Genomic DNA, 115343 nt, shown 5'->3' on the forward strand with positions numbered 1-115343 from the left:
TCTTAAAGAAAATGCGTGTCGGCGTCAATATTGGCTATACTAAAATAGATCAAAAAGGTATTGATGAAAACAGTGGTTGGAGCGGTCCTCTCTTTGCAGCAACGTTATCCCCGAGTAACCAGCCTTTGTACGAGACCGACGAATCGGTTATCAAGAACCTGACAGACCGGTATGGCGATCAACTGGTCAAAGATGATAACGGGAAATTATATAAGATCATTTCAGGTAGTGAATTGACAAACCCCGTTGCCCTGATGAAAACTATCAATCAGAGAAATGCCACTCACAAGCTGGTAGGATCTATCTGGGGAGAATTGGATATCATAGACAATTTAGTTTTCAGAAGCAGCTACTCCACCGATATGGCTTTCAAAGAATCTACCAACTGGAGCCCGGCATATTACCTATCAGAAACAAAAATGGATGATGTATCCAGAATTCAATCAAGTATGAGCCGGAACACCGTCTGGAGTGTTGAAAATACATTACGTTACAACAAGCAAATCGATGTTCATAATTTCACCGTTATGGTTGGATCGACCATCCAGAAAACAACATATACAGATATCAGAGGAAAAAATACGAACCTGATTTCTTATGCTCTGGGTAAAGACTATCTCGACTCTGCACTGGGAGCCAAAGCCGATCAGGAAGCTTTCGGTTCTGCAAACGAACACGCTTTAGCCTCATTCTTCGGTCGTATCAACTACAATTACGCTGAACGCTATTTGGCAGAAGTCGTTTTAAGACGTGACGGTTCTTCCAATTTCTCATCGAACCATCAATGGGCTTACTTCCCTTCCGTGTCACTAGGTTGGAATATCCATAATGAAGCATTTTTTACAGAAAACAACACACTGAATGCTTTAAAAATAAGAGCCAGTTGGGGTAGAAACGGTAATGAGGCAATCAATGGTTTCCAATACACCTCACTGATTAAACCGGGAGCCAATTATATTTTCGGAGATAACGTTGCTGCATCCGGTATGGCCGCATCCAAGTTGGCGAACTCAGAAGTCCGCTGGGAAGAGTCTGAACAGTTTAATGTTGGTGTCGATGCCCGCTTATTCAATAATAGCCTGTCCGCCACTATCGACCTGTTCCACAAATCGACCAATGGAATGTTAATGGCGTTGCCTATCCCTCAGTTCATCGGAAACGATGCCCCCGATGGAAATGTCGGAACAATGACTAATAAAGGTATAGAGATGGAAGTTTCGTACCAAGGAAATATTTCCGATTTTAATTATCAGATAGGAGCTAATACTTCTTATATGAAAAACGAAATCAAAGATATCGGAGTCACTGCCGGATATACGGATTATGCCAGTTATGGAACTGCTGGAGTTATCCAAAGACATACGACAGGATATCCTATCGCCCACTTCTTCGGAACTCCGGCCATCGGAATCTTCCAGAACCAGGAACAGATCAATAATTACAAGAACAGCAAAGGAGAATTAATACAGCCCAACGCTGTACCCGGTGATGTTATCTTCCAGGATGTCAACAACGATGGTAAAATCAATGACGACGACCGTACTTATTTAGGTAAACCTACTCCGGACTGGACAGTCGGTTTCAATATGGCTTTGTCTTATAAAAATTTTGACTTCTCCATGTTCTGGCAAGGAGTATTCGGCAATCAGATATTTGATGCTTCAAGAAGACCCGACCTGGCCCATGTGAACTACTCTACTTATATTCTGGACAGATGGCATGGCGAAGGTACTTCCAACTACTATCCACGTGTCGTATATGCCAATCAAGAGAACAATAACAACACCAGAGCATCCAATCTGTATCTATACAACGGTAATTATTTCAGACTTAAAAATCTGCAGTTGGGATATACTCTACCTAATAATCTGACACAGAAATTTCTCACGCAGGAACTCCGGGTTTATTTTATGTGCGAAAACCTGCTCACTTTGACAAAATATCACGGAGGCGATCCCGAAATCGGAGCCGGAATGGGTGTAGATCAGGGTATATATCCACAGGCCAGAACATTTTCTTTTGGTGCAAGTATCTCATTTTAAAATTATAAGGTATGAAAAAATATGCTATTATATTAGGAATTGGATTATGTCTAAGCTTAGGATCATGCAACGATTTTTTAGATGTAAATCCAAAGACTGAAATATCCGAAGAGGAATATTTCAAGAATGAGAATGAAATATTCAAGGCTTTGACAGGTGTATACGATATCCTTCAAGCCGGACATAATGATCCTCATTATTATTTTTCATTCTGCGCAGATATTATGTCTGACGACCTGAATGCAGGTGGCGGCGACGCAACGGACCTCATGATATTGCAGGTATTAGATAATTTCACAATGTCTCCGATCACTGCTCCGCATGGATTATGGAATCAATATTACAAAGGGATCAACCGTGCCAATACGCTTATAGCAAAGACCCCTGGTGCAAGCGGTAACCCGGAGAATCTGTCCCGCATGAATACAGAAGCGAAATTACTGCGTTCTATTTATTATTATTGGTTATGGTTATATTACGGCAATCTGGTTATACTGACTGAAAATATCACGAACCCGGATGAGTATTATACCCAACATCAAGGAACAGCTGACGATGTTTATAATTTCCTTATAAAAGAATTAGATGAGATAATAGGGAAATTACCTATGACAGTAACGGGAGACGAAACCGGCCGGTTAACGGACGCAGTAGCTCGTACACTGAAAGCAAAAATTGTTTTGCAGCAGAACGATGAGACCCGCTTGGGAGAAATTATCAAGGAACTGGAAGTGATCATCAATAGCAGCAACTACAGTTTGGTCAGTGATTTTGAAAAGATGTGGTTACGGGAAGGTGAACATTGTGAGGAATCCATATTCGAAGTGGAATTCTCTGTAGACGACAACAACCGTATGCCTCAGATTTCTTTCCCTCGTGGTTTCACGGACCCGACCAATACTTTCCTGGAAGGATGGGGATTTGGTACGATGCAGAAAGCAACTGTTGATATGTATGAAGATATAGATATCCGTAAATATGCTACAGTTTTTGCCATCGACGATTCTATTAAAGCCTATGAAGGGCAAGAAAAAAACTGGAGTTATACGCCTGCTTATCAAAATACAGGTTATTTCTTAAAGAAATATGCCCCAAGAGTCGGCTATTACGGCCCCAGCCGCTTTGATTTTGAAAATAATGTTCGTGTATTCCGTTATGCCGATGTTTTGCTTATGGCTTCAGAAGCATTGTTACGCAGTGGTGGTTCTACCGCAAAAGCTCAGGAATACTTCTCTATGGTTTACAAACGGGCAAGACCGAGTATTTCCGATGTTCCAACCGTTAATCTGGATATCCTGTATCTGGAACGTCATAAAGAGTTCGTTGGTGAAGGACACCGTTACTGGGATCTGATAAGAACCAATCAGGCGACCACCTATCTGTCAGATAAAGGATGGAAACAACACAATCGCTATCTACCCATCCCCGACTCTGAAATCAGCAAAGCACAGGGTTCTTTAACACAGAACGAAGGATACAATTAATCATATTTCTGAAATCTATGCAGTTCTTTCTCCAAAGAGAGAAAGCTGCATAAATTTCGAAGAATCAATATATAACACTCATGAAAACAAGTCGTATTTTCACAATTGTCTTAGGGATTGTTTTATCTCCTCTAATTAGTAATTCTCAATCTTATTCATATAAATTTCAGAATCCGGACTTATCGATAGATGAGAGAGTCGACGATTTGGTCGGCAAACTGACCATTGAAGAAAAAATAAGTCAGATGATGAATAATGCACCAGCCATACCAAGACTTAATATTCCTGCGTATAATTGGTGGAATGAATGTTTACATGGAATAGCCAGAAGTCCTTACCATACGACATCATATCCCCAGGCAATTGGTATAGCTGCTACCTGGAATCCGGAAGCAGTCGAAAAGATGACTGAGCAAATATCAGATGAAGGTAGGGCTATCTATCACGATGCCACACGCAAGGGTAAAACCGGCGGTTTTCTAGGATTAACTTTTTGGAGTCCGAATATCAATATATTCAGAGATCCTCGTTGGGGAAGAGGACAGGAAACCTATGGGGAGGATCCTTTCCTGACAGGAGCGATCGGAACAGCATTTGTATCCGGGTTACAAGGGAATGACCCGCATTATTTAAAATCCTCCGCTTGTGCCAAGCATTATGCCGTACACAGTGGGCCTGAATGGAACCGTCATACCTATAACGCGCAAATCAGCAACCATGATCTATCGGATACTTATCTTCCTGCTTTTGAGCAATTAGTCAAGGAGGCGAAGGTCACAGGTGTCATGTGTGCCTACAACGCATTCTTCGGACAGCCTTGCTGCGGTAATGATTTACTGATGACCGACATACTTCGAAACCAATGGAAGTTCGACGGATATGTTACTTCAGACTGCGGAGGTATCGAAGACTTTCACAAACATCATAAAACGCATCCCAATGCAGCCAGTGCCGCCGCAGATGCCGTATTACACGGAACGGACTGTGAGTGTTCCAATGACGGCACTTATCAGGCACTAGCCGATGCCCTCGGAGAAGGACTTATCACAGAAAAACAACTCGATATCTCCCTAAGACGTCTTTTCAAACTACGATTCCAGATGGGAATGTTCGATCCTGATTCACGAGTTCCTTATGCCCGAATTCCAGTCTCTGTACTAGAATGTCAGGAACACCAGCAACACGCACTCGAAATGGCACGTCAATCGATTGTCCTTTTAAAAAACGAGAACAACCTTCTCCCATTAAAGAAAACGCTTAAAAAGATTGCCGTTGTCGGTCCCAATGCCAATGAAGAAACAGTGCTTCTGGCTAATTACTACGGGTATCCGAGTAAAATAACCACTTTATTGGAAGGTATCAGGGGAAAAGTAGGAAAAGATACTGAAATCATCTATAAACAGGGGATCGGGCTAACCGATAATCTGGTCTTTACTTCTACTTATGATAACCGTCTTTTCTCTTATAACGGAACTTCCGGATTCTTTGCTGAATATTACCAGAACATGAACCGGGAAGGAAAACCGGGCTTGTCACGTATGGAAGAAAGAATTAATTATCTGTGGGGAGACGGAGAAGATATCGCCAACGGGATTATTACCCGCCGGTTATCAGCTACCTGGAAATCGACTTTCATTCCTGAGAAAACAGGAGATGTATATTTTAAGCTACATGCTGACGATGGGGCAAACCTGTACATCAATGGTGTCAAGCAGGAAAAAATAGGCAATACGGCCAACTATTACCCGTTGAAGGCACAAAAAGGGAAAAAATACGATATCCTTATTGAATACTGGCAATATGCAGATAATGCGGAGTTGATTTTCGATATGGGTGTACTGGAGAGAACCGATTGTCAAACAATAGCATCTTCCGTTAAAGATGCAGATATCATTATTTATGCAGGAGGTCTCTCTGCCAAACTGGAAGGGGAAGAAATGGGTGTAGAGATCGAAGGATTCAAAAGAGGAGACCGGACATCCATCGCACTACCGGCCATTCAGTCTGAAATGATCAAAGCACTACATGCAACAGGAAAACCGGTCGTATTCGTATTAATGACAGGTAGTGCTATCGGTTTGGAATGGGAAGCCAAGCATCTGCCGGCTATTGTAAACACATGGTATGGAGGACAGGCAGCCGGAGAAGCGATTGCCGATGTCTTATTCGGCGATTATAATCCGGCAGGCCGCCTGCCTATCACATTCTATAAGAAAGTTGAAGATTTGCCTGATTTTGAAGATTATAATATGAACAATCGTACCTATCGCTATTTTACAGGAGATGTTGTTTATCCTTTTGGTTATGGATTAAGTTATACGACTTTCCAATACGATCAAATGGAAATACAGGCACTCCCGGAGGGGAAAGGTCTTAAAGTTTCTGCAAGGGTCACAAACTCAGGAGAACAGGACGGAGATGAAGTTGTACAACTTTACCTTTCACATACCAATAAGACAAAACATGTGCCGTTAAAATCGCTAAAAGGGTTTAAACGCATCCACCTGGCATCCAAAGAATCTCAAAAAGTAGAATTTTTGCTGACTCCCAAAGATCTGTCCATTGTTACAGAAACCGGTGAATTGAGCTATTCGGCAGGAAATATCGATATAGCTATCGGAGGCAGTCAACCCGATTCAAAAGCTCCTGAAAGAACATTGACAAAATCATTCTTTATACAGTAAATTATTATATAACTCTTATATACATTCCACAGAAACAATTTACAGAAACAAAAAAGGACTATCGGGAAAAGATAGTCCTTTTTTGTTTCTGTAAATTTTTCTTATTCTTGGTTTGCCAGGTGATTCTTCAAAGGATTCGTATACATCTCAAGTATCTTCGTCCGCAGGAATGCTTCGTCTTTGTTCGGCAAGACAATCTTATCCAATTGTCCCTGCAGATACTCTTCAAAATGTTTTTTGTCTCTCAACCCGTAGTTACCGCTGAAACGTTTTGTACCGGTCAGCATATCATAAGCTACATAGTTGCAAGGATAGAAACGATAATGTCTGTAGATTTCCTTATCGATGATAGAAGCGATGGCAGCTACCAATTCGTTCTTTTCCATATTCTTATCGAGAGCGGCCAACTGATCGTTGATCGGTTCCGTCAAGGTGAAGTGAACACGTCCTTTATTATTCAGGATACCCGTCTCCATGCTCAGTAAATCGTCACGCTGGCTCTTCATATAATCAGGATCATCGCGTTTCATCTGGAACTCTTTTGCTTTCAGGAAGTCGCACGGATCGTACTCGTAAGAGATAGCAACCGGGAAAATATTCAAATCCATGATGTTGGAAACAATATCCTTATCCCCGCTCATATTCAACATTTTCAAGACACTACCCTGTGTGCGGTCATTTGAATCTTTGGCACGACCTTCACGCTGTGCAATCCAGATAGATTCCTTCGTTTCATTTATCGTATGACGGATATATGCCGAAAGTTTTTTACTTACATCCAACATCTGGCGTACGGAGACACCACGTTTTACGATAAAACTGTTATTCATGCGAACCAGAGTTTCGATCCAGGGACGGATCATCAGGTTGTCACCTATCGCAACTTGCGTCATACCATAACCCACATCATACAACATTACATTCAGGAACGAGGCATCCAGAACAATGTCACGGTGATTGGAAATAAACGTACAAGGCTTTTTATCTTTCGGAAGACGGCTTCGTCCGGAGATTGTCAGTGAGAAAGTCGTCTTATTGGCAACCATCATCACAGCTTCATAAGCCAGCTTCGATTTAAAGTCTTCTTTTGTCTTGAACGAACGCATCGTTTCAGAAAACTCTTCCCAGTTCACATCCGGTTTGATGTACCGGAAGGCCCGCTCGAAATCTTCGTTGGTTACCAGTGCTTCAATAGCATCCTTCACCTCGTCGTTGTTCAGCGGACGAATGTCGTCAAAATTATAGGAAACTTCTGTATCCATATCTTTTTATTATTATTTACCTACCTTTTGCAGTTCATTTTCAATGATGTCAGTCATAACATCCTTGATATCCAATCCGGCAGCCCGAACTTGCTGCGGGATAAAGCTGGTAGCCGTCATACCCGGTGTCGTATTTACTTCGAGCATTTTCGGTTTCCCGTTCGCTTCGATAATAAAATCGACCCGGATGAGTCCTTTGGCGCCCAGTATGTCGTAAATCTTCGATGCTTCGCGTTGTACTTTCTCCGTCAGTTCGGGAGAGATACGAGCCGGAGTTATCTCGTCGGACTCGCCATTATACTTCGCGTTGAAATCAAAGAACTCGTTCTTTGTAACCACTTCGGTAAGCGGAAAGACAACTTCCTTCCGGGCCGCCTCCAGGCCGCCACCTACCTTATAACAACCGCAAGTCACTTCTGTTCCTGAAATAAAACTTTCCAGTATGACCTCGTTGCCTTCGGCAAAAGCCTTTGCAATAGCAGGTTGCAATTGCGAAACTTCCTTCACTTTTGTAACACCGAAACTGCTTCCCCCATCATTCGGTTTCACAAATACCGGCAATCCCAAACGGTCTACAACTTCCTCGTCTGTCACAGTCTGTCCTCTGAACAAACGGATAGAGTCAGAGACATTGATACCGAAACTACGCAAATAATTATTACAAACAAATTTATTGAAAGTAAGAGAGCTGACCAACTGATTGCACGAAGAATAAGGCATTCCGATCATATCGAAGTAGCCTTGTAATCTTCCATCCTCTCCCGGAGTACCGTGAATAGTGATATAAGCAAAGTCGAAATACTTCACTTCACCATGTTCCCGGAAACTAAAATCATTTTTATCAATTGGTGTATATTCCCCGCCAGGAAGTTTAACCGCCCATTCGCCTTTCTTAACGATTGCAATATATAAATTATATTTGTCTTTATCAATAAAAGAGTAGATTCCTTCTGCACTTTTTAATGAAACAACAATCTCGGAAGAATCTCCCCCGGCTACAATAGCAATGTTCTTTTTCATTTTTATATTTCTTTAGTATTTGCATATATCCGCCACTTCTCTATCAGTTGTGCCATATCAGCGGGAATTTCGGAATCAAAAAACATTTCCTCACCGGTAGTAGGATGCACGAATCCCAGCGTTTTGGCATGCAGTGCCTGCCGGGGACAGATGGCAAAGCAGTTCTGTACGAATTGTTTATATTTAGTAAAAGTTGTTCCTTTCAGAATTTCATTTCCGCCATACCGCTCATCGTTGAAAAGGGTATGACCGATATATTTCATATGTACACGTATCTGGTGCGTACGTCCTGTTTCGAGGCGGCACTTCACCAGCGACACATACCCCAAACGTTCCAGTACGGAATAATGGGTAACGGCCGTTTTCCCCTGATCTCCTTCGGGAAAGACCGTCATCTGCATCCGGTCGCGCGGATCGCGTCCGATATTTCCTTCTATGCGACCTTCGTCCTCCTGCACAATTCCCCAAACCAGCGCACGATATTCGCGTTTGGTAGTCTTATTGAAGAATTGCAAGCTGAGGTTGGCCTTCGCTTCCGGTTTCTTGGCAACAACCAGCAGCCCGGAAGTATCTTTATCTATACGGTGAACCAATCCCAACCTTGGATCGGAAGGGTCGTAGGTCGGATCGTCTTTCAGATACCAGGCCAATGCATTTACCAGCGTACCGGTGTAGTTACCGTGTCCGGGATGCACAACCAGGCCTGCCGGTTTATCCACTACCAGCAAGTCTTCATCTTCATATATTATTTTAAGAGGGATATTTTCCTGAACGATTTCCAGTTCACGACGGGGACGGGTCATTACAATCGTCACCACATCTTCCGGCTTCACGCGGTAATTACTTTTTACCGGCTTACCGTTTGCCAGTATACATCCGGCTTCGGCAGCGAGTTGTATCCGGTTGCGGGTCGATCCGAACATACGGTCTACCAGGAACTTGTCTACCCGCAACAAAGATTGTCCGCGATCGGCAACGAAGCGGAAATGTTCATACAGTCGGGGAGTACCACCCTCCTCTTCCTGTCCTAACAGGCCGTCAGCCTGTTCATCATCCATTTCGTCGAAAAATTCATTCATCATTAAAACCAGTTTTCTTCTTCACTATCCAGCGACTCGACAGGCATAGTCGACAAAGAATCTTCGGGAAGGACTTCGGCCTCACCACTGCTCACTTTCAGAATCAAAGGAGCGGTGAGCGGGACATGCTCGCCTTTTTCCAACGTTCTTCCACGTAAATCGACAGAAACAGCCAGGTCTTTAAAGTCACCCGGAACATATTCGATCTCCACATTCTCAAATCCACGGGCTCGCAATAAGGCATAGGCCTGGCGGAACGACAAATCTTCCACTTCGGGAATAGTAGCCATCTGCGATGTCAATGCATTTACCGTGATAAATACGATCCGACCTTCTTTTACCTTCGATCCGGCTGAAGGTACCAACTCCACAATTGCTCCAGGACTAACTTCCTTGGAGAATACAGAGTCGATCACATTATAACGTAAGTTGTTATTTTTGAAGAATTCAGCGGCTTCTTCCACCTTCAGGCCTTTCACATCCGGCACAACAACAGCCTCATTATGCCTCGTATACTTATCGAGCCATTTCAGAGTGCCATAGATCAGGCCACATGCCACGACCACAGCCAGCAGCAAGTTTAAGACGTACGGATTCTTTATCAGTTTAACAAAAAAGTTATTCATTTCTATTTTGTGTTTGTAGGCGGGATCAAAAGTAGAAAACAAAGCCGTTAAAACAAAGAAAGTAAAGGCTTTTTAGTAAAAACCTCTACTTTCTTTATGAATAATTTCTTTAAAACGGGCTGATTATCCGTTGTATTCGTCAGAAACAGATAACTTAGCTCTTCCTTTAGCACGACGAGAAGCTAATACTCTACGACCATTAGCAGTTGCCATTCTTGAACGGAAACCATGCTTGTTTTTTCTTTTTCTGTTGGAAGGTTGGAATGTTCTTTTCATCTTTCTATATATTTATTTATTATTATCTTATACCAATTCGGGCTGCAAAGATAGAGGCTTTTTTTTAATAAACAAAGAGTTAGCTGTTTTTTTCAACACGAATGTACGATTTCTCCCAAAGGAGAACAAATCACCCACTGCATAGAAATCAACTAACAAACTGATATGTAGCTGTTAAAAAATACCCCCTTTGTACATATTATCGAAATTATGCTGTCCTTCAAACTTCTTTGCCTCCTCTCCTTCCGGATTCAATTCGATCGATTTTTTCAGATCATCGAAAGCACCTTCCTTATCGCCTTTCAGGTTCTTTGCCCGACCGCGTTCGGCGTAAGCCTTGGCAAAATCGGGTTTGATATCAATGGCATCATCAAAGAAAGCGATCGCTTCATCCAATTGCTCTTTCGTAATCAGAAGGGTTCCTTTCAGGATACAGGCATCTTCGTTGAACGGGTTCAGGTCGAGCGCCTGCTGGTAATCAGCAGCGGCGGCTTCCAGGTCGCCCAGGGATTCATGGATCTTTCCTCTTACCAGATAGGCTGTTTCCTCTTCGGGAGCCAACGAGATTGCTTTTTCGATATCAGGCAATGCTTCTTTTCCCTGTTTCATAGCCAACAGGATCTCTGCACGGAGCAGGTAAGCATCTGTAAAATCATCTTTCAGGACGATCGCTTTCGTCAGGTCGGCAATAGCACCCAGCGGATCGCCGGTCGTTCTTTTAGCTTTCGCCATCAGGAACCAGGGAAGATGGTTGGAAGCATCGAGCTCGATCACGCGCATACAATCGGCAATCACTTCCTGATCCTTGTCCAGCATAAAAAGCACGCTCACCCTTGTCAGCAAGGTATTTACATGCTCCGGCTCCAACTCCGCCATGCGGTTCAATACATCCAATGCCTTTCCGGTTTCATTGGTCATGGAGTATGCCGATACCAGATAGTTCATTGTTTCAAAATCTTCTTCGATATTCAACGCCTCGGTAAAGCATTTAATGGCATAAGCCACCTGCCCCATTTTCTGGGCACGAACGCCATCATATTTTAATATGTCAAAGTTTTTCTGATCGTTTTTCACTTTCTCTTCCACTGTATCCTCATTTTTTTTAGAAGAAGAGAACAAGGATGTAAAGAAATTTCCCATGATAATGTATTTTATTCTGAGGGGCAAAGGTAAAAAATAAAACAAAGATATTCAGCATTAACCGGAGAATTCCGTGATTAACAAAATGACAGCAACATTCCGTAGACCACTATAATATCAAATTGTCAATTCAGCCAGCTCTTAGAGAAGCTGTACGGATACAAATCAAGGCTTGTTGTTTTTTACGCAACTGTCAGCGATTTAGCAAATAACATTTCAACTGATTCAGACTCACAAAAGCAACATTGTGAAGCATCCAGAGAATAACATAGAGCAGCTAGCTGCAAATTACCCAAACATACCATCAATACGATCTTTCATCCATGACACATATTCACCTTGCTACAGAAAATAAAAATGTTATTCAACATGCATTTCCCGCACAAAAAAGCCTCAAAAAAGACGACGAGCAACAGCTATTAACATATTTTTCATCTAAGACAAAATTTCATTTCGCTTCAAATGAAAAAAATTTCGTTTAAAACGAGTTGAAAATTCGTTTAAAACGAATCGTGAAAGATGTATATCCTGAGATAATTGTTAAATATTGTATCTTGGAATCTTCTACAACATCGATTTGACAGAATACATACGCCACAAGAAACCGATATATAGAATCTTTTTACTCAAAAAACACCCTATATCACTTCATTTTGTTAAACCCACTACTTCCAACAATCAAACCTCTAAAGCATAAATATTATCTTTGTAAGCGTTTCAGAAACTTCATCTCATAAAATAACTATTTATCACAAAAGCCCGCATTAATCCTACGAAACAAAACATTCAAAAGAGCATATCTTCTATTCTTTCACTTTTTTTATAGTCCTACAGCACATAGATTTGCGAGATTTTGTTATTTTTGCATGCAATTTATAACTTGGCGGAGATTGTTTTGATCGCTTCCTACAACACTTATTGTCATAAATATTAAATATGGAAAACATAGAAACTGGACTTTTGTTAATGGTAGTCGGAATGACCACGGTTTTTGCAATTCTTTTGATCGTTATCAACCTCGGAAAAGGATTAATCGCACTGGTAAACAAATACGCACCTGAAGAAGTCGTCGTAAAAAAACAAACTGCAGCAGTACGAACCACCGCAACACAAGCCGGAAATATCTCCGGTAAAACAACGGCCGCTATTGTAGCCGCTGTGAGCATGGTAACCGGTGGACAAGGAAAGGTTACCAAAATTAAAAAAATATAATACTAGCTATAAATATCATGAAAAGAGAAATCAAATTCAGTTTGGTCTTTAGAGACATGTGGCAATCTGCCGGAAAATATGTCCCGAGAGTAGACCAACTAACCAGAGTTGCCCCCGCTATTGTTGAGATGGGCTGTTTTGCCCGCGTTGAAACCAACGGAGGAGGATTCGAGCAAGTTAATTTACTATTCGGAGAAAATCCAAATAAAGCCGTACGCGAATGGACGAAGCCATTCCATGAAGCAGGTATCCAGACACACATGCTGGATCGTGCCCTCAACGGGCTTCGCATGAGCCCGGTTCCCGCAGATGTACGCCAGTTGTTCTACAAGGTGAAGAAAGCACAGGGTACCGACATTACCCGTACATTCTGCGGATTGAACGACGTACGCAACATCGCTCCTTCTATCCGGTATGCAAAAGAAGCCGGAATGATTTCCCAATGCTCGCTGTGTATCACCCACTCTCCGATCCATACGGTTGAATATTATACCAAGATGGCGTTGGAACTGATCGAACTCGGAGCTGATGAGATCTGTATCAAAGATATGGCAGGTATCGGCCGTCCTTATTCACTGGGACAGATCGTTGCCAATATCAAAGCCAAACATCCTGAAATCCCTATCCAATATCATAGCCATGCAGGCCCCGGATTCAACGTGGCTTCTATCCTGGAAGTATGTAATGCCGGCTGCGACTACATCGACGTGGGTATGGAACCGCTTTCATGGGGCACGGGACATGCCGACTTATTGACCGTACAGGCCATGTTGAAAGATGCCGGTTACAAAGTGCCGGAGATCAATATGGAGGCTTATATGAAGGTACGCAGTATGATCCAGGAATTTATGGACGATTTCTTAGGCCTGTATATCAGTCCGAAAAACCGCCTGATGAACTCCCTGTTGATCGGTCCGGGACTTCCCGGCGGTATGATGGGCAGCCTGATGTCAGACCTGGAAAAGAATCTGGAATCTATCAACAAAAACAATATCAAAAACAACAAGCCACTGATGTCGCAAGACCAGTTGCTGATCAAGCTGTTCGACGAAGTGGCTTATGTATGGCCGCGCGTCGGTTATCCCCCATTGGTAACGCCGTTCAGCCAGTATGTTAAGAACCTGGCCCTGATGAACGTGATGCAGATGGAAAAAGGCAAAGCCCGTTGGAGCATGATTGCCGACGACATCTGGGATATGCTTCTCGGAAAAGCAGGACGTTTACCGGGTGCGCTTGCTCCGGAAATCATCGAAAAAGCAAAAGCCGAAGGACGCGAATTCTTTACCGGCAATCCGCAAGACAACTACCCGGATGCACTCGACAAATATCGTAAGATGATGAACGAGAAGCAGTGGGAAACAGGCGAAGACGACGAAGAACTGTTCGAATACGCCATGCACCCGGCACAATACGAAGCATATCGTTCAGGGAAAGCCAAGGTTGAATTCCTTGCCGATGTAGCTAAAAAGAAAGCGGATCTACACGAAAAGAACAATCCGGCTACTCCGGCTACTACAGGAACACCTGTTCTGCCTACAACGCCACAGGTACTTACCGTAGATGTGGACGGACAGCCTTACCGCGTAACCGTTGCTTTTGGGGAGACCGCCAATGCTGCACCGACAGCTGCCCCGGCTCAGCCCGCCGCACAACCGGCAGCAGCTCCTGCACCCGCCGGAGCAGGAAACGAAGTACTTTCACCACTGGAAGGTAAATTCTTCCTTGTGAAAAATGCATCGGATGCACCCGTAAAAGTGGGTGACGCAGTGAAAGAAGGGGATGTACTTTGCTATGTGGAAGCGATGAAAACATACAATGCCGTACGTTCGGAATTCAGCGGAACAGTGACTTCCATCAATTATGCTTCCGGCGACGCCGTTTCCGAAGATGATGTATTAATGACAATACAGTGATGAACGAGATATTTCAAAATCTGTACGATATGACTGCGTTCAACAATATTATTGCCGAACCGCAGTTCCTGATCATGTATGCAATCGCATTTGTATTGCTTTATCTGGGTATCAAAAAACAATATGAACCTTTGCTACTAGTCCCCATCGCTTTCGGCGTATTGCTGGCCAACTTTCCGGGAGGTGACATGGGTGTGATCCAGGCTGACGAGAACGGATTGATCAACGTACACGGAGTGATGAAGAACATTTGGGAAATGCCTCTGCACGACATTGCGCATGAACTGGGTATTATGAACTTCATCTATTATATGCTGATCAAGACAGGGTTCCTTCCTCCTATTATCTTTATGGGTGTAGGAGCCTTGACCGACTTTGGTCCGATGCTCCGTAATCTTCGCCTGTCTATTTTCGGTGCAGCTGCCCAGTTGGGTATCTTCACCGTATTATTAGTGGCTATCCTGATGGGATTCACACCGAAAGAGGCCGGCTCGCTCGGTATCATCGGAGGTGCTGACGGACCTACTGCTATCTTCACGACAATCAAACTGGCTCCGCATCTGCTGGGACCGATCGCTATTGCAGCTTATTCGTACATGGCATTGGTACCGGTCATCATACCGATGGTCGTAAAGGCGCTTTGTTCTAAAAAGGAACTTTGTATCAATATGAAAGAGCAGGAGAAGAAATACCCTTCGACTGTGGAAATCAAGAATATGCGTGTGCTTAAAATCATATTCCCGATTGTTGTAACGACTGTCGTGGCATTGTTCGTTCCCAGCTCGGTGCCTCTGATCGGCATGTTGATGTTCGGTAACCTGGTAAAAGAGATCGGAACAAATACATTCCGTCTGTTCGATGCGGCATCAAACAGTATCATGAACGCAGCTACGATATTCCTCGGCCTATCGGTAGGCGCCACCATGACAGCCGAAGCTTTCCTGAACATGACAACGATCGGTATCGTGATCGGCGGATTCCTGGCCTTTGCCCTGTCTATCGCCGGAGGTATCTTCTTTGTAAAACTGTTCAACCTGTTTACTAAGAAGAAAATCAATCCGCTTATCGGTGCAACCGGATTGAGTGCCGTTCCGATGGCTTCGCGTGTAGCCAATGAGATCGCACTGAAATACGACCCGAAAAACCATGTGCTTCAGTATTGCATGGCCAGTAACATTTCAGGTGTGATCGGTTCGGCCGTTGCAGCAGGTGTATTGATCTCGTTCTTAGGATAAGATCTGATAAATAAGCAATAAAAAATCCCTGTAACTGGTTTAGACCGCGTTACAGGGATTCTTTAATCTGCAAAACCGACTACAGGTATAAGCCATTACAGCCTTTTTGCAGGTTTATTAACCTTTTCTAATAAATAAATCGTCGTCAAATGCTGTAATCCAAAAATAATTACTTTAATTTGTGACTTGATATAGGAATGTATTTATCCTTTTCTTAAATGTGATTGAATATGAATGACACTCATGAAACTAATTTGCCTGCTGAAGAAACCGGCAAATTGGAAGAAACTAAAGCACCGGAAGTAACTCCGGAAAACACTGCGGCTGAAGTTGAAGTAACCGAAACAGTGGAAGAAGCAACTGCTAATGCAGTCGGTAAATTATCAAAAGAAGAAATTCTGGAAAAATTGACCGGACTGGTAAACGCAGCCGCCGAAGCAACACGCAACGAAGTGGAAGCGTTGAAGCAGGCATTCTATAAAATCCATAGAGCCGAAGTAGAAGAATTGAAAAAGGCATTCCTTGAAAATGAAGGAGAAGAAAAGGATTTCGTAGTTCCCGAAGACGAAGATGAAAATAAACTGAAAGAGTTGCTGGCTGTTTACAAAGAAAAAAGAGCTGCAATCCTGGCAGAAGAAGAACGAGTGAAAGCTGCCAACTACGCACTGAAACTCCAATTGATCGACCAGTTAAAGGTTCTGACCGAAAGTCAGGACGACTTCAATAAACTATACAACGACTTTAAAGACATCCAACAAAGATGGAAAGAAATTAAAGCCGTACCACAGGAACATGCGAATGAACTGTGGAAAAGTTACCAGACTTACACAGAAAGATTCTACGACATAATCAAGATCAACAACCAGTTCCGCGATTATGACTTCAAGAAGAATCTGGAAATGAAAACCGCTTTATGCGAAACAGTTGAAAAACTGCAAACAGAACCGGATGTGGTATCTGCGTTCCACCAATTACAGAAACTGCATCAGCAATGGCGTGAAATTGGCCCGGTAGCAAAAGAATTGCGTGAAGAACTGTGGGCACGTTTCAAAGCAGCCTCAACAGTGATAAACAAACGCCATCAAGACCATTTCGAATCGTTGAAGTCGAAAGAGCAGGAAAACCTGATCGCAAAAACAGCCATCTGCGAAGAAATCGAAGGTATTAATTTCGAGGCATTGAAGACATTCAAAGACTGGGAAGATAAGAACAAAGAAGTGATCGCTTTGCAGGAAAAATGGAAAACAATCGGTTTCGCTCCGAAAAAATCGAATGTGAAGATATTTGAACGTTTCCGTGCCGCCTGCGATATTTATTTCAATAAGAAAAGTACCTTCTACAAGAGTATCAAAGAAGATATGGAGAAGAATCTGGAGCTGAAAAAAGCATTATGCGAAAAAGCAGAAGCATTGAAAGACAGCACAGAATGGAAGAGCACTACGGAGAAGATGATCGCACTCCAGAAGGAATGGAAAACAATCGGTTCGGTTGCCCGCAAGCATTCGGATGCCGTTTGGAAACGTTTCATATCTGCCTGCGACTATTTCTTCGAACAAAAGAACAAAAACGTTTCTTCTCAGAAAAACGTAGAACAGACAAATCTGGCAGCCAAGAAAGAGTTGATCGAAAAGATCAAAAACTTAGACGAGACACTGGGTGCGGATGATGCGATGGTTGAGTTGAAAGCGATGATGGCTGAATGGAATACGATCGGTCATGTTCCTTTCAAAGAAAAAGATAAGATCTATAAGGAATATCACGAAGCAGTAGACAGTCAGTTCGATCGTCTGAAAGTAGACCAGAGCGACCGTAAGATGCAGAGTTTCCGTAGCAATCTGAGTGACATGGTAAGTGGCGAACGTGGAAAAGGCAAACTCTACGGCGAACGCGAAAAGCTGATGAGAATGTTTGAACGTATGAAAAACGAATTACAGACTTACGAAAACAATATCGGCTTCCTAAGCATCTCGTCGAAAGGCGGAGGCGGTCTTGTCAAAGAAATGGAGCGCAAGATCGAAAAGTTGAAAGAAGAGATGGCGCTCATTGTCAAAAAAATCGACGCGATAGATGAAAATCTTGAATAAATAAAAACGAAGCCGTCTCATTCCAACAGACGGCTTCGCTGTTTCTATACCTATGATATCTCAAATACACTATTTTAATCCTGGACATGAAACTGCAGTTTTATTAGGTTCAGAAAACTATACTCCTCCAACCAATGTGCAAAGGATGATAAAGGAATTATCATGCCTTCCCATTTGGTATGCCAACAGTGATGATTTTGTTTTTGCGGAAGAGATTGTTTCCCCGCGTTTTTTCTCTTTACAACCGAAAGAGTTCAGGCCGTTCGCTACGCTTATTTCCAGAAAAGAGCTAAAAGCAAAAGGAAGTGCCCTCCCGGAGACGGTTGCAACTCCCTGGGGGCTATCTCCCCAAAGCCTGCGCCTGTTTGAAGATTTAAAGAAGAGTTACCGGTTAAACTTATCCGTTCCTTCCTGGAAGGAGGATTATTTTAAACTGACCGGGCGCCAGACTGCCGCCGAATGTCTCGAACTGATCCGCCAGCAATTACCGGAGCTGCCGATTCCCGTTGCTCCTAAATTCTGCAAAAAGATCAGGGAAGTTGAAAAATATCTGATTTTGCAAAATGCTCCCTTTGTATTGAAAACCCCTTACTCTTCTTCCGGACGCGGATTACACTGGTTGCCCGAACGCAAACTAACTCCCAAGGACCGTACATGGATAGAGGGGGCAATCAATAAGCAAGGCTCTGTCAGCATCGAATGCAGACTGGATAAAGTGCAGGATTTCGCTATGGAGTTCTATTCTGACGGAAAAGGGAATGTTACCTATGAAGGTATTTCCGTTTTTGATACGGAACGACAAGGTAGTTATTCCGGCAATATGCTGGGTAACCAGGACTATTTATGTAAACAGATCACACATTGGGTGGGGGAAGAGGTTTACAGCCAGATACAAAATGCCGTAACGGAAGCGTTGAAAAACTTTTATGGAAATATATACCGGGGATATCTCGGGGTAGATATGATCGTTTATAAGACTTCAAAAGGGGCTTATGCCATTCATCCCTGCATAGAGGTTAATATGCGTTATACTATGGGAATGGTGGCTCTTCGGTTAAGCCAGAAATATCTCGCACCTACTGCGATCGGGGATTTTCACGTCGCTTACGAGAATAAAGACGGAGAGGCTTACGAACGGCATCGTTTTATGAAAGAGACTTATCCGCTGATAATCGAGGACGGCAAGATAAAGGAAGGATATTTATCATTATGCCCGGTAACTAAAGAAACACGGTACAGGGCGTATATATTGGTTATGTAGACAGGTTTAGCCTATCTACATAACTAATTATTACAATACATATCCTAAAGACACGCCTAAAGTAAATGAACGCGTAGTCATTGTAACATCGGGAGCAACAGGAGAAGTCCAAGCCTTTGTAAAACTTGGTAAATAGCTAACGTTAGCTCCTAAACGAAAATGATCATCCAAGTCAAACCAAATACCAGCTTCACATTTTAAACCAAACACTACCGTATTTAATTCAGGCATCTTCCCATTGACATATTCAACACCTTTAGAGCTATTGTCTTTTGATCCAACTTTAAAGTCCAGTCTGGGTCCTATGCCAAAGTAATAAGTTTGTCTATGATTTGTCTGTTTTATATTAAATAAAGTATTCACAGTTAAATAGTCTACAAAATATTTATGTTTAAAGTCAGGATCTAATATTCCTCCATCTTCATCACCTATAACCACCTTATTTCGACCTCCCGTACGTAGATAGCCAATAGAACTGGATAAATTAAAATGTTCTTTATCCCAATATTCCAAGCCGACAGACATCTGAAAAGGTTTGACTGATTTATCAAATATCTGTCCACCATTTAGACCTTTTGTCCTTAACTTCGAAAAAGCCATTCCTCCTTCGACTTTTAACATCTGAGCACTTGCCGTTGCAACAAAGCCTAACAACAAAACAACCAACCATACACAACTCTTCTTTTTCATAATCTGCATTTAATTTATAATGCTAATAGAACGACAGTCAAAAGAGTTTCGTATATCAACCAGCTGTTTTTAGGACAACTACAGGGGATTTTTTATTATACGGGTAAAAACTTGCTCCCGATAATTACGCGCAACAGGTATTTCATGGCCTTCAATATTCAGGATGTTGCCTTCGATCAAGTTAACGCGATTGATATTAATAATAAAAGACCGATGAGTCTGGATAAAGTCACTTTCCGGCAATGAACTATATATATTTTTCATCGTCGAATGAACCAACGTCTTATCTGAAGCGGTATAAATGCAAATATAGTTCTCTAATCCCTCAATAAAAAGAATATCCTTCAAAAAAATCTTTTTCATTTGCTTATCACTCTTTACAAAAAGGAATTCTTCTGCTCCGGGAGGTGTTTCTTTCAATAAAAGATCATGTACTTTATTCACTGCTTTCAGAAAACGTTCGAAAGGGATCGGTTTCAACAGGTAATCTGTTACATCGAATTCATACCCTTTCAAAGCATACTGTTCATAAGCGGATGTGATGATCACCTTCGGTGGATTAGTGAGGGTGGCCAATAAATCCAGACCTGAGAGATAGGGCATCTCTATATCCAGAAAGAGTAAATCCGGACGCTCGGTTTTCAACAGGGTATTTAATTGAATGGCATCTTCACAAACACCTGTCAGTGTCAGAAAATCGACTTTCTCCACATACGACTGCAACCCTTTACGGGCTACAGGTTCGTCATCGGTTATGATACATTTTATATTCATACGTTATCCGGTTCAATAATCAGCTTTACAGTGAAACGATCCGGTTCATCTTTTATTTCCAGTTTGTGTTTATCCGGATACAACAGTACGAGCCTTCTTCGCAGGTTATCTAATCCTATTCCCTGCCTGGTTGGTTTGTGAACACGATCCAAGGGTTTAGAATTCATCATATCAAAAATCAGTTTACCTCCTTTCCAGGACATGGTCAGATCGATGTGATAATCGCCTCCCACATATTTAAAAGCATTTTCGACCAACGGAATAAACAATAGCGGAGATATTTCCTGCTCCTTCAATGCCTCATCAAAAGATGTTTGCAACTGTAAACGCTCCGAACAGCGAAGTTGGCACAAGCTGATATACCTTTTCAAATAATCGATCTCTACCTGGATGGCCACTTTATCCCCTGCATTGTACAACTGATAACGAAGCAGGTCGGACAAGATTTCCAGGGTATGACGCGGCGCTTTATTCTGTTCATCTATTTGAAAATAAACCGTATTGAGCACATTGAACAGGAAATGAGGATGATATTGCGCTTTCAGGAATTTCAATTCGGTCTGTAACTGGTCATTCTTTATCTTTTCCAATTGCAAACGTTGCTCGGCATACTCTTTTTCTACGGCCTGGTTACGCATAAAGGTATAGGTTAAGAATATAAACAAGACGGCAATAACCTCGGGAATAGCCACATCCTGCAAAGTAAACATCCGCTCATTTAATCCCCAGGTAAAGAGCATGGTTCCGACACACCAGCAGGTAGTAAGCAGGAATAACCCGCCATATTCCACCCATAATCCTTTCTTCTGTTTGCGGTTCCATCTCAACCAGATATACAGAACCGTAATCAACAGGTATGAAGATACTATAACGGTACCTATCTCTACCAACATAAAATAAGGAGTATTTCCCGTCCAATAGTACTGCTGATTAGGAACATCAGTTACCAAGCGAATGCAGATGAACAACAATAATGCTGTCAATACCGGCATTAACCATTTATATAAGTTCTTTACCATCATATCACAAATTTACTCTTTTCGTTTCATCCGTCCCATTTTTCCATGCTCTTTCTTTCGATTCGCTCCCCTTCTTGAAGCGATAGGAAAAAGATATGCCGACGACCGTGTTATCATTACGTTCGTAAGTAGAAGCACGTTGTCCAGGCACTTCAAGGCTCATTTTATAGCGGTAAGAGTGAAACATATCTCTTACAAAAAGATTTATAGAACCGTTGTTCTTCAAAATCTTTTTCTGCAAGCCGGCATGTACCTGCAAGATAGGGCTGATCGTAGCTTGGCCGGCGGCCATCTTTCCGTTGTAGGAAGCCGTGAGTTCGGCTCCCCATCCTTTTCCAAAGGAGAACTGATTATTCAGTCCGGCAATCCAGGTAGCATGCTTGTTCACTTTATTTTCCAGTTCCTCCGACCATTGATAACGGTTGAAGATAAAGGCAGCATTGGCATTCAGATTCCAGAAAGAGGTCAAAGACAGAATTCCGGTATTGACACGTGGGCCGAGCGTGCTTGCCTTGGTTAGATTCAGGGGAGTAACGAAAACCCGTTTGTTTTCTTCCAGAATATAACTTTTTACGATTGCATCATGGGTATAAGAGAACAGGAAACCGGCCTTAAATAATTCTTTAAAGGCATAAGCGACTTCTATATTGTCTGTTGTCTCCGGCTTTAACAGGGTGTTTCCCCGTTCATAAGTATAATCGTCGAAGATATAAGCAGAAGGATTCAGGTCGCCATAATTCGGACGCACGATACGCTTTCCATAAAACAAGGATAATTTTCCTTTTGAAACAGGATATTCCAGTAGTAGGGTAGGAAAAAGATTCGTATAATGATCTTTAAAGGAAGAATCGCTGACTGCATCCATCTGCCTTCCTTTTATACGGGTGTTCTCCAGACGCAAACCGGCCTGCATGGATAAAGACCCGAATTTGGCATTTCCCTGTACATAAACAGCATTGATATTTTCTTTATAGGAAAAAGCCTGGCTATAGGAATTAGGAACCCAGCCGTCTTCATACCGGTTCGCATACAAGGCTTCATTATCAATAGAGACATAAGAAGACTTACCTCCGGCACTCAGTACCCATCCGTTTTCGAACGGTAACGTCAGATTTATCTGGCCCGTATACAGGTTGATGTCTCCGTTGATATCTCCTCTTATCGAGTCCTGCCTTGTCAACTGATTGATTTTATTCCGGAAAGCGTTGTACACATATTGATCTTCCACATTATCGAAATAGAAATAATCAAGTGAAGCGTCCAGCAATCCTCCTTCCTGGTTCAGGTGATGAGTCAGATTGACACCACCGGAAAAGTTGTTCTTTTTCCTATCGCTAAGATTCCGGGTAGAAAGGGTAGAGTCGGGCGTTGACAACGGGAACATATAAAAAGAAGAATGCATTGTCCCGTTATTTTCGCTCCGAAGCAGATTGCCGCTTGCCGTAAACCCCAAGGTAGTTAGAGGCGAAAGGTAAATATCTGCTCCCACCCGGTAATAATGAGACTTATACGGAGATTCACGATAAGAGTCCTGATGCATATTCAACTCTTCGTCAAGCCCTGTAAATGAAGTAGAAAAGATACGATCCACTTCAAGATCATTCTGGCTGGTTCCCTGGTAATAAGAATAGGTCAGGAAAAAATTAAGTTTTCCACTTCGCCGATTTAAGGAAAAACTTCCGTCTCCTTTACCGAACTTTCCTTGAGAGAAACTTCCGTTCATGGAAAGATTCAACCCTTGCAATTTGATCTTTTTAGTATGGATATCAATAATACCGGAATTACCACTGGCATCATAGCGGGCGGAAGGATGGGTGATCAGGTCGATCTTGTCAGCGGTCGATGCAGGGGTTACTTTAAGCAGGTTCACCAGCTCCTGTCCGGAAAGATAAGTCTGCTTTCCGTCCATCAGGACGTTGATTCCACTCTTCCCATTCATATAGATGGTTCCATCCTGAGTAACGACAACTCCGGGTAGCGTTTCAAGCACTTCATATAAACTGCCTTGTTTACGCACGACAGAGGCATCCAGGTGATGAGTCATCTTATCTGCCTTTATTTCCAACTCCGGAAGTTTAGCCACAACTACCACTTCTCCGATATCCTGATCAGGTATGGTGTCCGGCATAATAAACTGCGCCGATATATCTCCCAGAGAAAAAAGCCCCGATAATGTGGCTAACAAAAATTTGCTTCTACTCATATCCCTTTGTTTTTTATCCAAAAGTAAACGAGCAGAAGCAAGCAGGGAAATTATTGTGACAAACGACAGGAGTTCGTTGACGAATGGTTTATTATTCTTTAATTTGTTGATACAAAGAAATTACGTAACTTTGTAACTATAATCATTTAAAGAATAAGTAATATGGATACGACAATCAAAAAAGTAGAACTTTCCATTCCGGAAGTAGATATGGCTTTGTTGAAAGAGCTGGCTAAAAAGTTCGGTTGGAGTATCGGGAAGAAAAAATCCGGTATCGAAAAAGGATTGGATGATATTGCTGCCGGAAGAGTGCGCAAAGCTAAAAATGCAGAAGAGATGTTCAAACAAATACTTGGATAGCATGTATGAGTTAGAATACGCCAACAGCTTTGAGAAAGACCTTAAAAGGTGCAAAAAAAGAGGTTATAACCTGCAACTTCTTCAGGAAGCTATTGATATTCTTCAAGAAAAAGGAGAACTACCTGCCCAATATCGTCCCCACAAACTCAGCGGCAAACTTGCCGGCCTATGGGAGTGCCATATCAAAGGCGACTGGCTTCTGATATGGCTACAAAATGATACGGAATTAATCCTGATCATGACCGATACGGGGACACATTCGGATTTATTCTAAACAGTTTCCTCTTCCTCAAACTCCTGTAATTCCTCCAGCCCTTTTTTCATTGCTTCCACCTTCGAAGAATCCATACGATATTCGACCAAACTCCCTATTAGTGCTGTAAGAAAAGCAAAAACATAAATAAAAGTCATCCTGTTCGCTCCTAACTTCCAAAAATAAAAAAAGATACCACTCTGCAAGACCAAGCCAGATACAACAACAACGGGATATGCAATCCGCATATATTTTTGAAAAAACAATAATCGCCGGAAAGAATACATTAATGGCTTCTTTATATCAATCCGACAAAAAGAGATAAAAGCCGGCAAACCTCCCAATGCAACGACAAGCAGGAGTCCACCTACTGAATAAGCTATAAATAAAGGGGTTCCAAACAAAACAGGGGCAAACACAGCCAACAACAAAGCAATTAAATAGACGCAATATCCAATTACCATCTTCCACTGTAACCGTTGCTGAGCCGTTAATATCCGGTTGGTGATCATATCTTTAACAATCCTTCTATTCAATATTTCATTCTTTTGCAAACGTTCATTTAATATATTCCAGTTCGCTTTCAATTCATTTAAATCCATAAAGCTGTTTTTTTTATTCGTTCGACATCTGTTTCAGTTTCTCTTTAATACGATTGAGCTTAACGGCCACATTATTACGTGATATACCGGTGATATCCGCCATTTCCTGATAACTTCTTTCTTCCAGCCAGAGCAGGATCAAAGCACGCTCCAAACGTCCCAGACAATTGATCATCCGGTAGAGTTCATGAAGTTGAGCCGTTTTATCTTCTTCCTCTGCCACCGCTTCCAGATCGACCGAGATAGGTACCACTTCCGGTCGTGACTTGGATTTGCGGAAAAAAGAGATACAAGTATTCAGTCCGATGCGATACACCCAGGTCGAAGCCTTACACTCGCCCCGGAAGCGGGGAAAAGCTTTCCATAGGTTGATCACGACTTCCTGATACAAGTCGTTCAGATTGTCCGGATCGGTAGCGTAGATATAGCATACCTTATATATCACTTGTTTGTATTCCTCTACAAGTTCTATAAACTCCTTCTCTTGTTGTTGTGCATTCATTAAGCTTGCTCTATCGTATTATTTACTATATCAGTCGTCAAAGAAATCGGATAATTACAGTAAAGGAAGGAAAATTAACAAAATAAATAAAGTCGATTACTGCAAAAGGGCTATTTTTGTCCTTATTGATAAGTAGACCAATCTATTACACATTCAAAGACGTAGCATATGAAAAACTACAAGCTAATCTTTATACTCCTGGCAGTTGTGTATGGCGGAAACATACAACTCCCTGCCCAGCAAATGGTTCCCAAGACAATTACACTGACCCAAAAGGCAAAAGAACAACTGGCCGGTAAGCAGATATTATATGTAGAGCGGGAACAGTATGCACCCGACCATCACAACACAGCCACCCTATTCCAGAAGGGAGAGATCAACGAGAGCAGTTTCTTTCCGGGAGGGGCGATGCGTATCTATGATGTCGACAGCGGGAATATCACGACACTGATAGAATTGAAAGACGGCGTGGTTCGTGACCCGGAGTTATCTTTCGACGGGAAAAAGATCATCTTCTCCATGCGGAAGAACAAGGACGACTTTTATCATATCTATGAAATGAATGTGGACGGCAGCGGTATGAAACAGCTCACCTTCGCAGAAGGAGTATCCGATATCGATCCGCTTTACCTACCGGATGGAGGAATCGTATTCAGTTCTACCCGCCAACCGAAATACTGTATGTGCAACCGCCATATTATGTGTAACCTCTACCGGATGGAGGCTGACGGTGCCAACATCACACAGATCGGCATCAGCACATTATTCGAAGGGCACTCTTCCCTATTGAGCGACGGAAGAATATTGTACGACCGTTGGGAATATGTAGACCGTAACTTCGGAGATGCCCAAGGATTATGGACGGTAAACCCGGACGGGACAAAGCATTCCATCTATTACGGTAACAATACCCAATCGCCGGGTGGTGTCATCGATGCACGACAAATCCCCGGAACCGACCAGGTTATCTGCATCTTCGGTTCCTGCCACGACCGCCCCTGGGGTGCACTGGCTATTATCGACCGCAAAAAAGGAGTGGACGGCGTAGAGCCAGTCCTGCAAATATGGCCGGAAGAAAGCCTGAAGCTGGTGGGTAAAGGTGACCTGGACTCTTTCAAATGGATCGAATACTTCTTCGAAGACCCTTATCCACTCAATGAGAACTTCTTCCTGACCTCAAGAACGATCTGGGCAAAGCCCGGCGGATGGATGCACCTGGACTCCAAATCGGGTATTTACCTGGTTGGCCGCGACGGTACACAGGAGCTGATACTAGAAGGCGACCGGAGCCTCTTCGACCCGATGATCATCGAATCGCGTCCCAAACCGCACGCCATTCCTTCGAACAGAAATTATACTGATAAGAAAGGAACCTTCTACGTGCAGAACGTTTATCAAGGTACACACATGAAAGGTATAGAGCCCGGTACCGCAAAATATCTGCGAATCATCGAATCGCCGGAGAAAAGAACCTGGACACAGAGCGGCTGGGGCGGACAAGGTGAACAGGCCCCTGCTGTAAACTGGCATAGCTTCGAAAATAAACGTATCCTGGGAGAAGTTCCGGTAGAGGCGGATGGCTCCGCCAACTTTGAAGTTCCTTCCGGCACGTTCGTCTACTTCCAGTTGCTGGATAAGGATAAAAAGATGATCCAGTCTATGCGAAGCGGCACAATGCTTATGCCGGGTGAGGTAAATGGCTGTATCGGTTGCCACGAAGACCGCCTGAGCATACCCAGCACCATGGGCCCAACCCCGTTGGCTCTGAAAAAAGCACCGGTCAAATTGAGCGGCTGGATGGGTAAAGCCCCAAAGAACTTCTCGTTCATGGAACAGGTACAACCCATCCTGGATAAAAGTTGCGTCCGTTGTCACGACTTCGATCCGAAGAACCGCGACAAGCTCGTACTGGCAAAAGACAAGAACCCGTTCTTTAATGCTGCTTACGTAAACCTGTACGTTAAGAAAGAAATCAAGTTGGTAGGCGGCGGCCCGGCCCCGATACAAGAACCTTACAGCTGGGGATCGCATGCCAGCAAACTAACCAAAGTGATCGACAGCGACCATCACGGCGTAAAGCTATCGGCCAAAGAGAAGGAGATCCTTTATACCTGGATGGACCTGAACGGCGTTTACTACCCGGTTTACGAGTCGGCATTCGACTCGACACTGGCAGGACGAAGTCCGCTCTATAACCAGGAAATAGAAGAGCTGAAACAACTGACCAATATAAACATATGGGATCTGAACCACCACGGACGGAAACTGACCGCGCAAATATCCTTCGACCGCCCGGAGGCCAGCCCTTGCCTGGACGGCATACGGAACGATAAACAGAAGTATTCGCGCGCTGTCGAGATCATCCGGACCGGACAGAAGCGCCTGAAAGCCACGCCGCGCGGTGATATCGAAAAAGACCTTGTCCCCTGCGAACGCCACAAAGCGCAACTCCGCAAATATGCCGAACGGCTTAAGATCGAACAGCAGAACTGCTCAGTCATCGGGGAATACGGTAAAGTATACGACAGGTAAGCCGGAAAGTCTACCCGCCTGCGCTCAAAAATATTTTGCCATGCGGTTGGCAAAACTTTGTCACGCACAGGGCAAACTCTTGCCATGCCAGTGGCACAACCTTGCCAACCGCATGGCATGACTCTGTCACTGGTATGACAAGGCTTTGTCTCTAATATGGAACTATCTGTTGTTCTTGATAAGGTTCATAAACTCCTCGCGGGTCTTTGCCTGCTGGAAGAAGCCTGTGAAATCGGAAGTAGTAGTCAGGGAGTTTTGCTTTTCCACACCACGCATCTGCATACACATATGTTGTGCTTCGATCACGACCATTACACCCAGCGGATCGAGTGTCTGCTGGATACAATCTTTGATCTGCATCGTCAGGCGTTCCTGGATCTGCAAACGACGGGCAAAGATATCCACCACCCGGGGTATCTTGCTTAAGCCTGTAATATATTTCTTAGGAATATAAGCGACATGTGCCTTCCCGAAGAATGGAAGCATATGATGCTCGCAAAGAGAGAAGAAATCGATATCTTTCACAATAACCATCTGCTTGTAATCTTCTTCCTGAAACATGGCGGAAGCCAATACTTTCGCAGGGTCTTCGTTATATCCTTTGGTTAAAAACTGCATAGCCTTCGCTACGCGTTCCGGCGTCTTAAGCAAACCTTCGCGTTCGGCATCCTCACCCAGCAAACCGAGTATTCCTTTGTAATGGCCTGCCAGTTCTTCACGTGCCGCCAAGGTCTTGTCGTTTATTTCTTCTATCATTTTTGTATTATATAATAAAGGAAGGCGAAAGAGTTTTCGCACCTGTTAATTCAGAGGGATCTTTACTTCTTCTCTAACAATATACATTTCCTTTCCGAACGAAGGAAAAGCAGTCATCAGCTGGCGCTGCATATGGTAAGCTTCTTCGTGCGAACGGAAATCACCTACACGCAACCTCCAAAACGGAGCGGTATAAGTAACGTAGGTCGGGACGTCAGGGAAAAGTTCTTTTACCTTCTTCTCTTTCTCAAATGCTTCATCTTTCGACTTGCGCTGGTTGTTACCGGAGAAGACCTGTGTCCGGAAACCTTGTATCTTAAGGAAAGCAGTGCTATCCGTCTTCTCAACATTATCACCCGACAAGCGTACTCCTACTAAATCCCGGAGAGCCTGGGGCTGGTTGATTATCACCTCGCCTTTACCCGGCTTCGAAGTCTGGAGGTCATCGAAGATTGTCTGAACCGATCCGTCGACACTTGTCTGTGCAGACGCTCCGGTCACACAGGCCAGCAACATGAATAATAAAATGATACAAGGAAAATTCTTCATTGTGATTGTTTTTATGTTCAAATCGAGAGGGAGGGAGCAGAACCGCTCCTTCCCTACAAGATAATGTCATTAAAATGCTTCGATGATCGGCATGAATTTATCAACAGCCAGAGAAGCACCACCGATCAGACCACCGTCTACGTTCGGTTTAGAGAACAATTCTTTAGCGTTACCTGCATTTGCGCTACCGCCATACAGAATTGTGCAATTGTCAGCTACTGTGTTACCGTATTTAGCAGCCAGTGTAGCACGGATGTGAGCGTGGATTTCTTCGGCCTGTTCAGCTGTAGCAGTCTTACCTGTTCCGATAGCCCATACCGGTTCGTAAGCCAGAACGATCTTACCGAAATCTTCAGCAGAAAGATCGAACAATGATTCTTTGATCTGAGCGTCTACCACTTCGAAATGTTTGCCGGCTTCTCTTTCTTCCAATACTTCACCGATACAGAAGATCGGAGTCAGACCGTTAGCCAGAGCCAGTTCAACTTTAGTTTTCAGGATAGCCGGAGTTTCGTGATAGTAAGCACGTCTTTCAGAGTGACCGAGGATCACATATTTAGCACCTGTAGAAGCAACCATTGCAGCTGAAACTTCACCTGTGTAAGCTCCTTTTTCCTTATCTGCACAGTTTTCAGCAGCTACACCGATCTTGTCTGTATCGATAGCAGCAGCGATGCTTGCCAGGTGAGTGAACGGAGTACCGATGATTACATCACAGTTGATAGCCTTGCCTTTCAGGGCTTCGTTTAATCCTTTTGCTAATTCCAGGCCTTCCTGAAGAGTTGTGTTCATCTTCCAGTTTCCTGCAACAATATTCTTTCTCATGATTTAATTAATTAAATATATAAATAAAAATCTTCTATTCTGCCTTGTCTTTCCGTCTCCGGCGGAAACGGAAAAAGTCATATACCCAAACGAGCAACAAAGGTACGGTAAAAGTTAATAGGATGGTTATTAGCCAGCCATCTTCTTTTTCTTTTGTTTTATTTACGTCGAGATGCTTCTCGATTTCAGCCTTCACATGTTCCTCGTCGGGAATATCGTTGTAATGCCATTTACCCAGTACAGAACCGTCTTTCAACAGGACAAGCCCCGGGTTGGAGCGGATGATCGTCTTCAGTAACACTTCATCGGCCATACGGAACGGATATTCGGCTCCGGTATTATCGCTCCATTCGTCGATCATCTCCGGAGAAGAGCCTGTGACGCAATAGAACGGCAATTCATATTCGAGGGCATAATCGTAAATACTGTTGATCTCGTCGATACGTTCATCGTCCGCTGTTTCCAGCTTCGGGGCGACTAATAAAAGAACAGGATTAGGATTATGCAATATATCGTCTGTGACATCGTCTCCTTCGGCATTATAGATATTGAAAGAGGCCACCGGCGGTTCGTATCCCTTTTTCAGGAGTTCGGTCTTCGACTCCACGAAAGTCCAGGTACTGTCATTCTCCGGGTAGTCTTCCAGCGAGAATTCTTTCTTGACACCGTCTTTCTCATAAACAAAGGTGTAACGATATTCGTCTTCCGGTGCTCCGTCGGGAATAGCCATCAGCGATGGGATATTCGCCCCGATCTTATACGGACGGAAATCTATGACCGGCAGATGGTTATAGTTCCAATAGGCGAACCCGATACCGGAGAAGTAAGAAAACAGGGCAACAAACCAATACACTTTAAAGGTAAAGCACTGAAACATCTTTCCGGAATTCATAAACACCATAATCGCCGCTGCAGACAATACCAGGTTCTTGAAGAAGGTCTCCCAGTTGGAGATAACGATCGCATCACCGAAACAGCCACAATCGGAAACCGGATTGAACAGGGCCAGATATAATGTCAGCGGCGTCATAAACGCCATGAAAAGTAAAACCAGAAAAGAATTATATCGGCGGTATACGCCGAGCAACATACAAATACCCATCGCGAATTCGGCCGCCGATAGGGCAAAAGAGGCTAGAACGGTAAAGGGCTGCAAGAAATCCAGGCCGAAAGAAGTCAGATAATCGCCAATCTTAATGGCTCCCCCCATCGGATCGACCGCCTTCACAAAACCGGAAAAGATAAACACTACCCCGATCAATAGACGGCTGCACTCTGTCAGTATTTTTATCGCAGTCTCTTTATAGTTCATATATTATTCTTCGCCGTATTCCAGTTTGATCAAACCGAACAGGGCATAATTGATCATATCCATATAGTTGGCATCCACACCTTCCGAGACGATGGTCTTACCGCCGTGGCTTTCGATCTGCTTCGTACGGTAAATCTTCATCAGGATCAGGTCGGTATAAGAGCTGATACGCATGCTGCGCCAGGCCTCGTCGTAATCATGGTTCTTGGCATACATCAACTCCTTGGTCTCCGTAATATACTTATCGTACAATGCCAATGCTTCCTCATTCGTCATATCGGTGGTATCCGAAAAACCTTTGGCCAGCTGGATCAATCCGATCACCCCGTAATTAACGATGGCAACGAACTCGGGACGTATCCCTTCATCCACCATACTTACCCCTTTTATCTCGAGGCTGCGGATACGGTTTGCTTTAATAAATATCTGGTCGGTCAACGACTGGGGACGCATGATCCGCCACGATGGACCGTAATCTTTCAACTTCTTTTCGAATAACTCCCGGCACTGGGAGATCACTTTCTCAAACTGTTCTTTCGTATCAGCCATATCCAACATTATTATGCCGCAAAGATAGTAAAAAAACAACAAAGGCACAGATGTATGATTTCATCCGTGCCTTTCCTTTATCTTAAAAATAACTTATTTACAACGGATGGAACGACCTAATTTTAACACGGTTGTTTTAGATATTCCGTTCATTTCGCACAACTTGTTGACAGTTGTTCCGTATTTGGCAGCTAAAGCTCCCAGTGTATCGCCACTCTTGATACGGTGATAAACCGGCTCTGCTACCTGAGCAGTTGAAGCATTTCCTGTCAGTGAAGCAACAGGAGTCACAGCTTCTACAGTAGTTGTTTTAGTAGTCTTAGCCGCTGTTGTCTCAGCTTTCGCCGTAGTCTGTTTTGCGGCAGGCTTAGCTGCAGCTACTTCTTTGCCGGCACTGCAACGGATAGACTGTCCCAGACGAAGCATGCTAGTACTCTTGATACCGTTCAGACGACAAAGTTCGTTCACAGTTGTTCCGTACATACGGGCGATCTTGCCTAATGTATCGCCGGATTTCACACGGTGATAAACCATCTGGTCGCTTGAAGAAGTATAGATATTACTCTTACGACCGTTAATCTTTATATTATGGAATACATAAGTGTCCTGGTGGGGAACTCCGTTCTCAAAGTCAATAATATCGGCCGGATTGAGAGCCTGACCTAAAAAGCGTGTTTCGAAATGAAGGTGGGAACCGGTAGAACGTCCGGTATTTCCTCCTAATGCGATCGGGTCACCTGCACGTACAATGTCATTTACATCTACAAGCGATTTGGATAAGTGACCGTAAACTGTTTCCAGTCCATTCGGGTGGCGAACCACCAGATAATTACCATATCCGCGACGTTCGAAATTACGGATACGAACTTTACCGTCAAATGCCGCACGGATCGTATCGCCTACCTGAACTTTCAGGTCGATACCTTTATGCATACGACGACGACGGGGACCATATTTGGAAGTTACTTTAATCTGACTGTCGATAGGAAGGGTAAAAGCGGAACAATCGATAGCACAAGAGTCTGGCATCTCGATCTTGGAACCTCCGCGGAAAGGATCTACCCAACGGGTATCCCAGTTTGAGCCGTATAATTCATCTGCCGGGAACAATAATTCTTCGTTTGCAGCAAGTGATTCATCCACTCTTGCATTAATCTCTGCTAATTCTTTCAGTCCCATATCTTTTCTGATCGTTACGCGGTCAGCCATCAGTTCCGACACGCGCTTGTCCATCTTTACGATATGGATTGTCTGCTTTGGTGTATCTTTTCCTTCAGGATCTTTGGCCGATACAGCCGACACCATCAAGGAGGTACAGCAAATAAAAAGTAGTGCTTTTATCTTCATTTTTATCATTTTTCGAAATATGGAATTCAGGAGTAAAATAAGCCGTGAAACAGCCCCTATTTTTACAAATCGACCAAAGTTCGTTATTTTGAGTAAGTTGACAAAATTCAATCCGGAAAAATTTCCGCAATGAAAGTGAAGAAATTCAAATGCACCGCTTATTCTTACTGAAAAACAACGCATTACGCAAAAACATGTTTCACAACATATTAGCTAATCATACCCCAATTTATCTTCCGGGCAAAGAGTATTTTTAACCTTTCGTTCAAAATCCGGTTAGGTTCGGACAACAATTCCGGGTCTTTGTTCAAAACTTCCAATGCGATATCCCTTGCATATTGGAGGATCTGGCCATCGGCTGCAAGATTGGCTATTTTCAGATCGAGCCCTTCCCCGCTTTGCTGGGTTCCTTCCAGGTCGCCATGCCCGCGAAGACGCAGATCGGCTTCCGCTATTTCAAAACCGTTATTGCTGTTTACCATAATCTCCAGCCGTTTACGGGTATCGTTACTTAATTTATAAGAGGAGACCAGGATACAATAGGACTGTTCCGCACCACGTCCTACACGCCCGCGCAACTGGTGCAACTGCGAAAGCCCGAAACGTTCGGCACTCTCAATAACCATCACGGAGGCATTCGGCACGTTCACGCCTACTTCAATCACGGTCGTCGCCATTAATATATGTGCTTCTCCGGATATGAACTTCTGCATTTCGGCATCCTTGTCCGCCGCCTTCATCTTTCCATGAACCATGCAGACCTTATATTCCGGGAAAACTTCCTTAAAAGTTTCAAAGCCGTCTTCCAGACTCTTGTAATCCAGCTTTTCGCTTCCTTCGATCAACGGATAAACGACATAGACCTGGCGCCCCAATCCGATCTCCTTACGCAGAAAATCATAGAGTTGGGCTTTTTTGTTGTCGTACCGGTGCATCGTCTGGATCGGTTTACGTCCGGGAGGTAATTCATCGATCACGGAGACATCCAGATCTCCGTACAAAGTCATGGCCAGGGTTCGGGGGATAGGTGTTGCCGTCATCACCAGTACGTGCGGAACAATGGCATTCTTTTTCCACAGGCGCGAACGTTGTTCCACACCGAAACGATGTTGCTCGTCGATAATGGCCAGCCCCAGTGAAGAAAAAACGACAGTCTCTTCAATCAGGGCATGCGTCCCTATCACAATCTGTATTTCTCCCCGGGCAATAGCCGGAAGCAGTTCATTCCGTTCTTTCTTTTTCGTCGAACCGGTCAGTAGTGCAACACGAATATCCATATCCTTTAGAAACTCCATAACGGTGGCATAATGCTGAGTGGCAAGTATTTCGGTCGGTGCCATCATACAGGCCTGGCAATGGTTATCAACAGCCAATAGCATGGAGAGCAACGCCACCAATGTCTTTCCGCTTCCCACATCACCCTGCAAAAGACGGTTCATCTGCCGCCCGCTTCCCATGTCGGCGCGGATTTCCTTGACAACTCGTTTTTGTGCTCCGGTCAGTTCAAAAGGAAGATACTCCTTATAGAATGTATTGAAGTAGTCCCCGACGGTAGGGAAAACGATTCCTTTCAGTTTCAGTTTCCGAAGACTGGCCGTACGGAGGATATTCAACTGTATAAAGAAAAGTTCGTCAAACTTCAGGCGTAACTGTGCCTGTTTCAATTTCTCCGCCGATTCCGGGAAATGGATATTCCGGATCGCTTCTTTCAACGGCATCATACGGATACGCGACAGCACATCCGGGGGAAGTGTTTCGGGCAACTCCCAGTTCAACGCACTTAATAAGGTATATTGCAGATTCTGTATCGCCCTCGAATTGAGGAACGATTTCTTCATCTTCTCCGATGTATTATAGAAAGGTGTCAGACCGCCGGCCACCTGCTCTGCCTGATCCACCGGATCGATATCGGGATGGGGAATATTATAGATATGCCCGAACTCAGCCGGCTTACCGAAAACGATATAGTCGGTCCCTGTCTTATATTTATCCGTCACATAGTTAAGTCCCTTGAACCAGACCAGGTCGATCGTCCCGGTCCCGTCTGTAAACTTAGCCACCAGGCGGCGGGTCCGCCCCTCTCCGACCGTATCATAATACAGTATACGCCCTTTCAGTTGGATATAAGGCATATTCCCCGTAATCTCCGCGACCTTATAAAAACGGCTACGGTCAATATATTTATACGGGAAATAAAACAACAGATCTTCATACGAAGATATTCCGGCTTCTTTCCGTAATATCTCCGCCTTCTTCGGGCCTACACCCGGCAGATACATGAGGGATCGTTTGTCGAGATCAAGCATAGCTGTCTATTTGGACAGCGAATTTATTATTTTTATGGTCATAATGCAAATTTATAGCCGATAGAGAAATGCAGACGGGCACAATTTTGATTGATAAAGTTTTGAAGCCAGGAAACGCCGACATAATATTTATGATATTCGATACCACCTTCCACTGCTGTTCCTAGATTTAGAGGAGAAGCAAATCCGATAAAAGGCCCTGCATTCAAACGAACTTTCAAAGTATTATTTACAGGTATCCGAAAAGAGGCATACAGAGGGATATCCAAGCCAAAATTCCAATCGCCGGTTTTCTTATAAGTACCACTAACGGTATTAATCAAAGCCCCTGGTTGAATATAAAACAGATCCGACATCTTAAAAGACGCCATTGCCCCTAAATGAAGCCCCCAAACTTCCGAATAACTGGCTCCAATACGAGGCTCCAACTCGATCCCTTTTGCATTCCCAGCAGTACACAACAAAATCATCAACACCGACAGCAACAATACTTTTTTCATAACCTTTCTATATTAAATGAATAACAACACTTCAGTTAAAACGAAGTGTTGTTATTTTTATTATAATCAAATTCCCACAAAGGTAAGATTTTAAACGTCTCGCTATCAAAACCAGATTGATTATAAATGGAATTTATAGCCGACAGACACTCCAAACAGGAATTCCTGACTATTTATACAATTTTGGAAGCAGTTTACGCCAAAAAATAATCTCTTCACTTCTACTCCTACATCAGCAGTAGCTCCCACTTGTAATTTATGACCAGTACCAATATATGCACCACCATTCAGACGAAGATTAGCTTTCTCACTCAATGGAATATGAAAGGAGGCATAAACCGGGACATTCAAATCGATATCCCATGTATCAGAATTCCTAATTGTCCATTGATTAGCCGTATGCAACAACAATCCGGTTTGAATAGAAAATAACTTTGATTGCGGAAAGTTTATATAGGCTCCTGCATGAAGTCCCCATACATCACCGCCCATAATTCCCGTACGCGCCTCTATATCGGCAGCTTGTACCTGACTAAGAACAGAGGATAACATAATCCCCAATAATACGAATGTCTTTTTCATTGCAGTCTAATAGGTAGATTAATAATTAATACTTTTACAAAAGTAAACTTTTATCAGAAAGTTGTTTCAGGCAAATTAAATACATAGTTTTTAGTCACATTAAACCCAACATATTTAACAGTAAAATTACCGCCTATCTGAGTTCCTATTTTATTATTAATCGCTTGTCTCCACCAATTTTGACTACCTCTAGCAATATAATGATCATGTGAAGAACGACCGCTCTCTTCTTGATAAAAAGTTTGAATAACAGGACCTTGCTGAGGGCTATAATTACCTGTTGTCTGGGTTGTCTCCTTATAATTCATCCAACCAAAGACTCCTTTTTTTCTAAAAGATATTTCTATATGCAAAGCTATTTCTGTTTTTTTGACATCCATAATTCTACGACCAGCTTTCAATTTACATTTTCTGCTACCAAACTCACTCCAACCTGAATCATATTGATTTCCTATATAATCCTTATTACTCAATATTGGCTGTATTTCCAAATCATATAAAGCATTCCCTGTTAGCTGAAGATCTCCATAATTGAATATATCTTTCATATTAATAACTTCGTCACCAATCATCACTTTTCCATCTTTATTCAAAACAGAAGCTACTTCTTCATCACTTATAGGTAAATAAACTCCATAGTCCTCTTTATACTCAGGAAAATACAAATAATTTTGATATTCATCTTTAAGACTATAGTAATCTTCAGCAGAACCTTCCATTACAGTCACTTCATCCAGCGCTTTCTCATAAATAGAGTTCAAAGAAATAAAATTCATCTCTTTCTCCCATTCCAAACGTTCTTCGTTAGTCATTTTTTTCAAACGGCTAATTGTTTCATCTAATACTGTTCGATCTTTAAACTGAAGAATATTATCACTCTGATCATTTGAAGATTTCGTTAAAGAATTTTCATACAATAACACAATATCTTTTTTCTGTTCACCCAAAGAAACTCCCTCCGTTGTTTCCAAATCGTTCGTACATGATGTTATTGCCATCAACAGCAATAATAAAGATAATACTTTTTTCATACTTTAATCTTTCAATTGTTTATAATAAAAATTTATATCACATTATAATCACAAATATTAATCAACACAAAAATCGCCCTTAAGCATATGTTCTTTGCTTGCAATAATAAGTACATAATCTCCTTTTTTCAAATCCAATCCCAGAGGAACAGAACCATTATTTCCATCAATTACTGAGTCGAAAACCACATTTCCGAAAACATCTTCTATTAACAAATCCAATATTCCCAAGTCTTCTGAAATTTCCAACTCTAACATTCGATCATCGATATACGCTTCGATCGAAGGCATTAAAGACCGTGCTTGATCCATTAAATCGATCTTTTCCCTCTTTGCAAAACCAGCCTTTGTTACGCATAACAACACCATAATTAATAAAAATCTTTTCATTGCTCTAATTGTTTCATTATATGCCAGCAAAGGTATGGAGTCTATTAACAAAACGACCAATGCAAAACAGTAAATAGCATGTACAGAGTATCAATTTCACAAAACAAGCTAACAGGCTGATTATAAAACAACAAACACTCTCTACACACATGGTTACATATGTACAGAGGGTGTTTAATCCATCTCGAAGTAATATTTAAAGCCCTGCAATAACTTCTTCCAAGGTTGTTTCTGTATTTTCCAAATTTCCCTTTTTCCGGATCCTATAACGCTTACGATCAACAGATGTTGGTTGTATATTTAAGAATACAGCCAACTGCTGATTGTTAAAACTTAGTTTCAGTAAACAACAAAAACGCTTTTCTGCCTCAGTCAAACCAAGAAATTTCTTTTGCAGGCTATCCATAAAAAACGGATATGCCATTCGTAATAACTCATACAATGCCAGCCATTCCTGATCCGTCAACGGATTTTTTTTAGCTTTCTCTATTGATAGGGCATTCTGAATCATTTTTTTATACACATCAGAATTTTCCAATATACTCTTTCGAATACCTGATATTTTTTCACTTAATCCCTGCACTGCATATTCTTTCTCCTGCAATACATTATTTATTTCCATTTGCTTATTTCTCAACTTCTCATTTTTTTTAGTAAGACTATATTTATACTTAGCAACAAGAATAACAAACATCAAAAACACAAAAATACTACCAACAAAAAACCGATAATATTCCAACTCCAATTTCGTATTTTCATTCAAAACCTCCACATATTCATATCGTTTTTCAGCTTTTAATACATCTGTTTTTGCTTGTAATTCAGCGATGGAGTCTGCAAAATGATTAAAACGTTCATAAAAATCCAACGACAAAGAATAATTACCTAATTCTTTTTCCAGCATATACAATCTGTATAATATTCCACCGGTCAGTGGTCGGTCAGTCGTTTTATGCAAAATAGCCATTTCTATATATTCACGTGCTTTATCATATTCTCCTTTTTTTGTAAACAAATTAGCCAATGCCAAATAGGTCGGTGCACTGCCTGCTTCATCATAAGCAATCGATTTAAACAGATAATCTTCTGCCAATGAATAGCTATTCATTTCTTTATAAGTATTCCCTAACCGATTCGTTAAAGAGCTTAGCAACAACGAATCATTCAAAGGTAAAGCTAATCGATAAGCATTCTGGAAATACTCCGAAGCCTCTCCATATTCTTCTTTTAGCACATGAAGCCACCCTATATTCCGAAGCGAATAAATATAATTCACGCTATCATTCCCTTTTAAGTAATACTCACCACTCAACAATTGGTAACGTTCAGCCTCATCATAATTATCATCAAAATCATACAATCCGGCAATCTTGTTATACAATTTCCCTGTCAACAAATATTTTTTCTCTACTTTCGCCATCTCCACCGCCTGCAAATACGATTTCATCGCCCATTCGAAATCCTTTTCCTCTTCGTAAGACATTCCCAAATACAGCAGGCAATTCATCCTTTCCTCGATTGTACCATATTTTTCATAGTACGTATTCGCTCGTTCCATTTGCGAAACAAACGGCATATCCTCCTTCAATTGCTCAGACAGTCCGGCATAGATAAGACAAAAATGCGCAAACGCTTTATCATTCAGCACATCCGGATTCGCGATCCCCTCTAAAATCGTAAAGGCACTATCCGGCTGTTCGATCCGGATCAATTCTTCTGCTTCCTTTATTTTCAAATGAATTTCACTGTTCCTTTGGCAGGAAAAGAACAGACAGAATAGGATAAATAATAAGATAGCGTTCTTCATATCAATACTTGTGCGTCATTCGAAACGCAATATCCGAATAAAACAGAAAATACACAAATTATCCGGAAGGATATTCGGTAGGCTACAGTCCCTACAAAATTTCCTGTGGAAGAAACTCGCGTTTCCTGCTTTGGAAACTCCAGTTTCCTCCGCAGGAAATTGCAGTTCCCCGCCCAGGGAACTGCAATTTCCAAAGCACGAAACTACGAGGAAACTGTAATAGACTGACAATCACCACGCAAGCCTGTTTTATCAAATCGGGTATAAACAAGCTTACATTTTATGAGATTTGGATCATAATTTATAGTAACCTCATCAAGAGATTACAACGAAAATTTATATCCGATGGAAAGATTTACCCTGGAGTAATCATTACCGGCTATATCTTTGAACCAGAAAAAACCGGCATAATATTTACGGTATTCCAATCCGGCCTCAACAACTGTTCCAACATTAAACGCTAATCGGGATCTACCGACAAAAGGCCCTACGTTCATACGAATATTCATTACTCTGGTAACCGGTAGGATATAAGAAGCATATAAGGGGACGGTTACCCCTAGCTTTGCATTCGAAAGGCTAAAAAGATCCTGGCTTCCACTATCCAGGTTTAAGAGAATGCCAGGTCGTAAATAAAACTTATCCAGCATCTGAAAAGAGGCTAACGCACCCAGGTGCATATCCCAATGTCCGTAATATCCGAAATATCCTAATCCGACACGGGCTTCCAGGTCTATCGCTCTTACATTCTCAACAGCACACAACGCAACAATCATCATCAACAATAAGACTCTTTTCATAAACTTGCTTATTTAAGATCAATACAATCATTCAAACGATGCTTTGTATTTCTTATTGTCTATGACTTACCCAATAAAAAGAAAAGTTAGCAATTCCTTGCCTTCACAAGGAATGTGCCAGTATTTCAAGCATGCTTTTTCTTGAACGGAAGTCGAGGGAACAATTTCCTAAAACGAATCAGATAAGCCGTGATATTGCTTCCGGCGATAATGAGTGTTACAGCCAGGATGATCATCACAATTCCGCAACTCAGCCGGGGTGTCAGTACTTCACCGAAAATGGTCACACCGAAAAAGACAGCCGTCAGAGGTTCCAACGCACCGAGGATGGCTGTCGGGGTTGAACCGATATACTGTATGGCCTGAGTGGTACATAAGAATGATATTGCGGTGGGAAAAATAGCCAAAGCGATCAGATTACCCCACAAATACCAGTCGTTGGGAATATGCAGGCTCTGCCCAAAATCCACACGGATCAGGAAAAGCAAAACACCGAAAAGCAAGACATAAAAGGTCAGTTTAAGAGTCGCTATATCCTTCAGTCTCGGCCGGTTCACACCAACGATATAAATTGCGTAACTGAGCGCCGATCCCATAACCAGAAGAACACCCATCGTACTGAGTGTCGCACCGCTACCGGTTTGGTAAAGCAAACCTATACCACCTAATGCCAGAAAAATACAAAGAATGGTCTGCAAGGTCAATTTCTCCTTAAAAAGCACCGACATGATCAGAGCAACCATGATCGGATAAACAAACAACAAGGTCGAAGCAATGCCGGCTTCCATGTAATTATAACTCTGGAATAGGGCAAGCGAAGAAAAAGCGACCAGGAATCCAAGGACAATCAACGGGACGAGGTCTCTCCGGCATAATTTAAAGTTCCGCCCTCTTGCTTTAAGCATAATACCCAATGCCGGAATGGCAAACAAGTATCTGAAAAACAATACAGAATCAGGATCCATTCCCGCTTTATAAAGGGGAAGAGCAAAAAGAGGATTCATGCCGTAAGTGGCGGCAGCTATGGCCCCCAATATATATCCTTTTACCTTTGCATTCATAGAAGTAGATATTTGCTTATTAATAGATCGATAATGGCCGGCAAATGTAGAGTGTCCTTTTTACTTATACAATACCATCAAACGATATTTTTAATAAAAATATAAACCCCTAATGTCAAAGAAAACATTAGGGGTTCATCTATTTTACAATATCAACGTTCGCAAGGAATTCTCAGGATCGTAAATGAATTAGGCTGGCAAACCATTTCGAAAGAAGATTTTATTCCTTTCAAGACGGTTTCTACCGGAACGACTTTTTCCGGATTTGCAAAACTGTTCTCATCATCCGGATCCATGCCACCTAAAGTGATCTGCGTACCTTCCGACTGAACCGATTTCATATTAGACAGGTTGATCGAAGTATTCCACGGTGTATTCTCACCATTTACCAATTTGATAACAACCTCGTTAGTCTGCTTGTCATAACCGGAAACAGCATAATGACGGATTACCGGCTGATAAGTATATTCATACTCCAACTGGTTATCCAGGTAACATTCCCAGTGATTTCCCTTAATCCCGATTCTGACATAAGTTTACTTTGGTTTTTTGTCAACTTATTTTAGGACAGGACTGTTTCATTTTTCTTTAAGCAATTTTACATCTGTCTTCTCCTTTAACAGCACTCAAACAAGCCCCAAAAGCTGCCTCCTCCTGATACAAAGAAAAAGACAACTTACATCCGAATAATTCTTCAAATGCCTGACACAGGAGCGGATTTCTTTTAAGGGCATTCCCCGAACCAACGATAACATCTTTTTCATGACGGATATTCTCCGGAAGCCTTTGATAAAAATTATACAGTTCACGACTGATGCCTTTCAGAAAACCCAATATCAAATTTTCCGGAGTAAAATTAGAAAGAGATATATTTTCAATATGACCACGTTTGCACGGAGCAAAACGGGTTCCGTCAAATAAAGTTTCCACAATGGGAAGACCACTAACGTCTTTTTTATAGGGAACAGAAGTCATCACTTGGTAAAAATCCAAACCGCCGGTCTGGAGTTGCTCATCTGATAATGCCGGTAAAAAAAACCGTAGAGTCTGCTCAAAAAAGTTTTTCAACAAAACGAACGCCTGACCGCCACAAAGAGCGGCTCCCACCAATATATATCCACCGCCGGGGAAAGGCCTTGTATCCAGTTCCGGTATTTTTATAAACTTATCCGAGTAGACAGAGATCTGACTGCTTGTCCCAACGGTTATGTGAATTGAATGATGGATATCCTTTACCGAACCGAGGAAAGCAGCCTGGTTGTCTCCTATCGCAGAATATACAGGTATCTGCTGCTTATTATAACCACAACAAGTGGCCGATTCCGACAATTCCGGTAAAATAGAAAGATCGATTCCCACTTTATCCAGAGCGGCATGATCAAAGCACAAATTTTCCGTATCGAAAAAGCCGATGCTTGCACCGTTCGAGTAATCAGTAAGAGGCGTTTTCTGTCCGGCCAACTTCATGACAACATAATCCATGATCGTACAGATCTGTTTCGCATCACCGGGAACCAGCCCATTTACCTGATTATAGAAATGCGTCACCAGACCGAAACCTGTTGCCAGCGCATAGCCTGTTTCATCCGACAAGTAAGCTGCATAGGTCTTATTATCACGATATAACTGATTACCTCTTCCATCCTGCCAGGTATAAAGCGGACTGACCGCTTCGCCTTGTTCATTCAAATAAAGTATTCCATGCATTTGTCCCGTAACACCAATGCCTTTAATATCCGGGTAACGCGAAGAGAAATCATCCATTATTTCTTCCACGATCTCAATGATTCTGCCGGGAGATTGGGTTTTCTCCCAAAGAACCTCCGAAACAATCGTTGAGTCGTTGGTAATTGTGACCGATTCTATTTTATTTTTTTTCAGATCATAAGCAACACTACTGATAGAACTGGTTCCGATATCTATTCCAATAAAGCACATATTTTATTTCTTTAATTACTAATCATTAAATGTATATTCTGGAAAATCCAATCTTTATATTTCTTTATAGAATTGTGTAGTACAGATAATTAAATGCAAAGTTACGTATTTTCATAATGAATGTTCACCCAATATCTATATTTCGAGAGGATTATATCTTTTCATGTATAGATTTAAACTTCAACATAAGAAATACGAGGTAAGCCACACAAACTGTTAACACAACGACAGCTCCGACCTGGCTACCGAGATTATCGGAAGCAAGTCCCATCAACAGCGGAAAAACAGCCCCTCCGGCTATTCCCATGATCATCAACCCGGAAATCTCATTGTTACGTGCCGGCTTATACATTAAGGCACGTGAGAAAATGATCGGAAATACATTCGAGTTTCCTAATCCGATAAAGGCCACACATATATAAATTGTCATTGCATTAAAGCTGAAGTACAGACCAAGAATACCTAAAAGCATCAAACAGACGCTTATGATAAAGAAATTTCTCGAAGAGAACCTGGCCAGAATGAAAGTACCTGCAAAACAACCGCAAGTACGAAACAGGAAATATAAACTGGTTGCATATCCAGCTTCAGCCAGCTCCATACCGGTTCGTTCAATCAGTAGCTTCGGTGCTGTAATATTCACTCCGACATCGATCCCTACATGAACCAATATACCCAAAAACAGGATCAGAATGATCCGATCCCCCAGCATTCCGATACATTCTTTAAAAGAAGAAGTCTTACCTTCGATGGCATGTTCTTTAATATCGGTAAAATAGAGGTAAAAGATAGCAATCAGGGTAATAACGGCAAAGAGCGGGAAAAGTAGCTTCCAGTTGCCATAATGAATCAATGCCTGAGCTGCAATAATCGGAGCAGCAAAAGAAGCTATAGCTTTTACGAATTGTCCCAATGTCAGGAAACTGGGTAGTTTATTCCCGCTTACGATATTGGTTAGTAAAGGATTTAATGATACTTGCATCAATGTATTCCCCAGTCCGAGAAGAGAAAAACATAACAGCATGGAAATGCTGCTGTAAGCGACAAAAGGCACACATAAAGCAACAAAGGTGACTATCAGACTCAGCAGCACCGTCTTTTTCCTGCCGATTTTATTCATAAGTATTCCCGTAGGAACAGAAAAGACCAGGAACCACAGAAATACCATTACCGAAAAGGCATTGGCTGCCGTATCGGAAAGATCAAAATCACTCTTCACATAATTCGTAGCTATCCCGATAAGATCTATAAACCCCATCGTAAAGAAGACCAACATCACCGGGATAATTTTTGCTATCACATTTTCATTTTTCATGGTATTTGTTTATTTATTTGTTTGTTTCAATACTTATCAAAGAGGCTTCTTTCAAATTAATATGCCCTGACTCCGCATAGCAATCTATTGATTCTATAGCCTCATCCGTAAAACAGAGAGAGGTCATAGCAACTTTATTGTCTCCTGCAAACCATTCAGCCGAGCCCCGATCGACAAGAATGTACCATTCATCAACCGGAGGATTTACCCGGTAGGCTGCTCCTAACGGACTTGTATAATCTTCCGAAAAAGAAGTGTCCGACAATCGGGAACGATCCATATAGTAATAATTCATTTCAGCCCGATATGCAAAGGCTATTTCTCCGCCGGAAACTGTTCTCAAACGAATGCCATATTCACGGGGATGCCACATCGCATAACGATCGGAGGCATCGAAAACCAAATGAATAACGAAAGGATATCGGGAGACTGATCTTTTATTGAAAATAGTTTGAATACCTGCTATTTCCGTATTTTCAATTTTCCGGGTCTTGCCGTATAAACTGCTCAGTTCACGCACCGGCTTTGAGCAAAGCGTATAATTGTTACCTTCATAAACCAATGTCAATTCACGGGGGAATGTCATACTTCCACGCTTCCCTGTTTGTGGTGTCAGATTTGCATATAACCAGCAATTCATCCAACCGACCATGATGGTACGGTCATCCTGTAAATTATTACATAAGATGCCTCCATAATTATCTTTTCCATAATCTACCCACAACTCTTTCGATTGTGTCATATGAAAACCGGAGTTATTGAAATCGCCAATAAAATAGCGTGTGCCCGGTGCCCCATCCGACACACCTTCGTTTACATTGATAAATAATACCCACTTCGTGTCATCCGAGCCCTCTATCTTCAACGGGCTAAGCGTCGAGTTTTCAAAGCTTCCCGTTATCTCCATTTCCCCGCCGAACTCATTCAGGCTTTTCCAGTGGATAGCATCCTGCGAAAAATAAAACCGGATTGTACGCCCTGTAGAAACAGTCATTACCCAGGCATCTATTTGTTTATTCCAGCAGACATTGGGGTAACGCTTATTATCGGAACCATCTTCCCACTCCATAGTAATATCCGTCCAGGTCATCCCTTCGTCTCTGCTGTATGCCGTTCCAACCAAATAGGGAGAGGAATTGCTGTCTGTACCTTGTTCCGGTTTATAACGGGTGTAGTAGGCGATAAAGACCGGGTGATCCGCAGAGCCTAGCCCGGAGGTATTGTTCTTATCGACAATCACACTACCGGAATAAACCTGGCCGTTCTCATCTGCAGCGATTGCGATCGGGCATTCTTCCCAATGGATCATATCTGTACTGACAGCATGCCCCCAACTGATATTCCCAGAAACAATATCCGACGGGTTACATTGATAAAACAGATGATATTTTCCGTTATGATACACCCAACCGGCCGGTTCTCCGGTCCAGCTCTGTCCCCGTGAAAAATGTATCTCCTCACCGCCAGAAACGTTTCCCTCTCCGCAAGAGGACAGAAGTCCGGTTATTATCCCTATAATAAAAAGAGCAAACTGTTTCATTTTACTATTACATTAAATGTGCCAGTCGATTTTAAAATTACAAAAAGGAGCCATACTCAGGAAACTGAGCACAGCTCCTACAATCACCGGTTATATTACCATCCGGTATTCTGCTTGTATAATCCCTTCACATAACTGATCTGTACCTGAGGGATCGGGAAATATTCATCCCGGTTCTTTGTAAACTTCGCATCCTTTAGATAAGAACGGCGAGTCTTCTCCACTTCGAAATATTCATTCATGTATTCTGCGGCAATACCCCAGCGTACAAGATCGAAGAACCATTTACCCTCTGTTGAGAATTCTAGGTGACGCTCCCAGCGAAGAGCCTGCATTGCAAAGTCTTTTGTCCATGCGGGGCAGTTCACTCCCGGTCGATAAGGCTGAACATCAAACTTACCGGTAGGAGTGCCATCTTCAAACTTTAATCTACCTGTACTTGCTGCTGCACGAAGACGAATCTGGTTTATCAGGTTTAGAGCCTCGTCCATACCTTCTCCTAATTGAATCAGCGCTTCCGCTCTCCACAACATCACTTCATCCAAACGAAGTACATCCCAGTTCAAGCCGGCTCCCATAAACGGATTGGTCTTTTTAAAACAATCGCATGTCGGTAAAACAAGCAATTTCTGACTCATGGAATAACCATATACTTCAGGCGTACGTGTCCAATTCTCCTGCATCACATAAGAAGGTTCGTACTTCCAGGGCATTCCTGGAACACAAGCGGTATGCATCAAACGCGGATCCATCGGTGTCTTAGCAAAAGCCTCTTTGTTATCCAGCGTTTCGCCTTCGTTGAACTTTTCGAAATCAGGTACTCCGTTCACTGTTTTATACCGGTTCATCATATTTACAGATGGCTGCAGGAATCCGCAACAGCCATAGTCCGAATTAACGGGAGATACCAACCAGGAATTCAATCGTCCCTGAGGAGTATCTGCTGTATATTGAATTGCCCATATAGATTCAGGACCATTTTCAAACTCACACAAGAAGTTTTCCGCAAAATCTGACGCCAGACTCTTACCGGAATTATCGATGATATCTTTACACAGACTTGCGACTTCTGTTAGTTTCTCACGATTTATATTAACGACATTGTGCTTTTCATCCTGTTCATAGGCTGCAAAAATCAGTACTTTCGCCAAATAAGCCTTTGCCGCGAATTTATTCGGGCGTCCTACTTCATCTTGTTTTTCAGGCAAAGTACTCACCCCATAACGAAGATCGTCAATCAATTTTCCCCAAAGTTCCTGATCGGTCAACTCATCGTTGCTTACCTTATCATACATATCTTGCGGAGTATCCTCATCGATATAAGGGAAGAATTTGAAACATTGCTTCATATACATGTAGATATGCGCCCGCAAGAAACGTAACTCTGCGATCCGCTGGTCTTTTAGCGGGTATTCCTCCGGTGTCAAGGCTTTTACTCTTCTCAAAGCATCATGTATCCTACCTATCGCTACGTAATGAACCCACCAAAGGTTATCCAGGTCTCCTACATTAGTCGCCTGCATATATGTGAATGTTTCCCAACGGTTTCTTTCCGCATTGTCATTTGTACCCGAACCTCCTTTATACGCTTCTCCACCACGGACAGATCCTTCTTCATAGGGCATACCCATCTGTTTATTGAAATGGTTTTGTCCGCAAAAAGAATAAGCTGCATTCACCATCTGCTCAACTCTTTCAGGTGTATTTAGGTCTTCATCGGATACAACTCCCTGTGGCTTCGTATCCAGCATGGAATCACATGAGGTACAGAAGAGTAGAGATAAACCGAAAATGGCTATTGTTATCGCTTTCATATTTCATTATATTTTAGAAGTTATTAAAAAGATACATTTACCCCGAATGTCATGGAGAATGGTAACGGGTATCCATTGCCGGGAGTTTCCGGATCAAGGCCGGTATAGGCATTGTCGCCCCAGGTTTTCTTCAAGGTGAGCACATTATCGGCTCTCAATGAAAGTCTCGCTCTGCTCATTCTCACTTTTGCCAGCACATTCTTGGGTATAGTATATCCTAATTCGATATTCCGGATTTTCATATAAGACCCACTTTCCACATAATAGGTAGAAAAACGTCCTTCGTCATTATAGTTATTAATTGACATCGCCGGAATGGTGGAACCGGTATTCGTCGGAGTCCAGGCATCCAACATACGTGTTCCATAATTCTCACCGGAAGTACTTAACGCATAGATATCGGTCCATGACTTCCATCCGCTGACATCCAGTTTTTTTCCAAATACTCCATTGAAGAATACAGAAAAATCAAAGTTTTTCCAGTTTAAGGCAACATTAACACCATATTCAAGGGCCGGATTTTGATCGCCTAACCATGTTCTGTCTTCACTATCGATCTTTCCGTCTTTATTGATATCCTTGTATCGAATACGACCGGGAGCAGCACCTACCTGCGTAGCATGTGCATCAACCTCTGCCTGAGACTGGAATAGTCCGTCAGCGATATAACCATACATAGAAGATTTGGGACGGCCAAGAATATTCTGGTCTGTACCGTTACCTGCAAAATTGTTTATTACCTCATCGGGAACATGGATTATTTTCTGCTTATTATGTGAGAATACTCCACTTACGTCAAAGCCTACATCACCAAATTTATCGGTATAGTTCAAGGTTAATTCAAACCCTTTGTTATCAATATCAGCACCATTCAACCACATCTGGGCTCCTTCACCTAAAGTGGCAACAGTACCCGGCTTCATCAGGATATCGGATGTTTTCTTTATGTAGTAATCAAACGATCCTCCGAACTTTGAATCAAAGAAACCAAAATCCAATCCAAAGTTATGCTGTGCGGTTGTTTCCCATTTCAAGTTAGGATTGTCTCTTTGAGTCCGGCGAAAACCTGAAGGCAGATTATTTCCGCCTTGCCCTGTAAAGTCATAAGCCGTACCCCAGTTCCAATCTTCCGCATAATGATCGTAGAGAGCCTCGTACATCAAATAAGCTGCATAGTCATCTATACGTGAGTTACCGTTTTGTCCCCAACCGTAACGAAGTTTCAAAATAGAGAAGTTGGATAATGCATCTTTCAGGAATGCTTCATTATTCAATACCCAACCCAATGAAAATGCAGGGAATGTTGCCCAACGGTTATTCGCTCCGAATACAGAAGAAGCATCCCGGCGGAGAGTAACTGAAGCGAGGTAACGGTTTCCATAATTATAGTTGAATTTACCAAACCAGGATATCAGCGTATTATAACTGGAAGAACCTCCGTTATCCCTGTCTTCTTCACCTGCACCCAATTGCATATAATCAGGAGTCTCCAATGCAAATACACGTCTGCTTCCCCAATGTTTTTGATAGCTATGGTCCACTGTTTCCTGCCCCAACATAATATCGAAACCATGCTTATTTATATCAAAGACATATTGCAAAATATTACTGTTATTCCAGTCGAAATTATAGTCTGAAGTCTGGGTTAGCTTGTTACGGCTTTCACTCATAAAACCGGAGCTATAAGTCAGATTCATTTCTCTTCTCCAGAAACCGACAAAATCAGCTCCAAAAGAAGAACGGAAAGTCAGTCCCTTCAGTATCTCAATACTGATATAGGCATTACCGAATAAACGCAGGTTATCCTGATAGTTCTGGTCATTATCCTCAATTAAGCGGACGGGATTTTGACGGTCACTCATACCGCCTATAGGGCCACCCCAACCAATTCCATCGACCGTATGAACAGGGACAATAGACATCAGGGATTTGCAGCCACCCAAGTTGCCGTCCCCGACATTAGAGCTACTCCTCCATTTGGATACAGTAAAATTCTCACCGACTTTCACACGTCCGCCCAACCAACTGTAATCAGTATTTACACGGGCATTGAAACGATTAAAATAACTTCCTTTTATCGTACCTTTGTTATCATAGTAGTCAAGAGCAAAAAGAGCATTTCCACTATCTGTACCGGATGATAAAGTGACATTGTATTGCTGGATCTGTCCCGTACGTAAAATTTCTTTCTGCCAATCCGTATCAGCCGAACGCATAGTCTTTTCGACCGGGTCCAGATATTCTCGCCAGGAAACATTATCCAAAACCCAATTTCCGTTCGAGTCCTGATGATCCTGGTATTGGTACAAACCACCATAACCATTCACATATCCGATACCCACCTGGTTGGGATCAGCTTGGGAATTATCATTTTTGATCGCCCAGTATTGAGCAATACCGCGCTGTTCGGTGTTCATCAGTTCATAAGGCTTCTTACTGCTTGCCACTGTATAGGAAGCCTTAAAATCGACTGTCGTTCCTTTTTTCCCTTTCCGGGTAGTAATAATGATAACTCCATTTGCAGCACGCGAACCATAGATAGAAGCAGATGAAGCATCTTTCAACACCTGGATCGATTCAATATCCATCGAGGACAATTCTTCCATGGAACGGGTCGTAGGTGTTCCGTCAATAATATACAACGGGTCATTGTTGTTTAAAGTACCTTCTCCACGTATACGGATAGTTGCCTTGGAATCCGGAGACCCATTAGTAGAGACAGCCATACCGGCTACTTTTCCCTGGATGGCACGCATAGCATTACCTGCGATATTTGAACGAATCTGGTCTACTTTGACAACAGACACGGAACCGGTCAAATCCGCTTTGCGCTGGCTGGTATAACCAGTCACAACTACCTCATCCAGATTCTGTGCATCTTCTACCAATCTGATCGTTATATCTTTCGCTGTCGAGATTGGAATTTCCTTCGTCTTATATCCGATAAAGCTCAAAACTAGCGTGCCTTGGCTTCCGACATTTAATGAAAAACGTCCGTCGGCATCTGTTATAGTGCCATTACGATCTCCATCTTTTTCAACAATAGAAACGCCGGGCATAGGCTCTCCGGTCTCATCTAAAACAGTACCTGTCGCAACTATTTTCTGCTGATTGACAGTACCTACCTTATCCACGGCAGATGCATGTCCGGTAATAGCACACAGGGAAAACGCAAGTGTCAGGTAACACATTGCTTTTTTCACATGAAATGTTGTTTGATTCATGAAATAGATTTTTAATTGTTATTAAACTTAAGGTGCTTTTTAATATTCGCCTTTTCACTTTGCTCTCAAAGTATTCTTCATACTTTTCAAAATCAGAATCATCCACTATTTAAATTTTTCATATATATAAATTTGTCACTCATTTACCATTTACCAAACCTGGCTATTATTTCCCCTGACAGAAAAATATCCAATCAAAAACTCACCTTTTAAAGACAAAAGGGGCCCTGTCAACCGGATAATCCGGATGATTTCACACATTATATTCAAATAAGTTTTCCGGGTCTAAACCCTAATGGAAAGAAATAGAAGTTTCTAATCTAAAACCATAAACACTAATTTTTAATTTCCTGAATTTGTATATCACGAATAACGGCATTGCCGTTTTTTACATAGAAGAAGAGGTTTTTCCCCTTTTGCTCCGGCAAACGATTAAGCACACATCGTTTGTTATTTATTGACACATCAAAAAATTCTCCATTCACAATCAAATCCAGCAAGATGGGTTTATCCAATTCTTTTACACCATGAATAGATGTATTATGCATTAAAACCGTTTGATTATCCGGGTTTAACTCCAAACGATACCCATTCTTCCGACCGTCTGTTGCACGCAAAAACAAACCCAACTCTTCATAATTTCCTTTAGGTTCTATCTTCATCGAAATGCGATAATTATCCGGAAGGTCGGAAAGAGAAGCTACACCGATATCGCCCGAAGCATTCATTGTTATATTTCCCTTGGAGACAGAAACTATATTTGCGGGTGAAGAAATTTGTATGGCCGGAGTCGTTATCGGATGCATAGCCGGTAAAACTTCTTTTAAAAATTTGGTTGCTAAGGTTCCATCCGGCTCCTGATATACTTCCCTGAGCAAAATAGTTCCACCCCAAATCCTATCCCCGTTATCTTTATCATCCTTACGACAGGGAGAATAGGCCACTGCAATACGGCGTCCGTCTTTAAAACCGGCTGTTTTATAGACACTCCCGAAATATTCAATCAAGGCCTGTGACTCCGGATATATCCAGGGGCCATACGTATCTTTGGACATAAGATAATAAGTGTGTCCACCAATGCTGTATAATAAATAATACCAATCGTTCCACTTAAAATAATCCGCGCATTCGGGAGTTCCGCGTTGTCCTTTCAACGGAGACTCCACTTCCTTCCAGTTCTTCAAGTCAGTAGATGTAAGATGTACCAGATATCCTCCAAAACCACCTAAAGAAGGCTCTTTCAAATTACCGGGAATAAACAAATGAAAAAGACCGTTTTCATCCTTAAAGACTTTCGGATCTCTAAAATCACGGCTTATGCATTCTTCAGGGGCATAATAAAACGGATTAGGTTCTTGCTTTTGGTAAGTATATCCGCCATCGGTACTTATCGCATAGCTCAACTGTTCATGTACTGTTCCGTTTTCCTGTACACGAGTGGCATAAAACGCATAGAATTTATCACCTTCCGCAATAACTGATCCTGTACAGATCGATTTCTCCCATTCCTGGTTTTCAATACCTAAAGCTACCGGATAATGTTTCCAGTTTATCAAGTCGGTTGTAGTGCTCAATGCCCACTGATGACCACCCAAACCTCCGAGACCTGCATGATGCCCTTCGTCCAACAGCCAATACAAATAAAACGTCCCATTATGATAATAAGGCATGCAATCGCCGGAAAACAGATGTTCCTCTACCGGTTTAAAATATTGCATATGAGTAGTACGTTGAATAGACGGATTATAATCTTTTACAACCTGTGCAAAAGAAGATATCGTAACTAATAGAAAAGTTGCTAAAAGTCCTTTTTTCATTCGAGTATTATTTAATTTTTATAGATTAGTTATAAAGTAAATAACAAAGCAGTATGATAGTCACATTACATTTAGCTAACAAAACATCCCTTGTATCCTGTTGCAAATATAGAGATCTGATCATAACAAACAAAGAACAATTTACATTTTAGCACATTTTAATTTATCATATTTATTACATTTACCATCATACACAATACTTAAAAAAGAGTAAGCAGAAATATAAGGCACTAGGGCAAAACAGAAGCAACACGCAACCTAACGATATATAAATCAACACATAAACATCAAAACAGCTTTAAATAAAATATCTTATACCTTACAAATATTACATTCATCAAATGTAAACACCAACACGTCACACTTTAACATTTCAAGAAGAACAACTTACATCCAGCAAGGTCTATATTTTACATTTCCAATCCACTGACAAAAAAAAATCACATTTACCACCGACAAATGCAAACTATTTGCAAATAATAATTACATTTGCACATAACTTTAAAATCACCTTTATGGAATCTAAAATAAGCTACAAGGTTATTTACAATACATTGAAAGATCAGATATTGAAAGAAGCATTTGCCCCGGGGTCTATGTTACCTACCGAGCAAACTCTGGCTCAAAAATATTCTGTTTCCAGACCGACTATTGCTAAAGTATATAACCAGTTACAGGAAGAAGGTTTTATAAAAAAGACGAAAGGACTTGGTACGGTCGTTATATACCAATGTAAAAATACAACCTATACATTTGGCTTACTTTTACCCGGAGCAGGTGAATCGGAAATATTTTCCATTATTAATGACCAACTCTTGAGGCAATCCGAAATCGGTAGATTCAATTGCCTTTGGGAAGGAGCTACAGCAAGCAGTGCAGAAATCAGAAAAACACTTATTGAAACGTGCTGTGAAAGCTACATAAATAAAAAGGTCGATGGTATTTTCTTTTCCCCGCTGGAAAGAGTTCCGGATGCATACAACCTGAATTTAAAAATCTGTGCAGCTATACGGGAAGCCAATATACCATTAGTTCTTATTGACAGGGATATTCTGACTTTTCCCGAACGAAGTGAATTTGATGTGGTATGCCTGGATAATTTCAGTGCCGGTTGCATCATGGCAAAACACCTGATCGATCAGGGCTGCAACAAACTTCATTTTTTCTACCGTCCTGATTCGGCCAGTTCTGTAGACTTACGCCTTTCCGGTGTTCGTGAAACTGTCCTTAAACATCAGTATCCGTTTACTGAGAATAATATTTTTTGTGGGAATCCCGAAGATCTGGATTTTGTTAAACAAATGGAGATTGTTCCCGGGAAAACTGGTATTATATGTGCGAATGATTCCACAGCAGCAGTGCTCATGTCTTCTTTGGATGCTTTAGGCATCAAAATATCATCGGATATTTTGATGTGCGCATATGATGATATGAAATATTCCAAGCATCTCAAACATTCATTGACATCTTACAGGCAACCATGTGTGGAGATTGCCAACGTCAGCATTGAGTTATTGATGCGGAGATTAAAAGACAACAACCACATTCCCATTACAGCAAACCTGACAGGAGAAATAGTGATTCGTGAATCCAGTCAATTTCTCTAAAATTATACAAATTACATTCTGATCCTTTTGACTTACATCAGGCATCAGAGATTACAAATTATTAAATTCTAACAGTCACAGTCTCTTAAAAGATTGTGACAGATAATTGTTACACTCAAATTTCTGGAAAAATGAATACTAAATTTATTACTTCGTTTACCGTAGTCATACTCATTATCAGTAGTATTATCGGCTGTACCGAGACACAAAAGCCGGTTCAACTCGAACTCCGTTCTTCTCCCTGGAATTTTACAACCCAGGATACCCCATTAAATACCCTTACGCAGCAGAATACAAAAAATAACTTTGTATCACCGGGAGATAGTAGTAGTTTCACTATTAAACTACAGGTCAACCTGACAAAAGTCACTTCAAAAAAATCGTTACTTACAATTCCGGGAGTATTGGAATTAAATACATATCAAAACGATCCGGAAGACCGCAAACAACAAAATTACCCGGCCTATCCTATGGCTGACGGTTCCGTGCCTGTATTGGAGGCTTCCCTCCTGCTCCATCTACCGGTTCAACCGGAAGAAGCCCGCTATATGCCAGTCGGTATTCCGTTGGCAATGTTGGATAAGCCTGAAGGAGAACATGAAATTGTCCTTCATTTTTCAGGAGTTCGATGGACTATGTTTGTCGACAATGAACTCCTGGATAATGACTTCCCTTTAGGTTATCCGCAATGGGGAGAACAAACAACCTGGGAAATAGATCCTTCTCTTGTTTCGAAAGCTGAAATATATTTTCCGGGAATTGAACCTCAAAAAACAAATTTAGATACACCACGCACTTCACCGGAAATCCAATACTGGACACCTGAAGGGCATAATTCCTGGGTAGGTGATGTAGCAACTTTCTTCTACCAGGGACGTTATCATGTATTTTATTTGTATGACAGACGCGGACATGCCAGCAAATTCGGCCGGGGAGCCCATTATTTCGAGCATATCTCAACAACTGACTTCAAGACATGGACTGAACACGATCCAGCTACCCCTATTGAAGAACAATGGGAAACATTAGGTACAGGTACACCTTTTGTTTTTAATGATAAACTTTGTATCAGCTACGGACTTCATACGACCCGTATTTATCCCAAAGAAAAGACAACCTTACCACAGTTATGGGATTACTATAATGAACATGGTGCAACAGGCTCCTTCCGTTACGATACGATGCCCGGATTTCCTGCCGGTTCGACTTACTCTATCAGCCAGGATGGTATAAGTAATTTCAAGAAGACACATATATTATTTCACCCATGCGAAAACCCTAGTGTATATACCGATCCGGAAGGACGTTTACGCATGTTGGCCAACTATGGAGCCAAAGGAACCTGGGAGTCCGGCTCAATCGATGGTGGCTGGTGGTCTGTCAATCCCGGATTTCCTCCGGGAGGTGACTGCACGTTCTTTTTCCGCTGGGGAAATTTTGATTATGTAATCGGTGGATTTACCGGCTTATGGTCAAAACCATCTAATGCAGGTGAAGATGAATATACGGATGTAGTCAAACAAGGACTGGATTTTTATAACGGGATGTGTGTACCCGCCATCACTGAAATTGCTGGCGGGCGCTTCCTGATGGCTGGTTGGATTCCAATGGTTAACTGGGGTGGGACATTAAACATTCATGAGATGATCCATTACCCTGACGGCCGTATCGGAACAAAATGGATGGAGGAAATTATTCCAGCTACTGAAAAGGCAAAGACTTTGGCTAAAGAAATAACAGAGCCATCTTCTTTTACTGTTGAAAATCCTTCATTTATGTTGACATTCGACGTTGAGCCCGGATATGATCTGTCCGGAAAACTCGGAGCTTTACTTCTCGGTGCCGACGAAAACGATCACGCTTGTGAAATTCAGGTTAGTCCCAAAGCAAAGAAAGCACAGTATGCAAAAGGAAATCTGCAGAAATTCGCAGAAGCAGAAAAGACTTTACGTGAAGGAGGTTATCCAAACCATGCACGCGATTATGCCATTGAAAACTTGATCGATACCGACAAACCGTTTACAGTTCGTATGATTGTTAAATATGAAGACAAATTTGGCGGTTCACAAATAGATACGGAAATTGCCGGCCAACGTACCATGATATCTTTCCGTCCGGGTTTGAAAGTGGAAAAATTAATTCTTCGCTCCGAACAAACAGAAATAAAAAACTTGAAAATAGCTCCCCTCAAATAGTTAATATAATTATTCTATCTGTCCGGATATAAATATACCTGCCGAAAGTCTTTTTGTAAAGATTCCGGCAGGTATTATATTTACTTGCTAATCGTGCTTATCGTTCGCAAGGAATTCGCAGGATCGTAAATGAATTAGGCTGGCAAACCATTTCGAAAGAAGAATTCAGGCCTTTCAGTTTTGTTTCTACCGGAACTACTTTTTCCGGATCAGCAAAGCTGTTTTCTGCATCCGGATTTACGGAGCCTAAGGTGATCTGCGTTCCTTCCGGTTGTACTGATTTTACATTTGCCAGATTGATGGAAGTACTCCAGGGCGTATTCTCTCCATTCACCAATTTGATCACGATTTCGTTAGTAGCCTTATCATATCCTGAAACCGCATAATGACGAATCACCGGTTGATACGTATATTCATACTCCAACTGATTATCCAGATAGCATTTCCAATGGTTCCCTTTCACTTCTACACGAACATCATACCAGTGATCCGTATGCACACTCGTTGAATTACGGTAATCGAACAGGGAAACATTTCCGGCTGCATTCCTTTCTCCAAAGATTACAGACTCGTTCGTATGGCTACCGATATCGGCCATATAATACTGTTCCTCCCCTTTGGAACCGAAGAAGATGCGGAAACCTTCGCGTCCTTCGATCTTCCGTGCTTTTAATTCGATCGTGCAATCGCCAAGCTCTTTTCCATTCAACCAGAGATAAGAGTCGCCTTCTACCTTCGACTGTTTCAAAACTCCGTTATCCACCTTCCATTCACCTTGTGAGGCAGTCCATGCGGAAGCCAGATCGTTCCAGTCTGTCGAATAGAAGGTTTTGCCATCCTGAGTCACTTTAAAGTCTTTGAATTCGGCTACGGTGTTGCAGGTTCCGATACCCAAAATTCCTTGTGTCTGGAAAACAGGTTGTGTTTCGGCGGGAAGAACCTGTGTTTTCAGATTGACGTCCGGACGGTTCTCGGAGAACATTTTCAAAATATGATAGTTGGTACGGCCATATACCGAGTCATTCTTTAAAACGATCAGGTGATTACGGCCATGCCCGTCTGCATTCTCCAACAGAGGAGCGTAAGAAACCAGCTGCACTTTATCGGCATTGCGTTCCACGCCGGTCAGGTAAGCGGCTTCAGCCAGCGAAGAATATAAAGAAGAACGTCCGGTAGCGGCATATTCACCGACATAAATCTTATAGGGATAATCCGCCGGAAGTTTATCATACAGGTCGCCGTTGCGATAGAACCAGTCGGCCGTCTCATAATAATGCGGATCGATGATGTCGATCGATCCGGCTTCTTGCAGATAAGGGCTGAACATCAGGGCACAGATCGGTGTGATCTGAGGATATTTCTCTTTGATAGCCGCATAGAACCGTTTGTAATTGGCAGCATAACGGGAACCGATATTTTCGTTTCCTATCTCGACATATTTCAACGGGAAAGGAGCCGGGTGACCGTTCTCCGCTCTTTTCTTTCCCCAATAAGTATCTGTATTGCCGATGGCATACTCGATAGCATCCAACGCTTCCTGGATCAGGTCGTCCACCTGTTTATCGTCACAGAAATCCCCGTTACGGAACAGGCAAGCCATACCGGCATTACAAACGAACATACCGTCTGCATGCACATCCTCGCAGAATTGCAGGAACTCATGATAACCGAAACCATACGTACTGCGATATCCCCAGAGGTTATATTCGCCCGGACGGGTCACAGGATCACCGATCGTTTCTTTCCATTTAACACGGTTTGCCATGTTCAGTCCTTCCACAATACAGCCACCCGGCCAACGGATAAAGGCTGGATGAAGATCTGCCAGCATTTCAGCCACATCTTTACGCATACCGTTCGGACGATCCATAAATGTTTCTTCCGGGAACAGGGATACATAATCCAGATAAATAGTTCCTTTGTTCCTGAAGGTCAGTGCCAGACGGTATTTGTTTCCTGTCGAAGCAGAGACTAGTGTTCCGTCGTAACGGTGCCACTGATTATCACGGGTGATATTAAAGTCCTGTGAAGCAGCCGGCTGATTATCCTCATCGATTAAAGCGACAGACACTTCTTCATCGCTGGCAGCATCCGCTTTCAGGTAAAAAGCCAGCTTATAAGAACTCCCTTTGGTAAGGGCCATATGCCAGTATCCATTGTTGATAACCTGTATGTCACCTGCCGACTTTCCCAGTTCCAACTGCAAAGCATGCGGGGTTGCCGGATGCAGGGGTTGGTTATCCACGATCTTATAAACAGGCCGGCCGGCCGCACAAACGACTTCCCAGCCGTTCATAGCCTTTCCATCCTGCCATTTCACCTTGAAATGATTGATCGAGTCGTTGGAATAGCAAGGTAAATCTATCGATACGGCATATCCATCCTCGTAAACAGTCCCTGACGGCAGGTTACCGTCTTCAAACCCACGGTTAAGCACCATTTCCGCATATAAACCGCCATCCCCGGAATGTGTAATTTCTTCGAAAAACACACCGTACAGTGAAGAGGGCACTTCAGCCCCTTCCTGAGAGACATCCACAATTATCTGGTCCGACTTATTACAAGCGACCATCGACAAGCATAACGATAGTCCTGCCAACCAACCAGATCTTTTATACCATTTATTATCCATTGTATTTAAAATTGAGATTAATTATCTATGTATTCTACGGTTTGTCGGCATTGTATATCTTCCGCCGATTTTGCAAACATAAATTCAAACTCACCGGGCTCCGTAACGAATTCCATCCGGGAATTCCACAAGCCGAGTTCTATATAGGATATTGAGAATGTAACACGTTTAGATTCACCAGGTTTTAGTTCAATTTTCTTGAAACGTTTCAATGCAATTACCGGAGTAGTGACGCTACTCACTTTATCATTGACATAAAATTGTACGACTTCCTTTCCCGTCCGGTCGCCGGTGTTCTTTACGAGCACGGAAACCTCTACACTTTCTTTACCGAAAGTCTTTTTAGAAACCTGCATATCGGAGTATTCGAAAGAAGTGTAAGACAAACCGAATCCGAAAGGAAATAAAGGAGCTGGAGATGAAAACACATAATCACGCCCGGCCTTTTCTTTTGTCCCCGGTTCACGGTTGATCCCTTTTGCGGAGGGTTTATAATCATAGAAAACAGGAATATGTCCCACCGACCGGGGGATCGTCGCATTTAAACGACCGGAAGGATTCACCTTGCCGAACAGGATATTGGCAACGGCAGCACCTCCTCTTTCACCCGGATACCAGGCTTCGAGTATAGCCGGGACATTTTCTTTTTCCCAGGAGATACTCCACGGACGGCCATGTACCAATACCAGGATGATCGGCTTGCCGGTTGCTTTCAAGGCCTGTACCAGTTCACGCTGAACGCCCAGCGGATTGATGTCCGTCAGGTCATATCCTTCCCCGCAGGTAAACGGGTCGCCTACCTCATTCTCGCCCGGTCCTCTTCCCCAGCCCAGTCCCGAAAGGATCACACTGGTTCCGCCTAATACGACAACTACGGCATCGCTTTTCTCTGCAGCCCTGACGGCTTCCGGGAAACCTTCTTTACTCAATCCCGAGATATCGCAACCTTTGGCATAATGCACATTCACCCGGTCTCCTACTACCTGCCGGATTCCTTCCAGCACAGTAACTCCCGACTTATTATCACGCGTATAGGAATAATCTCCATACTGCACCTGATCGGCATTCGGACCAACCACGGCGATATTCTTCAGCCGGCCGATCTCCAACGGAAGCGTCTTGTTCTCGTTCTGCAACAGGATAATGGATTCTTCTGCCACCTTTTGTGCAAGTTCTATATGAGCCGGCAGGTGAACTCTTTTCTTTATATTGGCTGCTTCAGGATAAGGCTTTTCGAACAGGCCGGCTTTAAATTTTGCCGTCAGGATACGACGGACCGAATTATCGATCAACGACTCTGATACTTTTCCTTCTTTCACCAATTGAACCAGATGAGGATAGATATCCGGACGGGCTGCTTCCAGATCGAGTCCCGCAGTTACGGCCATTTTAGCCGCTTCCGCTTTATCACTGGCTACCTTATGGAAGTTATAGAGCTGGGAAGCACCCCCGTAATCCGAAAAGACATATCCCTGGAAATCCCATTCATCACGTAAAACCTCTGTCAGCAAGAAATGATTGGCATGAGCCGGCACACCGTCCACTTCATTATAGGATGGCATAACGGCATATACATTTGCTTCTTTTACGACTTGCCGGAAAGGAGGCAAATGAAGAGACCGCATTTCCCGTTCACCCAATGATGCCGGTGCCAGGTTGATGCCGGCCCACGGCTGGCTATATCCGGCAAAATGCTTGGCTGTACACATCAGTTTACCGGCTGGAATACCGATACGGGTCTGTTCCGGTTTTCCCTGCATACCGATAACAAAGGCCGATCCCATCTGTCCTACCAGGTAAGGGTCTTCGGCATAACATTCCTCATTCCGTCCGTAGCGTGCGTCACGGATCAGGTCGAAGAGCGGAGACAAAGCCTGGTCCACTCCCGAAGCAGAAGCTTCATAGGCGATGACGGAGGCCATTTCTTCTATCAGTTCCGGATTCCAGGTGCTACCCTGCGCAATGGCCTGCGGAAATATCGTTGCCCCGTAAGCCAATTGTCCGTGCAGACATTCCGCGATCTGGATCGGAGGAATACCCAAACGGGTATTTTCGCGGGCATGCTTTTTGGCCTGTGCGGATTGTTCGACAATCTTTTCCAGACTTTCGAAAGGACTGTCGCAAACGCCATACACACCCGAAGAGCGTGGAAAATCACCCAGTCCTGTCATCGACATTTGTTCTACTTTTTCTTCCAGCGTCATACGCCCGAGCAGGTCTTCAACACGGTCTTTTACCGGGGCTTTCGGGTCTTTATACAACTGCGGGTAAGCCGCATGTCCGCAAAAGACAGCCAAAAGAATACATATATTTTTTCTGATCATATCTTTCTCTTTATAAAAAAAGGGTAAAAGCCTTGTTTGATAAATCATTCCCAAAACCCTTACCCTTTCTATTATTTAAACTGAATGATTACCAACCGGGGTTATTCGGCAATAATTTCGGATTCGCATCTGTCTCTGTTGAAGGGATAGGCCACAACAGATATTTCTCACCGAAAGTAACACCGCTTTCGTTAGCAAAACCATCGTATGCATCATAGCTGTTAGCTTTCACATTATATGCCTTACGGGTACGCTGAATATCGAAATAATCTTTGTTCTCGAAGCATAACTCATGTGCACGTTCTTTCCATACGGCCTGTAGGAAATCGTCCTTGCTTAATCCTGCTACAGGAGCCAGGTTAGCACGGCTGCGGATAGCGTTGACCATATCGTAAGACAACTGGTCGGGAGCACCGTTTGCCTGGGTATAAGACTCTGCATAGATGAACATAACTTCCGGCAGACGATACAAAGTAAAGTTGATATCACACAGACCCGTCTTTAATGCACCTTCGATGTCATAATACTTATATAAAGCCGGTGAACCGAATTCGATAATATTGGTCTTATCATCACGATGTCCGTCTTTAGTAAAGAACATTTCCTTTTCTTCAGTACGTTTATCTCCTTTTTCGTAGGAATTATAGAAATCCCAGGTCGGCATCAGAGCACCGAACTCGTCGTAGATCTTGATGATCTGCTTCATAGTCGGTACAATCATGGAAGTGATCTGGTTCGTTGTGATACCTTCTTTATACTGGATCTGGAAGATCAGTTCACCACGGTTCTTGTTTTCATCATCATGCAGTTTTTCATAAGAATCGAACAAAGAATACCAGGCTGAACCTGCTGCACTGGCATTATAATCGGCACTGGCTGGAGAAACACAGTAAGATTTGTCAAGCACCTCTTTTGCTTTCTCGTAAGCCAGTTTATAATACTCAGCACCCTTGTTCAACGGAGCACCTGCCATATACTGATAAACATCAGCCATGATCGTTTTCACCAGACCTAAAGAAACACGGCCTGTACGATCGGTTTCAGGAAGACCGGATTGTTCAGCCAGTTTCAAATCGCTCAGGATCGATTCGAATACTTTCTCTTTTGTGGCACGTTCCGGATACAGGAGTTCAGAGTCGGCTGTCACCGGTTCGAGGATCAGAGGGATATCGCCGTACAGACGTACCAGGTAGAAATAATAAAGGGCACGCAACGTATGAACTTCGCCCAGCAGGCTTTTAGTGTCGCCACTAACCTTCTGGATACCGGTGATACACATGTTACAGTCGGCAATTCCTTCATAGAAACCTTCCCAGATATTCTTGAAAGAAGGGCTGTTCGTTCCTGTTGTATGGCGGATATAACCGTTGTTATAAGTACTTTGTCCCAAAGTAGTTGCATGACCGCACAATAACTCCAGTGTTACCCACGGGCCTTCACCATAGCCATCATATGCCTGCAACGCTCTCAAACGTTCGTAAGCGCCGTCTACCGCAGTCTTAGCCTGGTTGATATTCTGAAAATAACTATCCTGACTAAAGTTAGTTTTAGGATTTTCTTCCAGAAAATCCTCACAGGAGGTACCTCCTGCTAAAAGCAAACCGCTCAAAGCGAATATATAGAATTGTTTTACTGTTCTTTTCATGATCAATATAGATTATATTAAATTAAAAACTTGCACTAAGACCAAAGGTGTAGCTTCTTGCTTTAGGATAATCATAGAACTGGATATTCTGTGAGAATCCGGTATCCCAGGTAGAAACTTCAGGATCGTACCCGGAATAAGATGTGATCAGGAAGAAGTTCTGGGCAGAGAAAGAAACACGAAGTTTAGTGAAACCGATCTTACTGATCAGTTCTGTTGGCAGAGAGTAACCGATAGAGATATTCTTACCACGCAGGAAAGAACCGTTTTCAACCTTATGAGAGTCGATCAGCGTTGTATATCCGGCACTGGCCAGACGAGTCTGTGCGATCGGTGTATTCTGGTTTTCTTCTGTCCAGGCATTCAACACAGTCTTTTTAGAGTTGGCAATGCTGGTACGGTCTTCCGAAGAGTGATTGGTATTGTTCAATACATCGGCACCGACAGAATACTGTAATTCCAAAGAGAAGTCGAAGTTCTTATATTGCAGGTAGTTATTGAATGTACCATAGAAGTCAGGTGTTCCACGACCGATGATCTGTTTATCTGCGTCATTGATCTGATTATCATTATTCAGGTCTTCATGTTTCAGGTCACCCGGTTTCTTTCCGTATTTAGCGGCTTCTCCGGCTTCATTACTACCCCATGTTCCCAGCAGTTTATAACCCCAGAATGATCCGACAGGTTCTCCGACACGCAGAATAACGTTCTTACCCAGAAAGTCGGGATCTACCAGTTTGTCTTCATTATTTACGCCTAATTGGGTAATTTTGTTCTTCAGGAATGAAATATTGAATGAAGAAGACCACTGGAAGTCGTTGGTTTTGATATTGACAGTGTTCAATGTCAACTCAATACCTTTATTTTCCATGCTACCGATATTAGACATCATAGAACGTTTACCGCTGGTAGCAGGAACCGGAGCTTCATACAATAAATCTTTTGTTTTCTTCAGGAAGAAATCGGCTTCCAGAGATAGACGGTTGTCAAGTACACCGAAGTCGAAACCGAAGTCCCACTGTTCTGTCTTTTCCCATTTCAGATCAGGGTTAGCCAACTCGCCGATAATCATACCGGGAGCTCTGTCGCCTCCGAATACATAAGTAGTTGACCCCAACATTGACAGTGAACGATACTGGCCTATATCGGAGTTACCGGTCAAACCATAGCTTAAACGCAGTTTCAGATTAGATAACCAGTCTTTTGTATTTTCCATGAAAGCTTCGTCTACGACACGCCAGCCTAATGCAGCTGATGGGAAGAATGCATATTTATTGTTCTTACCGAATTTGGAAGAACCGTCCACACGTCCTGTCACAGTCAGCAAATATTTGTTTTTCAGACTGTAGTTGATACGAGCGAAATAAGACTCCATCTGCCATCCCATAAATTCGGAAGCAATAGATTGTGATTTTGCCTGTCCCAGATTGTTCCAGTTGAAGAAATCGTCAGACAGATCCTGTCCGGTTTGTTCCGTACGCAGTTTGTGATATTTCTGATACTCGGCACCGACCATCGCGTTGATCGAGTGGATATCATTGATCGTCGTATTGTAAGTCAAGTGATTTTCCCACTGCCAGAAACGGCGGCGTTCACTGTTTACATTCGCTTTGTTTTTACCCACACCTGTACGTAAGCTGATCGTGGTAGGAGCAAAGATAAATTCATGCCAGTCTGTATTGGAGGCACCGATAGTCGTTCTGAATTCAAGACCTTTCATAAAAGTAATGTTCGCATAAGCATTACCATTGAATACGGCACTCTTGTTCAACCACTTCAATTCACTTGCCAGGCTGGCAGGAGTATCGGCATCTTCCATTCCGGCAAAATCAGCAGGACGGGCAAAAGTTCCATCAGCCCATTTGGTAGGAATGATCGGAGTCGTTTCAATCATGGTTCTCGGGATATTACCTGAACCCTGTTCCTGATCCTGGAAGCTTTCACGAATATCACTATAACTTAACATTGTTCCGACCTTCAACCAATCGGTGATTTCAGTATCCAGGTTCAGACGTCCGGAGAAACGTTTCTTATAAGTTGACTTCAGGATACCTTCATCATCCGTATAGTTCAGGAAAGCAGCATAAGATGTTTTTTCCGATCCACCTGTTACCGACAAGTTATGGTTCTGACTTACAGCCAGACGGGTTGCTTCATCCTGCCAGTCTGTGTCATATAAAGGCTTGCCGTTGGCATCGAACAATTCGCGGTTGCCATAAGTATTCCCTACTTTATAATGTTCGCGAACATACTCAGGACTGAATGAATTGTATTTCCCTGATTTCCAACCTTCCGGGTCGAACTTTTCTGCATTCTTGTAACCTGTATCCCATACCTGCATGAATTCTTCTGAATTCAATACATCGATCTTACGGGCCAGTTTGCTGAATGATACGTTAGCATCATAGCTGACACTTGCCTTTTGACCCAGTTTTCCTTTCTTCGTTGTAATAATGATAACACCATTAGAACCACGTGTACCGTATATAGCAGTAGAAGATGCATCTTTCAAAACATCGACGCTCTGGATATCATTCGGGTTGATAGCATCCAGGCCTCCGCCTTCCCATACAACACCGTCGACTACATAAAGAGGGGTGCTGCTTGCATTGATAGAGCTATAACCACGGATCTGTATGCTGGTTCGTCCACCCGGGCGGCCTGAGTTGGTAGATACATTTACACCGGCTACGCGTCCTGCCAAAGCCTGTTCGACAGTTGTTGCCGGACGTTCCATCAATTTCTCCGATTTAATGTTGGCTACCGAACCAGTCAGGTCTGATTTCTTCTGGACACCATAACCTACAACTACGATTTCGTCCAGGTTTTGTGTATCTTCCACCAGCTTGACAGCAATCCGGGAGTTGTTTCCTACAGGAATTTCTTTTGTCAGATAACCGATATAAGAGATCGTTATAGTAGCCGATGCAGGAACTTCCAACGAGAAATTACCATCGATATCAGTTACCGTACCGATGGTCGTTCCTTTAATTGAAATGTTAGCTCCGATAATAGGTTCTCCCAAGTTATCGGTAACAACACCCGTGATTGTACGGTCTTGCTGCTGAACAGCTACTGCTACTGCTGCTTTTTTAGATAAAATAATCTGTTTGTCTACAATTTTGTACTCAACATTCGTATTATTGAATATCTGGGATAGGATATGATTGATATCGCCTCCGTTTACCTTCAGGCTTACAATACGATTTACGTCCACTATATTATCTCTGAACAAAAAAGAGAAACCTGTTTCTTTTTCTATTTGGTCAAGCGCCTGTTCAACCGTTACGTTTTTCAAAGATAACGAAAGTGAAGTTGTCTGTGAATAAGATACTCCTGCATACAGCTGAGTAGCCAGCAGGAATGAAAACACTACACTTAACTTCATAATACGGAAAGATTTAAGCAAACATCGGGCATAGATGCTCTTGCGTAATTTAAATAACTTCATAACTTTGTAAATGATTTATATTTATTGTTTTTTTGACAGGTTGGCGCCTGTCAAAAGATGTTTCACACGGGCAAGAATAAGTTGGCGCTTATTCTTGCTTTTTTAAGGCACATTTCTTTATTACACCATAGGCATATTCGATTTAAGTTCAACTATATTTTATTCGTTTTTATTTCTGATACACATCGATCCGTTCCCTGGCAAAAGTGGCGTCGTTATTTTGCTCCAGGCCTTTCACGGTCCATTCAATAGGCGCTGTCAGTTTCAGGTAATTCAGGATCTGTTCTACTGTTTCTGTCGTGAATGCTGCACGATATTTATATTCTTTGTTACTAGTTTTATGCAATACGATATCAACATTATATCGTTTGGACAATTTCTTCAATACCACATCCAGCGGTGTATTCCTGAAGACCAACCGTCCGTCTTTCCAACCTGTTTTTTCCTCCAGGTTCACTGATGACACGGTAAATTTTCCTGTTTCCTTATCAAACAGAGCTTGTTTCTCCGGCTCCAGCGAAACAGTCTTATTCCGGCTGATCACATCGATCTTGCCTTTAGCCAGGACTGCCTCTATACAGGATTCGTCCTCATACGCATTGATATTGAATTTCGTCCCGTAAGCCATCACCCTGACACCTCCGTCGGTGGAAACGTAAAACGGATGTTCTCGGTCTGATTGTACTTCAAAATATCCTTCTCCCGATAATTTCACGTCCCGCTCCTTACTACTGAAGACAGACGGGTAGCTCAACGAACTTCCGGAATTCAACCATACTACGGACTGATCCGGCAAAACCAACCGGGTTACCGTCCCCGGAGCAGAACTTACCTGATTGTAAGTGACCTGAGCCAGCTGTTTTTTCTGATCCATATATAAATAAGAAAAAACAATCGAAGAAATCAACAATGGTAATAGCAAAATAACGGCTATACGGGAAATGGTCTGCATATAGATCCGGCGACCTTGCTTTTTTTGCATCCGCTTTCCTATTCGCATATATCCTTTTTCCACATCGACCGACTGATATTCCAAAATATCTTCAGTCAATGCCTTTATTTCTTCTATCGTTTTTTTATTATCTTCCATTTTCCGAGCCTTTGTATATTAGAGACACACGAAAATAAAAATCACGACAGCAAAATCCGTTTTTTTTCAAAAAAAGAAATACATTTGTCAAATCATGGAAAAGGAACACGCTGGTGCAGTTGATATTGAGCTCTTATTTCGGAACATTTCGACTCAGGATGATGAGAGATCTTTTCGTAAATTATTCGAATATTATTATCCGGCATTATGTCTCTATGCAAAGCGCTTTATCAAGGAAAGAGAAACCCGGGAGGACATCGTCCAGGATGTATTTTTTTCTATTTGGGAAAATAGGAAATATATCTCTGTGCAAACTTCTGTCAGGAATTATTTACTGACTTGCGTTCGAAATCACTGCCTGAATTTCCTCCGCCGCCAGCCAACAGAATCGTTCGAACAGGTCATTCAGGAAAATATTCCTATATACGCAGAAAATAATGACGATTTTTATACACTGACCGAATTACAGGAATTACTGGCGAAAGCACTTAACAAACTCCCTGAAGACTATCGCCGTGTATTCATACTAAACCGCTTTGAAGATAAAAGCTACGGAGAAATAGCCGAATCGATGGATATTTCGACACGGACAGTTGAACGGTATAAAAATAAAGCGATCGAGCTTCTCAAAAAAGACCTGAAAGATTACTTACCGCTCCTTATCGGGTATTTGTTTTAAAATCAAACTTTCGGCAACAAGTAAATCAAAAGGTGTCGTAATCTTTATATTCTCCCGGTTTCCGGTAACCATGTGAATGACTTCCCCCATCGCTTCCACGACAGATGCATCATCCGTAAAAAGAGCAGAAAACTCTTGTCCATAGGCTTTCAACAACAGCTCAGAACAGAACACTTGAGGTGTCTGTACGGCAAAATAACGACTACGGTCTACCGGATGAGAGCCTTTTTCGTCTGTTTCGCGTAAGGAGTCGATCATCGGTATAACAGGAATAGCGGCTCCGCTTTTTTCCGCTTCATCGAAGCAGGCAGCAATCACTTCGGAAGAGACAAACGGACGTACGCCGTCATGCACCGCTATCAGGACTTTTTCATTTCTTCCGGATGTATTTCCAATTTCTTCCGAAAGGAATTGCAAACCGTTCCGAACGGAATGAAAACGCGTCTCCCCACCATTAGCAATCCGGTGAGGTACTTTACAGCCGATTTCGCGGCAAAGCATATTCCAATAAGACTGATGATCTTCGGGAAGAACCAACACCAGTTCAGCCGAAGCATCCCACCGATGAAACGCTTCCAGTGTATGCATCAGGACAGGTTTCCCTTCCAGCGGGATAAACTGCTTTGGCAGGTCACCTCCCATCCGAAGCCCTTTCCCTCCGGCAACGATCAGAACGTATTTACGCATTATTCCAGTTCCTCCAGTACCTTTTTAACTTCTTCATCTACCTTATATAATTTCTCTTTACACAATTTGATCAGCCGGGTCGCTTCCTTCACTTTCTCGGAAAGGACATCCACATCCAGTTCGCCGTTTTCTATATCGGCTACGATCTTACGCAGTTTCTCTACTGCTTCATTGTATGTTTCCTCTTTCTTTGTCATATATCGGAATGATTTATTTTTTAACGATACTCTTCACATCCCCATCCGCAAACCGGGTGACCAGTTCGTCACCGGAACTCAGTTCAGTGGCATGTTTAATTATTTTGCCGTCTTTGAGGGCCAGGCTATAGCCTCGCTTCAGTACATAATCGGGAGAAGCCATTTTGATGAACTGCTCCGTCAGCTGGATAAAACGGGTACCCTCCGTGATCCGGGAAGTTACACGATTCTGTAATTGCAACTGCAATGTGTCCAACACGGAACGACGACGCAACAACATGGCTGAAGCAGATACCGGAAGCTTATTACCCAGCATCTGCAAAAGAGAGCGGTTGCGTTCAATCCGGTTGATAGTGATTGCAGGAAGACGGGTTCCCAACAATTGCAGGAAGTTCCTTTGCTTCTGCAAGATCCCGGTAGCCAGTTCGCTGACATCCTGTTGAAGCTCCTCCAACTCCATCGCCGCCGCATCCATACGGCCGATCAGGAATTCCGCCACAGCCGTCGGCGTCTTCATCCGGGTATGAGCCACCATATCCAGAATCGTATCGTCACGTTCATGACCGATACCGGTAATAACCGGCAAAGGGAATTGGGCACAATTAGCTGCCAATAAATACGAATCGAAACTATTCAGGTCGGAGGTCGCTCCACCTCCACGAATGATCACCACCACATCAAAACAATCGATATGATGATAAATACGGTCCAGCGCCGCAATAACCGACTCTTCCGTTTTTTCTCCCTGCATCAGAGCAGGAAAAAGCTTTGTATAAAAAGGATAACCGGCCTTATTATGTGCCAGTTGGTTCAGGAAATCTTCATATCCTGCCGCAGTAGGCGAAGTGATAACGGCAACACGTTTAGGTAATTCAGGAAAAGGCAACTCTTTGTTAAGCGTAAATACACCCTCTTCCTTCAACTGGCGGATGATCTCCATCCGGCGTCGGAGCATATCGCCCATCGTGTAAGCCGGATCAATATCCGTCACAGTCAGGCTATATCCGTACAACTCATGAAACTCGATGGAAACCTTTACCAGCACTTTCAGCCCGGAAGCAAACAATTGCCCCGTCTCCATCTCGAAATAAGGCTTCAGCATCCGGAACGTCTTCGCCCAGATAGAGCCTCGTGCCCTGGCAACCAGTTGGCCGGTTACCGGATTCTTTTCTATAAATTCCAGATAACAATGACCGGAGGCTGCATTGGTCCGCACATCACTCATTTCTGCACGTACCCAGCAAGTACCGGGAAAAGCGTCACTGATCGCTCCCCGTACCAGATTATTCAATTCCAGTAAAGAGAACTCCCGACGTTCATTGCCTGTATATTCCGGATTAATGTTCAGCCCCGGCATATTGAAGTCCTTTCTTATAAGCTTTGTACATATTGGGAATACCATATCCCAGCTCGGCATCAGGCCGTTTGGATTGGCTTGACACCTGGTGTAGCAGGTCTATAATATCTTTGTTGCTCAACTTGGGTAACGCCTGCCACAGGCAAATACCCAGACCTGCCAGGATTGGCGTGGCAAAAGAAGTTCCGCTGGCATAACGCACATTTCCTTTCGGGTCGATCACACAGCTACCCGAACCCAGTGCCACCACATCCGGTTTCACCCGATAGTCGGCCGTAAAACCGACAGAGCTGAAAACACTTTTCTTCTTTTCTTCCGTGATCGCTCCCACTGTCAGCACATCCGATGCATCGGACGGGAAAGTGATCTTTCCCCAAACCCCGTTACCCTCATTTCCTGCACTGCAAAACATCAGGATACCTTTCTGGGCAGCCATATGAGCCGCCTGGCTGATCAATGTTGTCTTGCCGTCAAGGGCAGATTGGTCATACGATAATTCATCGACATCAAAAGCAAAATACCCGAGCGATGAAGTGATCACATCGACTCCCACACTATCGGCATACTCAACCGCAGCCGCCCAATAGTCTTCCTCGATGGGATACTCGGAATCGCTATCTTCGCTCTTAATCAGGAGATAAGACGACTTAGGGGCTGTCCCCACCATGATACCCGGCATATCGGCAGCCAGGCAAGACAGCACTTTCGTTCCATGATCGTCGGCATTATATACGCTCTGTCCCGGGCAAACCACATTATGCGTACCGATCAGCCTCAACGAATCAAACACACTGATACGGTCTACATTCTGAAAACCGGCATCTATCACAGCCACCCGCATACCTTCTCCCTGGAATCCGGCCTCATGTAATTTGATGCCGTTAAGCATTTTAATCTGTTCACTGGCATATCCATATCTGTCTTTTAGCGGAGTATCTGCCGGAAAGAAGCGCTCGTCCTGCTCCTCCTGTTCGGCAGTAACCACATTACTGCCTTTCCATACCCATTTTACGGAGTCGACAATAGTCAGCTCCTTCAACCGGTCGGCAACAGTACTGTCCTGGCTCGTCACCACCACAGTAGAAAACCATTTACTCTGGACAACCGGTTCAGCCCCTGCCAAAGCTAATGTATCCAGGTAAGAACGTGCTATGGGGAGATCGGTGACCGATACAGGCGTACCGGTTTTCTCACGACGTTGGATAGATTCTTTCGAAAGGAATGCTTCCGGTTGGTCTACTGTATAACCGGAATCGCCTTTATCTTTCAGATAGACACGAAAGCAATAGCTTTCCCCGGCAACAAGCCATGAGGAAAAACAGCTTAATAATATGATAAGTCCTACATATCTTTTCATGGAACAAATAAACTCTGTATTACATTGGTTTTACAAAGGTAATAATTGCTATGGATATAAAAAAGCCCGGCAACTCTTCAGGAGGCCGGGCCGTTTATTATGTTACAAATTATTCGTTGACATTGCAAATAGGAATCTCACGTTTCACGCTCTGGCGCAATGAGATCAACGTTTCTGTAGCCGTTACACCCGGTATTTCCTGAATCTTCGAGTTCAGAAGCTCCATCAGGTGCTCATTATCGCGGGCATACAACTTGATCAGCATTGTGTACGGACCGGTAGTAAAATGACACTCAACAACTTCCGGTATTTTTTCAAATTCAGGAACCACATCCTTATACATAGAACCACGTTCCAATTTAACACCGATATACGTGCAGGTATTATATCCCAGAATTTTAGGATTAATATGATAACCCGATCCAACGATCACATTCATATCAATCATGCGCTGTACCCTTTGATGAATGGCTGCACGAGACACACCACACTCTTCAGCTACATCCTTGAAAGGAATCCTGGCATTCTTTGAAATAATGTTCAATATCTGCCGATCTAGCTTGTCTATTTTCTCCATGTTTTCTATCGCTTTATTATACGCTCTAAATTATTTATATATCAAAAGTATATAATAATTTTCAACATTCTATCATTCTGAAAGAAAAAAGTAGCAAATAAATAATAAAAGCGGGCAATTAATGCTTTTCAGCATAAATTACCCGCTCCCTTATCTACTAAAATGAGAAATTACTTTTTCTGATCGTCTTTAACGATATCCAGCAATTCCACTTCGAATTTCAATACGCTGTTCGGTTTGATACCACGAGTTCCGTGTTCGCCATAAGCAAGATCAGAAGGAACCCAGATCACATACTTAGAACCTACCGGCATGATCTGCAGGATTTCAGTCCATCCTTTGATCACCTGACCAACACCGAATACAGCAGGTTCGCCACGGTCAACAGAGCTATCGAACTTAGTTCCATCCAACAATGTTCCTGTATAATGTACTTTCACCTGATCTTCAGCTGTCGGTTTTGCACCTGTACCTTCTGTTTCAACCTTGTACTGCAAACCGCTTTCAGTAGTGATAACGCCTTCCTTAGCTTTGTTTTCAGCAAGGAACTTTTCACCTTCTTCTTTTGTCTTGTTTGCGTCACGAGCCTGAGCTTCTACGAAATAAGTATTAAGGTAAGTCTGAGCCTGTTCCGGAGTCATTTTCAATCCGGTAGAATCACCCTTCATAGCAGCTTCGAAACCTGCTAATAAAGCATCTACATTAGCAGGACCACCAGGCATACCATCCAGGTTCTGTTTGAACATGCTACCGTTAGCAACACCAATTGCATAGCTCGCGCTATCCACAGATGATTTCAGGTTCGCGCTCTTTTTTGAGTCACAAGAAGTGGCAGAAACGCCCAATGCTACAATAGCTGTAGCGGCTAAAACACTAATCTTTTTCATTTTTCTCTATAAATTATTTTACTATGTCCAATAATTCAACATCAAATACCAATGCACTGTTCGGTTCGATCGCTTCACCTGCACCATGTTCGCCATAAGCCAGGTCAGAAGGGATGAACAATCTCCATTTTGAGCCCACTTCCATCAGTTGCAGCGCTTCTACCCATCCCGGGATCACCTGCGATACACCGAATACAGCCGGTTCACCGCGCTGTACGGAGCTATCAAATACTGTTCCATTAATTAATGTACCGTGATAATGGCATTTCACCTGATCGGATGCGGTCGGTTTCGCACCGTTTCCTTTTTGAAGTACCTGATATTGTAATCCGCTGGGTAATGTAACAACACCCGCTTTACCTTTGTTGATGTTTAGAAACTCTTCTCCGGCTTTTTTGTTTACTTCGAATTTTTCTTTCTGTAGCTTCATGAAGTAATCGTTGATCACTTGCTTAGCTTCGTCATAACTGATTTCAGGAGTCTGATTACCCAAAACATCTTTCAATCCCTTTACAAAGTCTTCAACCTGAAGATCATTAATGCCTGAGTTCTGGAAATTATTTCCGATACTTAAGCCAAGTGCATAACTTACTTTATCCATTCTTTTTCGTTTTCAACTAATTACAAGCTACAAAAGTAATGCTTTTAAGTACACAAACGTCATCAGAAGGTACTTTTTTATTACTTTTGCATCTGTTATGGGAGAACGACTAATGGAATCTTCCACTAAATTGTGATTAATTAACTGATTTCCCCCCTTCTTCTTTCTTTCATCCCGATCAACTATTTTTGCAATGACTACTAGTAGTAAAGTAGTCAATAACAAAAAGTAATTTAGGAGGTGTTATTATGGGATCAGACTGACTGACAAAAATCGATAGTTGACAAGCAATGTTTGATATAATCATTCATTGCTTTTTTTATACACTAATATTAATTCTTATGCGTTTCCTTAAAAACAATCTATACACAATATTTAACAGCCAGGCAGGATTAGCTTCCATTATTTGGTTTTGCGATATTAGTCTTTAACAACCAAACAAATGCCATTATTGCATTATCATCCTTATGTTTTTCATTAGGAATATTACTTGCCAGCATATTATATGCATTACATTACTTCATCAAAAAAGAAAATGGAAACATTATGAATATTATTTAACTGACCCGGAAGTTGGATACTTTTATAGGCTACAATGGGAAAAATAAAGAGTTTCAAAACTGAGAGCGAACAGAGCTTGCCTTACAGCGTATTTTCGCCACTCAACCTTCACTTTTCACATCCGTCGAATTATTTGTCATTTATTCGATAAAGAGAGCCGAATTTCAAAACCGAACTAAAGAAAATATATTACATTTGCATTTTTCAATTTCAATTCAAATATATAGACCATGAGAATTAGACCAATTTTTAAATGTTGCCTGCTCGCAATATGTTTTTGTGCGTGCGCCAAGCAACCACAACCCCATGCGAACAGGGATGTGATTATCGCAGACTCGCTACTGACCAACATTCTGACAAAGTATAATGTCGAAAAGTATGGTCTTCTTTCTGAGACCTACCCGGTTAACCCTGAAAACCAAGTCACTTACCTTGCTGAAGGAAGCGAACAGAAAAAGGATCAGGAAGTATCTTTCCTTTGGCCCTACTCCGGTATGTTGTCGGGATGTATCGCACTGTATGATGCAACCGGTGATAACAAATACCTGGAAATATTGGAAAAACGTATCATCCCGGGATTGGATTTATACTGGGATAACACCCGCAACCCGCATTGCTATCAAAGCTATCCTATGTTCAACGGCGAAAGCGACCGTTTCTATGATGACAATGATTGGCTGGCAATCGACTTCTGCGATCTGTATGCACTCACCAACGACCAGCAGTATCTACTGAAAGCAAAAGAGTTGCACGAATATATTTATAGCGGCTGGGATGATGTATTGGATGGCGGTATCTACTGGTGCGAACAGAAAAAAGTATCCAAAAACACCTGTTCGAATGCACCGGCTGCCGTTTTATGCATGAAACTGTACAACCTGACGAAAGAACAAAAATACCTGGACCAGGCCATAAAAACCTACAACTGGACAAAGACAAACTTATGCGACCCTGCCGACTCGGTTTATTGGGACAACATAAGCCTCGATAAGACAATCGGCAAAGCAAAGTTCACCTACAACAGCGGGCAGATGATACAGGCCGGTGTACTGCTTTATCAAACAACTTCGGATGAAACATTCCTCCAAGATGCACAAAATACTGCGAAGGGTGCTTACAAGCATTTTTTGAATAAACGTACTGGAATTGATGGAAAAGATGCTTATTTTTACCCCGCAAATCCGTGGTTCAATGTAATTTTGCTGCGTGGCCTTCTCGCATTGGCAGAGGTCGACAACAATTACGAGTATGTGAATACCATGGCTGATAATGCCCGTTATGCGTGGCAAAATACACGTGACGAGAACGGTTTCCTGGGGAATGATTGGGCGGGAACCAAGAATAAGAAGTTCAAATGGTTGCTGGACAACGCCTGCATGATTGAACTTTTTGCTGAGATCAATAATATTCAATAATCATAAAACAAAAACGTAAACTCATCATGACTACACGTAGAAACTTCCTGAAATCCGGGAGCCTTTCACTGGCAGGCCTGCTGGTCGGACAAAAATCGTTTGCCCACATAGCAGAGTCAGCTGCTACAGGTTCGCCGGTTATTTCTGAGACTTCGCAGTACACATGTCTGCGTCCGGCACTGGAGAAGCGTCACTTTTCTTCGCCAGCCGTAGAACAGGCAATCAAAACAACTAAAGCAAAACTAAAAGACCCGAAACTGGCCTGGATGTTCGAAAACTGTTTCCCGAACACACTGGATACCACCTGCGAACATAAGATGGTGAACGGTAAACCCGACACTTTCGTCCTGACAGGCGACATCCACGCGATGTGGTTGCGTGACTCGTCAGCACAGGTTTTCCCACACATCAAATTCGCCAATGAAGATCCGAAAGTAAAAACCATGCTGGCCGGTGTAATCAACCGTCAGACCTGGTGCATTAACATCGATCCGTATGCCAACGGCTTCAACGAAGGCCCGACAGGCAGCGAATGGGAAAGCGACCGTACGGAGATGAAGAAAGAGCTCCACGAACGTAAGTGGGAGATCGACTCACTTTGTTACCCGATCCGCCTGGCTTATCACTTCTGGAAAAAAACGGGCGACACCTCTCCTTTCGATGCAGACTGGGACAAAGCAATGAAATCTGTCTATAAAACTTTCATCGAACAACAACGTAAAGACAGCCTCGGCCCTTACCGTTTCTCCCGTAAGACCGACCGTCAGGGCGATACCTTGCTGAATGATGGTTACGGTAGCCCGGTACGTCCGGTAGGCCTGATCGTTTCGTCTTTCCGTCCTTCGGATGACGCGACCCTGTTCGGCTTCCTGATCCCGTCGAATATGTTTGCCGTAACTTCCCTGCGCCAGCTGGCCGAGATGATGCGCGACATCAAAAAGGATAACGATTTTGCCCGCCAGTGTGATTCATTGGCTGACGAAGTGGCTGCCGCCATCGAAAAATACGGAATCGTCGAGCATCCTGAATTCGGTAAAGTATATGCATTCGAAGCAGATGGTTTCTACAATCATGTTTTCATGGACGATGCCAATGTTCCGAGTTTGCTGGCAATGCCTTACTTGGGATGTGTCGATGTAAACGACCCTGTATATCAGAACACACGCAAACTGGTACTTAGCGAATTAAACCCTTACTTCTTCAAAGGTAAGGCCGGTGAAGGTATCGGCGGACCGCATATCGGCTTCGACTTTATCTGGCCGATGAGTATCATCATGCGATGCAACACGACCAGCGATCCGGAAGAAATACGCCACTGCGTTAAAATGCTGCGCGATACCGATGGAGAAACCGGTTTCATGCACGAATCGTTCCACAAAGACGATCCAAAGAACTTTACCCGCTCCTGGTTTGCCTGGGTCAATACCCTGTTCGGAGAAATGATTTATCGCCTGGTACAGGAAGGAAAGACAGATATCCTGAATAATCTGGGATAACAGAGTAATTATAGTTATCCAACAAAATGTTTGGACAATTTATCTGTCATCTGCAATATACCGATATAATATACTGCATAACAATCTGATACGCTATTGCAGACTCCTCTTTTGTCTGCAATAGCGTCTGTCATCTGTCATAGTTTGACTGCAAGAGAAAGAAACTATCACCATCCCTCAGTCTCATTAGAACAAGACCTATGACAAACTAACTGTTAACTCCCCGGTTTGTAAAACTACCCTGTACAGGATAATCCACCAAGGTGTACACCTTGTCCTGTTACCCGGTACACCCTACGCAGTTACCCTGTACACCGTGGCAGCAAAGAGTCCTAACTTTCCGATTAGTTTATAGGGAGAAATAAATTACTTTCCCGGCTCCTGCCACTCAGTTAGTCTTATTTCCCATTTGCTTTAAAAGGTATTCTACATTAATAAAATGTCGGGTATATTCCGCGTGCATCTTTCTTGCAACCGAACAGCTGGATGCCATCCGGGCAAGAAATTGTAAATGCCTCCCCAGAGAAGTATTCATTTCTAATCGCTGCATTTTGGGGATACTGTCCTGTACGGAATAAACGCCGCAGGCCATTTGTATCTCCAACAATCCTTCGTCCCAGGAGTGTTGCGTATATTTACATAAAAATCCGAGGTTTCTCTTCAGGTCTTTACTAAGTATATTCAATATTTCAAAATCGGAGCGTTTAGGAGAACATGCGCCCGGATTGACCAGACGGGCCAGTTTGAGGTAAAAATCTTTTAGTTCTTCTTCAGAAAAAGGAGAGGGGTTTCCACTTAACCTTTGCAGGTCTTCACTTTGCTGGGCAGTTAAAAATTCTGTGTCCATGCCTATTAATATTAGATGTGAAGGCGAAGATTTTCTGAATATAAGAGCGGTTCCGCCTGTCCCGTTGCATTTCCCACCCAGGCAGAGTAGATGCATTAACATTCTACACGGGGGTACGGAACCGCCATATAGAATGATCGTAAGCGGACATAAAAATGCCCGCCACGGAAATTGGCAGGTATCCCCGCCTGAGATATAGGAAATGCACAGCAAATGTACGATAATAATTAAAGGTTGCAACAAAAAACACTTCAAAATTTATAGGAAGATACATTTAGCTACATTCTTTTCTATCTTTGTAAAATTAAACAACAATAGCCTTATGAAAAAGAAATTAGTCGTACTGACCGGCGCCGGCATGAGTGCCGAAAGCGGTATTTCGACCTTTCGTGACTCCGATGGTCTCTGGGAAAAATACCGGGTGGAAGATGTGGCAACTCCCGAAGGCTTTGCCTCCAACCCCGAACTGGTACTCGACTTCTATAACCAGCGACGCAGGGAATTGCTTAACACCAAGCCCAATGCGGGACATATCGGACTGGCTGAACTGGAAAAGGATTTCGATGTGCACATCATCACACAAAATATCGATAACCTGCACGAACAGGCAGGAAGCAGCAACGTGCTCCATCTTCACGGAGAGTTGATGAAATCCTGTTCCGTACGGGATCTCAACACGACCTACGATATTTCCCCCGAACATCCGGACATCCACCTCGGTGACAAAGATCCGCATGGTAATCAGCTACGTCCTTTTATCGTATGGTTTGGTGAAGCCGTTCCGATGATCGACCCGGCTATCCGCCTGGTGGAGTCATGTGACCTGTTTGTGGTGATCGGCACTTCCCTCAATGTTTATCCGGCAGCGGGACTACTGAATTATGTTCGTCGCGGCCAACCAATCTACCTCATCGACCCGAAAGAAGTAAATACTTACCGGAACGATATCCACTTCATCAAAGCCGGTGCATCGGAAGGTGTTAAGCAACTGGCAATAATACTAAAAGGCAATAATGACGTTTAACCGTAAGTTCGTTATCTTTGTACTGGATAATCGCATTAATATGGGATACAAGAAGAAATCCCGAGTCTCTACGTTATTTACTTTAAAGAAAAGATGTTGTATTCATAAAAATACAACATCTTTTCTTTTATATTAAATCATTCTCAGTCTTCAATAATCAGACGAAGACCTACATTATTGACACGTTGCCAGGGTAAATATACACGGCGTGCAGTGGCCGTTGCATCCTTCGGACGGTCTACCCAAGATCCTCCACGGGCAACCACTTTTCTGGTATTGGTTGTCGCCTGAGCCTTATCGCTGTAAGGATAAGGTGCATACAACGAACGAGTCCATTCTTGTAGGTTTCCGTGCATGTTGATCAATCCAAATGGGTTCGGTTTGTAATTATACTCATCCGTCGGGATCATCAGACCGTCGTTGACTGTATCAACTTTCGGCATGTAATTGTAATACGGGAACCAAGGATTATCTTTCGTCATCGGCTGTGGATCGATACCTGTTACGGCCATCTTTTCCAACTGGACATCGGCCAGATTCTCATAAGGGCCAAAGTTTGCATCCATCGCTCCATACCAGAAAGGTTGGTCGCTACCGCCACGGCATGCCCACTCCCACTGAACTTCGGTTGGAAGTGTCACCTTCAATCCAGTTTTTTCAGAAAGCATATTGCAATACGCCATGGCTTCTTCGTAACTTACACGGATAACCGGTTGGTTAGGCTTGTTTGCCGGATAGCCGGGAGTGGTATGATCTTTCCAATGCTGGGCGTAGATGCGGCTATCGTGATCCGGAACCAAAGCGTTATACTGTGCGTTGGTCAACTCTTTTTCTGTCATCCAGAAACCATGTTTTACTTCTGTTTTGAACTCAGGTGCCTGATCCGGATATCCCTTGTTCGTTCCCATCACAAACTTACCTGCCGGAACACGAACAAAAACGATCTTTACACCGTCGGCCACTTCTATCTCTTTCCGGAGGCTTTTTTCTTTTGCCAGCATTTGTCGAATATCCTCAGCCGTCAGCGGCCAACCTTTCATCTTCACATCTTTATGTGTAACAGGAGTTGCCTTTTCCGGCATTTCCGGACGAATTTCACCTTTGCCTTTCAGATAAGAAGCATAGTCTGCCAACTCTTTACGCCAATCCACACCGGCATTGTTAGCATATTTATTAGCCAATTCGATACGGCGTTCATACTGGTCATATCCATCCAACGGGTCAGCGTCGAACTCACCGCGTCCCGAAGCATTCATATCGATCCACATAACGAGGTGATCCCACTCATTATCGGTCAGTTTCACATTATAATGGCCGCGTTCCAACATACGGACAATTTCACTAGTCGAAGCATGATATTCATACGAACTCATTACATACATATCAGCCTCCGGTCCCTGACGGTTCACATAGGGATGGAATGCCAGGTAACTCTTCTGGAAATAACGCGTACCGCTCCAATCGGTAATACCAACGGAAGTCGTATCTTTAAAATTCGGACGTCCGGCTTTACTACCATCGTGACAAGCTACACAGGCACGGTCGAGTATCGGCTGAATCTCATACTTAAATGCATACGAACGGATACCTCCTTCGGCTATCTTCAGTTCGTGCGGCTTACGGGTAGACGCTGCGACCCTCTTCGGCACAGGGATCGTGTTCTGGTCTTCATGACAACCGACGCATGAAACGACTTCACCCGGCATACCGGTCAGCCAGCTACGCATCCATTGTACGGCACGCCCATCTGCATCGAGCGGTTGAAGAGAGACAGGCGTATTAGCCGGGATCTTAAAGATAGCAGAGCCGTCTTCTTCCACCGGGACAGTTCCCAACAGACGCTTAATGTCCCATCCTGCCTGAATACCATGATTATAGTGGTCTGATAATGTTCTGCGATAAGCATATTCATAGGCATAGACACGGAACGATTTGATCTCTCCGCGTGGCACACCCCGCAATCCTTCCCCTTCATAAATATCCTGGATAAACACCGTCGCTTCCTTTTCATTCGGTTTGATACGGTCAGGGATAGCCGGAGGAACCGGCGTACTCTTTACCGGAACAGAATAAATCATACCGGCATCATCGGCATTGGCTACCAATGTCAGGTTATCATAAATATCTACCAGATAAACTCCCCAGCGACTATACGGAGACAGCTTGGCTGTTACCAGGAATGTTTCATCTGTCAGCGGATACGGTTTGATAAACTGGGGCCATACACCGTTCACCAACTCATCCTTTATTTCCGGAATGATCGGACGACCACGGAAAGGCAATTCCTGGATCATGCCTTTTTCTTCTTTACGGCTTTTTGCCGGATCGAAGATCATCAGACGGCCGGAACGTGCCACCCCATGATGTCCGGAGATAACACCGACAAAACGGTTTGTGTGTTTCGGTAGCGGCTGTACATCAAAAATGCTGTTCGGGAACATAGAACCGCTGCCATACAGCGATTTCTGTTCCGTTCCGTCCGGGTTCATATGCATAACGATACGGGAGAAATAGTGTGTCAGGTCGGTATATTCCCAACGGACATACATTACTTTTCCGTTTGCCATTACTACCGGATGCCAGTTTGCATCCTGGTCGAATGTCAGACGACGCAGGTAACCGAATCCAAAGCAGTAAACATCACCCTTTGCCCGTCCCAGTTCAACACCAAATCGGTAACGGAAGAACCGTCCACTGCCGGTTCATAAAGTACCTTTCCACTCAGGTCGCCACTTTTCAGGCCTGACAACTCGATCAGTTGTGCTTTAAAGTTGTTGCGACTGGCAGAACTCAGATTCGACCAGTTATTCGGCTGAATACCGAGGCTTCCGGCTCCTACATAATTTGCTCTTCCGGTCAGATCAAATTTGACTGTCAACACTTTATCCACATTCACATCCGGGCTCATCACCATCAACTTGCGTTTCAATGTCAATGCTTTGTTGGCATTGTCGATAGCCTGCTGATTACAGGTATATATCCCGTCGAAACCTCCGGCAAGCAACGATTTCAATTCACCGAAACGTTTATCTGCCAGTACAGCATCAAAACCGGAACTTTTTTTCATGATACCCAAAGCTTCCTGGATAGCCTCCGGCTTCATCCATTCCAGTTCCGCCTGTATCTCCAAAACAGAAAGCAAACGGGTAGCCAGTTTTTTATAGGCTTCCATCCGTTTGGAAGGTGTCGACAGGGAGGCAGCCTTATCGAGTTCTGTCTGAAAATAAGAGTCGTTCTTCAACTCTTTCATCATTTCAACCAGCCCTTTTTGCGTCCTGTCCAGCTGCTCGGAGGTAACTTCCTCTTTTGTCTCACAACTAGGTTGTGCGGATAATATCCCTCCACTCAATAAGCTGAAGGTCAAACATCCTGTAATCAATAATTTTTTCCACATAGATGATTATTTTTTAGTAACAAATTCGTCCATCGTTTTCCCATCCAGATACTCTTCATCCTGCGAAGTATATAAACCATCCATAATGTAGTTTACCTGCGGGAATGCTGCCAGTATCCTACGGATGATCGCTATTTGACCGGATTTATATATCGGAGTATTGGTGTTCCATAATTGATCGTGAATATCTTTTTCCGGAGCGGAAATAAGAATATCTTTAATATCCATCTGTTTCAGACGAGCGAGATCTGCATCCAGACCGGCCTCATCATTCAATAATAACGACAATGCAGGTACCAGTGTAAAATTCGGACGGTTCACTTCTTCTACCAGTTTCTGCAAACCTTCTATCGTATCGGGAGTGCGGGAAACAGATTGCCTTAATAACAAACGGATATTTTTCCTTGCTGCATAATCGGATAAAACCTGGAAAGATTCCTTCAGGGAATCATAGAACTGTTCCATCGTGTAATTATTCTCTATGGTACGCTGGGTAGATATCAATAATTCATCGGCACCAAGTATCTCCATCTTATCGATAACGCCTTTCATAACCTCCATACTTTTCCGGTAGAAAGGAGGGTCATTATTTACAATCCTCAAATCAGGATACAGGTTCAGTCCGGAAGTCAGGTCGACTGTCATTTTCAGTTTCTGCCGTCCCAGCCAGCCGGCTTCGTGCTTCAGGACTTCTTTTTCTTTGTTATGCAAATAACGCCAGTCAATCACAACGCGGTCATAATGTTCGAAGAAGGTAGGACGTGAAAGGATTTCTTCCTTTACATCGAGGATATTACGCAGAACAAGTGCCCGTCCGGTGGTATTCGGAACCGGTGTACTTTCCGGCATGACCGTCACATCCGCATCCTTATTCAGGTGGACACAGAAAATACGGACATTTCCACCGGCTATCGTATTGGAGGTGTTCTTTCCAAACGATGTATTCAACATGACTTTCGGAGTATAACCTATTGCTTTCATTTCCGAACAATCAGTCGGTAATTCTTTGATGGATACGATCTTTCCTGTTTTTGTTCCGATCGAGAATTTTTTTGGTTCCCAAGACTCATTGGAGATCAAGACCGTGTATTCACCGTTCCCTCTCGAACAGGTAACAAGGCTTAATTCCGGATTTGTTTCAAACAGTTGCATAGAAGCAAAAATATCTTCCATCAATGCTTTCGTATGGTTAAGTATCGGGTACGGCTTGTCCAATGGCTTTTCTTCCATCACTTTTACAGGTAATTCACATTGCGACTGTTCTGTAACTCCATAAGGAGAGGCGATAACAGTAACTTTCCCTTTTCCGGCATTCAGTTCGACAGCAGCCGGTAGTTCGTTGCTCTTTTGCAGTACTGTTGCCGATACGGGATAGATCAACTCGGCCAATGAATAAGGAGCACGCTCTGTTAATGCCTGTCCTTTATATGTTACCGGAGCGGTACATACCGTAGTTTTTTCTCCGGAACGGATACCGGCTATACCGTCCGGCATATTCTTCAAAGAACCGGCAGTAATAACCAGATGGCCGCCTTCACTGACATAAGCATTCAGTTTGTCGTTAATTTCTTTACCCGCCCGCAGTTCGTCGGCAATAACCAATACCGGATATTGTTTCAATATCCATAAAGGAGCATCGCTCATCAGGCAATCGGCAATATCGCCATAAGGATTCGGCGTAATAAAACCTCTTTCATCCTTATAATAAGAAGCATCCTGATAACCCGGGTACAAAATATCGAGCATTGCATCCGTCAGGTAATCCGGCAACTCATAAGGAAGATTTCCCCATACTTTATAAGCTTGCCTGGAATATAAATGGCGCGGGAAGGACCAACCGGAAAAGAAATCGGTCATCAATGCAACCGGGGTGTACATTATCCCCGGATCGCCATACTTATCAACCCATTTAACCGCACTCTGCTGTATTTTGCCGATCGGACTCAACTCTTTATCGTCGACCCGCATAGAACCTTCAAAGCCGACAGCTACACAGTCATACATCAGATGGGTATAGATCAATCGTTTCAACAGCCCTAAGGAAGTTCCTTTCAATGGGCCTCCACTTCCATAATCTTCATCTATATTGGTAGCATTCGAATCGTATGTCTTATATCCCCAACGGTTCCATACAGAAGCATTTCCGAACCAGTTAACGCCATATTGTTTACCGGCTCCACGGATAAACGAATAATATATCTGCGAATTAGGCAATCCCTGGGCAGTCTCGGCACCGATCAGGGTATAGACACCTTCCTTCAGGAAATAATGCCCGAAGTTCAGAGAAACAAGCGTTGCCATTTTATTTCCCAACTGGTCACCCATTTCCTGGAAATGACGTTGGAAATTAAAGTATTGCTGTTTCCGGTCTGCTCCCAAAGGATACATCCGGGGAGCGAAGCTACCGACATAACGCCCATCCTGCTCGCCATTATCCATTCCCAGCCAACGGTCTCCTAACTCCGATTCAAAAAGGTTAAGTACACCATCTGGAATGACAAACTGCGTCCAGTATCCCCCTGGGCCTGAACCGGGTATATATCCCCAAAGGTCGAACAGATAAAGATTTCTTTTCTTTATCTCGGATACCACATCTTTCAGGTTATCCTGAAAAACCAACGGATAGGAAACCCACAGGATATCTCCGAGTTTGTCTTTGACCACCCATTGATCGAGCTTTCGTTTATAATCGCCGGAAAGGTCACGGAGAGCTATAAACTGGATTTTGTCGTTAAAGAAAGAGGCATCCGGCGATTTCACATGATGACGCAAATAATCGGGATGAAGAGATGGAGTCATTTGATAAGGATACAATTTGACACTATTCTGTGCAAACGATCGGTCAGGATACAGTAATCCCAACAAAACAATAAGTATAAGAATCTTTTTCATAAGTATTTATTATTGTTGTTGCGTTAACAAGCTGACAACTGATAAGCCGATCATTTCTTATCGCAACAAAGATGCATTTATATTTTGAAACTTAATCAAGAGAGGCCGACAAATACTCCCTTAAAGCCAGCCGAAGTCGTGCCAACGCCTTCTTCTGATATAATTTTACAGCATTGACAGAGATACCCATTTCTTCTGAGATCTCCGCATAAGTTAGATTTTTATATCGACTGAGTTCAAAAACTCTTTTATATTGGGGTGGTAATTCTTTAACCGCTTTGTTTACTCGCTCTATCAGTTCTTTAGAGAGTACGTAATCGAGCGGGGATTCATCCAACGAAAAAAGAGCATTCTTCTCCGTTACATTATCCAATTCGATATGCTCCGGTTGATTTTGACGGAGATAAGATAAACATGCATTATGAACAGCTCTGATCAAGTAAGCTCTAATCGAAGTCGTAATAACCACAGTTTCCCTGTTCTCCCATAACCATCGGAAAACGTCCCCTACCAACTCTTCTATGATATGTTTTTCTACAATATATGAACGTGCTTCATAACAAAGAACGACATAATATTTTCGAAACAAATTCTCGAAAGTTTTATAGCCTCCTTGCTGTAACTCGGCAAATTCATTAAAAACATCTTTCATATCCTTAATAAAGCATTATCACCGTAAACGCATAACTTTCTAGAAAACAGCATATATGAGCATCCTTAAAAAGTACATTAATAATGAAATGACTAGTTAAAACGTTCCTTTTTTTTAGTCATCATTTTTTCGAGATTGTATTATTATTTTTACGAATTGAAATGCAAGCTATATTGCGGATTATTAGTACTTTTATGAAAATATTGAGATTCTCGCAAAAGTCATAAGGAATGACTAAAAAAAAGGAACGTTTTTTCTAGTCAGTAAGATCGATAGATATTATCCTATTAATCAGCAAAAAGCCCGGGATATTAAGCAAATTCACTATCCCGGGCATTCCTTTCTTTTTAATTCAAATTTTCAATTAATTATAAGCAGGATCCTGAACAAGAACTCCACCAGCTTTATCTATTTCACCTTGTGGCAATGGCCAGAAGTAAAATTCAGGTTTAAATACTGATTTCGTCTGATACATCGGGTCTACCATATCGTTCACTTTGGGTAAAGTTTTCCATTGTTTCATATGGAAATAACGTAATCCTTCAAAAGCTGTTTCGACACGCCATTCATGACGAACACGTTCACGCATCTGGTCTTTTGTTAAACCGGCAGGCAAAGGTGGCATTTTTGAACGATCTCTTACCTGGTTGATAGCGCTATAAACTTTCTCAGTCGGACCATTGGCCTCATTCTCTGCCTCTGCGATCATCAACAAGACATGTGCATAACGAACCAGAACGACATCCGGATCGGTATTCGTATCATAACCGGGAGAGGTCTTTGATGGCTGGATCAGTTTCATTATACTAAATCCGGAAGGACTGTTGGATGCTGTAACTTCATCAGGGAAATCATCTTTTTCCGGAAAGTTAAGAACACCCGAATGGGCAATCGTCTGAGCTAAACGAGGATCACGGTTCTGGAACAACTTTTCACGTTCAGCCTTTTGTTTTTCTTTCAATGAACCATCGCTGGTATTGATCAACGACTCGTCAACCGGCACTGTTAATGGAGATTTACCCCACTCCAAACCATCCGTACATTCATATTCATCTACCAGATTACGCATAACAATATTCGTTGCCCATGCTCCGAAGTACAAGTCTATATCATTATTCCTGTTCGGAGATAAATATCTGACAGAGAAAATAATTTCCGGGCTAGCCAGCTGTTTTGACGAAACAAAATTATCACGGAAATTATCGGCCAGACTGTATCCTTTGATACTTTCCAGCAAAGGAACGACTTCCTTCATTTTTGCCGGATCTGCATTTCCATTATCATCATAGGCATTCATTATCATCAAACGAGCCTTAAGAACTTTTATGGCGGCAGGAGTAATACGCCCCGAAACCTTTCCATCCGAATAAGGAAGATCTGGTAATTCACTAATCGCCTCATCGAAATCTTTTGTTATCTGAGCATAAATATCGGCACGTGAAGCCTTCGGCAAATACATATTATCAGTCGTTAGAAGTTCTGTTACCAAAGGGACTTCTTTATAACACTGGTACAACCAATAATAATAATATCCTCTCAAAGCTTTGCATTGTCCAAGTATAAATTGACGATCCTCAGTAGACATATCAGGACCTTTATAGCCCTCCAATTGCTCCATTACCTGATGTACACGTCCTATTCCTTTATAGCATATTTTATAGACATCAGAAACAAAGCCATCAGAGAAAGGAGTAATGTCTCCCTGAGCCATTGTCTTGGTTTTACCATAAGTCGTTTCATCATGCTGACATAAAGAGTTATCGGTCAAGTTGTCAAAACAAGCCTGAATTTCACCCAAAGACTGCGGCCATTCATAAACGACAGAGTAGCAAGCAGCAAGGCCATATTCAAATTCTGCTTTCGATTGCCAGAAAATAGATTGTGATGGTGATGAAGGAGGATCTTTTTGCAAAAAATCTTCACATGCAGTCGTTCCCAACAACAATAAGGCGGCTAATGATATATTTATTAATCGTTTCATATTTTCTATCCATATTAAAATTCAACATTCAAACCAAATGATACAATCCGGTTTTGCGGATATTGAGCAGCACGTCCGTCACCACTATCGCTATTACTGCGTTCCGGATCCAATCCATCGAACTTCGTGAAAGTAACCAGATTGTCGGCAGAGAAATAAACTCTCAGTCTGGACATATTGATCTTATCTGTAAACTGTTTAGGAATCGTATATCCAACAGTCAGGTTTTTCAGACGGAAATAAGAGGCATCACGGAGGAAATAGGTATTATCGCGTGTATTCTTTCCACCACCCAAATTATCCCAATACAGTTTCGGATGCTTCGCACCATTCGGATTTTCAGGAGTCCACATACCAGCCAGATAGTCACGGGTAGGAGCTGAACCCTGTCTGAAAGGTACTACTCCCCAGTCTGTGATATAATATTTCTTATCGGCAACACCCTGTCCCAACAGAGAAATATCAAAACCTTTCCATGAAGCACTTGCATTTACAGAATATTCAAAGCCGGGGAAACGACCATCCATAGCCACACGGTCATTGTTGTCAATCTTACCATTACCGTCTACATCGCGATATTTCAAGTCACCGGGTTTTGTATCGTCAGTAAACTGTTTCGGCGAATCCTTTACTTCGTTTTCATCAGCAAATACTCCGATACACTCCAGCATATAATATTGTCCATAAGGTAAGCCTTCCTGAAGAATGCCATGATTCTTATATTCTACATCACCAAAATCGATCAATTTATTACGTGAACGATCTACATAGAAACCGACATTATATTCAAGTCCTTTGAATATTCCACTCTGGATTACATCATTCCAGTTTACAGCCAATTCAATACCTTTATTTTCCAAAGTACCATTGTTTACAGTCGGAGCATCTAATCCTAACAGATAAGAGACCTGTGAGCCGCGAAGAATATCCTTAGTCACTTTATTATACCAGTCGAATGTTACATTCAAACGATGTAAAAACTGAAAATCAGCACCTATATCAGTAATAGTAGTAGTTTCCCATTTGATATTCTGATTAGCATACACCTTCTGGGAATAAGCCAACGATTCATTCTTTTTATCGAATGGATAAGCATCGACACCTGCAATCATTGCCTGATACGGATAATAACCGATGTTCTGGTTACCCAGCTGTCCCCATGAACCTCTGACCTTGGCATTTGACAACCAGGAAAGATCTGCATTTTTAATAAATTCCTCTTCCGTTAAACGCCAGCCTAAAGAGAATGACGGAAATAATCCCCAGCGACCATCTTTTGCAATTCTGGAAGAACCATCATAACGGGCATTTACTTCAGCCAGATAACGGTCTTTATAGTTGTAATTGATACGTGCAAAGCCTGACATCAAGGCCCATTCACGTTCACTTCCTTTATCCGAATCACCACCATTGGTCATACCGGTTTTACCGCCGGCATCCAGAGTCGGTAAATCGAACGGATAATCACGACGATACGCCTTAATAGACTGATATTTCTCATCTTCCTGGCTGTAACCTGCCATTACTGAAAAGCTATGATCTTTATTCGGAGAGGTATAATCATACTTCAAATAAGTATACAAGTTGGTATAGAACAAACGTTCGTCTTCTTCTTCCAGACCGATACCGCCTTTATCCAACTGACCTTTTTCCTCACCGGTATGGTACATATAAAGAGGTTCAGGTTTTCCTCTCCAGTCTTTCCATTTATTGGAATACAGACGGGCCGCCCCTTTTGTATACCAGGTAAGTCCCTTGTATAACTTGATCTCAGCCCAAATCTGAGCATTGATATCAAAATCCAGATTAGGTTTGTTTGTTCCGGTCCCTATGATACCCGGCATGTTCTTATTATGCGATTCATAATCATAAGCCGAATTTGTCCATCTTGTAACACCAGAACCATCATCCGGCAACCAAGGCATATAAGTCGGGGCCTGGGACAAGGTAGACAACAATGCATCATCCTGGCTTTGCCGTGTTTGCATTTTATTTCCATGCATCATGCTGGCATAAGTACCCACACGCATCCAACTAGTCACCTGAGAAGTCAGGTCGATAGTCATGTTATATTTTCTATAATTAAAACCACGCAATGTACCTTCTTGGTTGACATAGTTCAACGACACATTATAGGTAGACTTTTCAGAAGATCCGGCCAGCGATAAGTTATGATTCTGCACCAATGCCGGATTAAACATGTAATCGATCCAGTCGAAGCTCGGATATTGAGGATCCGCTCCATTCGATGCACGATATTTATCAATTTCTTCCTGCGGATATTTATCTCCTAAACCGGAGTTTGTTTTAGCCAAATTTGCCAATTCCATATACTCGGCGGAATTAGTGACAAGGTCAAACATTCGTGTCGGTGTATGAATACCTAAATTGCCGTGATAAGCAATCTTGGTTTTCTGATCGCCGGCACCCTGTTTGGTCGTTACCAAGATAACGCCGTTTGCGGCACGAGCCCCATAAATAGAGGCAGATGCGGCATCTTTCAATACGGAAACAGATTCAATGACACTAGGATCGAGACTGTTTAAATCTCCAGGTACGCCATTGATCAAAATCAACGGGTCGGAACCTGCAGAAGAGAATGTACCCTGACCACGAACACGGATCGACACACTCTCACTACCGGGCTGTCCTAATCCCTGTGTTACACGCACACCCGGGATCTGTCCCTGAAGCATCGTGCTCGGGTTCACTACCGGACGTTTGGTCATTTCTTCACCGCTAACAGCAGCAACTGCTCCGGTCAGGTTCAATTTCTTCTGTGTACCGAAACCTACCACCACTACTTCATCCAGGGCTTGTGAGTCCTCTTTCATTATAACAGACAAGATAGATTTATTTCCTACCGCAATATCTTGTTCAATATATCCGATATAAGAAACCTGTAAAGTTGCTCCTGTCGGAACATCCAGTTCGAACTTACCGTCCACATCTGTCACAGTACCGATCGTCGTCCCCCTGACAACCACATTCGCACCGATGATCGGTTCGTTGTTCGGATCAAGAATCGTTCCTGTAACCTTCTTTGTCTGCTGTTGCACACCTGCAACAGGTCCAGTTTGCCCTACGCGGGTAATTACAATATGGCGATCGTTAATTTCATAACGAACGTTCCGTCCGTTAAACAATACAGCCAATACTTCATTGATAGATTTGTTGTCCATTGAAACGGACACCTTTTCATCCAGATTCAGATCTTTAACATCCAGACTGAATGAAAATTCACTTTGGCTCTTGATGGATTCAATAGCCTCACGGATCGTGGCATTCTTGAGATTTAAGGAAAGCATATGTTCAGCCGCATACGTACTTGCACTCAATGTAAGCGTTCCGGCAACAAGAAATACACCGGCCAGATTAGCCAGGCGTCCTGCTCTTGTAGCCAATAAGTCCTGAACAGATTTTCTAAATGTTTTTTTCATACTTCACTTGTTTAAGATTTAACTTTTAAAATACTCGACAAATAATGGCTGTTTTCTACTTTTTCAGCCAACGGTTACATTTACTTTTCTTTCATTCACATTTGCTTTAAATTAGACCTATGTTATTTATAAATTCTGATCAACTCCGGTTTCACCTCAAACCTGAATTTATTACCGGAGGACAATATCTCCAACACCTTTTCAACGGTTACATTTTCCTGAAAATCAGAATAATAAACAATCTTTTTCAGAGATTCGTTTTCTATCCGAATAGGTATATCATACTGGCGTTTCAATTCTTTCGTAATATCTTCCAGAGAAACTCTTTCAAATGTCATTGCTCCATTACGCCAGTTTTCAATATGGCTGGCATCCACTGAATCCACATGCATTGTCAAGTCTGCCTTCTTGAAAATAAAACGTTGGTTGGGTTTCAACACAACTGGTGCGGCATCGGTCGGAAAATCTCCGACTTTCACCGCACCCTCTTTGAGGGTTACTTTCACCTCTGAGTCTTCTTCATAGGATTTTAGATTGAATTTAGTACCGAGAACCTTCACGGTTAATTTCCCGGTATTCACCAAAAAGGGTAATTCCTTATTTTTGCTTACTTCAAAATAGCCTTCACCCGACAATTGCACATTTCTTGATTCCTTTGCAAAGTTCGAGTCATACTTCACCTTACTCCCGGCATTCAGCCAAACAACAGACCCGTCAGGAAATGTAATTTTAGATTTTGCTCCGTCCGGAACTTCTACGACATATTCTTTATATTCGTTAATCGCCTCCGACGCAGTTCTTTCTGATTGCCATAAAAAGAACAACGAAGAAATCCCACATAATAAAATGATGATTACAGCAACCGATACTCTCAACGCACGGCGATAAAAATCGATCCGGTTCGCCGGTTTGGATTCATTTTTAAACTTGCCGATCGCTTTTTCTACATCAAATCCATCTGCATTCGACAAAATGCCCGTCGCTTTCCATACAGCTACCGTATTATGAAAATATTCTTTATTCTCCGGATCAGCTTTCACCCATTGCCGCAAAGCAGCATGACCTTCAGCATCCAGAGATCCATTCAGAAAAGATTGTATATAATTATCTATTTGATCCATTTCTTCCAATTAAATAGCAGGAATTTCCCCCACTCATTAATAAAGGCGCAGAAAAGAAAAGAGCGGGTATATGGGGAAGTCATTTTTTTTAGAAATCGTAATCGGATAAGAATTACACAAAAAACAAAAAGATCACAAAGCACGAAAAATAAAAACATTATGAAGAATTACAAGGCAAATTAGTAACAAGCATATTCGTTTCAATTGTGCATCCGGACAAAAAATAATCACATTAATTAACACATTCATCGTTTAAAGCCTTTTCAAATAACCATTACTATTTTTTTGAACTTCGTTTAAACCGAGATTTTCTCCGTTTTAAACGGAGTGAAGGTTTGTTTTAAACGAAACAAATGGCAATTGCAGTCGAGATTTCGGGAAATCACAGCGTTTTTTCGTTAAAAAGAGCTGTTGTAAAACATTTATTTTTTACAGAAGCTATCAAAAACAGGCAGACAACAATTTATCGTATGAACAGTTATACACACCATTCCTATTCAAATTGAATCTTTATACGACAAATCATTCTTATTCATCCGGTTTATTGACCTCCTTTAAGTCAATATGACAATCGCGAACTCCTCTACAACCCCGGTAATCCGGGCAATCCCGTACCAAACCCCATAGAGAACAACCTCGGATAGGATAAAATAACATTTTGACAATTTTATTTATTTGTATGATTTACTATTCGGAAAATGAAATCTGGAATATCAATACATACATTATTTTTCCGTATTTTTGTAGGCAAAATTTATAAGCACGTATTTATAATGGATCATACTCCCACTAAGATACCCTCACCTTTACTTTCTCTGGTACCCATACTTGTATTGGTTTCACTTCTGTTTGTCACTATCCGCACCTTCGGCAGTGATGCCCTGAGCGGAGGCAGCCAGGTTGTTCTACTTACCGCTACAGCAGTTTGCTGCCTGATCGCGATGGGCTACAGCAAAGTACGGTGGAAGTCGATCGAACTAGCCATGATCAATAATATATCAGGTGTTGCTACAGCACTGATTATACTACTGATTATCGGTGCCCTATCCGGAAGTTGGATGATAAGCGGAGTTGTACCGACACTGATCTATTACGGAATGCAGATTATTCATCCCAGCTTCTTCCTTACCTCCACTTGCATTATCTGTGCTGTCGTATCTGTCATGACCGGTAGTTCATGGACCACTATTGCGACAATTGGAATTGCATTGCTGGGGATTGGACAAGCACAAGGATTTGATGATGGTTGGATTGCCGGAGCCATCGTTTCCGGAGCCTATTTCGGAGATAAAATATCTCCGCTTTCAGACACGACAATCCTGGCTTCGTCGGTAACCGACACTCCCTTGTTCAAGCATATCAAATACATGATGATTACAACAGTCCCTTCCATACTGATCACACTCATCATCTTCACGGTAGCCGGTCTTACTCATGAAGCGGCTGCAACTGATCAGATAGCCATGTATTCGGCATCCCTGAAAGAGACTTTCGATATTTCCCTGTGGCTATTAATTGTTCCGGTCATCACAGGAATACTAATAGCCAAGCGAGTTCCGTCAATCATCACATTATTTTTGTCAACTACATTGGCCGGTATATTTGCCTTGATATTTCAGCCGCATCTGTTGCAGGAAATATCAGGTTTACCAATACTGGACATGCAATCGCAATTTAAAGGATTGATCATGACCTTCTACGGAAGTACGCAAATACAAACAGGAAATCCCGAACTGAACGATCTGGTATCCACCCGGGGGATGAGCGGAATGATGAACACGATCTGGTTAATCATCTGTGCCATGTGTTTCGGGGGAGCCATGACTGCCAGCGGCATGCTGGGAAGTATTACCTCGGTATTCATCCGTTTTATGAAACGTACCGTAGGACTGGTTGCATCGACTGTCGGGTCGGGTCTGTTCCTTAATATCTGTACTGCCGACCAATACATCTCGATTATCCTTACAGGAAATATGTTCAAAGATATTTATCAAAAGAAGGGATATGAAAGTCGTCTGTTAAGCCGGACCACGGAAGACTCGGTAACGGTGACTTCCGTCCTTATCCCGTGGAATACTTGCGGTATGACGCAGGCTACCATTCTGGGTGTAGCCACTCTTACATATTTACCTTATTGTTTCTTTAATCTAATCAGCCCGTTGATGAGCATCACGGTTGCCGCCATCGGGTATAAAATCAAACGGATAAATGAAAAAACTGAAAGTATCGCTACTGACTAAAGTAGTTATCGCCATCGCTGCCGGTGTGTTGTTCGGTCAGTTTCTGCCGAATGGTATCGCACGTATCTTTGTAACTTTCAACTCGTTGTTCGGAAACTTCCTTTCATTCTCCATCCCGCTTATCATTCTGGGACTGGTGACACCAGCCATAGGAGACCTGGGGAAAGGGGCCGGTAAACTATTGGCCATTACGGCACTGATAGCATATGGCTCGACGATATTCTCAGGATTCTTTACGTTCTTCAGTAGTTCGGCGATCTTCCCGCATATCTTACCGGTCAATACGGAACTTACAGCAATGGAAAATCCGGAAGATTTTATGCTGACTCCTTATTTCACAGTAGGTATGCCACCTTTAATGGATGTAATGACAGCCTTGCTACTATCGTTTACGATCGGGCTGGGACTTTCTTATATCAACGGGAATGTATTACGGGAAGGATTCAACGATTTCCAGAAGATCATCATTAAATTAATCGAAGCCGTTATTATTCCGTTACTTCCCTTACATATCTTCGGAATCTTTCTGAATATGACAGTCAGCGGACAGGTAATGAGTATTATAGCCATGTTCCTGAAAGTGATCATCGTGATATTCGTACTGCATGTGTTGCTTTTGATTATTCAGTTCACGATTGCGGGAAGTATCAGCGGAAAAAATCCATTTCGGTTATTAAGAAACATGCTGCCGGCTTATGCTACTGCATTAGGGACACAATCGTCGGCTGCCACCATTCCGGTGACACTGGCTCAGACTGTCAAGAACGGTGTCAGGGAGACAATCGCTATTTTTGTTATCCCATTATGTGCAACCATTCACCTTTCCGGTAGCACGATGAAGATTACGGCCTGCGCGATGGCTATCATGTATATGGCCGGAGAGCCGGTAACGTTTGCCGGTTTAGCCGGATTCATTATGATGCTGGGTATTACGATGGTTGCCGCTCCGGGAGTCCCAGGGGGAGCTATTATGGCAGCACTCGGATTATTGCAGAGCATGCTGGGGTTCAACGAGACTTTACAGGCTTTAATGATCGCCCTCTATATCGCAATGGATAGTTTCGGTACGGCCTGCAACGTAACAGGCGACGGCGCAATTGCAGTTGTGGTCGATAAGATTGCCGGGAAACAGCAGACTGTAACCGTAGAGGAGATCACCGAATAAGGCTGCCGGTTATAATAATTCCTGTAAGGTTTCTACTCCTTTCTCACGCATCATAGTGACTGCAATATGGGCACAGGCATACGCGTCCGCCATTGCATGGTGGTGGTTTCTAAGGTCATACCCACAATAAGCTGCCACCGTGTGCAGCTGATGATTCACCAAGAACGGATACATCTTACGCGACAAACGGCAGGTACAGTAGAACTGATATTTCGGATAAGCCAGTTCGTATGTTTGGTGTACGGCTTTCAAGCATCCTTCATCGAAAGGACTGTTATGGGCTACCAGGGGTAAGTCGGCTATTTTAGGTGCGATCTTTGCCCATACTTCTTCAAAGTCGGGGGCATCATTCGTATCGGCCGGCGTAAGTCCGTGTACGGCAGTAGTCCACTGTGTATAGTAATTCGGATAAGGGCGGATCAGGCTGTATACCTGATCGATGATCTTATTATCCTCGACAATAGCCACCCCGACACTGCAAACACTGCAGCGTTTTCCATTGGCAGTTTCAAAATCAATTGCGGCGAAGCGTTCCATGTTATGTGTTTTTATGTTCCGCACAAAGATATAAAAACTCCCGGTGATGTAGGAGCTTATGCTTCCTAATACAACCGGGAGTTTTTCTAATTTACATATATTGAAAAACGTAATATATTATTTCGGACGGGGAACGACCATATAGTCTTTCTCCCATTCCTCATACCGGGCTACCATCTCTTTTACCTTTTCAGGATACTGATCGGCTAGGTTATGCATCTCACTGCGATCTTCATTTAAGTTATAAAGCTCCCAGTCCTTTTTATTGTTCGCCCATACGATCTTCCAGCCGGAGATATCGATCAGGGCTTTCTCGTTGAAATGCTCAAAGCATAATTCGTCATGTCCCTGGCGGGTCCCCGTTTTAAAGATCGGATCCAGACTTTTGCCGGCCAATGGAATGATTTTATTTCCATTGTATTCCGTCGGATAGTCGGTACCCGATATATCAAGGCAGGTTGCCATTATATCCATCACATGTCCCATCTGGGTATTAACCGTTCCTTGGGGTTGCTTAATTCCTTCAGGCCAGTGAGCGATCATCGGAGTACAAATACCACCTTCATACGATTTCGCTTTCCAGAAACGGAACGGCGTATTGGCGGTATTCGCCCATCTGGCACCCACAGAGGCATAACTCGTTTCCGGGCCGGGCATTATCTCTTTCTCTTTCGGATAAACGATCTTACGGCCATCGCGCGTTTCAGCAGGACGGTCATTCTCTCCTTCCGAGTAATTCTGGCAGTCTTCATTACTACAACCGTTGTCCGACATAAAGAGGATCAGGGTATTATCTAACTGGCCGTTCTTCTTTAGCGTCTCTATCACACGACCGATCTCCTGGTCCATACGGTCTACCATAGCTGCATGAACGGCCATCGCACGGGCATCCCATTCCTTGGTCGGGTTCTCGTCCCATGAGTCGGTAAACTGTCGCGGAGAAAGGAAATCATCGGCATCACCGAACAACTTCATCTCCTTCATTCGTTGGTAGCGGGCTTCGCGGATAGCCTGCCAACCGTCTTTATAAGTATCTTTATACTTTTCTATATCTTCCGGTAGTGCATGCAACGGCCAATGCGGACAATGGAAAGCCAGATACATGAAGAACGGCTTATCCGTTTTTGCATATTTATTTACATAGGCGACGGCTGTATCGGCCAATGCGATCGTGCTGTAGTAATCTTCCGGGACAGTGTTCACAGGCTTGTCACCGCTGACCAGGCTGAACGGGTCGAAGTAATCCACCACTCCGTAGATCGTACCATAACAATCCTGGAAGCCACGGTTGATCGGGTAGTTTTCCTTCGGGGTAAACTCATCGTGTTGTACCTGGTGTGCCAGCCACTGACGCTGATCAGGGCGTAAAGGTGTTTCGGCAATATGCCATTTGCCTACCCAGGCTGTCTGATAACCGTTCTCTTTCAGAGCCTCGGCAATAGTAACCCCGTTGTGTGTCATAGTTCCTCGGTAACCCGGTTGATGATCGTCGAAGGTCATACGCCCGATACCTGCCTGGTGTTGGTAGAGCCCCGTCAACAACGATGCACGGGTAGGACAACTACGGCTTGTATTATAAAAATGAGTGAAGCGAAGACCTTCCTCGGCCAACTTATCCAGGTTGGGAGTATGGATTTCACCACCATAACATCCCAGGTCGGAGAATCCCATATCATCCGCCAGGATCACAAGGATATTCGGACGGGTGTCCTGTCGGGCAGACAGACTGGGAGCCAATGTCGCTATTGCTCCCAGATAGCCCAATTTCAATATAATTTTATTCATACGACTGTTATTTATTAATTTTTGCTGTTCTCTTTCGTACGCACCTTCCTTTTCGTAAAGTACCAGTCGATTACCTTCCGGCTTAACTCTGAACAAAGCTCCGGATGTTTAGCTGAAAGATCCGTAGTTTCGTGCGGGTCCAGTACTATATCGTAAAGTTCGATATTCTTTCCGTCCGAGTCTACCAATAACTTCCAGTTGTCCCGACGGATACCAAGATGCGGACTACGCTGTTTCTTCTGAGGTTTATTGAAATATTTGTTACGTCCGAAATCCCACATCATATCTTTGCTTCGCTTCTGAGGTTTTATTCCTAACAGAGCCTGACTCATATCTTCACCGCTGTATTCAAAACCGTCGATCAACCTCGCTCCTCCGATACGGCACAAAGAGGGATAAAGGTCTACTGCGTTGATCACACTCTCGTTGTCTGTTTCTCCACCTTTGATTGTTCCGGGCCAACAAACTATAAAAGGCATATTGACACCTCCTTCGTAGATACTGTTCTTGGAACCACGCAGGCCGTTGGTACGTGCGTTATCGAAAGTAGGCAGCGCCCCATTGTCACTGGTGAAGATTACCAAGGTATTTTCACTGATTCCCAATCGTTCCAGTCCTTCCATCAAACGCCCGATCTGTTTATCGTATTGGGTTAAGACGGCTACGAAGTTATTACGCGTTGCCCAGGACTCCGATATCGGATAAAAACCGGATGAAGGAATCCACGGATCGTGCATATCGTCCGGCCAAAGGTTGACGAAACAGGGTTTATCTTTATGACGGGCCAGATAATCCAGAGTTTTGTCTACAAAATAGGCCGTACGGTCCCAACGCTGGATGCTGTCTTTTTCACTCCAGATCCAATTGGATGCTGTGATCAGGGGATCGGGATCCGGTCCTTCGTAAGTTGTCACATATTCATCGAAACCATATTGGGGGATTTGTGGTGCATCGTCTACATCGCGGCCCCCTCCCATATGCCATTTCCCGATATGCGCGGTTGCATAGCCGGCCGCTTTCAGTGATTTGGCCATCGTAGGGGCATTGCTATCCAGATAATCGCATTGTTCACAATCGGCATTCCCTTTCCGTTCATGCAGGAAAGTATTAATACCCCACTCCGTAGGGAACATCCCGGTGGTCAGCCCCACACGGGACGGAGAACTCACCGGCGACGAAGTGTAATAATGATTAAACTTCAAGCCTTGTGAGGCTAGTTTATCGATGTTAGGGGTGGCTACCCAGCCGCTGTTATAACATGATAAATCGCCTATTCCCATATCATCGGTATAAACAATGATTATATTGGGCTTTTGCTGCTGGCCTGTCGCATCCATCGTATGGACTAAACCACAGCTTGCTGCTACTAGTAAAACTGTTTTATTCATGGTATACTTCTATGATAATTATATGGATTTCGTTTGAATGGGTATTGTCTCCCCGGAATAGGTAACGGATCCTGCAATCGAATATTCCAGGTCATCATATCTTTCAACAAATCGACCTGTTCGGATATATTCTTTTTATTATCAAACAGATTTTTTATCTCTGATGGATCTTCTTTCAGATTATACAGTTCCCCACGTCCGTTATTATCCATCACTAACTTCCAGTCGCCTTTGCGGATCATTCGCAAAGAACCACTTTGTGTCCAAGGATTTAAGCCATCAAAACTACCTTCGACATCCGTCCGGCAACTTCCTGCTTCTTCAAAGGTGAGAGGTTCTTCAAGAGTAAAATCTTCGCCCCCATATCCTTGCTCAACAACAACACTGGAAAATTCTTCGCGCGGATACTCTTCCCCTTGTAACATCGGCCAAAGACTACGTCCCTGAACTCCCACAGGAATTTCTGCTCCGACAACACTGCAAAGCGTAGGAAATATATCGACAATCGATACATGTGCATCCATTGGTTTTCTTTGTGGCTTAACGCCATAACCAGCCCAAATCATAGGGATTCGTGTAAGCGATTCGGCAACTCCTGCTCCTTTACGAATTATCCCATATTCACCACAATAGTCTCCATGATCAGAAAGAATAATAAATAATGTATTATCAGCCTGTCCACATGATTTTATACCATCCATCAATCGTTTGATCTGATCGTCGATCATACGAACCATACCTAAATAAATACTTCTCAACTGAGGTATTTGTTGTTGTAAGTTTGGACATGCTTTGTCTTCCAATGCAGCTAGTGCCACATATTTATCACCTTTCTTTTCCAGGTCTTTACGGGAAGTTAGAAGCGGTGGCAAATTTTCCGGTGGAAACATAGAGAAATAAGGATCACAGACTTGGGATGGAGTATGAGGCTCGGGAATGGATACTTGAATAAAGAAAGGAGAATCTTTTTGTTGTTGAATCCAATCGAGTGCATAACTCACAATCTGATAAGGCTGTTGTTGTTCTACTGAGAAAGGAGCCGGTTTCAGGAAATGTCCCGGTACTTCTTTATTCAGGAACTGAGCAAATGCTTTTTCATCGCTTGTTTCCGGTTTATCCTTGCCACGATGTCCATATCCGACAAAATAATCAAATTCTGTATTTCCCTTTCGATATGTATGGTTCTTACCAACCAAAGCCGTATGATAGCCACTCTCTTTGAACATATCCAACATATCTTTCTCATAATATGCATCAGGGATATTATGATTCGTTCGAACATGAGTCGCACTGGGAAATCTTCCTGTTAATAAAGAACAGCGAGCCGGAGCACTTGCCGGAGCTGCCGTATACGCTTTATTAAACCAGGCATATTTAGAAGCCAACGAGTCGGCATAGGGAGTAACAGGCAAAGGAAAACCTTCCCGACCGCAAAGATCGGCTCTTTGCTGGTCGGTAATAATCAGTACAATATTCGGTTTTGTCAATTGGGCAAACACAGATGTTGTTGCCCAACCAGACAAAGCCAAGCATGTTATAAGCTTAATATCCATCATTTTGCTTCAATAAAGAACTAGCATCGATAGCAGACTGGGGTATCGGGAACCAAACATGAAAATCTTGTGCATTAGCAATACCGCGATCACGTGCACATTTGATAAATCGATTTGTACGAATCAGGTCTCTTCTGCGCTTTCCTTCGTTCCAAAATTCCCATTTCCTTTCATTCATCAATTGATCTAAAAATGTTTCTTTTGAATGAAAATCGGATAAAGCAACGTTACCTAAACCAGCTCTTTTTCTAATCTGATTCACCAAATCAACAGACTCCTGGTTAGGACCATTCAACTCATTCAAAGCCTCCGCTCTAGCCAGTAAAATATCGGCATATCTGAAATAAGGAAAGTCATTACCATGATTGTTAGCCGAGGCATTTGGGTCAGGAGGGAATTTCATTCCCCGGGTAGCATCTTTATAATCAACAAGTAAATCTACAATCTTTCCTTTAGAATCTTCATATTTGGTCAAAATACGTCCTTTACGTTGATCTTCAGGCGCAAAACTATTATAAAAATCATCATAAAAACGATATTGAGAAGCAAAATTCGACCATTTTTCATTAATTACGCCTTCCATACCACCATCAAGTCCTTTGTAATAGTCCCAAGGTAAATTCGTCGCAAGAAGAATATTTACACTTGCACTATTTGCCAGATAAGTCTTAACCCAAATAAACTCTTCATTCTTTTCATTTTCCAGAGCAAACATTTTGTTATAATCCGGACACAGAGCAAATTTATTAGTTGACATTATTTCTTTTGCCATATCTGCACAGTTTTGCCACTGATGCGTATTCAAATACCACATACAAAGCAATGTCTGAGCAGCACCTCTATGGGCACGTCCGTAAGCCGGTTGTTTTCCTGTTTCATAAAGATCAGGAATAAGGGCTTTCAACTCCGATTCTATAAAATTTTTAAATTCTTCATCTGTTGCACGAGGTAATTCAAGAGCATCCTCCAGACTTTTCCGAATTGGTACCGGACCAAACTGATCCCATAATTGATAATAAGCCCATATTCTGATAAACCGTGCCTCTGCTAATAAGCCGGTTCGATCCTCTTCGCTAGTAAACCCTGAAGCATTGGGAGCATTGGCTAGTACAATATTCGCATTTCTGATCTCTTCCCAATGATTCATCCAGTCAAAAGCTTCTAATGTACTGGACGAATCCCACCGGAAATTGATCAAAGGTACTGCAGTTCCATTTTCACCACCGCCAGATTGCCACAAAATATCAGTAGTCATTTCTCCTCTTTTTACGATATTTCTACTTCCTCCGTCTTTAGAATAGGCATCTGCCAAAACTGATTCAATACCTGATTTTGTAGCCAGCAAAGTGCTTTCTGTAAATTCTGATCTGACAGGCTCCTCTAGAATGCCTTCACATCCTTGAAGAGAGAGTAACCCGCATAAAGAAAACAGACAAACTGTTATATTATTTATTGTTTTCATATACTTACTTTTTATATTATTCTTAAAAATCAATTTTTGCTCCGAAAATGAATGTTCTGGCACTTGGATATGCATTAAAATCCATTCGAAAATTAGAGTTGCTATTTGGATTAATAGCGGGATCCAATCCAACATAATCGGTAATTGTAATTAAGTTCTCTGCTGTTACATATAGCTGTAACGATTGAATCAGACTATTAAACTTGGGTAATGTATAACTCAAACGGATTGTTTTAAGTCTCACATACGAAGCATCAGAAAGTGTACGTGAATTAACTACTTTACGCCCCTGTTTTAGTGGATCTACAAATGAGGGATATTCATTTGTCGGATTTTCCGGAGTCCACCTGTTCAGATAAGGTTCCGCAAATTTGTTCCGTCGGAAATTTATAGGGAAATAACTGTCAATTAAATTACCATTCAACATATCAACTCCCTGAACTCCTTCAAAAAAGACATACAAATCAAAGTTTTTATAAGTAAATGTATTACCAAAAGACCATTGAAAATCCGGAAAAGAATCGCCAAGAACCACTCTGTCTGCATCGTTAATAACACCATCATTATTTTGATCTACATATTTCAGATCACCAGGTTTATAATCTTCTTTCATTTTACTGAAATCATCATCTTTCTGCCAGACACCTGCTACTTCCCAGCCATAATAAGAGTTCAATGGTAAACCGGGTTTACGGATAGCCACCTGCTCAACATGAGTATAACCAGCTCCAATAATAATTTCATCGATACCACCCAAATCTTTTACTTTATTTCTCATAGAAGTAAATGTGATATTTGACTCCCATTTAAAATTACGAGTATCGATATTTACTGTATTCAGGAAAATTTCAAGACCTTTATTATCTATTCTTCCAATATTCGATAAAATACTGTTATAGCCGGTTGACTGAGGTACAGGTAACTGCAAAAGCATGTCTGTCGTCTTTTTCCAAAAATAATCAATTCCACCATTAATACGATTATTGAATACGCCAAAATCAAGACCTAAGTTAGTCTGGTCGGTCGTCTCCCACTTTAAATCCGGATTAGGTATTTTAGCAGGTCCGGTACCCACTACCTGTTTGCCATCCCATATAGCAGAACCAGCCGACTGGTAAGTACTTAATGCGGGGTAATCTCCAATCTCCTGGTTCCCTGTTCTACCCCAGCCCAAGCGAAGTTTTAATGAAGTGAGCTGGTCAACACCTTTTAGGAAAGACTCATTAGAAATTCTCCATGCCAAAGCAGCAGAAGGGAAATAACCGAATTTATTATTCTTACCAAAACGGGAAGAGCCATCTGCTCTAAAAGTTACCGTAGCCAAATATCTATCATCATAAGAATAATTTGCACGACCGATATAAGATGCTAATCTATTTCCTGTTACTGAATTTTGCATTCTGAATGTTTCCTGATTTCCCAAATTCAGATTTTCTGCACCTAACGATTCATTTGGAAAATCGGCAGCTCTGTTATTCAGGTAACTCGTAACATAACGTTGGTAAGAGATACCTGCTAATGCACCAAAACTATGTTTCTTTATTGTCTTACTATAATTAGCAGTACCCTCTACGATATAGTTACTCTTTTCAGAATTCTGGTTTGATCCAATACCACCATAGTAACCGCCTTGCTGGGTAAGACTTGACACAAAGTTTTTTCTGCTTTCATTCATAAAGTCAGTACCCAGATTTAATCTTAAAAACAAATCTTTAGTAATATAATATTCTCCAAATGCAGAAGCCAAAAACCTATAAGAATCAGAATAAGAAGTCATTCCCTCATCTAATGCAACCGGATTATCAAGAGTCAAGATAGGTGATAAAGCATAATTTCCTTCCTCATCTTTAACTGCAATTGTCGGATCATAATTATAAGCAGTATACATCACACCGGCATTTTCATTTACACCAAATCCATTTGCAACAAAATGATCTTTCATGTAAGTACCAGTTACATTCATACCGATTTTTAACTTATCGTTAATATCGGATTTTAAATTCAACCTAGCTCCTAATCTTTCAAAGCTGGTATTCTTTACAATACCTTCCTGATTTACGTAATTAAATGAAGTATAGTAAAAAGTTTTACTATTACCTCCTGAGAATGACAATTGATGCTCATGAGTAATTGCATTATTTTGAGTTACTTCATTCTGCCAATCCGTACCGATACCACCGTTCGCAATATCCCCTACGCGGTTTGCTTCACTATCACCGCCAGCATCAATGATTTCATTCAGTACTCTTTTATAATCAGCAGCACTCAATATATTCAGTTTATTTGAAGGACTCTGAATTCCTATTGATCCAGAATAGCTGACTTTCATCTTTTCTGCTTTTCCACTCTTTGTAGTGATCAAAATAACACCATTGGCACCTCTTGAACCATAGATTGCTGTGGCTGATGCATCTTTCAAAATTTCAAGAGATTCTATATCCGCAGGATTGATGGAAGACATAGGATTTCTCGGACTTCTGCTATCACTAAACCCCACAATAGATCCCTGAGAAACAGGGCGGGAGTTATCGATAGGCACACCATCTATTACATATAACGGGGAAACACCACCATTAATAGAACTTGCACCACGGATGTTTACAGAGAAACCTCCACCCGGTTCGCCACTGCTCTGCACGACATTTACACCAGCGCTCTTTCCTAAAAGCATCTGGTCGACCGAAGTACTTGCACCTTCTTTCAAATCATCTAATCTAACAGAAGCTACAGAACCGGTAATATCACTTTTCTTCATTGTCCCATAACCGACTACAATAACCTCATCCAACGCTTGTGCGTCTTCTTTCAAAATAATATGTAACGCCGTGTTTTTTCCGACTTTTACTTTCTGATCTAAATAGCCAATATAGGAAACACGCAGTTCTGCATTTTCAGGAACCTGTAAAGAGAAGTTTCCGTCCAGATCGGTAATAGTTCCATTAGTGGTTCCTTCAACAACAATATTAGCACCAATGACCGGCTGCTTACTCTCGTCAACAACAGTACCTTTTATTTTCTGGTCATTGCTTGACTGTTTTGAGGAAGTTCCTTTTATAGTAAGAACAATCAGGTTGTTATTATCCTGTTTATAAGTGATATTCGTACCTTCAAGAAGCTTCCCCATAACAGATTCGATACTTTCATCTTTAGCAGTGAAAGAAACAATTTTATCCAAGCTAGTTAAATCATCATTGTAAAAGAACTGATAATGACTTAAACGCTGTATTTCTTTTAAAGCCTGTCGTATAGACTGATTTTTAACCGTTATCGTTACCTGAGCCAATAATGATGGGGAGATTAACAATATAAGTAAGATTAATTTAATTGACTTAAATTGCCGTTTTTTAAGGGCATAATATGCCCTAGTTAATAAAATTCTCATAATTTTGTAGACTTAATGGTATTTATAATTGCACTTGTTATTTGCGAGATACCCAAGTGCGGTTTATGAACTACGGGATGGGATGATGCTTTGCATTGTCCCATTCTTTTTGAAATAAGTTTATTCTGTATTTTTCATATCGATAAAAGATTAAATATTAAACATTGTATTATTTGTTGTTATTTCAATGCTTTCTCATAATAAGCCTTCTCCTTCATATTCTCACGTAAAACAATCACACTATCCTTTACCTCATATGTCAAAGGTGAAGTGAGGGATAATATCTGTAGAATACTTTCCAGGCTTGTATTGCCGGGAGTACCCGTAAACCGGTATTTCTTCAGCGATTCCGATTCGAATACAATCCGGGTATTATAATACCGTTCCAACGTATGGGCTATGCTCTCGAAGGTTTCACCATTGAAGGTCAATTCATTGTACTTCCAGTTGATGTAATCGACTGCATTATCCACACCGCTTTTCTCCATGTGTCTTGTTTGTTTATTGAAAACGATCCTCTCGTTAGGATTTAAGACTAGACAATCCGAGTCGGTCGTTACTTCCACTTTTCCTGTCCGTAATACGGTCGAAGCATCTTTTTCCTCTTCATACGATTTCACATTAAAGCTGGTACCCAAGGCACGGACTGCCATTTCTTTCGTCTCCACAATAAAAGGACGATCCTTATCAGGTGTCACTTCAAAGTAGGCTTCTCCTTCCAGGGAAAGGACTCTTTCCTTTTGATTGAAGCGGCTGCCATAAGATAGTTTGGAATCTGAATTCACCCAGACCTTGGAACCATCAGGCAATACCACATTCGCTTTCTGCCCTTTTTCCACCGAAACGATCATATCTTCCATGACCAGTTGGTTCATAGCATAATAATAGACAGACAGACCGGTCAACAACAATAATATGGCAACGGCAGCTACACGGGTAACCCATGAATAGAGGCTACGCTGTTTATTTTCTTTCGCGGATAGCTCTTCTACTTTTTCACGGCCGATCTTCTCCTTTATCTGTCCCAACAATTTTTGTTGCAAGCGGGCATCCATCGTAGAAGAAGCCATGTCCCACTCTTCTTCCGCCCAATCCTGAAACGAACCTTCGCTTTTCAGCCATTGGATAAGTGTCTGCACCTCTTCCTGAGTAGCCTGCTTCTGCAGGAACTTATCGAATAATTGTATGTAATCTGTCTTTTCCATTTTATCGTGTCTATTAGGTATACAGGCGACGAAATAAAATCCGTTACCCACATGTATGGTTTTAACTTTTATTAATCAATAAATAAAAAAAGGAGCAAGGGGATAGAGACATTATAATGACGATCTATCTTGCTACGGAGGAAAGCGATCGCTTTGGTCAACTGCGACTCGACAGTATTTTCAGATAAATTGAGTTTTGCTGCAATTTCCTTATTTGTCAGCAATTTGCGACGACTCAACACAAATATTTCTTTACGGGCAGGAGGTAGTTGTTCTATCAAAGATCCGATATATTCTTCCAATAAATGATAGTCGACCTCTTTCTCTGTTGTATTCTCTATGGGTTCGGATGTTTTTATTTTTGCCTGATAAACCTGTTCGAGCATCCGGTGTTGATAGATATTGACCAGTTGATTTTTGGCGATAGTGCAGATGTAAGCACCGAACGACTTGTCGGCATCGACTTGGTCTCTGCCTTCCCACACCTTAATAAATACGGACTGAACGATCTCTTCGGCCAGGTAAGTATCACCCTGGGATATACGCATTACAAAATTGTATAGCTTGCCACTCCAACAATTATACAAGTATTCAAAAGATGCGATATCTCCCCTTTTAAGATTACAGATGTGATGTGATTCCTTATCCATAACGTATGTAGTTACTTTGCAAAGGTAAAAGAATTATTAAACGATAGCACAAAAAATAAAAAAGGTTGCACGCTTTTTGACAATAGCATGCAACCTTTGATAGAAAAGCATATATACTTTTACTTATTTGCTGAAGTCCCTCGGTGCCGGAACCGGAGCCAACGGCTTACGGTTCTGAAGATCTTTCATCACTTCTTCGATCGCCTTGTTCAACTGCTGGTCTTCGCCGTTCCACTCCTTGATCGGATCGTTATCGATCAGGATATCCGGGTCGACACCGTGGTTTTCGATGATCCACTGGCCGGTTTTCGGATCATAGCTGGTGAAAAACGGTACACGGATATCGGTTCCGTCCATGTAAGGCAGCGGACCACTGATACCGACGATACCACCCCAGGTACGGGTTCCGATCAGTTTTCCTAAGCCCAGGGCACGGAAGCCCCACGGGAACAAGTCACCGTCCGAAGCAGAATATTTGTTGATAAGACAAACTTTCGGGCCCACCTGTACTGCATCGGGAACAGTTCCGATATGATTGGAGCCGCGACGCATTGTCAAACGGTACGGTTCACGTGACAAGCGTTCGAGGATCATCGGGGAAACATTACCACCACCGTTGGCACGGTCATCGATAATCAGGCCTTCTTTATCCAACTGTGGATAGAAATAGCGGGAAAATTCGTTCAATCCTTCTACACCCATGTCCGGGATATAGATATATCCGACACGGCCATTCGTTGCCTTATCCACCTTTTTGATATTGTCCTGTACCCAGTTATAATGATACAAAGAATATTCTTCGGCAAGCGGGCTGATCACAATCTTACGGGCTCCGGCCAACTGCGGTTTGCTGTTCAGGGAAAGTTCAGTTGGCACACCGGCTTTACCCACCAATAAGCTGTACATATCTTTTACACTGTTCGTCGGAACACCATCGATGGCTACGATAAATTCGCCGGCTTTAGCTTCGATACCCGGCTCCGTAAGCGGAGAACGCAGATCTTTGCTCCAGGAAGCACCCGGCAGGATCTTTTCCAAACGGAAGAAACCGCTCTTGTCACGGGATATTTCAGCTCCTAACAAACCGGTCTGTATACGTTCCGGACGATCCAGTTCACCCGGATTTACATAGGCATGGCCGCAATTCAGTTCGCCGATCATTTCACCGATCACATAGTTCAGATCCAGACGGGTCTTTACATACGGTAATAGGACTGCATATTTTTCTTTGATTGCTTTCCAGTCTACTCCATGCATATTCTCTACATAGAAACCATCCCGATAGGCACGCCAGGCTTCATCGAAGATCTGGGCCCATTCCTTCGGATAATCGGTTGTGATCTTCATATTCGACAGGTTGACAGCTTCACTAAGATCCGCCTTTCCCGAAGGAATATCGGTTACGTAAAGTTCTCCTCCTTTATAGAAAAGAGCCTTTTTACTTCCGGGCGTTACTGACATCGATGCACCATCGGCTACGACATCTTCTTTCTGTTTATCCAGATCGTATACCTTTGTGCCGCCCCGGCCGAAATAATACACCTTGTTTCCATCGCCATAGAAATTACCATAACGCGAACCTGCCAGCGGAAGCTGAACAATACGTTCGGAAATACCTTCCACGTCGATCTTTACAACAGGTGTTTCAGAAGCAGTTTCTCTCTTTGCCTCTTTCTTCGGTTCTTCTTTCTTTACTTTATCCTCTTTGACTGCAACCTGCGCATCCTTTTCCAGGAAAGGAGAAGGAGTTTCTTTAGATAACAGGGCCAGATAAACTCCTCCCATATTATTATAGACATGGTTCCATTCCAATGAACCATAAGTCGGGTTGAAATCGCGTGCGGAAGAGAATATCAGGTATTTGCCGTCGTTGCTGAAGACTGGTGATCCGGAGTCGTACCACTTATCTGTTACCGGATATTCTTTCTTACCGGCAATATCGTAAACATAAATAATGCTATGTTCATTATTAGCCGGACGGGAATAAGTCAGCCATTTACTATCCGGAGAGAAAGTAACATCCCTTATTTCTGCCATCGGGTCTTGCACGGCTACAGTTACTTGTTTCGTTGCGACATCCAATAGGTTGATACGATTCTTACGATCTGTATAGACAATTGTCTTCGAATCCGGACTCCATTCGAAAGAGCGGATATAGGTATCGTTGTTCTTTGTCAGTTGAACAGGTTCGCTGCCTGTTGCTTCCTGCAAATACAGTTCCGTCTCACCGGTTCCATCGGAAATGTAAGCGATTTGCTTTCCATCGGGCGACCACTGGGCTTCACGATCATGCTGTCCCGGTGAGCGGGTGATATTCTTCGTTACCCCTTTATCGACAGGTAAGTTGAAAACTTCGCCACGGGAGGTAATTACGATACGTTCGCCGTCGGGAGAAATGCTGGCTTCCGTAATGTACCCGGAACCGTCTTTTATCTCACTGCGGGCGTATATATTATCCGATGTCAGTTCGATATTTATCTTTTCGGGCTTTTTTGAAATAGCATCCATTTTGTAGATATAACCACCATTTTCAAATACGATCGTATTTCCGTGCGCACTGGGGAATTTTACATCATATTCAGTGAAGTCAGTTACTTTGCTGGTCTGCTTCGTTTTTGTGTTATAAACAAAAATATTCATTGTCCGGTCACGATCGGAGAGATAGAATATTTCATCACCGATCCACATGGGGATAATATCCTGTGCTACGTTATCCGTAATATTTTCAACAGATTTCTTTTCAGGATCATAAATCCAGATATCGTCCGCCATACCACCTTTATAGTATTTCCAGGTACGAAACTCACGCATCACGCGATTGTATGCCAGCCGCTTCCCATCCGGTGAGTAGCTGCAAAAACCACCCTCGGGCAGCGGGATCACATCAGACAGGCCACCTTCCTTGTCCACAGTATAGAGTTTACCGGAAAAACCGTCGCTGATACGGTTACGGTAGACAATACGGCCGCCATCGGGCGTCCAGGTCATTACGATGTTGTTCGGGCCCATACGGTCGCCCAGGTCATCACGTTTGTTGGTTGCGGTGTAGGTCACGCGCAAAGGTTCGCCTCCGGTAGAAGGAATAGTAAACACTTCCGTATTTCCATCATATTGACCGGTAAACGCAATCGTTTTACCATCCGGCGAAAAACGAGGAAACATTTCATAACCGACATGTGAGGTCAGTCGTTGGGCTTCTCCACCCTTTGCGGGTACCTTATACAAATCGCCGGCATACGAAAAAACGATTTCGCTACCATTGGTAGCCGGGAAACGCAACAGACGTGCATCGTCCGCTGCCATCATCAGGGCAGGAACTCCGGCTAAAGCGAGCAAGGAAAGAATAAGTTTCTTGTTCATGTTAATATTAGTTTAGTCTACGGGCAAAGGTAAAAAAAGAGAATGACAAATTGCATGAATACAAGAGATATCCGTTATCTTTCTGATACGTTAAAATATATTACCCGGTATACTAATTCAAAATACTTGGTATAGTAATCCGAAATAGCCGGTATAGTAGTATCATTTTGTCAAACAGGAATCAGGTCAGGAATTCATTCGGTGCCTGTACAACCGGGATAATAGATGCAATTTTTTTAGAGACGTCAAAGCCGGAAGAGCAATTCACCTGGCAAACATCGCAATCGGTACATATATCCTGCTTCAACCCAAGGCCGAGTAAGGTTTCTTTCGATTGTTGGGCATGCTTATAACCGTAGGCATACATATAAGCACGCATAATATCGGGTATAGGCAATTGTTCGGGACACTGTTCACGGCATTCACCGCATTGCTGGCAATACAAAGACTCCTGATCGCATAAAGCCAACAGGTAATCCTGTTCTTCCTGTGTCAACGCCATATCATGGGCGGCAGCCAGACATTCATCCAGATGGTCATAATTGGTCAGGCCCGGGATAACTGTCGTGATATTCTTATTCCGCCAGATCCATTTCAGACAGGCACGGCCGTTTATCTTTTTCTTTCCGTCGGCATCTTCGGTGCCTCCTGCCATCGTCTTCATGGCAATAAAGCCCATTCCTGCCTTTACACCCCGCTCGATTGCTTCGTCCGTCTCCTTTATATTCTTCATTTTGAAGTTATAACTGATCAGGGCAACATCGTAAATGCCGGTTTCGATGGCGGCATCGATCAGTTCCGGTTTCTGGTCGTGGGAAGAGAAACCGACAAAGCGCGTTTTACCTTCGGCCTTGATCTTTTGCAAAACAGCGAGGATGCGTTTGTCTTGTATCTTTTCTGCTGTACTGACGGAATGGGTATAGAAGAGATCGACATGATCCATTTTAAGACGCTTCAGGCTGACAGCCAGTTTATCGAGCAGGTCTTGTTCAAAATCGTCCCGCAACGGATAATCGAACATGACTTTAGTTGCGATAAAACAGGAACTACGCGGTTTACCATCAAAGAAGTTACCGATCATCTCTTCATTCCGTCCGTTCTGGTACCGGTGGGCTGTATCGAAATGGATGATACCCGAATTAAAGGCGGCGCGAAGTACATTATTGCTGTCAGGCCGGTCCACGCCCATACTGAGGATAGGTAACTCCACTCCCGTTTTACCTAAAGGACGCATAGGAATTTTAGTTTCTCTTCCGGCTCCCGGAGTCGACGCCAAAGCATCCGGAGCAAATAATAAACCGGCTCCCGCTACCGTGGAGAGCTTCAGGAAGTTTCTTCGATCGACACCTTTTTTTTCCATAATCCGGATCAGAATTAAGTAAACAGCGAATTAAACTGCTCAAATATAACAAAAAAATCCCGGAAGCTATACTCCCAGGATTTAATTATATAATTTGTAAACAAAGGATTATGCATCTTCCGTATCCATTCCTTTCCATACCAAAGCAGCTATTGCGGCTCCCAGGAAAGGTGCAACGATGAACAACCATAATTGTGAGAGAGCTTCACCACCCTGGAACAAAGCCGGACCGATACTACGTGCCGGGTTCACCGATGTTCCGGTAATAGGGATACAAACAATATGGATCAACACCAGGGCCAGACCGATAGCGATACCGGCAAACTTGGTATTGGCTCCTTTGGATGTGGAACCTAAAACAACAAGCAGGAAGATAAATGTAAATACTGTTTCGGCAACGAAAGCCTGAACGAGATCATGATACCCGTTGGCTCCGGTAAGCGTGGTAGTAGAACCGGAGTCCTTTGCCAGTATATAAAGAATAGTATTTGTATAGGAATAAATTGTTAACTATCTCGCCTTATTGACTATACTTCATTTAATAAAACAGACACTTATCTCGCTTTGTTTTGACTTTTTTAGTTTCGTATAAAAATAATCTTGTACTTTTACGGAAATTAATAAACGCATGAAAAAATTACTGATCTTAACATCGGCCCTTTTGTTGACAGGGTCCGTTTTTGCCGACAATGATCCGTTATGGATGCGTTACCCGGCAATTTCCCCGGACGGAGGAACAATAGCATTCACCTATAAAGGCGATATCTATACCGTACCGGCTACAGGTGGTAAAGCCACCCAGTTGACAACCCACCAGGCCCACGACACACGCCCCGTCTGGTCGCCCGACGGAAAACGGATCGCTTTCGCTTCCGACCGTAACGGCAACTTCGATGTCTTCATTATGAATAAAGAAGGAGGCGCACCGACTCAACTAACCACCCATTCGGCCAACGAATACCCGGATACATTCAGCGACAACGAGCATGTTCTTTATACTGCCTCTATCCAACAGGATGTAAAGGACAGCCAGTTCCCTTCGTCACTGTTTGCGCAGGTCTACCAGGTCAATACTACCGGAGGACGACCGACGTTATATTCGTCATTGGCGATGGAAAATATAGCGCTCAGCAAAGACGGAAGTCAGCTATTGTATAATGACTTCAAAGGGTATGAAGATCCTTGGCGTAAACATCACCAGTCTTCCATCACGCGTGATATCTGGTTATGTTCGTCAGGTAATGACCGCTCTTTCAAGAAGATCACCACTTTCCGCGGTGAAGACCGTAACCCGGTATGGACAGCCGACGGAAAAGCATTCTACTATCTAAGCGAAGAAAAAGGTAGTTTCAATATCTTCAAAAACGACCTGACCGGTAAAAACGGCAAGCAGATAACCAATCATACGACACACCCTGTCCGTTTCCTTAC

General features: G+C 42.8%; 81 protein-coding genes and 2 pseudogenes (2 of these 83 cut by a window edge). 20 read left to right on the top strand and 63 right to left on the bottom strand.

The window, feature by feature from the left end:
- The 3 genes from M1P97_RS16075 to M1P97_RS16085 form a co-directional block, all read left to right on the top strand.
- Window positions 1–2042, top strand: the 3' portion of a protein-coding gene (locus M1P97_RS16075) for a TonB-dependent receptor (RefSeq protein ID WP_249389595.1). It extends 1312 nt beyond the left edge of the window; only the last 2042 of its 3354 coding nucleotides appear in the window; its start codon lies off the left edge, out of view; the stop codon is at window positions 2040–2042.
- A gap of 11 nt (window positions 2043–2053) precedes the next feature.
- On the top strand, window positions 2054–3526 hold the full coding sequence (locus tag M1P97_RS16080; protein WP_249389596.1) for a RagB/SusD family nutrient uptake outer membrane protein: 1473 nt from the start codon (window positions 2054–2056) through the stop codon (window positions 3524–3526).
- An 80-nt stretch (window positions 3527–3606) separates the two neighbouring features.
- Entirely contained in the window at window positions 3607–6210 is a 2604-nt protein-coding gene (locus M1P97_RS16085; RefSeq protein ID WP_249389597.1) for a glycoside hydrolase family 3 C-terminal domain-containing protein, read from the top strand.
- 101 nt (window positions 6211–6311) lie between these two features.
- Here M1P97_RS16085 and M1P97_RS16090 read toward each other — a convergent pair whose 3' ends face one another.
- The 6 genes from M1P97_RS16090 to M1P97_RS16115 all read right to left on the bottom strand — a co-directional run bounded on the left by M1P97_RS16090 (window position 6312) and on the right by M1P97_RS16115 (window position 11613).
- Entirely contained in the window at window positions 6312–7472 is a 1161-nt protein-coding gene (locus tag M1P97_RS16090) for a 1-acyl-sn-glycerol-3-phosphate acyltransferase (protein WP_249389598.1), read from the bottom strand.
- Window positions 7473–7484: 12 nt separating this feature from the next.
- Window positions 7485–8492, bottom strand: a complete 1008-nt coding sequence (locus tag M1P97_RS16095) for a D-alanine--D-alanine ligase (protein WP_249389599.1) — start codon at window positions 8490–8492, stop codon at window positions 7485–7487.
- 2 nt (window positions 8493–8494) lie between these two features.
- Complete coding sequence (locus tag M1P97_RS16100; RefSeq protein ID WP_195372408.1) at window positions 8495–9571, bottom strand: RluA family pseudouridine synthase; 1077 nt, start codon at window positions 9569–9571, stop codon at window positions 8495–8497.
- Window positions 9572–9573: 2 nt separating this feature from the next.
- Entirely contained in the window at window positions 9574–10197 is a 624-nt protein-coding gene (locus tag M1P97_RS16105) for a PASTA domain-containing protein (protein WP_195372357.1), read from the bottom strand.
- A 123-nt stretch (window positions 10198–10320) separates the two neighbouring features.
- Window positions 10321–10473 (bottom strand): 50S ribosomal protein L34, encoded by a 153-nt coding sequence (rpmH, locus tag M1P97_RS16110; RefSeq protein ID WP_075555701.1) that lies wholly within the window; start codon window positions 10471–10473, stop codon window positions 10321–10323.
- A gap of 174 nt (window positions 10474–10647) precedes the next feature.
- Window positions 10648–11613, bottom strand: a complete 966-nt coding sequence (locus M1P97_RS16115; protein WP_195372358.1) for a tetratricopeptide repeat protein — start codon at window positions 11611–11613, stop codon at window positions 10648–10650.
- Window positions 11614–12549: 936 nt separating this feature from the next.
- On the opposite strand from M1P97_RS16115, the gene M1P97_RS16120 reads away from it, so the two are divergent.
- From M1P97_RS16120 to M1P97_RS16140, 5 genes are all read left to right on the top strand, one after another.
- Window positions 12550–12825, top strand: coding sequence for an OadG family protein (locus tag M1P97_RS16120; RefSeq protein WP_249389600.1), 276 nt, complete (start codon window positions 12550–12552; stop codon window positions 12823–12825).
- 17 nt (window positions 12826–12842) lie between these two features.
- Window positions 12843–14738, top strand: a complete 1896-nt coding sequence (locus M1P97_RS16125) for a biotin/lipoyl-containing protein (protein ID WP_195372360.1) — start codon at window positions 12843–12845, stop codon at window positions 14736–14738.
- A complete protein-coding gene (locus tag M1P97_RS16130; protein WP_249389601.1) occupies window positions 14738–15973 on the top strand; it encodes a sodium ion-translocating decarboxylase subunit beta in 1236 nt (411 codons plus the stop codon). The genes M1P97_RS16125 and M1P97_RS16130 overlap by 1 nt, the downstream gene beginning before the upstream one ends.
- A gap of 230 nt (window positions 15974–16203) precedes the next feature.
- Window positions 16204–18057, top strand: coding sequence for a DUF349 domain-containing protein (locus tag M1P97_RS16135; RefSeq protein ID WP_195372362.1), 1854 nt, complete (start codon window positions 16204–16206; stop codon window positions 18055–18057).
- Between the two features lie 52 nt (window positions 18058–18109).
- On the top strand, window positions 18110–19318 hold the full coding sequence (locus M1P97_RS16140; protein WP_249389602.1) for a hypothetical protein: 1209 nt from the start codon (window positions 18110–18112) through the stop codon (window positions 19316–19318).
- 30 nt (window positions 19319–19348) lie between these two features.
- Here the strand turns inward: M1P97_RS16140 and M1P97_RS16145 are convergent, their stop codons facing one another.
- The 4 genes from M1P97_RS16145 to M1P97_RS16160 form a co-directional block, all read right to left on the bottom strand.
- Window positions 19349–20008 carry a porin family protein gene (locus tag M1P97_RS16145; protein ID WP_195372364.1) on the bottom strand — a complete coding sequence of 220 codons (660 nt, stop codon included), beginning with the start codon at window positions 20006–20008 and terminating at the stop codon, window positions 19349–19351.
- Between the two features lie 78 nt (window positions 20009–20086).
- Window positions 20087–20782, bottom strand: coding sequence for a LytR/AlgR family response regulator transcription factor (locus M1P97_RS16150; RefSeq protein WP_195372365.1), 696 nt, complete (start codon window positions 20780–20782; stop codon window positions 20087–20089).
- Window positions 20779–21804, bottom strand: a complete 1026-nt coding sequence (locus M1P97_RS16155; RefSeq protein ID WP_249389603.1) for a sensor histidine kinase — start codon at window positions 21802–21804, stop codon at window positions 20779–20781. Before M1P97_RS16155 ends, M1P97_RS16150 begins: the two co-directional genes overlap by 4 nt.
- Before the next feature lies 1 nt (window position 21805).
- Complete coding sequence (locus M1P97_RS16160; protein ID WP_249389604.1) at window positions 21806–24004, bottom strand: outer membrane beta-barrel family protein; 2199 nt, start codon at window positions 24002–24004, stop codon at window positions 21806–21808.
- A gap of 162 nt (window positions 24005–24166) precedes the next feature.
- On the opposite strand from M1P97_RS16160, the gene M1P97_RS16165 reads away from it, so the two are divergent.
- Window positions 24167–24364: a hypothetical protein gene (locus M1P97_RS16165; protein ID WP_195372367.1), complete on the top strand. Its 198-nt coding sequence runs from the start codon at window positions 24167–24169 to the stop codon at window positions 24362–24364.
- Window position 24365: 1 nt separating this feature from the next.
- Window positions 24366–24638, top strand: coding sequence for a type II toxin-antitoxin system RelE/ParE family toxin (locus tag M1P97_RS16170; RefSeq protein WP_249389605.1), 273 nt, complete (start codon window positions 24366–24368; stop codon window positions 24636–24638).
- On the opposite strand, the gene M1P97_RS16175 is transcribed toward M1P97_RS16170, so the two are convergent.
- A complete protein-coding gene (locus M1P97_RS16175; RefSeq protein ID WP_249389606.1) occupies window positions 24635–25219 on the bottom strand; it encodes a hypothetical protein in 585 nt (194 codons plus the stop codon). The two genes, M1P97_RS16170 and M1P97_RS16175, sit on opposite strands and share 4 nt — an antisense overlap.
- A 13-nt stretch (window positions 25220–25232) precedes the next feature.
- Window positions 25233–25721, bottom strand: a complete 489-nt coding sequence (locus tag M1P97_RS16180; RefSeq protein ID WP_028728261.1) for an RNA polymerase sigma factor — start codon at window positions 25719–25721, stop codon at window positions 25233–25235.
- Between the two features lie 168 nt (window positions 25722–25889).
- Here M1P97_RS16180 and M1P97_RS16185 point away from each other — a divergent pair, with 168 nt between their 5' ends.
- On the top strand, window positions 25890–28253 hold the full coding sequence (locus M1P97_RS16185) for an HzsA-related protein (RefSeq protein ID WP_249389607.1): 2364 nt from the start codon (window positions 25890–25892) through the stop codon (window positions 28251–28253).
- A gap of 162 nt (window positions 28254–28415) precedes the next feature.
- On the opposite strand, the gene folE is transcribed toward M1P97_RS16185, so the two are convergent.
- From folE to M1P97_RS16290, 21 genes are all read right to left on the bottom strand, one after another.
- Complete coding sequence (folE, locus tag M1P97_RS16190; protein WP_129730282.1) at window positions 28416–29009, bottom strand: GTP cyclohydrolase I FolE; 594 nt, start codon at window positions 29007–29009, stop codon at window positions 28416–28418.
- A 45-nt stretch (window positions 29010–29054) separates the two neighbouring features.
- Complete coding sequence (locus tag M1P97_RS16195; protein ID WP_195372370.1) at window positions 29055–29558, bottom strand: SPOR domain-containing protein; 504 nt, start codon at window positions 29556–29558, stop codon at window positions 29055–29057.
- Between the two features lie 69 nt (window positions 29559–29627).
- On the bottom strand, window positions 29628–30383 hold the full coding sequence (tpiA, locus tag M1P97_RS16200; RefSeq protein ID WP_195372371.1) for a triose-phosphate isomerase: 756 nt from the start codon (window positions 30381–30383) through the stop codon (window positions 29628–29630).
- 34 nt (window positions 30384–30417) lie between these two features.
- On the bottom strand, window positions 30418–31695 hold the full coding sequence (locus M1P97_RS16205) for a BT_3928 family protein (protein ID WP_195372372.1): 1278 nt from the start codon (window positions 31693–31695) through the stop codon (window positions 30418–30420).
- 3 nt (window positions 31696–31698) lie between these two features.
- Window positions 31699–32244, bottom strand: coding sequence for a DUF1599 domain-containing protein (locus M1P97_RS16210; protein ID WP_028728255.1), 546 nt, complete (start codon window positions 32242–32244; stop codon window positions 31699–31701).
- 93 nt (window positions 32245–32337) lie between these two features.
- The gene (locus M1P97_RS16215) at window positions 32338–33591 is read right to left on the bottom strand and encodes a M23 family metallopeptidase (protein ID WP_249389608.1); all 1254 of its coding nucleotides are present in this window, start codon (window positions 33589–33591) and stop codon (window positions 32338–32340) included.
- A 209-nt stretch (window positions 33592–33800) separates the two neighbouring features.
- Window positions 33801–35897 (bottom strand): ATP-dependent DNA helicase RecG, encoded by a 2097-nt coding sequence (gene recG, locus M1P97_RS16220; RefSeq protein WP_195372374.1) that lies wholly within the window; start codon window positions 35895–35897, stop codon window positions 33801–33803.
- Window positions 35898–35935: 38 nt separating this feature from the next.
- Entirely contained in the window at window positions 35936–36397 is a 462-nt protein-coding gene (locus tag M1P97_RS16225) for a hypothetical protein (protein WP_195372375.1), read from the bottom strand.
- A gap of 120 nt (window positions 36398–36517) precedes the next feature.
- Window positions 36518–36979: a hypothetical protein gene (locus tag M1P97_RS16230; RefSeq protein WP_195372376.1), complete on the bottom strand. Its 462-nt coding sequence runs from the start codon at window positions 36977–36979 to the stop codon at window positions 36518–36520.
- 53 nt (window positions 36980–37032) lie between these two features.
- Complete coding sequence (locus M1P97_RS16235) at window positions 37033–38010, bottom strand: DUF4848 domain-containing protein (RefSeq protein WP_195372377.1); 978 nt, start codon at window positions 38008–38010, stop codon at window positions 37033–37035.
- A gap of 57 nt (window positions 38011–38067) precedes the next feature.
- Complete coding sequence (locus tag M1P97_RS16240; RefSeq protein ID WP_195372378.1) at window positions 38068–38400, bottom strand: DUF3244 domain-containing protein; 333 nt, start codon at window positions 38398–38400, stop codon at window positions 38068–38070.
- A gap of 196 nt (window positions 38401–38596) precedes the next feature.
- Window positions 38597–40048: a tetratricopeptide repeat protein gene (locus tag M1P97_RS16245; protein ID WP_249389609.1), complete on the bottom strand. Its 1452-nt coding sequence runs from the start codon at window positions 40046–40048 to the stop codon at window positions 38597–38599.
- Window positions 40049–40530: 482 nt separating this feature from the next.
- Window positions 40531–41007, bottom strand: a complete 477-nt coding sequence (locus M1P97_RS16250) for a hypothetical protein (protein ID WP_249389610.1) — start codon at window positions 41005–41007, stop codon at window positions 40531–40533.
- Between the two features lie 125 nt (window positions 41008–41132).
- Window positions 41133–42068 (bottom strand): DMT family transporter, encoded by a 936-nt coding sequence (locus M1P97_RS16255; protein WP_249389611.1) that lies wholly within the window; start codon window positions 42066–42068, stop codon window positions 41133–41135.
- 152 nt (window positions 42069–42220) lie between these two features.
- Entirely contained in the window at window positions 42221–42547 is a 327-nt protein-coding gene (locus M1P97_RS16260) for an alpha-L-arabinofuranosidase C-terminal domain-containing protein (RefSeq protein ID WP_249389612.1), read from the bottom strand.
- Between the two features lie 109 nt (window positions 42548–42656).
- Entirely contained in the window at window positions 42657–44006 is a 1350-nt protein-coding gene (locus M1P97_RS16265) for a sedoheptulokinase (RefSeq protein ID WP_195372383.1), read from the bottom strand.
- A 151-nt stretch (window positions 44007–44157) separates the two neighbouring features.
- Window positions 44158–45321, bottom strand: coding sequence for an MFS transporter (locus M1P97_RS16270; RefSeq protein ID WP_195372384.1), 1164 nt, complete (start codon window positions 45319–45321; stop codon window positions 44158–44160).
- Window positions 45322–45334: 13 nt separating this feature from the next.
- Window positions 45335–46861 carry a glycoside hydrolase family 32 protein gene (locus tag M1P97_RS16275; protein ID WP_249389613.1) on the bottom strand — a complete coding sequence of 509 codons (1527 nt, stop codon included), beginning with the start codon at window positions 46859–46861 and terminating at the stop codon, window positions 45335–45337.
- Window positions 46862–46956: 95 nt separating this feature from the next.
- Window positions 46957–48675, bottom strand: coding sequence for a RagB/SusD family nutrient uptake outer membrane protein (locus M1P97_RS16280; protein ID WP_249389614.1), 1719 nt, complete (start codon window positions 48673–48675; stop codon window positions 46957–46959).
- Between the two features lie 23 nt (window positions 48676–48698).
- Complete coding sequence (locus M1P97_RS16285; RefSeq protein ID WP_195372387.1) at window positions 48699–51899, bottom strand: SusC/RagA family TonB-linked outer membrane protein; 3201 nt, start codon at window positions 51897–51899, stop codon at window positions 48699–48701.
- 335 nt (window positions 51900–52234) lie between these two features.
- Entirely contained in the window at window positions 52235–53716 is a 1482-nt protein-coding gene (locus tag M1P97_RS16290; RefSeq protein ID WP_249389615.1) for a glycoside hydrolase family protein, read from the bottom strand.
- Between the two features lie 515 nt (window positions 53717–54231).
- Between M1P97_RS16290 and M1P97_RS16295 the strand changes: the two genes are divergently transcribed.
- Together M1P97_RS16295 and M1P97_RS16300 are read left to right on the top strand one after the other, a co-directional pair.
- Window positions 54232–55323 carry a GntR family transcriptional regulator gene (locus tag M1P97_RS16295; protein ID WP_075555663.1) on the top strand — a complete coding sequence of 364 codons (1092 nt, stop codon included), beginning with the start codon at window positions 54232–54234 and terminating at the stop codon, window positions 55321–55323.
- Between the two features lie 131 nt (window positions 55324–55454).
- On the top strand, window positions 55455–57518 hold the full coding sequence (locus tag M1P97_RS16300; protein WP_249389616.1) for a glycoside hydrolase family protein: 2064 nt from the start codon (window positions 55455–55457) through the stop codon (window positions 57516–57518).
- A gap of 97 nt (window positions 57519–57615) precedes the next feature.
- On the opposite strand, the gene M1P97_RS16305 is transcribed toward M1P97_RS16300, so the two are convergent.
- From M1P97_RS16305 to M1P97_RS16325, 5 genes are all read right to left on the bottom strand, one after another.
- A complete protein-coding gene (locus M1P97_RS16305; protein WP_249389617.1) occupies window positions 57616–60150 on the bottom strand; it encodes an alpha-L-arabinofuranosidase C-terminal domain-containing protein in 2535 nt (844 codons plus the stop codon).
- Between the two features lie 17 nt (window positions 60151–60167).
- Entirely contained in the window at window positions 60168–62474 is a 2307-nt protein-coding gene (locus M1P97_RS16310) for a glycoside hydrolase family 3 N-terminal domain-containing protein (RefSeq protein ID WP_249389618.1), read from the bottom strand.
- Window positions 62475–62562: 88 nt separating this feature from the next.
- Window positions 62563–64119 carry a RagB/SusD family nutrient uptake outer membrane protein gene (locus M1P97_RS16315; protein ID WP_249389619.1) on the bottom strand — a complete coding sequence of 519 codons (1557 nt, stop codon included), beginning with the start codon at window positions 64117–64119 and terminating at the stop codon, window positions 62563–62565.
- A gap of 22 nt (window positions 64120–64141) precedes the next feature.
- On the bottom strand, window positions 64142–67507 hold the full coding sequence (locus tag M1P97_RS16320; RefSeq protein WP_249389620.1) for a TonB-dependent receptor: 3366 nt from the start codon (window positions 67505–67507) through the stop codon (window positions 64142–64144).
- Window positions 67508–67739: 232 nt separating this feature from the next.
- Entirely contained in the window at window positions 67740–68660 is a 921-nt protein-coding gene (locus tag M1P97_RS16325) for a FecR family protein (protein ID WP_195372394.1), read from the bottom strand.
- Window positions 68661–68754: 94 nt separating this feature from the next.
- Between M1P97_RS16325 and M1P97_RS16330 the strand changes: the two genes are divergently transcribed.
- Window positions 68755–69339 (top strand): RNA polymerase sigma-70 factor, encoded by a 585-nt coding sequence (locus M1P97_RS16330; protein WP_195372395.1) that lies wholly within the window; start codon window positions 68755–68757, stop codon window positions 69337–69339.
- On the opposite strand, the gene M1P97_RS16335 is transcribed toward M1P97_RS16330, so the two are convergent.
- The 7 genes from M1P97_RS16335 to M1P97_RS16365 form a co-directional block, all read right to left on the bottom strand.
- Entirely contained in the window at window positions 69310–70026 is a 717-nt protein-coding gene (locus tag M1P97_RS16335) for a 2-C-methyl-D-erythritol 4-phosphate cytidylyltransferase (protein WP_249389621.1), read from the bottom strand. The genes M1P97_RS16330 and M1P97_RS16335 overlap by 30 nt on opposite strands.
- On the bottom strand, window positions 70026–70223 hold the full coding sequence (xseB, locus tag M1P97_RS16340; protein ID WP_046145623.1) for an exodeoxyribonuclease VII small subunit: 198 nt from the start codon (window positions 70221–70223) through the stop codon (window positions 70026–70028). The genes M1P97_RS16335 and xseB overlap by 1 nt, the downstream gene beginning before the upstream one ends.
- 13 nt (window positions 70224–70236) lie before the next feature.
- Entirely contained in the window at window positions 70237–71580 is a 1344-nt protein-coding gene (xseA, locus tag M1P97_RS16345) for an exodeoxyribonuclease VII large subunit (protein ID WP_195372397.1), read from the bottom strand.
- Entirely contained in the window at window positions 71561–72937 is a 1377-nt protein-coding gene (locus M1P97_RS16350; protein WP_195372398.1) for a S8 family peptidase, read from the bottom strand. Before M1P97_RS16350 ends, xseA begins: the two co-directional genes overlap by 20 nt.
- A gap of 109 nt (window positions 72938–73046) precedes the next feature.
- Window positions 73047–73514 carry an Lrp/AsnC family transcriptional regulator gene (locus M1P97_RS16355; protein ID WP_028728227.1) on the bottom strand — a complete coding sequence of 156 codons (468 nt, stop codon included), beginning with the start codon at window positions 73512–73514 and terminating at the stop codon, window positions 73047–73049.
- A 170-nt stretch (window positions 73515–73684) separates the two neighbouring features.
- Window positions 73685–74401, bottom strand: coding sequence for an FKBP-type peptidyl-prolyl cis-trans isomerase (locus tag M1P97_RS16360; protein WP_195372399.1), 717 nt, complete (start codon window positions 74399–74401; stop codon window positions 73685–73687).
- Window positions 74402–74414: 13 nt separating this feature from the next.
- A complete protein-coding gene (locus M1P97_RS16365) occupies window positions 74415–75002 on the bottom strand; it encodes an FKBP-type peptidyl-prolyl cis-trans isomerase (protein WP_129730337.1) in 588 nt (195 codons plus the stop codon).
- A gap of 791 nt (window positions 75003–75793) precedes the next feature.
- Here M1P97_RS16365 and M1P97_RS16370 point away from each other — a divergent pair.
- Window positions 75794–76978, top strand: coding sequence for a glycoside hydrolase family 76 protein (locus M1P97_RS16370; protein ID WP_249389622.1), 1185 nt, complete (start codon window positions 75794–75796; stop codon window positions 76976–76978).
- 26 nt (window positions 76979–77004) lie between these two features.
- Window positions 77005–78474 carry a glycoside hydrolase family 125 protein gene (locus M1P97_RS16375; RefSeq protein WP_195372401.1) on the top strand — a complete coding sequence of 490 codons (1470 nt, stop codon included), beginning with the start codon at window positions 77005–77007 and terminating at the stop codon, window positions 78472–78474.
- A gap of 388 nt (window positions 78475–78862) precedes the next feature.
- On the opposite strand, the gene M1P97_RS16380 is transcribed toward M1P97_RS16375, so the two are convergent.
- On the bottom strand, window positions 78863–79321 hold the full coding sequence (locus M1P97_RS16380; protein ID WP_249389623.1) for a hypothetical protein: 459 nt from the start codon (window positions 79319–79321) through the stop codon (window positions 78863–78865).
- A gap of 322 nt (window positions 79322–79643) precedes the next feature.
- On the opposite strand from M1P97_RS16380, the gene M1P97_RS16385 reads away from it, so the two are divergent.
- Complete coding sequence (locus M1P97_RS16385) at window positions 79644–80345, top strand: SIR2 family NAD-dependent protein deacylase (protein ID WP_249389624.1); 702 nt, start codon at window positions 79644–79646, stop codon at window positions 80343–80345.
- A gap of 143 nt (window positions 80346–80488) precedes the next feature.
- Here M1P97_RS16385 and M1P97_RS16390 read toward each other — a convergent pair.
- The 6 genes and pseudogenes from M1P97_RS16390 to M1P97_RS16420 all read right to left on the bottom strand — a co-directional run bounded on the left by M1P97_RS16390 (window position 80489) and on the right by M1P97_RS16420 (window position 93825).
- A pseudogene (locus tag M1P97_RS16390) lies at window positions 80489–83739 on the bottom strand (SUMF1/EgtB/PvdO family nonheme iron enzyme).
- A gap of 6 nt (window positions 83740–83745) precedes the next feature.
- Complete coding sequence (locus M1P97_RS16400; RefSeq protein ID WP_249389627.1) at window positions 83746–86631, bottom strand: hypothetical protein; 2886 nt, start codon at window positions 86629–86631, stop codon at window positions 83746–83748.
- A gap of 91 nt (window positions 86632–86722) precedes the next feature.
- A complete protein-coding gene (locus M1P97_RS16405; protein WP_249389628.1) occupies window positions 86723–87283 on the bottom strand; it encodes an RNA polymerase sigma-70 factor in 561 nt (186 codons plus the stop codon).
- 364 nt (window positions 87284–87647) lie between these two features.
- A complete protein-coding gene (locus tag M1P97_RS16410; protein ID WP_195375531.1) occupies window positions 87648–89264 on the bottom strand; it encodes a RagB/SusD family nutrient uptake outer membrane protein in 1617 nt (538 codons plus the stop codon).
- A 14-nt stretch (window positions 89265–89278) separates the two neighbouring features.
- Entirely contained in the window at window positions 89279–92704 is a 3426-nt protein-coding gene (locus M1P97_RS16415) for a TonB-dependent receptor (RefSeq protein WP_249389629.1), read from the bottom strand.
- 122 nt (window positions 92705–92826) lie between these two features.
- Complete coding sequence (locus M1P97_RS16420; RefSeq protein WP_249389630.1) at window positions 92827–93825, bottom strand: FecR family protein; 999 nt, start codon at window positions 93823–93825, stop codon at window positions 92827–92829.
- A 773-nt stretch (window positions 93826–94598) separates the two neighbouring features.
- On the opposite strand from M1P97_RS16420, the gene nhaC reads away from it, so the two are divergent.
- Window positions 94599–96065 carry a Na+/H+ antiporter NhaC gene (nhaC, locus tag M1P97_RS16425; RefSeq protein ID WP_249389631.1) on the top strand — a complete coding sequence of 489 codons (1467 nt, stop codon included), beginning with the start codon at window positions 94599–94601 and terminating at the stop codon, window positions 96063–96065.
- Entirely contained in the window at window positions 96034–97230 is a 1197-nt protein-coding gene (locus M1P97_RS16430) for a dicarboxylate/amino acid:cation symporter (RefSeq protein WP_195375527.1), read from the top strand. Before nhaC ends, M1P97_RS16430 begins: the two co-directional genes overlap by 32 nt.
- Window positions 97231–97239: 9 nt before the next feature.
- Here M1P97_RS16430 and M1P97_RS16435 read toward each other — a convergent pair whose 3' ends face one another.
- The 11 genes and pseudogenes from M1P97_RS16435 to M1P97_RS16485 all read right to left on the bottom strand — a co-directional run.
- Window positions 97240–97767, bottom strand: a complete 528-nt coding sequence (locus M1P97_RS16435; RefSeq protein ID WP_195375526.1) for a 3'-5' exonuclease — start codon at window positions 97765–97767, stop codon at window positions 97240–97242.
- 117 nt (window positions 97768–97884) lie between these two features.
- On the bottom strand, window positions 97885–99552 hold the full coding sequence (locus tag M1P97_RS16440) for an arylsulfatase (protein ID WP_249389632.1): 1668 nt from the start codon (window positions 99550–99552) through the stop codon (window positions 97885–97887).
- Between the two features lie 14 nt (window positions 99553–99566).
- Window positions 99567–100940 carry a sulfatase family protein gene (locus tag M1P97_RS16445; RefSeq protein WP_249389633.1) on the bottom strand — a complete coding sequence of 458 codons (1374 nt, stop codon included), beginning with the start codon at window positions 100938–100940 and terminating at the stop codon, window positions 99567–99569.
- Window positions 100937–102496, bottom strand: a complete 1560-nt coding sequence (locus M1P97_RS16450) for a sulfatase family protein (RefSeq protein WP_394803927.1) — start codon at window positions 102494–102496, stop codon at window positions 100937–100939. The genes M1P97_RS16445 and M1P97_RS16450 overlap by 4 nt, the downstream gene beginning before the upstream one ends.
- On the bottom strand, window positions 102483–103955 hold the full coding sequence (locus tag M1P97_RS16455) for a RagB/SusD family nutrient uptake outer membrane protein (protein ID WP_249389634.1): 1473 nt from the start codon (window positions 103953–103955) through the stop codon (window positions 102483–102485). The genes M1P97_RS16450 and M1P97_RS16455 overlap by 14 nt, the downstream gene beginning before the upstream one ends.
- Window positions 103956–103977: 22 nt before the next feature.
- Window positions 103978–107337 (bottom strand): TonB-dependent receptor, encoded by a 3360-nt coding sequence (locus M1P97_RS16460; protein ID WP_249389635.1) that lies wholly within the window; start codon window positions 107335–107337, stop codon window positions 103978–103980.
- A 179-nt stretch (window positions 107338–107516) separates the two neighbouring features.
- The gene (locus M1P97_RS16465; protein ID WP_249389636.1) at window positions 107517–108542 is read right to left on the bottom strand and encodes a FecR family protein; all 1026 of its coding nucleotides are present in this window, start codon (window positions 108540–108542) and stop codon (window positions 107517–107519) included.
- A gap of 71 nt (window positions 108543–108613) precedes the next feature.
- Window positions 108614–109192, bottom strand: a complete 579-nt coding sequence (locus tag M1P97_RS16470; protein ID WP_195375265.1) for an RNA polymerase sigma-70 factor — start codon at window positions 109190–109192, stop codon at window positions 108614–108616.
- A 123-nt stretch (window positions 109193–109315) separates the two neighbouring features.
- Window positions 109316–112552 carry a S41 family peptidase gene (locus M1P97_RS16475; RefSeq protein WP_249389637.1) on the bottom strand — a complete coding sequence of 1079 codons (3237 nt, stop codon included), beginning with the start codon at window positions 112550–112552 and terminating at the stop codon, window positions 109316–109318.
- Between the two features lie 181 nt (window positions 112553–112733).
- A complete protein-coding gene (locus tag M1P97_RS16480) occupies window positions 112734–113912 on the bottom strand; it encodes an aldo/keto reductase (RefSeq protein WP_249389638.1) in 1179 nt (392 codons plus the stop codon).
- 108 nt (window positions 113913–114020) lie between these two features.
- A pseudogene (locus M1P97_RS16485) lies at window positions 114021–114401 on the bottom strand (aquaporin); the annotation flags it as partial.
- Between the two features lie 139 nt (window positions 114402–114540).
- Between M1P97_RS16485 and M1P97_RS16490 the strand changes: the two are divergent.
- On the top strand, window positions 114541–115343 hold the start of the coding sequence (locus M1P97_RS16490) for a S41 family peptidase (RefSeq protein ID WP_195375262.1). 2464 nt of this gene lie beyond the right edge of the window; the window shows 803 of its 3267 coding nt (coding positions 1–803); it begins with the start codon at window positions 114541–114543; its stop codon lies off the right edge, out of view.

It is taken from the genome of Parabacteroides leei, assembly GCF_023369805.1.
Classification (GTDB): domain Bacteria; phylum Bacteroidota; class Bacteroidia; order Bacteroidales; family Tannerellaceae; genus Parabacteroides; species Parabacteroides leei.

Coding starts and splice junctions, on each gene's coding strand:
- M1P97_RS16080 (WP_249389596.1), top strand. CDS start 2,054: ATGAAAAAATATGCTATTATATTAGGAATTGGATTATGTCTAAGCTTA.
- M1P97_RS16085 (WP_249389597.1), top strand. CDS start 3,607: ATGAAAACAAGTCGTATTTTCACAATTGTCTTAGGGATTGTTTTATCT.
- M1P97_RS16090 (WP_249389598.1), bottom strand. CDS start 7,472: ATGGATACAGAAGTTTCCTATAATTTTGACGACATTCGTCCGCTGAAC.
- M1P97_RS16095 (WP_249389599.1), bottom strand. CDS start 8,492: ATGAAAAAGAACATTGCTATTGTAGCCGGGGGAGATTCTTCCGAGATT.
- M1P97_RS16100 (WP_195372408.1), bottom strand. CDS start 9,571: ATGAATGAATTTTTCGACGAAATGGATGATGAACAGGCTGACGGCCTG.
- M1P97_RS16105 (WP_195372357.1), bottom strand. CDS start 10,197: ATGAATAACTTTTTTGTTAAACTGATAAAGAATCCGTACGTCTTAAAC.
- rpmH (WP_075555701.1), bottom strand. CDS start 10,473: ATGAAAAGAACATTCCAACCTTCCAACAGAAAAAGAAAAAACAAGCAT.
- M1P97_RS16115 (WP_195372358.1), bottom strand. CDS start 11,613: ATGGGAAATTTCTTTACATCCTTGTTCTCTTCTTCTAAAAAAAATGAG.
- M1P97_RS16120 (WP_249389600.1), top strand. CDS start 12,550: ATGGAAAACATAGAAACTGGACTTTTGTTAATGGTAGTCGGAATGACC.
- M1P97_RS16125 (WP_195372360.1), top strand. CDS start 12,843: ATGAAAAGAGAAATCAAATTCAGTTTGGTCTTTAGAGACATGTGGCAA.
- M1P97_RS16130 (WP_249389601.1), top strand. CDS start 14,738: ATGAACGAGATATTTCAAAATCTGTACGATATGACTGCGTTCAACAAT.
- M1P97_RS16135 (WP_195372362.1), top strand. CDS start 16,204: ATGAATGACACTCATGAAACTAATTTGCCTGCTGAAGAAACCGGCAAA.
- M1P97_RS16140 (WP_249389602.1), top strand. CDS start 18,110: ATGATATCTCAAATACACTATTTTAATCCTGGACATGAAACTGCAGTT.
- M1P97_RS16145 (WP_195372364.1), bottom strand. CDS start 20,008: ATGAAAAAGAAGAGTTGTGTATGGTTGGTTGTTTTGTTGTTAGGCTTT.
- M1P97_RS16150 (WP_195372365.1), bottom strand. CDS start 20,782: ATGAATATAAAATGTATCATAACCGATGACGAACCTGTAGCCCGTAAA.
- M1P97_RS16155 (WP_249389603.1), bottom strand. CDS start 21,804: ATGATGGTAAAGAACTTATATAAATGGTTAATGCCGGTATTGACAGCA.
- M1P97_RS16160 (WP_249389604.1), bottom strand. CDS start 24,004: ATGAGTAGAAGCAAATTTTTGTTAGCCACATTATCGGGGCTTTTTTCT.
- M1P97_RS16165 (WP_195372367.1), top strand. CDS start 24,167: ATGGATACGACAATCAAAAAAGTAGAACTTTCCATTCCGGAAGTAGAT.
- M1P97_RS16170 (WP_249389605.1), top strand. CDS start 24,366: ATGTATGAGTTAGAATACGCCAACAGCTTTGAGAAAGACCTTAAAAGG.
- M1P97_RS16175 (WP_249389606.1), bottom strand. CDS start 25,219: ATGGATTTAAATGAATTGAAAGCGAACTGGAATATATTAAATGAACGT.
- M1P97_RS16180 (WP_028728261.1), bottom strand. CDS start 25,721: ATGAATGCACAACAACAAGAGAAGGAGTTTATAGAACTTGTAGAGGAA.
- M1P97_RS16185 (WP_249389607.1), top strand. CDS start 25,890: ATGAAAAACTACAAGCTAATCTTTATACTCCTGGCAGTTGTGTATGGC.
- folE (WP_129730282.1), bottom strand. CDS start 29,009: ATGATAGAAGAAATAAACGACAAGACCTTGGCGGCACGTGAAGAACTG.
- M1P97_RS16195 (WP_195372370.1), bottom strand. CDS start 29,558: ATGAAGAATTTTCCTTGTATCATTTTATTATTCATGTTGCTGGCCTGT.
- tpiA (WP_195372371.1), bottom strand. CDS start 30,383: ATGAGAAAGAATATTGTTGCAGGAAACTGGAAGATGAACACAACTCTT.
- M1P97_RS16205 (WP_195372372.1), bottom strand. CDS start 31,695: ATGAACTATAAAGAGACTGCGATAAAAATACTGACAGAGTGCAGCCGT.
- M1P97_RS16210 (WP_028728255.1), bottom strand. CDS start 32,244: ATGGCTGATACGAAAGAACAGTTTGAGAAAGTGATCTCCCAGTGCCGG.
- M1P97_RS16215 (WP_249389608.1), bottom strand. CDS start 33,591: ATGAAGATAAAAGCACTACTTTTTATTTGCTGTACCTCCTTGATGGTG.
- recG (WP_195372374.1), bottom strand. CDS start 35,897: ATGCTTGATCTCGACAAACGATCCCTCATGTATCTGCCGGGTGTAGGC.
- M1P97_RS16225 (WP_195372375.1), bottom strand. CDS start 36,397: ATGAAAAAAGTATTGTTGCTGTCGGTGTTGATGATTTTGTTGTGTACT.
- M1P97_RS16230 (WP_195372376.1), bottom strand. CDS start 36,979: ATGAAAAAGACATTCGTATTATTGGGGATTATGTTATCCTCTGTTCTT.
- M1P97_RS16235 (WP_195372377.1), bottom strand. CDS start 38,010: ATGAAAAAAGTATTATCTTTATTATTGCTGTTGATGGCAATAACATCA.
- M1P97_RS16240 (WP_195372378.1), bottom strand. CDS start 38,400: ATGAAAAGATTTTTATTAATTATGGTGTTGTTATGCGTAACAAAGGCT.
- M1P97_RS16250 (WP_249389610.1), bottom strand. CDS start 41,007: ATGAAAAGAGTCTTATTGTTGATGATGATTGTTGCGTTGTGTGCTGTT.
- M1P97_RS16255 (WP_249389611.1), bottom strand. CDS start 42,068: ATGAATGCAAAGGTAAAAGGATATATATTGGGGGCCATAGCTGCCGCC.
- M1P97_RS16265 (WP_195372383.1), bottom strand. CDS start 44,006: ATGTGCTTTATTGGAATAGATATCGGAACCAGTTCTATCAGTAGTGTT.
- M1P97_RS16270 (WP_195372384.1), bottom strand. CDS start 45,321: ATGAAAAATGAAAATGTGATAGCAAAAATTATCCCGGTGATGTTGGTC.
- M1P97_RS16275 (WP_249389613.1), bottom strand. CDS start 46,861: ATGAAACAGTTTGCTCTTTTTATTATAGGGATAATAACCGGACTTCTG.
- M1P97_RS16280 (WP_249389614.1), bottom strand. CDS start 48,675: ATGAAAGCGATAACAATAGCCATTTTCGGTTTATCTCTACTCTTCTGT.
- M1P97_RS16285 (WP_195372387.1), bottom strand. CDS start 51,899: ATGAATCAAACAACATTTCATGTGAAAAAAGCAATGTGTTACCTGACA.
- M1P97_RS16290 (WP_249389615.1), bottom strand. CDS start 53,716: ATGAAAAAAGGACTTTTAGCAACTTTTCTATTAGTTACGATATCTTCT.
- M1P97_RS16295 (WP_075555663.1), top strand. CDS start 54,232: ATGGAATCTAAAATAAGCTACAAGGTTATTTACAATACATTGAAAGAT.
- M1P97_RS16300 (WP_249389616.1), top strand. CDS start 55,455: ATGAATACTAAATTTATTACTTCGTTTACCGTAGTCATACTCATTATC.
- M1P97_RS16305 (WP_249389617.1), bottom strand. CDS start 60,150: ATGGATAATAAATGGTATAAAAGATCTGGTTGGTTGGCAGGACTATCG.
- M1P97_RS16310 (WP_249389618.1), bottom strand. CDS start 62,474: ATGATCAGAAAAAATATATGTATTCTTTTGGCTGTCTTTTGCGGACAT.
- M1P97_RS16315 (WP_249389619.1), bottom strand. CDS start 64,119: ATGAAAAGAACAGTAAAACAATTCTATATATTCGCTTTGAGCGGTTTG.
- M1P97_RS16320 (WP_249389620.1), bottom strand. CDS start 67,507: ATGAAGTTAAGTGTAGTGTTTTCATTCCTGCTGGCTACTCAGCTGTAT.
- M1P97_RS16325 (WP_195372394.1), bottom strand. CDS start 68,660: ATGGAAGATAATAAAAAAACGATAGAAGAAATAAAGGCATTGACTGAA.
- M1P97_RS16330 (WP_195372395.1), top strand. CDS start 68,755: ATGGAAAAGGAACACGCTGGTGCAGTTGATATTGAGCTCTTATTTCGG.
- M1P97_RS16335 (WP_249389621.1), bottom strand. CDS start 70,026: ATGCGTAAATACGTTCTGATCGTTGCCGGAGGGAAAGGGCTTCGGATG.
- xseB (WP_046145623.1), bottom strand. CDS start 70,223: ATGACAAAGAAAGAGGAAACATACAATGAAGCAGTAGAGAAACTGCGT.
- xseA (WP_195372397.1), bottom strand. CDS start 71,580: ATGCCGGGGCTGAACATTAATCCGGAATATACAGGCAATGAACGTCGG.
- M1P97_RS16350 (WP_195372398.1), bottom strand. CDS start 72,937: ATGAAAAGATATGTAGGACTTATCATATTATTAAGCTGTTTTTCCTCA.
- M1P97_RS16355 (WP_028728227.1), bottom strand. CDS start 73,514: ATGGAGAAAATAGACAAGCTAGATCGGCAGATATTGAACATTATTTCA.
- M1P97_RS16360 (WP_195372399.1), bottom strand. CDS start 74,401: ATGAAAAAGATTAGTGTTTTAGCCGCTACAGCTATTGTAGCATTGGGC.
- M1P97_RS16365 (WP_129730337.1), bottom strand. CDS start 75,002: ATGGATAAAGTAAGTTATGCACTTGGCTTAAGTATCGGAAATAATTTC.
- M1P97_RS16370 (WP_249389622.1), top strand. CDS start 75,794: ATGAGAATTAGACCAATTTTTAAATGTTGCCTGCTCGCAATATGTTTT.
- M1P97_RS16375 (WP_195372401.1), top strand. CDS start 77,005: ATGACTACACGTAGAAACTTCCTGAAATCCGGGAGCCTTTCACTGGCA.
- M1P97_RS16380 (WP_249389623.1), bottom strand. CDS start 79,321: ATGGACACAGAATTTTTAACTGCCCAGCAAAGTGAAGACCTGCAAAGG.
- M1P97_RS16385 (WP_249389624.1), top strand. CDS start 79,644: ATGAAAAAGAAATTAGTCGTACTGACCGGCGCCGGCATGAGTGCCGAA.
- M1P97_RS16400 (WP_249389627.1), bottom strand. CDS start 86,631: ATGAAAAAGATTCTTATACTTATTGTTTTGTTGGGATTACTGTATCCT.
- M1P97_RS16405 (WP_249389628.1), bottom strand. CDS start 87,283: ATGAAAGATGTTTTTAATGAATTTGCCGAGTTACAGCAAGGAGGCTAT.
- M1P97_RS16410 (WP_195375531.1), bottom strand. CDS start 89,264: ATGAAACGATTAATAAATATATCATTAGCCGCCTTATTGTTGTTGGGA.
- M1P97_RS16415 (WP_249389629.1), bottom strand. CDS start 92,704: ATGAAAAAAACATTTAGAAAATCTGTTCAGGACTTATTGGCTACAAGA.
- M1P97_RS16420 (WP_249389630.1), bottom strand. CDS start 93,825: ATGGATCAAATAGATAATTATATACAATCTTTTCTGAATGGATCTCTG.
- nhaC (WP_249389631.1), top strand. CDS start 94,599: ATGGATCATACTCCCACTAAGATACCCTCACCTTTACTTTCTCTGGTA.
- M1P97_RS16430 (WP_195375527.1), top strand. CDS start 96,034: ATGAAAAAACTGAAAGTATCGCTACTGACTAAAGTAGTTATCGCCATC.
- M1P97_RS16435 (WP_195375526.1), bottom strand. CDS start 97,767: ATGGAACGCTTCGCCGCAATTGATTTTGAAACTGCCAATGGAAAACGC.
- M1P97_RS16440 (WP_249389632.1), bottom strand. CDS start 99,552: ATGAATAAAATTATATTGAAATTGGGCTATCTGGGAGCAATAGCGACA.
- M1P97_RS16445 (WP_249389633.1), bottom strand. CDS start 100,940: ATGAATAAAACAGTTTTACTAGTAGCAGCAAGCTGTGGTTTAGTCCAT.
- M1P97_RS16450 (WP_394803927.1), bottom strand. CDS start 102,496: ATGATGGATATTAAGCTTATAACATGCTTGGCTTTGTCTGGTTGGGCA.
- M1P97_RS16455 (WP_249389634.1), bottom strand. CDS start 103,955: ATGAAAACAATAAATAATATAACAGTTTGTCTGTTTTCTTTATGCGGG.
- M1P97_RS16460 (WP_249389635.1), bottom strand. CDS start 107,337: ATGAGAATTTTATTAACTAGGGCATATTATGCCCTTAAAAAACGGCAA.
- M1P97_RS16465 (WP_249389636.1), bottom strand. CDS start 108,542: ATGGAAAAGACAGATTACATACAATTATTCGATAAGTTCCTGCAGAAG.
- M1P97_RS16470 (WP_195375265.1), bottom strand. CDS start 109,192: ATGGATAAGGAATCACATCACATCTGTAATCTTAAAAGGGGAGATATC.
- M1P97_RS16475 (WP_249389637.1), bottom strand. CDS start 112,552: ATGAACAAGAAACTTATTCTTTCCTTGCTCGCTTTAGCCGGAGTTCCT.
- M1P97_RS16480 (WP_249389638.1), bottom strand. CDS start 113,912: ATGGAAAAAAAAGGTGTCGATCGAAGAAACTTCCTGAAGCTCTCCACG.